This is a genomic window from Microbulbifer sp. NBRC 101763 (genome assembly GCF_040371615.1).
GTDB lineage: Bacteria > Pseudomonadota > Gammaproteobacteria > Pseudomonadales > Cellvibrionaceae > Microbulbifer > Microbulbifer variabilis.
In genome coordinates, this window is the sequence record NZ_BAABQV010000008.1 from 57672 (window position 1) to 173014 (window position 115343).

Consider the following 115343-nt stretch of genomic DNA (forward strand, 5'->3'; position numbering starts at 1 on the left):
GGGGTTCAATTACCGCTATACCAGGGCTTTCTAGAACTTCCGTAGTTCCAATAAAAACCCTTAGACCATAATCATTGATTTCAAGGACACCTTGTCCCATGGGGGCTTCCTCGCGGCCAATAACCGATATGTTGACAACCTGTGTCGGTTAACTAATTTTCAGGAATCGCAAAAGACGGTTGTCACAGTAGTTCTGCGTATCGAGTACCAGCCTCTCTTGCATCAATTGCAACTGGTGCGTAAAAAACATAATGACAATACTGATTACCAGAGCGATAAAAGTTGAATTGAAGGCGACACCGAGGCTCACGGTCACCCCGGCAATATCACCCTCCACAGCTTTGTGCGCTTGTGCTAGAGCTTCACCGATGCCACGCACCGTACCAATAAAACCAATAGAGGGGATTGCCCAGGTGATATAGCGAACCATTGCCAGCTCTGAGTCAAGGCGGTCTCCCTCGGTTTCACAAACCTCTTTTATAGAGTTGGAAACTGCAGCCACATTACGGGTTGAACCAAATCGCTGCAGGGCGGTGAGAATAGCTCTGGGTACCAGATAACTACGCTCCTCCTCAGGGAGTGCCTGAATCGGTCGAGACAGGTCGCGAGTATCTTCTGGTAAAATAGGCGTGCCTTCACTGACATTGAGAAGTGCTCTGTTGAGCAGCTTCCGTTCTCGCATACTTCGCTGGGCTTTCAAACCCATTATTGCCATGGCCCAGAGCATTAGTACAAAACAGGCCTCCTGCTCATAGTCTCGCATCACAATATAGATGGAGCGCTGTTGCACGTAGGTTTCTCCCGCCGCCTCACGAGCCAGCTGCTCCTCAATTAATGCATCAGCGTTTGGACGGATAATGGCTACATAAATGGCATGTACCAGGATAACTGAGCCCAACAGCGCAAATATCTGGAAAATAAAATCTGATGATTTGAATTTCATGATGGTGCTCTTGGCAACTTTTCTCTATATATCTACTGGATAGGAAACGGATAGATCCTCAGAAATTTCTTCGGAAGCTTTGTAATCATCGGAACTGCTTTTACTACTTTTTGACTTCTTTTCATCCGATTTTTTTTGCGCGACCTGAGTGAGGGTCTCCCCTTCTTTTTCCTGCTTTTCCTGTGCAAATAAAAAGGAAGGTAACAGGAGGATGAAAATAAAAATAAATTTAGGCATAGCTCTCTCCTAATTGACCCAGCGCGCCACTCTGAAGCCGATATCGTTTCTTGGGGCCTCTCCATAGTCGCGATAAGACAAACGCAACTCCGTCAGCCCTGAGTGACGCCAGCTGGAGCCACGAATAACATGGTAGTCACCATCCTGTGGGCCCACTGGATTTTCCTCCTGGCGGGATGAAAGACCTGTGCCAATGGTATAGAGATCGTGTATCCATTCAGATACATTGCCTCCAAGGTCATAAATTCCCAACGGGTTTGGGTTATAGCTGGCTACAGGTGCAGTCGCTGCATAGCGATCACTATAGGTGCGCAGTACAGTGGGAATTAGCTTGGCAGCATGACTGTCGGCATAATTACCTGAGTTATTACCAATGGGCAGGTCATTCCCCCAAGGATATTTGCGCATAACACCGCGGTCGTAACGGGCTAGCCATGCCCATTCAGCTTCAGTTGGTAAACGATATCCATTTGCGGCGGAATCAAAGCCGACAACCCGACCGCGTTCTGTCAGGTATACAGGAGTCAGCCCATCCCGTTGGCTGAGCCAATTGCAAAAGAGAACAGCATCGGCCCAACTGACATTGACTACGGGAAGGTTGTCGTTATCTAAGCTCACACCGTTTACATGGCTTGAGGTATGTGAGGGTTTAAATCTTCGGTATTCCCGGTTGGTGACCTCTGTGGTGCCTATATAAAAGGGGCGGTTTAGAGCGACCTGCCGCATAACTTCATTTGCGCGACGCCCTTGCTCGCGTCGGGATGAGCCCATAGTGAATACAGCGTTGGGGCGCATTAATTTCATGGTGCCGCCTGCGCCATGGCGAAGCTCTGGTGGAACTTGTTGCCAGCGAGCCTGCTCCTTGGTTAATAAAACTGCACGCACAGTTTGCTCCAGTCTGGCACTGGGAATCACGCGGGTATCAAATGTTTCATAGCCTCGCTTGCGCACTTCAATACGGTGAGTTCTTGCGGGTAGGTTGAAAGTCTGTCCGGAATTCCCCGCAAATTGCCCATCAATATAGACTTCTGCATCTGGTGGCACACTGGAGACACGAACCCTGCCATACACTGCATTCAGGTTAATATTCAAGTCGCGCTGCATACCTGCAGCGAGGTCGATGGTGTGTTCTACGGAGGCATAACCGTCCTTAAAAAAACGCAGGCGATGGATTTCCCCTGATGTGAGCTCGAGCTCCAGTGGGGTATGACCTCGAAACTCCCCATCCACGGTTACACTCGCGCCCTCAGGAGTGGTAACGACACGCAATAGCCCGTCAGCTGGCCCGAGGGTTACTGTGGCTAGTGCCTGGTCTACTCCAGCGGTAACAGCGACAGGGATATCAACCGTCTTATGCTCGGCAAGGGAGATAGAGATAACTCTATCTCCCTGGATTAACTCTGCGTTAAGTGGCGTAGTTCCAAGTACCTTGCCGCCCACGGTTACTGTAGCGCCTTGCGGATTGCTGTTGATTCGGATACTGGCCCAGGCTGGACGTAGTTTGGCTTCAAGGCGGTAGGTTTTATCGAGCCCCTCGATATTAACCTCGCGGGTAAAAGGCAGATAGCGGTCAGATAAAACTGTTATCCGCATGGACCCCGTAGAGACATTTTTCACCAGACCATTTTCATTTGGAACTTCACGACCATTCATCAGAACTTTTACAGGTACTGGGGGATCCGTTTCGATTTGTAGATGGCCCGGAAGTTTTTCAAGGGTAACCGAGTGGCGACTATGGCCTTCCCGGCTGACTTCTACTTCGCCACTTTTGGCTAGATAGCCCTCAGCTTTAATTGTGTAGCTGTAGTTTCCAGGTAATACGAGGTGGCCATTGCCGAGGGGAATTGCAAAGCCACTGATACTGATTTTTGCATGGACGGGCTGTGTATCGAAAATTAGGGAGCGGGCGATAACTAAATAATATAGCGCCAACGCGCTTAAGAGTAAGCAGGCCGCAACAATCAAGGCGCGCTTGGAGAAAAATAACCGAGCACGAGTGGATTTTGGCTGTACTGGAGTGAAACCAATTGGTTCGATGAGGGGGGATTCATCGATTGCGGGTTTCTCATCCTGGACAGGTACTGCCTCTTTCACTGTCATTTATGCTTCCCTATTGCCACATCGTTATGGAGTTATCGCAATGACTTCGGTGTCGCTGGATAGGCCTTGTTAGGGCCAGGTTGGCAAAACCGAAGCAGGGGTGCTGTGTGCAACAAAGCTTAGCTCGCCGATACCATGGCTATGTGGCATGGTGAGAGGTTTGTCGCGGAACTCTTCATATCCTGAATTTAAATCAGGCGCTCTAAATCAGGCACGGCCCCACTGCGAAAAGACCTGTTTTTTTGATTTTTCGAGGCAATAGAGGTTCTTGTAATTAGCTGTTATTAGCGCCGTTAATTTTTTCCGCACATTGTATGACAACTTCTGTGACAGGTTTCCCTGGCTTGACGATAAACTCCCGACGCACATCCCGATAGCCGTCTCGGGTACCGATGGCTGTATAACGGCCGGGCTTTAAGGCAATTTCTCGCTGATCAAAATAGCCCAGCCTTCCCACATGATAAATCGTGACACTGGTACTACGGTCGGACTTAAAACGTACGGGCATGGGGATTAGTGCTTTAGTGAGTGCATCTTCAAGATCTTCGATCTGTTGTGCCAAACGTGGTGTTTGGCTATTGAGTTTCCGCGCATCACTGAGTACTTTTCTGGCAAAATGATTACGCTTTCCTTCGCCTAAAGTCAGAGGATCTTTAAGGAGATCCTGCATTTGATCATCCAGTTGAGCCCTGGCCGTGGCGCGGGCTTTCCCTGTCACAGCAGCCACTAAACTAGCGTCTTTTTTTACTAAGGTAGTGTAACTCTGCAGGGCTTTGTGCCAGTTTTCCTGCTTTTCCTGGTCGCGCGCGTGAGTGAGAAGTTCTTCGATCTTGGCCTGCTCGGCCCCATTTTTTGCCTGCTTAAGGCCTATACCTGGGGCCTTGGCTTCAGGCTTCAACTTACTGGCTTGGTTGAAGTGTTTCTTTGCTGAGTCAAATTTTTTATCAGCAATAGCGGCATACCCTGCGGACATGGCATTTTTGTAGTCGCGTTCGGTGATTTCCTGTTCTACTTTTGCCAATAATTTTTTTGCAGGCTTTGTTTGTGGATCAGAAGAAAGAGATTCCCTTAAAGATTTCTTGGCAAGATCTAAGTCTGAATCCAGATAGGCACTTTTCCCTTCTGTGAATTTCCACCAAGCCAGCGGAAGCTTATCGGTGCGCTCTAACCCTCTTAATCCCCTGGGGTGCTTCTCGGAAATTATAAGGGTAAGTTTGAAAGCTTCTGTTGCAGAATCCAGGTCCCCACTTTCTAGCGCTCTTTCGCCTTCAGCAAGATGTATTTCAATACGCTCGGGTATACCGTCACGTAATACTTCTAGTGCCTGCAATGATTCCTGATATTTCTCCAAAGCGGGCATAAATTGTCGTTTGCGGTAGAGGCTGTCGGCCTTGAGGGCCAGATCTTCTGCCGCATAGAATTCTTCATATGCCCATAGCTCTACTTTTCGCTCCTTTAATTCTTCCTTGAGGGCGAGAATATCCTGCAGAATTTTCTGGACCTCCCGGCGTTGCTGCATAATTTCGGCATCTGTATAAGGAGATGCTTGGGCAACATTTTCCGAGATGTTATTAGTTGGGGGGGAGCTTATTTGCAGGCTACGTAACGGAGGTTTTTCCACCACCTGGGGAAGCCCCCAAAAGACGCCAATGAGACCGCTGAGCATGGCTGCACCAATTACTATGGGTCCATAAAACCTTTCTTTTTTAGGTTTTCCCTTATTGGTGTTGGTTGCCTTGGGAGAATGAGCCTCCTCACCGCCAAAGGTAAAATTGGCTGGCTCGATTGGTGCTATATCTTCCTTGGCATTATCGCGGTGCTGCATAGTATTTCCGCCTAGTTATTCGTGGTCCCAGTGAAGATGTTGGGTGAAAAGAGTGGAAAAGCGCTTTGATTTACCTCAGTTAGTAACACTTGTGATGCTAGATACTGTTACTGGATGAGCCCGTCTCAGCATCGTATATTTCCTTCAGAATTTCGCGCCATTGCCGATATTGGTTTTCTACTGAACCGGTAAGAGTCACAGTACGATCCTCAAGCTCTACGATTTGTGGCTCAACTTCGGCCTCCATTGAGTCACCCAGCTCCTGCAGTGCCTCTAAGTGCATCTTGGCATCAGCACGGCGATCAAAGGCGCTCTTTATCAGGTAACCACCTGCGCCGATACCGACCTGGCCCGCAGCTTGGGCGCTGCCACCTCCAGCTCCTGCGGCAGCAATTCCGCCGATAATGGCTGCGGCACCCATAATGGTGTGATTACGGGCCTTACGCTTTAATTCGCGCATCTCCCGAACCTCCTCGTAACTGCGCGCACGCCATTCCTGATAGGGCACCTCCATGGTTTTTGCGAATGTGCCGTAATACTCCTGTAGGGTATCGACAAACAGGTAGTCCCGCTCACGAATTTTGCGCACCCTTGCTAGCATCGGATCATTTTCTGCGGGTAGGGCACTTAGATAGTAGATACCACTTTCGCTTTGGTGCAGGTAGCGGTCGAAGGCTTCAGGGGAGAAGCTGCGGGCAAAGCGCATTTCGGAAATAGTGCGAAGCTCGACAATTTGCTGATTTGATAGTTTTTGCCGGTACTGCAGCATGTCGTTGGCAATACGGTTGTAGATGCCTTGGAAAGCATCCCCCTCCGTAGGGTGCTTGCGATCGTAGGCATAATGCGAGGCGTTTTCACTGTACTCTTTTGTAAACCAGAGCTGGCCTCGGGAGTCAGCGACAGTAATTTCAACTGTCAGGGATTCGCCGTCGGATTTGAGAATACGGCCAGAGACGGTTACATCTATATTGGTGCGTGCAGATGGGATAACTCGAACTGCTCCCCAGCCAAGGCTTGATTGCAATGAGTCGGCCAAGGTGACGGCCATAAAGCGAGACTCCGCCTGGCGCAATTCAGGAAATACCAGGGTATCTTCGTCTGCCTCAGTAGTTTCTAGGCCTGGGTCAAACTGAATTACGCCTACGTCGAGTAATCGCTCTTCAGCAATATTTTTGTCCTCAATAGTAAGGGGCGTAAATGCGGTAGTTCGTACTTCCGTTGTGGTACAGCCTGTGAAAATTAATGCGACTACCGACCACAATAATATGGTAAATAAGCATGTCGGGGAGTGGCCGCTTTTGTAAGTGGACTTGTAAAATGACATACAGGCATCCTTAGTAACTACTTCGTCGCTTTTTTATACTTTCGGTATTCTTCCCATAACTTTTCCCGCAATTCGGGGTCGGTTTCCCGGGTGGCTGCTTCACGAATTTGCCTTGCTACAACATCGTCATCTGTACCACTGGGTATATCTGCGGGTACTACGGCCTGTGAGCTGCTGTGGTTGTAGTCCCCCTGTCGCCCTTTTGTCGGCAGCCCGGGTCCGGTAACCTGGCCACTGGAGTTATTTTGCTGCGGTCCTCCTCCAGCTGGTGCTCCACTGCCTGGTGGTGCGGGGATTTCAGCTTCGGCTGATTCAATGAGGTCTTCCAGGGATTCCCCTGGCGGCGCTTCATCCATGGCGTCCTCGTCACTTTCAGCGGAGGCCGAGCCAGGCCTATTACGCACGTAATCACGTTCGCGCAGGATCATGCCGTCGTAACTCACCATGGTGGATTCAAAGCGGCCCTCCAGTTCCGCAACCTGCTCCGCAGCCGATGTCGGGGCTTCGTTGGGTGCGCTTCCCGCCCTTGATGCACTATCGCCTGGTTGCCCGGCATTAGCGCTATTGGCACTACTACTGCTGGAAGATGCACTGCTGGAAGAACTGCTACTGGAGGCGCTGGAAGATGAAGCGGTTTGATCCTCCTCGGAAAAATCGATTTCGTCTGGAGGAGTGCCTTCCTCTCCAGAGGAGGGGTCTGGCGGATTACTTTGATCCCTTTGTGATTGCTTTGAATCACTATAAACCGGTGTGGAGCGATTGCGGGAATCAGATTCCGGCATAGAATCTCCAGCTGAACTCTGGCGGGAAGCCTGTTCCTCTCCCGGTGCCGTACTGCTGTTACTCTGGGAGTTTCTTTCCGCACCGGGCATGCTCATACTGGGCTGGCTAGAAGAGTTGCTACGTGGCTGGCCGCTGCTACTGCTGGCGGTCTGCGACTGGCTGGAGCTCTGTGAACTGCTGCTGGACGAAGAACTGCTCTGAGACTGCGATTGCGACTGTGGCTGCGATTGAGACTGAGAACTGGCAGAGGGCATTGATGGCATTGCTGGCGGTTGCGATTGTGTCTGTTGGCTCTTACAGCCGACCATCGCTGAGGTCAATAAGGCAACGGAGAGCAGAGTATGCCAGCCAATACACTGGCAATGACCTTTTCGAAGCGCTTTCCGAATTGTCATCTGCTTTCTCCTAAAATATTTGATATGTGCCCGGGCAGGCGGGTCGGTGAACAGTCTACGTAATCTGCCAGTCCGATAAGTAAACGGTGTGGAATCTTAAAAATAGTTGTTATTTGATTATTTGCGCGTTTACCACACCGCTTTAAAAGTGCTTTGCAGCAAAAATCCTCAATCAAAGACGAATCGTTGCACTATGCCGCGGGTTTCTACTGCTTCGCCGTCCTCAAAGCGAGGGCGAAACTTGGCGCGCTTTAATATGTTGCGGACTTTGGAACGAATGCGCACCTTGTCCGATGGGTAGGCTCTCAACACCTTAATATTGCGTGCTTTTCCGAAAGCGGTAACGTCGTATGAAACAGTGATGTGGGAGTTGGCTAGGGCCTTACTGTCGGAGTCCAGTATTGGAAGTGCTGGCAGGGCGACAGGACGCCCAAAAATATCCTCTATTTCGTCATTGGAGGCGCCATTGTCCCATAGTGCCTGATAGGCTTCGCCATATGTCTGGCGAGCCGAATGCCACTTGTTAAACATCATGTACCAGTCACCTAGCTCTACTTTTGCTTTGGCTGAAGCTGCCGGTGGGGATAGGGGATTTCTTTGGTAAACGTCGACGATACGGGTTATGGCTTTTTTACCGGTGTTAAAACTCTTCGTCCGGTAGTGATCTACTTTGTGAAGTTGACTGGCATTGGATCCACCAGCGCCAAAGCTGGTATTGACGATAACTGGTGCCTGTGGTTCGCCCTTATAGGTTGCCAAGTAATAATTGGTTGCTTTGAGTCCGCGTAGAGCGTCTACCAAGCGCAAATCACTGGCACCAAAATTCTTTGTGATAATATCAACCGCTAAGGTATAAAGTTTTGTAGCATTGATCAGGTGCTCAACAAGAGTCTCACCTTTTTCTTCTATGTAAGACTGTAGATGCCAGCGGCTCAGGTTATTGATAACGGGTAACATCCGTGGATCTTTTTCACCGTAATTTTTTTCGTAAAGCCAGTAGAGGTACTGTTGATTGTCGTTAGCTTCCTCCCACTGATTGAGGGCAATCTGACTTTCGATCAGTCGCTCAATCATAGGGATCTGGTTGAGGGAGTAGAGTCCTTCATTGACCCTATTTACCAGCATGGCACGACGGAACTCACTGGCGGCTTCTTTATGTGCACCAGTTTTTTGCAAAGCTGTGGCTAACCCAAGTAATTGTTCATCAATTCCCGCGCCATAAGCACCGTGTTGTGCCTCAAGTTCTTCAATTCGTTCGCGGTAGCTTTCTACCGCCTCAGAAGGACGAAGTTTTCGTCGATTTTTTTGTAGGGGTTTGGAGGCGGCCTCAATAAATGCCTTGGGAGGGGCATTAGTATCCTGGCTCACAGTTACGCCATCTGCAGCGAAGGCGCTTTTACACAGCAGTGCTGTGGCTGTAAACATCAAGCCGATAGCAAGTGATTTGCTGGTATCTATCTGTGTCACGATTGAACCACTTCCATTCCGGTTTTCATTACCCACAACTGCGAAAAAAGCCATGGCCTCACGCAGGGTATGTGGGTCTCGTTTCCACCTGTGGACCCCAAAGGTCGTTGAGTGGAAGCTCTCTCCTGAAATGTGGTTCTGCTTCAACACGAGGGCCGGCGGTGAGTTCGCTCTTGGGGCCTCGGGGAAGACGCAGCCGGATGCTTATCTTTGCGCTCCTGGCTGCGTATTAAACAGTATAGCCAGCACAATCTGTCATCAGAGGGATTGTGACGGAGACTTCAACCAACCGGCTATCGATTTGCCGGCATGCCTGCGACCACCCTTTTGGTTTAGCAGGCCGGGAGAAATAGCAGAACTCAAGGTCGGTAAGCAGGTGCCAAAAGTTTATTGTGCTTGTTTGGGCGACAGTTGATATTGCCGGGGGGATGCCGTATCTGACACTGTGGGGCAAGTAATACGAACTGCTTAGTGGATTTTTATCCTAAATTTTTGCGTTTTTTTAGGGGCTATTAGCTGTATCTGATCAACCCTCGGGTGACATATTTGGATTGCAGCGCAACAGGCGCCATAATCAGCCAATTGGAATGAGAGGAGAGAGCTGGTGAGCATCTATATCGACCCTGACGTAGCCCCGAGCCTGCGTGGATATGAAATGCCTGAGAGGCTGGGTTTTGGGGCAGTAATGGCGCCAGTAATGTTTCGTGCTGTCTGTCAGGATGGTTGCTGGAGCAGTGGTGAGTTGGTCCCCTACGCACCACTATCTGTTGACCCGGCAGCTAAGGTATTGCATTACGCTCAGTCGTGCTTTGAGGGGATGAAAGCTTACCGTACGTCGCAGGGTATTGCCCTTTTCCGCCCTGAAAAAAATGCAGAGCGCATGTCTTATTCAGCCAAGCGCCTATGTATGCCTCCAGTGCCTGAGTCTCTGTTCATGGATGGTGTGCGCACTGTCGCTGCTTACTGCGCAAATTTAGTACCTGGTAACAGTGGAGAATCCCTCTACTTGCGTCCCTTTCTGATGGGTACCCAGGCAGACCTAACGGTATCTGCGAGCACCTCCTATGAGTTTTATGTGATCGCTAGCCCTTCAGAGGCTTACCACTCCGGTAATATGCGACTTTGGGTAGAGCGAGAAGACGCCAGAGCTGCAGTAGGGGGCACTGGGGATGCAAAGGTCGGTGGTAACTACGCAGGCTCCTTGCTTAGTATTGGTCGCTTAAAAGAGCGTGGCTTTGACCAGTCACTATGGCTTAACCCAGACGACCGCAGTAGTGTGGATGAGTTGTCTGGTATGAATTTCTTCGCGGTAATCGACGGCGAGCTTCACACTCCGGCGCTTAATGGCTCCATTCTAGAGGGGATTACCCGTTTTAGTCTGATTGAATTGGCTAGGGACCTCGGATACAAAGTAATTGAGGGTGCAATTCATATTGATGAATTACTAGGGCAGGTCGCCTCGGGCGTCTGCTCTGAAACATTTGCCTGTGGCACCGCTGCGATTATCAGCCCTATAAGCGTGATAGGTGATGAAAGTGGTACCTACAAACTTCCTCAGGCACCTGGTCCTGTGGCCCAGCACCTGCGTCAGGCGCTCCTTGATATTCAGGAAGGGCGAGAGGAGGATCGTTTTGGTTGGATGTGCGCTATTCAGGCGGTCAGTTTCTGAGGCTGGAATGTCCCTCCAGGTAGCTGGCTGAGTTAATTCGCCAGCTACCTCTGATATGGCTATATCCACTTATTTGTCTCTCTTTTATTTATACAGATAATTATCCTCCCGGGTTGTTTTGTATCATTTTCGGTGGGTTAAATGTTTCTCCTAGAAACGCTCATGTAAGCATTTCCGCCAATTCCTTCCTTATTGTTGACTTGAACGACTTAAGCTCCTAAAAGTAAGTCGATAGAAGAAGAAATGAACTGGAGCTTCGAGGATGGCCTTTTAGTGGTACACCTCATTTTGACCAGCAGTTTCAAGATCAAATTGAGCAAATAGGTCGCACTTAGAGTTCCTTACAGAGCGTGAGGAAAACGGAATGTTGATCCATATGTTCGGCCTTATGATACAGCCCCGCAGGCAGTGGGAACTGATCAGTAGCCTCCCTGAAAAGAAATTACGCAGTCAGTTGCCCTACGTGATTATTTTGGCGTTGCTTCCAGCAGCGGCGTGGTATTTTGGCACCACTCAGGTGGGTTGGAGTATTGGTGGCGGTGAACCGGTCAGAATTACAGGTCAGAGTGCACTGGAGTTGGTTGCGGTTTTTTACTGCACTATGGTATTGACTGTTGTTGCGATTGGCTACTTCATTCATTGGATGGCCAAGACCTATGGAGCTGAAACACACCCATTGAAGGGCGTTGTTATCGCAGGATTTACTGCAACACCAATCTTTTTAGTCGGTGTCGCCGGTATATACCCTTTGCTATGGTTAGATATTCTTTTGGCTACCGTTGCAGTTGCCTATGCCGTTTATTTGTTATATTTGGGAATTCCCATTGTTATGGGTGTCTCGGAAGAGCGCGGGTTTCTTTTTGCCAGTGCCATTATTACTGTCTCTCTGGTAATGGCTGTGTTGATTATGGTGGGAACTGTACTTTTCTGGAGCTATGTCTCCGAGCCAGTTTTCCACTGATATCACAATTATTCTTCAAATAGCCAGTTTACTTGTTAATTCTAAGCTGGCTGCTTTTAGTAGACAAAATAATTATATTTATAGATTCTTAATTATTTTCTATCAGTTAATCAGGTAGCCTTTATGTATGGAGACTACTTATAATGTTGATGATTGCTTTGTGATTTACCTGAGAGGACAGCCTGTTGCGAAAGGTAAATGCGAAACTGATCCCTTTTCTGGATCAACTCAACGAGAGTATGGCTGCGCAAGCAGCTCAGGGGTTCAAGTTTAGTGTAATTAATTCTCGTGAGATGTCTGGAAATATGATCAGGAGTTACATTTCTGATATTCCAGAAGTGGACTACATATTTGATGAAGTAGTCTATTCCACTGGCTATAACGTGCCTGTCAGGGTATATAATCCTGCACCAGAGAAGAAGTTGCCTGTACTTTTATATTTCCATGGTGGTGGTCATGTTGTGGGAAGTGTAGAAAACTATGATCCGATATGCCGGAAATTTTCCCTCGCGACGCAGCATATTTTGGTGGCACCAGAGTATCGGCTGGCTCCCGAAAATCCATATCCCGCTGCAATGGTCGATTCGTGTGCTGTCGCTCGTGGGATATGGACGGTTTTGGATAAAAGAAAAGTCAATTATCAAAAAAGTTTATCTGTTGCTGGAGACTCTGCAGGTGGAGCCCTGTCTGCATCAGTTTCGCATCTCGCCCAATATGATCTAGGTATTACTATTTCCAAACAAGTTCTGGTCTATCCCTGTGTTGATTATACAGCTAGGTGTGCGTCATATAAGGAAAATGGTGTGGGCTATTATGTCGAACGCGATAAATGCATCTGGTTTTCTGAGCAATACTTTAAGGATGGCCAATGTAGAAAGTCAGCATCTCCATTACATATGGATTTCTCCGGAGGGTTGCCGGATACCCTAGTTATAACGGCAGGGTTTTGCCCCTTGCGAGATGAGGGGGTGCTTTATTATAAGTCTATAAAAAATACTGGGGTTCGTTCAGAAAATTTCCACTTTCCAGATATGATACATGGCTTCTTAAACATGGAGGACTTAGTAAGAGATGAATGTCAAGAAACTTATTTTCAGACTGGTAAGTTTCTAAATGGTTAATTACTTGTATTGTTTTATTTTGGAGTGTAATGATATTTTAAAATGTAGCCGTTGCTTAGCTCCAGTTCCTCTTGCTTTTCTATGTTCCTCATAAGATCAATTTCTCCAATAGTGTTAAATATCTGTTTTGGCTCGGTATCAATACAGTGAATGCCCATACTTGCTACTGTCAAATCTTTATTGATTACTGAATACTCGATAAACTGTAGGGATACTCGATCATTCTTCTTGAAAATCTCTATGCCTGGACCGCTTGATAGCATCACCTTGTACTTAATTGCACCCCATGGGCCGTTGCACCGTATCGCTTGATACTCTTTCATTATTGCCCTTATAGATATTACGGGAGTGCTTTCTGTGAGTCGATTTTCCAATATTTGTTTTGTTTGAAATGTTTCTCCATCAGGTGTCATGATCACTACTTTAAGTGACTGCTCGGCGAGAGTGCTCTCCGCCAATAAGCTGATGGAAATCAAGGCTGGCTTTAAGATTTTCATCGCTTTAGCTTTCCTGGGCCAATTTTAAAGTGTAAGTGACGGATAATTTGCTAATGCCGAGTCGGTATTGTTTTCCGGTTCATTAATAATAGTGTCTTGATGCAGAGGCACTGGTTGGATAGTATCGGTAAAGCTATGTAAGAGGGTTTTTTGCGCAACCTAATTGGTACATTCGTGCCTATTTTTATAGATTGCCACTAATTGCTACCGATAATAATTCAAATAAAGGACGTATCATGAAAACATCAATCTGTGTGGGAGTGGTTTTGGCACTAATGGCTTCCACAGCTTGCTCGCCTGGTGACAAAGACAAGCGGGTACAAAATGACGCTCCCGACGTAAAAGCTAGCCATGATTTTCAGAAGCAACTACTCAGGCAGCTGATATCCGCAAAACCGGGGGATGTGGTGTTAATTCCCGAAGGAGAGTTTCAAATTAACCGCAGCTTATCCTTGAATGTGGATGGCGTCACGATACGCGGTGCGGGTATGGATAAATCTATTCTCTCGTTTAAAGGGCAGATTCAGGGGGCTGAAGGATTACTGGTGAATGCAAGTAATTTCACTATCGAAAATCTTGCCATTGAAGACACAATCGGTGATGCCTTAAAAGTAAATGAAGGCGAGAACATAGTGATTCGCAATATACGTGTTGAGTGGACAAATGGGCCAGCCACTGAGAATGGAGCTTACGGCATATATCCTGTTCAAACTAAAAATACCCTGGTGGAGAGTTCAGTTGCTATAGGGGCATCCGATGCGGGTATTTACGTAGGGCAGTCGAGAAATGTCATAGTGCGTAATAATCGTGCCGAATTCAATGTGGCTGGGATTGAAATTGAAAACACGATCGGCGCTGATGTATACGGAAATGTGGCAACTAACAATACGGGTGGAGTCTTGGTTTTTAATATGCCAAACCTTCCTCAGCCTGGGCATAGCACCCGTATTTTCAATAATAAAATTTTTAAAAACAATACATCAAATTTTGGTCATGAAGGTACGCCAGTAGCTGCAGTTCCTGCAGGGTCAGGTATTGTAATTAACTCCAATGATAATGTTGAGATATTTGAGAATGAGATAGCAGATAACGATACCGCTAATATAGTAGTGAGTAGCTACTTTACGGCGGGTTATTATAGCGACAAATCCACACAGGAAGATTTCGACCCATATCCTGAAGGAATTTATATCTATGATAACCAGTTTTCTGGTGGGGGCACTTCACCGGACCACCTGGAATTGAAAGCCTTGAAATTGGCTCGATTTGGACTGAGTGGAAGCATTCCCGATGTACTTTGGGACGGGGTTGTCAATCAAGAGAAAACAGTTGATGGAGCCCTGCCGGATCACTTGAAATTATGCATTGATAATGCAGAAGCTGGTATTCTCAATGTGGATTTCCTCAATGGCTATCAAAATATCTCTACCGATATTTCCGCACATAAATGCCAGCTTGAGAAATTACCCCAAATTGTCCTGGAGTTTGAGCAGCCCGTAGAGGATCAGAAGACAGATAATCATCTGGCAGTATTAGAGGGTAGAAATGAATAGTTGGATATCCTGGGCAAGTGCCTTTATCCTGCTTCCAGGAATGATGCTGTCCACTATAGCAGGCTGTGATAAATCTCGCCCTCAAGTGGTCGTGTTTGCTGAAAATGCGATTCCGGAACGACTGAGTGATTGGAACCTGGTAAATATTCTCGATGGTGTATTAACGCCAAATATCGGAGTGGTGCCCTATGATCTCAACACAGGACTATTTACTGATTATGCCCATAAGTTGCGTACAGTGTGGATGCCTGATGGTGTTTCGGCCCGATATGGCGATGAGCAGTTTGACTACCCTGTTGGCACAGTTTTAACCAAAACATTTTACTATCCAAGGGGCGAAAACGAGACAGTACTGCGCACTGATAATTTCGAGCATGACTATGCTGAAGGCCGTATGGGTGAGGCCCTGGATATGCAGCGGGTGCGTCTGATGGAAACCCGGTTGCTAGTGAGGCGTGAGAGTGGCTGGCAGGCGATTCCCTATATTTGGAATGAATCACAGACAGAAGCGGTATTTGAAATTGCTGGTGATGCCAGTCGACTTAAGCTAAAAACGGCAACGGGAGATATTACAGAATTTACCTATGTGGTGCCTGATGCTAATCAGTGTGCTGGATGCCATGCAGATAATTTCACCGGCAAGAAAATTTCACCTCTCGGCCCAAGGGCCAGACACCTCAATCGAGATTACCCCTACCTCAGTGGTACAGAAAATCAGCTGAAGCACTGGCAAAAGATTGGTTATCTTCGTGATGTTCCCAAGACTATTGAACTGCCCAGCTTAGCCAAATTTATGGATAACAGTGTAACGCTGAATGAGCGAGCCAGGGCCTATCTTGATATCAATTGTGGTCATTGCCATAACCCTGCTGGCGCGGCCGATACTTCTGGTTTAATGCTAAATCATAGTGAGACAGACTTGCGTAAGTTGGGCTTGTGCAAGCCACCAGTGGCGGCGGGAACTGGCAGTGGCGAGCGCTTATTTGCCATAGTGCCGGGTGAACCGGATCACTCCATTTTGAATTTCAGAATTGAGTCTGTTGATCCCGGTGCGATGATGCCGGAACTGGGTCGCAGTTTGGTGCATGAGGAGGGGGTGGAGCTGCTGCGCCAGTGGGTTGCGGCTATGCCGGGTACTTGCACATAAACCCTTCTAAAAGACGGGGCTAGTTCAGAATAATGGGTACAGTGCCTGAGGGCACCGTACCTTTTCCGAACCCCATTTTAACCGTATGCTGCGGCTTCAGTAACCGGAGTGGCGGCGGGAATCAGCCCGTGGACCATCATGGTTACCGTACGCTCGAGTAGTGGTGAGTCGAGGGCAATAGTGCCACTCAGTATTTCATACTCTAGCTTTAGAATTGTGCCATGGGCGATCTGAGCTGCAGCTTCGGGGTCTGTGAGGCCAAGCAGGTGGAAGAATTCCTGCATCAGGGATTCCCGTGCATGGTTTGACATGCGTACTGCTCGTGTCAGCTGCTCATTCCGCAGTGCTTCATTGCGAAATGCTAGCTCTATAAGGCGCCGGTCCTTGTCCTCAGCTTGGCTTCGGACATGGGTCAGCACAAAACGGGTTAGCTGTTGGACTAATAATTTGCGGCTACTGTTCGAGGCGCGTTCTTGTGCTGAAAGGTTACGGGCAGCGCTGAAGCTTTCTTCCTGAAGTTGGCGCGTACTCTCTAGTCCCTGTTCGACGAAATATGTAAATGAGTCGCTGATAAGGTCATTGAGGTCTTTAAAGTAGTAGGTAGTGGCAGCCAGGGGTACACTTGCTTCCCGGGCTACAGCGCGGTGACGAATACCGCGAATACCTTCCTTTACGATCAGTCGCAGGGTGGCCTCAAGGATTGCCTTGCGGCGCAGGCGGCTGTCGGCGCGCTGAGCGCGGCGGCCGTGGTAGACCAAATCAGACTTTCCATTGTCTACAGTCATAGCAGTATCCCTGTTCTTATTGCGTTGGCACCGATAGCACTCTCAAGCTGGTCGGTCGTGCCATTCTAGCCAAACGAATTCAAAAAGAGACAATAATGCTATTACATTCGATTACACCGGTATTGCACTGAAAAAGGGCTTTATTTCCAGTGTTTTAGCAAAGGTGTATATTTTTGGGCTTTTGGTGACAGATAGCTGTCTATTAATCTATCAAAGGAAAATAAATACGCCAAATATGAATATTTTATTTAGAAGAATAAATGAAATATGCCCTTTAAATAATCACTGGCAATCAAATGGTTTTCGCTAAACTAAGAGATTGCCGTCGATATTTTTTCTCCAAGTTTATTTCTAAGAAATTTTTCCGGTAACGCGAACACGTTTAGAGCCGGGAACAATTTTTACTTGTTGGCTGCGACGACGTTCAATACCTGAATCTATTGCATTTTTTGCTGCGATTAGTAGACCTGCAACCAGGAATGCTCCTGGGGGGAGTACCGCCACAAGTACTCCAGGATAGTTACTACCCAGAACCGAGATGCCCCAGTCTTTTGCCATGGGGCCGAGTAATAAATCCATATCTGAAAAGAGAGTGCCCTGGCCCAATATTTCCCGTACGGCGCCAATTACGATTAATACTGCGGTAAAGCCAACTCCCATCATAAATCCATCTACCAGCGAGGGAAGGACCGGGTTTTTACTCGCGAAGGCATCTGCACGCCCGAGAATGGCGCAATTGGTAACAATCAAGGGAATAAAAATACCGAGCACCAAGTACAACTCATAAGTGAAGGCCTTCATGAGCAGCTCGACACAGGTAACGAAGGTGGCGATGATCATGACCGAAGCGGGCAGTCGAACAGTATCTGGCATTTGCTGACGCACGAGGGATACCGCCAGGTTTGAGCAGGTAAGAACTCCGGTTGTGGCTAGGCCCAATCCAATAGCGTTGACCACTGTGCCTGTCACTGCCAACAGGGGGCAAAGCCCCAGTAGCTGCACCAGTGCAGGGTTATTCTTCCAAAGCCCATTGTGGGTGATTTCTGCGTAACCGGGGGTTGCCATCAGTTTTGCTCCATCTCTGGTTGGGCCCCATCTGTTTTTTCTGCTTCGGGGTTCTCAACTTCCACCGCACGCTTTGATATTGGTGCACTAAAAATCTTTTGGTGATTCTGTGCGACAAACTCCAATACTTGACGCACCTCATTCACGACCGCGCGCGGGGTAATTGTGGCCCCGGTAAACTGATCGAACACTCCGCCATCTTTCTGTACTTTCCATTCATTGGCGGGTGGATTTTTTAATGACAAACCATCGAATTGCAGTATCCAGTCACTTTTCTTCAGCTCAACTTTGTCGCCGAGGCCGGGGGTTTCGCTATGACCTGTAACCCGCACCCCGGCAATAGTACCGTCGCGGTTTACTCCCACCAGCAATTGGATCGGGCCTGAATAACCGTCGGGTGCCACCGCTGGCACAATCACAGCGGAGATTTTTCCATCCTCCCCCCGCGCGAGGTTGATATCACCACCCTGGGGGAGGCCGAGCTGGTTCCAGAAGACCTTGGGAATTGGATAGGTATCAACCAGTAGGTCGTTACTGTGGCGATCCAGGGGAATGATTTCCAACAGTGCTTTTGCCGATGCTGCCCGTATGGCGCGCTCAATGGGTTCACGTGTAGTGACCTGGGTCACTGCCAGCGTTCCGGCAGTGACCAGGGCAAATAGGGTTAAGACAGCGGCGTTTGTCGCCATGGACTGTTTGAGCATCAGTGCTCCTCCAGATCGGTGGCGCGTCGTGGCCGCTTATGGCCATAAGTGCGGGGCAGGGAATAATTGTCGATAGTGGGCGCGGCAAAGTTCATCAAGAGCACTGCGAAAGCCACTGCATCCGGGTAGCTGCCCCATGCGCGGATAATATAGGTAAAGAGCCCCACCCCCGCCCCAAAAATCAGGCGCCCCTTATTACTCGTACAGCCGCTAACCGGATCGGTAATAATAAAGAAGGCTCCAAACATGGTGGCACCAGAAAATAGGTGCAATAGCGGTGAACCTTCAGAGAGTGAACTGCCACTGTCATAAAAAAACAGGGATAAAAGAGTCAGGGTGGCGAGCATCGCGACCGGCGCATGCCAGGTGATAATGCCGCGGAAGAGCAGAAATAGTCCTCCGAACAGGAAACCAAAACTAATGGTTTCCCAGCCAGCCCCAGCAAAGGTGCCCTTGTTGAAAATGGGCTCCAATTCATACAGCTGTGACAAAAGAACTGATTCATTGAGGCGGACAATCTCCAAGGGTGTAGCGCGGGTGAAACCATCCACGTTGTAATTGCCGAAGACGAGGGCGAAGGCTTCCCCAACACTGGGGGCACCGCCGATTACATCTGCAGCGCCCACCCAGCGAGTCATGTCCACAGGGAAGCTGATGAGTAGCACCACATAGCCCACCATTGCAGGGTTGAACGGGTTGTAGCCCATACCGCCATAGAGGTGTTTAGCCAGTACTACAGCCACGGCACTGCCTACTACCGGCAGCCACCAAGCACAATAGGGAGGAAGGGCGATGCCAAGGAGCAATGCGGTGACAAAGGCACTATAGTCACGCAAGTAAAAGGCCACGGGGCGATTGCGTAATTTCATCACCGCCGCTTCGCACAGCATGGCGGTGATAATCGACAAGGCAATATTGATCAGAACGCCTATGCCAAAGTAGATCACCATCGCCAGTACACCCGGGGCGGTGGCGGCGGCCACCTGCAGCATCACTTTGGCTGTTTGATCTCCGGAGCGGGCATGGGGAGAGGTGGCACGGATCAGTGACATTATTGATCTCCACCCTGTGCCGATTGCTGTTCATGCATCTTGTTTTCCAATTTTTTCTGCAGCTTCTCCAAGGCGGTCTCAAAAGCCTCTAGATTAGCGTCATCTTCTTCCCGGGCCTTTTGCAGTCGTGCTTCGGCTTTGGATACCCTCTTGCGTAGAGCATCAATATCCGCAGTGAGCTTTTCCGCATCACTTAACTGGGCCCGCGCCTCTGCGGCGGAACGGGCTTTGTTGATAGCGCGTACAGCGGCATTGGTTTCTTCTTTACTGGGTTCTCGCGCGGGGTCGCGGTCGGCGCGTCGCTTGGCCAGGGTGAGCTTGTGTTCAGCTTCCTGTAGTTTCAATTCAGCAGCTTTGAGTTGAGCGGCAAGCTGGTCGCGCTGGCTGTCATTGGCGGTTTCCAGTTTGCCGCGTAGGCGCTCCACGCGGCTCTCTGCACTGGAGAACGTGCGCTGAGCACGGGCGAATAATTGCTGGGGGTCCTCTTGGCGGGACTGGACCCTAGCTAGCGCTGCGGCGACAACATCGGCCTCCTGTTTACTGGCTTTGGCTTGCTCAGACTCTGGGTTTTGCTCGCGCTGCTGGCGGGCCAGTTCGGCTGCCTTGCGTCGGGCTTCACGTTTTGCCTCTTTTTCCTTTTCCGCCTTTTCCAGGCGCAGTTTACGGAATTCGAAGCGGTCGCGAGCACGGTCGGATTTCTCCTTCTCCGCCTCGGTCTGGCGTATAGCCCCCTTTGCCGCGCGGTAATACTGGACCAGAGGAATCGTGCTGGGACAAACATAGGAGCAGGCCCCGCATTCAATGCAGTCAAACAAATTGTAAGCCTGTAGTTTTTCCCGTTCATCAGCGCGTGCATACCAGTAGAGTTGTTGTGGTAGCAGCGATGCAGGGCAGGCTTCTGCGCAGAAACCACAGCGGATACAAGCTTTGGCTATTGGAGCGGGTGGCAGCTCATCAATGGTAGGTACCAGCAGACAATTGGTGGTTTTTACAACTGGTGAGCTTTCATCATCAATGGTGTACCCCATCATGGGGCCACCGATAATCACCTTTTGCATCAATCCGCGGTGAATTCCGTGATGCTTAAGGATATGACGAATGGGGGTACCGATGGGTACTTCAATATTGCGTTGTCGCTCCAGGGCTTTGCCCACTACAGTGGTAACCCGGCTGATCAAAGGCTCTCCGAAGTGTACTGCGCGGAATATGGCTCTGGCAGTACCCACGTTCTGGCATACGATACCGACATTGGCCGGCAGTCCCTGGTTGGGGACCTCACGCCCTGTGAGAATCTGGATCAGTTGCTTTTCACCGCCGGAGGGGTATTTAGTAGGAAATACGACAATATCGAAACGAGTGCCTTTGGCGGCCTCGCGCATCGCTGCAATCGCTTGAGGTTTGTTATCCTCAATCCCGATGAGAACCCGTTCCGGTTCATCAAGGATGTAGGAAAGGATACCGACTCCGGCAATAATTTCTCCAGCGCGCTCCCGCATCAGCATATCGTCAGCGGTGATATAGGGTTCGCACTCGGTGCCATTGATAATCAAAGTATCAATCTCTGCACCGCCATGAGGGTCCAGTTTTACTGCAGTGGGGAAACCGGCACCTCCCATTCCCGCGATGCCGCAGTCACGAATTTTCTCCAGCAACTCCACTCGGCTGAGCTGGGTAAAGTCCTCACAGGTCTCAAGCTTGCACCAGCGCTCCTCACCATCGGTGCGAATAACAACGCAGTCTTCCACCTGCCCCGATGGGTGGGGGACGGCGCAGGGCTCTATAGCAACGACCTTGCCAGAGCTGGGAGCGTGCACTGGACAGCTGATCAAGCCATCCGCTTCAGCAATTTTTTGCCCCTTTAATACATCGTCACCAAGATTAACCAGTGGCAGGGCTGTAGCACCTGTGTGCTGTAGAAGGGGCACTATCAGATCTTCGGCTAAGGGAATACTGCCAATGGGCTCGCCGGTACTTTGATACTTATTCTCCGGGGGGTGTACGCCACCGTGAAAATCATTGGGGCGCAGCTCCCGCGCTTTTTCGCTGGCAATTAACTGGGCCTCACGGGCAGCGCGACGCTCGGTAACCGCTTTCCGCTGTTGGGCTCTCTCTTGCTGTGCTTGGGTCTCGTTCTCGGGGCTCAAACTGCACCTCCCCCAGTTTCTGTCTGATTACCGCGACGGTCAGAGGCTATTAACTGGATGCCGTCCTCAGGTTTCCGGGGGTGCCAGTCTTGTAAAGGCATATCCACAGGCACCATATCAATACAATCCACTGGGCAGGGTTCCACACACAGGTCGCAGCCAGTGCATTCATCGGTGATGACGGTATGCATGTATTTAGCAGCCCCGGCGATAGCGTCCACCGGGCATGCCTGGATACATTTGGTACAGCCGATACATTCTGCCTCGCGAATAAAAGCGACTTTCTTTACTTCCTCTACCCCGTGCTCGGCGTCCAGTGGCATGGGTTCCATGTCCAGTAAGTTGGCCAGCTCATTGATGGTGGCCTGGCCTCCGGGTGGGCACTTGTTGATGGCATCGCCGTGCACGATGGCTTCCGCATAGGGTCTACAGCCGGGGTAACCGCACTGTCCACACTGGGTCTGTGGTAGTAGCGCATCAACCTGTTCCACCAGGGGGTCGCCTTCAACTTTAAAGCGTACAGCGGCAAATCCCAGCAGGGCACCAAACGTCAGCGCCATGCCGCCAAGTACCAGTAGGGGAGAGGAAATTTCTGAGATCCAGTCCAGCATCGTAAAACCCTATACCAGACCGCTAAAGCCCATAAATGCCAGGGACATCAGCCCGGCAGTTACCATACCGATAGCTGCACCGCGAAATGGCAGGGGTACATCTGCGGCAAAGAGACGCTCACGCATGGAGGAGAAAAGAATCAAAACCAGGGAGAAGCCTACAGCAGCTCCGAAGCCGTACAAGGTGGACTGCATAAATGTATGGGCCTTCATGGTGTTTTGCAGGGCCACTCCTAATACTGCGCAATTAGTGGTGATTAGAGGTAGGAAAACCCCTAGTACCTTGTACATTAATGGGCTGGTTTTCTCGATAAACATTCGCGCAAACTGCACTACTACTGCAATTACCAGAATAAAGGAGATAGTGCGCAAATACTCGATACCAAAAGGCTCAAGCAAGTAGGTATTTACCAAGTAGGAGCAAATTGACGCCAGGGTTAGTACAAAGGTTGTGGCACCGGCCATGCCCACGGCGGTCTCCAACTTGTTGGAGACACCCATAAAGGGGCACAGGCCCAGAAACTGTACCAACACATAGTTGTTGACCAGGATGGTACTGAGCAGGATAACTGCGAATTCGGTCATAACAGGTCCGGTTGAAGCCCTGGGGCGAAATGGCACGAGCGCTATGGCGGTGTATATGCCCCTGCCCCTGATAGTGGTGCGTTCTGTGAGCAAGGTGTCCGTCGAATGTCGCGCAGGGCCGGTATTATGGGTGAGTCGCAGAGGGCCTTCAACTCGGAAAAGGCATCTTCTGGCAGGTGAGGGGCCCCAGCTTCGGGGTCAGTAATATGACCAAATAGCCGCTGCATGACTATAAGCTGTGCGAGGTTATTGAGATATGGGGTTGTCGTTAGTGTCCATATAAAAAATAGGGCTTATTTCAGCTGGTTTGCCGGTTGTGAGTGTAGTTTCGGGTGAATTAAGTGAACTCCTTTGAACTTTCTCGATAAATGTTGGCGCGCCCCTTTACAGTAAATTGACGTGGCCATATCTATGGCTGGACAAATCCTAATATCAGTTGGAGCCGTGAAATGTCGGATCAACCTTATACCCCACCAAAAGTCTGGACCTGGGATTCGGAGAGCGGTGGGCAGTTCGCCAAGATCAATCGCCCGGTGGCGGGTGCCACACATGAGAAGGCGTTGTCCCGGGGTAAGCACCCGATGCAGCTGTATTCACTGGGGACGCCGAATGGGGTCAAAGTGACGATCATGCTGGAGGAGTTGTTGGAGCTGGGTTTTGATGGAGCTGAATACGATGCCCATCTGGTTCGTATTACTGAGGGAGATCAGTTTGGCAGTGGTTTTGTGGAGGTGAACCCCAACTCGAAAATTCCTGCTCTTTTGGACCAGAGCACAAATCCGCCTATCAGGGTATTTGAAAGTGGCTCGATACTCCTTTACCTGGGAGAGAAGTTTGGCGCCTACCTACCGCATACCCCGGAGCAGCGCACGGAAACTCTCAACTGGCTTTTCTGGCAAATGGGCGCTGCCCCCTATCTCGGTGGTGGTTTTGGCCACTTCTATGCCTACGCCCCTGAGAAGTATGAATATCCGATCAATCGTTTTGCTATGGAAGTAAAGCGGCAAATGGATGTCTTGGATCAGCAGCTGGCAAAACACCAATATATAGCCGGGCGTGAATACACTATTGCAGATATCGCGATCTGGCCCTGGTATGGAGCATTGGTACGCAATGAGGCTTATGATGCTGCCGAATTTCTCGATACCCAAAGTTACAAACATCTGAATCGCTGGGTTGAGGAAATTGCCGCACGGCCTGCAGTGCAACGTGGACGCATGGTAAATCGAACCTGGGGAGATCCCAAAAAACAGCTTCACGAGCGCCATGATGCCAGTGATTTTGAGACAAAGACCCAGGACAAATTAACAGATGAAGAGAGCTAACAGGGAGTTGTTTATGAGAAAAAAGCTCGCCTTCCTCTTTAGAAAGTACGCAGTGAAAGCATCAGCTGAACTATTTGCGAGGTGCGTGGCAGCCGCCACAATTTCTCGGTAATAAAACCAGCAGCGAATGCCAGACCGAGCATTAGTGGTACAGGAATTGAACTCAGGAGTTGGCGGGCCTGCTGCTGCTGTTGATTGATTAAGTGCAATGCGCTACGACGCTGTTTTTCTGTATCGTGGCGGCATTGTTCAATCTGTTTATTTAAAGTTCTCAGCGACATCGCTTAAGGCCTCTTTCACCTGCCGCTTGGTTTCTTCAAACCCAAGCAGCGGGCGCAGTTTCTGTTGGTATATCAGCACGCCGATAAAAATAGCAATTTGTAATAAGAGAAAGACGAGAAAGCCAATATAGATAGACTGGGAAAAATAGTAGGCAAAAAGGCCTACGCCGCCGCAAATAGTGACAAGCAGGGCTGTTCCCAGGGGCACCAACATCAGTTGCAAAAATATAAGGCGTTTGCCAGCAGTCAGAGTCCGATCCAATTCCAATTGGAATAATCGCTGAATATTGCTGATCCAGGCAGTAAGCAACGTGAGAGTGGCTTCGGCACGGGCCAAAGTTGTTTCTAAACTGTCATCGTCGCTATTTCCAACGCCGTTGGCTGATCCATCTGTTTCGTCCCGGCCGCGATCGTGCGCAGCCGGGCCGGAATTAGAGTCGGGCTTTTTTCCATTTCCCATCTAGGGTATCCCTACTGGTAAAAAAATGATCAGAGCTATTTAAAAAGCTTAGCGATTGCCCAACCGACTACAAAGGCACAACCCACCGCAAGAATTGGGCGTTCCCGCAATGAAGATTCCGCTTTTTCCATAACTTCCGCAGCACGCTGTCTCTGGGTTTCCACTGAAGATTTAGCTCGCTGTCTCAAGCTTTCCGCAGCATCAGTTGCCGCCTCGCCTGCGAGATTATAGGCCTGTTGCAGCTTTTCCCTACTGGAGTTTGTGTGGGGAGATCTTGCAGTTGCCATCGGGTTGCTCCTTTTCAGGGGTTGATTGGCAAGGAATGATATAGTCGTCCCCTGTATTCCCCAGTCAAATTAGCGCTTTTATTAGGGGAATTGAAAATAAGCACAATTAATTATTTTATAAAAAGCTATATACACTCTCTTTTCTTGTCTCCTAACCAAAATCACTGAAATTCCTTCCTGGGTATAAGTACTTTTTAGGGTGAGAATCGTGCCCAATGGGTAGGATAGTGACCCCGAGCCTTAATTGTGATCATTTTTCTAAGGCTCTGTTGGGTGCGGGGAGAGCATATAGATAGAAGAGGGAAGTCACGGCTTAAGGGGTGCGTTGTCGAATTCCCGTCTCCAGGATTCAATATTATTAACCACGCCATTTAATAGGCGCTGGCGGCTTTCTCGGCTGATCCAGGCATTGTGAGGGGTAAGGATTAGGTTGGGAATGTCGTTATCCAGCAGAGGGTGGCTTGCGGGTGGGGGTTCTTCGCTGAGTACATCCAAGGCTGCCCCACCCAGCTTGCCGCTGCGCAATGCGTCGGCGAGAGCTTCCTCATCTACCAGGCCGCCGCGGGCTGTATTGATCAATAGAGCGCCGGGTTTCATTGCAGCGATAAATGTGCGATCGATAAGTTTCTCAGTTTGCTCTGTGAGTGGACAGTGCAGACTGAGCACATCTGACTCCGACTGCAACTGCGCCAGGGGCACCCGGTTTTTCTGTTCAGTTTGTCCGGAGGATTCAGCGATCAAAATCCGCATATCCAGAGCCTCGCCGAGGCGAGCAACCCTCTGACCTAACTCCCCATAGCCAATAATGCCGAGAGTTTTTCCCGATAGTTCAACTACTGGATGATCCAGCAGGCAAAAAATCTCTGACTGACTCCATTGTCCCGCCATTACGTCCTGGTGATAGAGGTGCCAACGTGAGGCGAGGGCCAGCATTAAGGCCAGAGTATGTTGTGGCACTGAGGCTCCAGCGTAGCCTTGGACGTTGCGCACTGGGATGTCGAATTCTTTTGCGGCCTCAAGGTCAACATTGTTGGTGCCGGTAGCGCATACACAGATCAGTTTGAGGTTTTTTGCTTGCGCTAAAACGGCGCGATTTAATACCACCTTGTTGGTGATTACCACCTCCGCATCGGCAATGTGTTCAGCAGTTTGCGTGTCGGAAGTGGTATCGTGGAAATCCCAGTGGTCTAGACTGTTTTGCAGGGCTGATATGTCCAACTCCTCCAGCTTCATTGTCAGTGCGTCAAGAAATACGCCGCGCATGGGGTCTCCTTAGTTTCTGTGTTGTTTTAGGCATGCTACGGCAGTTGATGCCGATTGCAATGGCTTCGCTGGAGGGGCGCGTGATCTGTCCTGTGTGGGTGGCTACGGTTTGTTTGTCGGGCCTTTCTGTTTCAGTTGAAGAGGGCTCTTAATGGGAATATCGGTAACCGCAGCAACACTGGTTTTAGTATCGGCATTTCTCCATGCGGGATGGAATTTACTGGGAAAATCCCGCACACCTTCCCCGGCTTTTTTTTGCATCGCCACACTGAGCGTGGGCTTATTACTTCTTCCCCTTGGTGTTTGGGTCTTGTCTCAAGCACAGGGATTGCCGCGTGCGTTCTGGCTGCTTCTGATAGGCAGTGGCTTTTTTCAGATGATTTATATGGGAGGTCTGGCGTTAGCATACCAGCGCGCCAATATGGGGCTTGTTTATCCCATAGCACGAGCACTGCCTGTATTACTGGTGGCGCTGGCAACGGTGCTGCTCGGACAGACTCTGCCGTGGCTTGCCTGGCTGGGCATGTTACTGGTCACCATTGGCTGTCTGTTAGTGCCACTGGTGTATTTTCGTCAATGGCACTGGCGCGCTTACTGGCGAGCTGATTGTGCCTGGGCCCTGGTCGCCGCACTGGGGACTGTAGGGTATTCACTGGCAGATAAGGGAGCTTTACTCCACCTGGAGACAGCTCTCGACGGTGCCGTTCGGCCTATGGCGATGGCATACAGTTACCTGGGTATGCAGTTCTTTGCCAGCGGCTTGTGGTTGCTTTTCGGTTGTCTTGGTAGCAATGGGCGTGCCCAATTGGTGCGAAGCCTGGGTGATTTGAAGCTCGGGTTAGTAACGGGACTCATGATGGGAGCTACCTATGGCCTTGTTTTGCTGGCCATGGCGATGACGGAGAATGTGAGCTATGTAGTGGCCTTGCGCCAGCTCAGTATTCCGCTGGGAGTTGGTTTTGGTATCTGGCTATTAAAAGAGCCGGCATACAGGCCCCAACTGCTTGGTGTGGGGCTAGTATGCGCCGGCCTGATTGCGGTGTCACTGCGCTAGGCTAGGGACATCGCCAGATTCAATTACATGACTCGCATGCCGGGCTTGGCGCCCTCGTGAGGCTCTAGAATCCAAAGGTCTTTACCACCAGGCCCGGCGGCCAACACCATACCTTCGCTCACCCCGAAGCGCATTTTGCGCGGCGCCAGATTAGCTACCATGACAGTATGCTTGCCCTCCAGTTCTTCTGGCGAATAGGCGCTCTTGATGCCGGCAAACACCTGTCGTGTTTCGCCGCCCAAGTCTAGGGTCAGCCGCAGTAACTTACCGGCGCCCTCTACGTGTTCTGCTTTGGCAATCAGGGCGATACGCAGGTCTACCTTGGCGAAATCATCGAACTGGATTTGCTCGGCAATGGGCTCATCGGCCAGGGGACCTGTGGCGGCCTTGGCCTCGGCCTGCAGTTGGGCCAGAGACTCCTTTGCCGCATCCATCACTGCATCCACTTGGGTTTTTTCTACACGCTGCAGCAGCGGCTTGAACTTGTTGATCTCATGGTCGACCAGAGGTGTAATCGCACTGTTCCATTCCAGCCCGCTGTTGAGGAATTCAGCCGCCTTTTGCGCGGTGTTGGGCAGTACTGGGGCGAGCCATGTGATCAGCGCGCGGAACATATTCACGCCTTGAGAACAAATTGCCAGTACTTCGGACTCAGCTCCTTCCTGCTTAGCCAGGGACCAGGGGGCTTTGTCGGCGATCCAGGCATTGGCAGCATCGGCCAGTGCCATAATGTCACGCATGGCGCGGGCATATTCGCGCTGCTCATAGTAATTGGCAACGCGTGGTGCGGCTTCTATAAACTGGTCCCACAATTTTTCATCGGCCAGTTCAGTGGCGAGCTTGCCACCGGCCTTGCTGACAAACTTGGCGGTGCGTGAGGCGATATTGACTACCTTGCCTACCAAGTCGGAATTCACCTTGGCGATAAAATCATCCAGGTTGAGGTCCAGGTCATCCACTCCGGCGGTGAGTTTGGCGGCGAAGTAGTAGCGCAGGTATTCGGGATTCAGGTGATCCAGGTAGTTGCGGGCGTTGATAAAAGTGCCGCGGGACTTGGACATTTTCTTGCCGTTGACGGTTAGGAAGCCATGCACACATACCTTGTTGGGGGTGCGGAAATCTGCGGAGTCCAGCATGGCCGGCCAGAATAGGGCGTGGAAGTTGACGATATCCTTGCCGATAAAGTGATATACCTCAGCATTGCTGTCTTTCTTCCAGTAATCCAGCCAGTCGCTACCATTCTTGTCGCAGTAATTTTTCAGGCTAGCCATATAGCCGATAGGAGCATCCAGCCATACATAGAAATATTTGCCCGGCGCGTCTGGGATCTCAAAACCGAAGTAAGGTGCGTCGCGGGAGATGTCCCATTCCTGCAACCCCTCTTCGAGCCACTCGGCCAGCTTATTGGCGACTTCATCCTGCAGGGTACCGGAGCGAGTCCAGTCACGCAGAAATTCGGTGAAGGCGGGCAGTGTAAAAAAGAAGTGCTCGGACTCTTTTTCCTCCGGTGTAGCGCCAGAGATGGCGGAAACCGGATCGATTAGCTCTGTGGGGCTGTAAGTAGCGCCACAAGCCTCACAGTTATCACCGTATTGATCGGGTGTGCTACAGCGTGGGCAGGTACCCTTGATATAGCGGTCTGCCAGGAATAGCTGTTTCTCTGGATCGAATGCCTGGGTGATGGTGCGAGAGGCGATATGGCCATTGTCGCTCAAACGCTGATAAATCATAGAGGACAACTCGCGGTTTTCCTCTGAATGGGTGGAGTGGTAATTATCCACGCCGATCAGGAAGCCGGCAAAATCCCGCTCATGTTCCGCCTGCATGTTGGCGATGTGCTGCTCCGGAGTCAGGCCCAATTGTTCGGCCTTGAGCATGATTGCGGTGCCGTGCGCATCATCTGCGCAAATGTATAGGCAATCGTTGCCGCGCGCACGCTGGAAGCGCGACCAGATGTCGGTCTGGATGTACTCGAGAACGTGGCCCAGGTGCAGGGAGCCATTGGCATAAGGGAGTGCGCTGGTGACTAGGATTTTGCGCGTATCGGGCATCGGTTTTTCCATCGCTTTGGGGTTGCGGCCGGGGGCTCCGCTGGAGCGGCCGGAGAACGTCAAAAGACCGCGGAATATAGCAGATTTGTGCTATGCCGGGGAGGTATGTGGGATGTCGTTGAAATGATCCATTCACTGGCGTTGGGCTGTTTCATCCTACACAATGCATCCCAGACAAGAAGCACCAAGAGGGAGATACCGTGAGCGATCATCACGACCATGAAGAGCTATCAATGGAAGTTCAGGCCGAACTCGAGCGCCTGGCTGAATGCCTTGGTCAGTTGCACGACTCGGCCAGTGGGTTGTTACTGGACGAGTTGGATGCGGACATTGAGGTAGGTTACGAGGGCGATACAGTGCTTGTAGGTATAACCCTTGGCTACCCTTGCGCGAGCCAGGTGGAATCCTGGCACAAAAGGGTCAAAGAGGCCTGTGAGCCCTTGTTGAAAAGTGGCCCCCTGGGTGGTAGCAGCCTGCAGTTTGAGCTCTTCAGTGATATCCCCGCGACTTCATCGCCAAGTGCCCCTGAGCCACTGCAAGGGGTAAAAAATATCGTTGCGGTAGCCTCTGGCAAGGGGGGGGTGGGGAAGTCCACCACAGCAGTAAACCTGGCGCTGGCGCTGGCGGCAGAGGGAGCCCGGGTAGGGTTACTCGACGCAGATATCTATGGCCCCAGCCTACCTACGATGCTCGGTACTGAGGGGCAACGTCCTCACGTAAAGGAGCAGAAATTCTTTGTGCCGGTGGATGCTCTGGGAATTGAGACCATGTCTCTGGGCTACCTGATGACTGAGGATACCCCAGCTGTATGGCGTGGCCCGATGGCCAGTGGTGCTCTTAATCAAATCCTTACACAGACTCTATGGTGCGATGCAAAGGAAGAGCTAGATTACCTGATTGTGGATATGCCGCCCGGCACAGGTGATATTCAGCTGACTTTGGCACAAAAAACGACTCTAGCTGGGGCGATTATAGTGACTACCCCCCAAGACTTGGCGCTGAAAGATGCCATCAAGGGAGTAGAGATGTTCCGTAAGGTCTCTGTGCCTGTACTTGGTATCGTCGAAAATATGGCACTGCACACCTGCTCCAAATGTGGTCACAGCGAACCGATTTTTGGCGTTGGTGGCGGTGAACGCATTGCTGAGGAATACGATACACATTTACTTGGTGAGTTGCCGTTGGCACAAAAAATCCGTGCAGATGTCGATAGTGGCTGTCCGAGCGTTACCGCAGATCCAGATGGGGAGATTGCTGGGTTTTATCGGGAAATTGCTCGTAAAGCTGCTGCTCAAGTCTGGCTCAATGCTAGTAGCGAGGAGGACCTTCCAGAAATCGAAATTAGTTGAACCCATTCGCGATATTGATCACAAAGAATTAATTTTTTTATTATTGTGGTTTTTCGCGGTGGTAAAAATCCCTATATTGAGCCTCTCCGGTGTGCCTTCCATGGAATTTTCTGTTGTGTGAAAGGTGCCTAAATCAATGGCCGGGTATTATACCCGGCCATTACGTATCAACTGTCGGTTTGTGAGTTCTGGCCGAACAGTGCCTCAACCTTTTAATTAAAATATTTTTCGTAATTTACGGGTATCACTGTAGGTTGCCTTATTTAGAAGCTTAAAGGGAGGTTGTCCGTATTTGCAGTATTTTAGGGGGCATTTGCTCTGCACTGAGATTGATGATTGTGTTAATGAGCATTTATACCTATTTAAGAAAAATTAAGTATTTATGCTGTATTTATGCTGGTGGTCGTCATAGCTATTAGTCAGTGATTCTGCCAAGGCTTCACAATTCAGGGAGGGCAAAAGGCCGATATAGATTGCGTGATAAGAAATTTCGACGATCCGGCAGAACAGCACAAATTTGTCGGGTTAAAGTGATAATTTCAGGAGTGTGCGAAAAGTCCCCAGCAGCTGCGTTAGCCATAGTTGCAGGTGAGGCTCATAAAAGGCATTGCAAAAGCTGTAGTCGATAAAAATAACAAAGACAAAAGCGCGGGTGCTTATATCAATGAATTTTCAAATCAGCTATCGACCGATAGGGGGTATTGCGCGGGTATTATTTTATGGGCCGGTTGGTTTTGCGGAGAAAATGGAAGCTGCAGCCCGGCTTGTGGAAAAATACCGCCACAGGGTGCCATTACGTGTACTTTTGGACCTGCGCTATGCGCGTTCGAAAGTCACTTTAGAGGAGCAGCGGAAATTTACTACTTACATCGCGGAGCATCCGGTATTGCGACGTGCTTATATAGCTGTGTTGCATCCACGCAGTCGTTGTACATCTCCGCTGGCGACACAGGGGACCTGCCTATGCAGACATAGCTCGCGGGAATTTGTCGCCGAAGCCGAGGCTGAGGCCTGGCTTACCCAAAATAAGGGAACTGTCAGGCCTGTCGCGTTCTAGTTATTTTAAGCCTGCTGCTGGATCTGTGTGCGCTGGGCTTCAGCCTGTCGTCGGCGCTCTTCTTTTTTCTGCAGACGTTTATTTGAGGTCAGGTCACGGGCATCCTGTCCCATATGTTTTTCGCCCCGTTGTTTGGCCAGTTGAATCTGCCTTTCACGCTCGCGGAAGCGGGCGCGATCGGCATCGCTGACCTTGTCGTGGCAGTGTGGGCAACTGACCCCCTGTTCAAACAGTGGGGACTTCTGGTCTTCCTGAGTGATTGGCATTCGGCAGGCGTTGCACTGGTCGTACTGCCCGCGTTCCAGGTCGTGGTTGACAGTAACACGCTCGTCGAAAACAAAGCACTCACCTTCCCATAGGGACTCCTCTTTGGGTACCTCTTCGAGGTACTTCAAGATCCCGCCGTGCAGGTGATACACCTCTTCAAAGCCCTGCTCTTTCATATAGGCTGTGGACTTCTCGCAGCGAATGCCCCCAGTGCAGAACATGGCGACCTTCTTGTGTTTGGTCGGGTCCAGGTTTTCTTTTACGTACCGGGGAAATTCGCGGAAAGTATCGGTTTTTGGGTTGATTGAATCCTTAAAAGTACCGACTTGGAATTCATAGTCATTGCGAGTGTCGACTAAAACGACTTCTGGGTCGCTGATCAGGGCATTCCAGTCCTTGGGTTTGACGTAGGTCCCCACCACGCGGAGAGGATCAATACCCTCCACACCCATAGTGACAATTTCCCTCTTCAGTTTGACCTTGCTGCGAAGGAAAGGCATCTCGCCGGTAAGGGATTCCTTGTATTCCAGTTCGGCTAGACGCTTGTCAGATCTTAGGTGGGCAAGGACAGTGTCTATGCCCGCGCGGGAACCGGCAATAGTGCCGTTAATGCCCTCGCTGGCCAGAAGTAGGGTGCCGCGTACACTGTGTTCCAGCATGACATCCAGTAGAGGGGCGCGCAGAGACTCGAAGTCCTCCAGGGTGACGAACTTATAGAGTGCACATACAACAAACTGATCCATGGTACTTCCTCATTTGCGGGCCGGAGCGTAAATCCGGAGCATAAAAAATCGCCGCGCATTTTATCGCAAAAAAAACAGCTTGTCGTACATTTAGCAAGCAGTTCATAGCTTGCCCCAACACAGATTTGTGGTTGACCGGGAGGCTGCAAATTGTCAAAGTTCTGGCCGAAATATAAGGGTCACAGCGAGGCGAACCCCATGGGCGAAGAATTTGCACCGAAAGAGTCGGAGTTAAGCCAGGTCTACCGCGAGGGCGAGGTTTCTGTCCAAATTGATATTTATGAGGATGGAGAGGGCGGCTGGCTACTTGAAATCGTCGATGAGAATAATAACTCCACGGTTTGGGAAGACTCATTCGAGACTGAGAAAGAGGCCCTGGATGAGGCGATGGATGCTCTGCGTGAGGAGGGCATTACGGCCTTTATAGGCCCGGTACAGGAGGTAGATGGTCATTGGTGAGTAGTTCTTTTCATACATCACGCGGGAGGCTGCGCCCCGTCTAAAGCCGGCAAACCCACCGGCTTTTGAGGTGCCACCGACTTTTACTGCTATGGTTAAGGTGAGAAGGGAATCGCGACTGTGTGACAGCACACCCAATCACCGCGCCGTCGCGAGGCAACTGTGTAGTCTTTGTCTCCGGCGGTGCTACCTAGCCAGCGGTTACCCTGCCGATGAAACTGCGCTGCGTATTGCCTCTTCTATCTTTGTGCATTCTGCCAGCCTCTGCTGAAACCTTAATTCTTTCCGATAAACAGCTGCTTAATACAGGCCTCAAGGAAGCTCGTCTGATTTCAGAACTACATGGTTACGCCATTGTAGCTGGGCGCTATTGCGTGGACTGTGATGAGAATTTGGCAATTTATATTCATCAGATCCCCCGACAGGAGGAGGGTGGTGGTGAATTGCTGGGCTCGATAGGTTCTGACCGCTATACCTACCCAGGTCGCTATATCGATTACATGACCAAAAAACTGGTAGAGAAAACCCGGATGTTTTATGGCTACTGTTATGAAGGGCAAGCTTCTTTACTGTGGCTTACGGAATACTTCACTGGTGACAAGTGGGTCAAAGCGGAGTATCTGATAGTGCTGGGTGATAATGGACTAGAACATCGCTATAACGAGAACCAGCAGCCGGGTATTTTTAATCTTGAAAATGAAGACTGTCGGGAGTTGAAGGGTATCTTTGCAGAAATGGAGCCTTAGGGATTTTTAAAAAGAATATAAGCCCTTAGGCTCATCTGTGCTTTTAATAGCAAGGTATCGCACAATAAAAAAACCCCGCTGGAGGGCGGGGCCAAAAGGGTCGTTGAAATCAGTTCTGCTTACTTAACAGGTTCGAAAACAATCTTCAGTTTTTTCTTGCCCCAAGCTCGGGCTTTGCGAATATCTTTTTCCATCCACACGTCAATACGGTTGGTAAATCGCTTGTTCATACGGTCACGCACAGTGTAAGTACCGGGCAGACCTTCAATTTGTACTTTGGCACCGTTCGTCAGGCCGTGCTTTTCCAAGTCACGGGATACGGCGATTATTTTGTCGCCTGGGCGCAGGCGGTTGTTCCAGGCGGCAACCCAAGGGTCGCTGTCAGTTTGTCCTGGTACAGAGTTATAGGCGGTTGCATCAACGATCATGGTTTTCTTGATTGCCGCGGACGCGTTGACACTTACACCAATTGCAAGAAGAGCGGCGATGAAAAAAGCTGTATTGCGCAGAGTCTGTTTCATGATGTCCCATTACCTCCAGGAATCAAATGGTCACAAGCCAAGAGGCGCTTGTGAAATTTCCAAGTGTTTTTGGAAATCGTTGATCAATATTTAATCAACGCTGGTTATATTACCGGCGATTTAGGAGGTATCAACTTTTTATTATTTGATGACAGGATCACCAGCAGAACGGAGGCGGGCATAAAAACTTTGGAATTATTTGTTAAATAAATAGATAAAATAGAAACTTTAAAAGCATAGTATGGAAATTTATTACTCTAAAAAAGAATTAAAAAGGTCTTTCAGAGGGAAATAATTTCAATATCAAAAATATACCTGACAGCGATGTCATTCTAAATATTGCTGGGCGGTACGAGGATCGGCTTTCTAATTAGCAGCAAAAAAGTAAAAAATTTCTCTGTAACTATTTGTGACTAGACCTTCAAAACCTTCATATTGGAGAGATATAGGGTTATGAAATGGTGTGACTAATTATTCATATGGCCGGTTCGGGCTTAAAGAGCATTTTTGTCGAAGGCTAAAGAGTAGTTTCGGGGTTCTGACCAATAGGTTCCACCTGCTGACGCAATGTGGCGAGATAGTCAGCATCCTCTTTCAGGTCAGGGAGTTTGTATTGAAGATCTAGTTGTACCGCTTTTTCCAGCCATGCGATAGCTTCTTCCAGATTTCCTTGCCACTCACATACCTGTCCGATATTGAAGTAAGTAATGGCCAGGTTATGCCACTCTTCCTGAGCCGATAGCCCGTTAATAGCACTCTTATAAAGAAGGTAAGCGGTGTTTAGTAGGTGGGCACGTTGGGTTATGGTTTCCTCGCTGGCTGCTTGGCGATGGTAGGTGTGTGCCATAGCTGAGCGCACCCTGGCAGCAGAGTGTGGCAATTCAGCACCGGAGTCCAGGTAATTCAATACAGATTTAAACTGGGCGCGAGCCAGAGGGTAGAGATCAGGGCGGGATTTTGCTCCCAGGGCATTTAACACAATGCCATAGCGATAACGCAGGGCCTGCTGCTGTGCTGGGTAAGGGGATAGTGCGGAGATAGCTTTTTCATAAAGGGGCAGAGCGGCACCGTATTCCCCTTTACGAGCCAGAGTTTCAGCTTCATTCACCCAGGTAACAGCGCCATGGGTGCTGCTGTGCGAGTCGAGCTTCTCGATTTGGGCATGTTGTGTGATCGATATAGCGGGCACTAGTATCGCAAGGGTGAGAAGGGCGCAAAATAGGATCTGAAAACTGAAAAAATTTCTGTGCATAAGGATTTCCGCAATCTGGCCCGGTCGACGGTAACAAGGCCCACTTTCGTAGGCCCCTTACGTCAGTAAATCCCTAGTTCTTGAGTTGTGCCAGGAGTCCTTGCAGAGGGTGGCGCAGGCTGACACCTGCGAAGCGATTGGCTTGGCAGCGACAGGAATAACCGGTGGCTAGTTGGTTGCCCTTGCCGCCACTAAGTTTGGGTGCCCATGACTGCTGGAATATTACTTGCGAGGTATCCTTGTGTGTGGCCTCGTGGCCATAAGTGCCCGCCATTCCGCAGCAGCCGAGACTTTCGGTTTGCAGTTCCAGGCCGAGGGTGGCAAAAACCTCCTGCCAATCCTTCAAAGAAGCGGTGGCGTTGGTTTGTTCACTGCAGTGGGGCAAGAGCTGAAAACTGGCTGGGCGCACCCGCTCGCGTTGTTTGTATAGGTGTTCTTCTTGCTGTGCCAGCCACTCCTGTAAAAGATGGACTTTCGGTGCCTGTTCGCCCAGGAGTTTTTTGTACTCGGAGCGGTAGGTGAGAGTCATGGAGGGGTCTATCCCCACAAGAGGTATGCCACTGTCCGCCAGATTGTTGAGCATCTCGCTATTACCCTCGGCAACCCGTTGAAACTGGCGCAGGAATCCATGCACATGCAAGGGTTTGCCGTTGGCGCGGTAGGGAGCAAGTATCGGTACAAAGTCCAACTGTTTGAGCAGGCGCAAGATATCGGCCACCACTTCAGCATCAAAATAACTGGTGAAAGCATCTTGCACGATGATTACCGCCCGGCTGCGCTGGGACGGTCCCAGGGTTTCCAGGCAGGCTTTACTGGCAGTAGGCACGCCGAGTTCACGCACACTGGCTTGCAGAGTTTTCTGCGATAACTGAGGACTATCTACCATGCCGAAAATACGTTCCATTAAGAGGGAAACCGGCTTCAGTTTTAAGGGCCAATTGTAGAGCTGTGGCAGTTTTGCCATATGCGGCATCAGAAATTCCAGTCCGCCGACGGCGTAATCTTTTAACGGACGCAGGTATCGGCTGTAATAGAGTTCGAGAAACTTGCTGCGGAATTCCGGTACATCTACTTTGATTGGGCATTGGCCGACACAGGACTTACATGCGAGGCAGCCTTGCATGGCTTCATTCACTTCGTGGTTGAAGTCGTATTCGCCGCGGGTTTTAGCCAGGGTATTGATGAAGCGTTTGGGCAGGCCGACAAAAAAGGAGCGCTCGCGGTACTTGCGCGCGCTGGCTACAGCATCTACATCGTGCTTGCTTAACAGCCGCAGCCATTCGCGCATTAGAGAGGCGCGCCCCTTGGGAGAGTGGATTCGATTGCGGGTGGCCTTATAGGACGGGCACATCGCTTCATCGGGGTTCCAGTTAAAGCAGGCGCCGTTGCCATTACAGTGCACGCCTTCATCATAGCCCTCCCATACCTGGGCTGGGATCTGTCGGTCGAGTTCTCCGCGGGTGTTTACCGCATCAATTTTCAGCAGGCTGGAGTTGTCATCAGGCGTGGCAATTTTGCCGGGATTAAACTGGTTACGTGGATCGAAAGCGGATTTAATTTTTTGCAGCTCGGGATACAGTTCCCCAAAAAATTCTGGTGCATACTCGGAGCGAATGCCTTTGCCGTGTTCCCCCCAAAGTAGCCCCTTATATTTTTGCGTAAGTGCCACGACCTGGTCGGTGATTGGGCGAATTTGTGCGGCCTGCTGAGGATCTTTCATATCGATAGCTGGACGCACATGTAATACACCGGCATCCACATGACCGAACATGCCATAGTCGAGGTTGGCTTTATCCAATACCGCGCGAAACTCAGCAATAAAATCTGCCAGGTTTTCGGGCGGTACGGCGGTGTCTTCCACGAATGGAATCGGGCGTTTTTCCCCTTGGGCATTACCCAATAGGCCTACCGCTCGTTTGCGCATGGCCCATATCCGGTTGACCTCCGTGTGACCGCGGGCGATGGAATAGCCGAAGCTTTTACCCGGTCGGCCTATGGTCTCATCAATGTGCCCAGTGAATGTTCTTAGTGCATGCTCCAGCTCTTCTTCTGTGTCTGCAGCGTATTCCACCAAGTTGACACCTTTGACTGGGCGATCCTCCGAGGGAAAAAATTCGCTCACGCTGTGCCATACGATATCTTCCATGGCCAGCTGCAGGACCTTACTGTCTACCGTTTCGATAGACATGGGCCCCGCGCGCATCAAATCATTAGCATCGCGCAGTGCTTCCTGGAAGTGATCATACTTCAAGTTGACTAGCGCTACGCACTTGGGGATGGGTAAAAGGTTTAGCTTCGCTTCAGCGATAAAACCGAGGGTCCCCTCGGACCCGCAGAGTACATTATTGAGGTTAAAGCGCTCGCCTTCGCGGATATGGGCCAAGTCATAACCAGTAAGGCAGCGATTGAGCTTGGGGAACCTCTGTTCAATTAATTCGGCTTTTTCCCTGGCGATGTCATCACAGGTTTTGTGTACCTTTGCGGAGCGGCTGTCCTCTTGACATATTTTTTGTAGCTCTGTTTCCTCTATGGAAGAGGAGTGCCACAGCTCCCCCCCCATGAGTACTGTATGCAGCTCGAGCACGTGATCGCGGGTTTTACCGTAAACACAGGAGCCCTGGCCTGAGGCATCGGTATTGATCATGCCGCCGATGGTGGCGCGGTTACTGGTTGATAGCTCAGGTGCAAAAAACAGACCATGGGGTTTCAAGGCGGCATTTAACTGGTCTTTAACTACGCCAGCCTGCACTCGCACCCAGCATTCTTTTGCATTGATTTCCAGGATTTGATTCATATGACGGGAGATATCCACTACCAGTCCGTCAGTGAGTGACTGGCCATTAGTGCCAGTGCCGCCACCTCTAGGAGAGAGCACAATAGAGTGAAACTCTTTCTGATCCGCCAGCGAGGCCAGCAGCTGCAAATCGCGGCTATCACGGGGGTACACCACTGCCTGTGGCAGCACTTGATAGATGGAATTATCGGTGGCTAGGACCGTGCGGCTGGCGTAACTGGGGGTGGTATCGCCGCGGAAACCCGCATCTGTCAGTTCTTGCAAAAACTGCAAATAGAGCGCTTGAACCTCGTCGACTTCGCGCAATGCTGGAATCATGAGCTAATCCGTAATTTCGGGGGAGGTGAAGGCCGCATACAAGACCGGAGTGGAAGGCAGGAAATAACTTAAAGCCTGGCCGCTCGGTAGGAATGCGGCTCTGCATTGTAGCTGCGGTGTGGGTGGGCGCAAGCGGCATAGCGCTAAATCCAGGGTGCCGAAAAAGTTATACAAAGTGGAAGCTTGTATAACTAATTGCCGCAGGCTATAAAAAAGATACATGAAATTTTTCTGCGCACCATAACTATGCATATCCATCTACTGCCTAAGAAAATCCCTGTGGGAATTAGTCGCTGCGCGGTGGGGGACCCGGTGCGTTACAACGGCAGTCACAAGCACAGTAAAGTCTGCACTCAGCTGCTGAGCAATTGCTTCGAGCTCCATTCCTATTGTCCGGAAGTGGCAATTGGCATGGGAGTGCCTCGACCACCTATTCATCTCATTGTGAGTGACCGCCTGCGAGCGGTGGGAAGAGAGGATGCCACCCTGGATGTGACGGAGTCACTGGAGCACTATGCGGATCAGGTAGTACCAGAAGTGGAAAATCTTCGCGGTTTTATTCTGATGCAGAAGTCTCCCAGTTGTGGCATTCGCACCACGCCCCATTACAAGGTGGATGGAACCGGAGTACTTGCCCATGACTCTGGATTGTTTGCCGCGCGTTTACGCCATCATTTTCCGCATTTGCCGATGGAAGAGGTGGGGCGTTTGAATGCCAGTGATATACGTGAAAATTTCCTCACCCGCGTTTTTGCCTACGATGCCTGGCATCGCTACGTGGCTTCCGACCCCCGCCCGGCTCGCGTGATCGAGTTTTATACCGCTTATAAGTACTTGCTGCTGGCCCATAGCCAGCCACAGACACGTGCACTTGGCCAGTTTGTTTCAAATTCCCGAGCGTTGGAAGCTGAGCGGTTTGCCTATGAAGTGCGGGGAAAAATTATGGAAATTCTTACCAACCAAGCCAGCCGCAAGGATCGAACTAATGCCCTGATGCATAGCCAGGGCCACCTGAAAGGTTATTTGACCAAAGAAGAGCGGGCCGAGTTGGCACATCTTATTGATGAGTACCGCCAGGGGCGCAAACCTTTATCGGCAGTGCTTACTATGCTGCGCCATTATTTACCGCGCAGTCCCCATCATTTTATCCATAGCCAGGTCTTGCTTGCTGCAGAGCCAGCTGAACTTGGTTTGTGTGAGTTTCGTTGATGGTTAGCATGAATGATACAGGTCTCACAGAAGTTGCCTATCTGCCTATTCGAGAAGTGGCACGTCGCACTGGTGTTCAGCCGGTAACATTGAGGGCCTGGGAGCGCCGTTACGGCCTCTTGACTCCGGTCCGTACCAGTAAAGGCCATCGTCTCTACAGTGACGAGGAGGTCGGGCGTATCGAAACTATTTTGACGTTCCTAGCGCGTGGCGTGTCTATAGGACAGGTTCGTGCACTATTGGAGCGTGGTGATGGAATAGTATTGCGCGCAGAGGAAAGTATAGAAACCGGGAGCAGTTGGCGTGAGTTACTTGATGAAACTTGTGAGCTGCTTCGAGAGGTTGCTGAGCCTCAGTTACGCCGGCGATTAGATCAGTGGATAACCGGTTTTTCTCCGCAGTTATTATTGGAGTGCTGGTTAAAGCCCTTGAGAGAAAGACTGGATCGGTCGCCTTTACCTGACAGGACGTTGGTTCTTTCCCTTTTTTGGCAGTTGCTACATGAGCAGCTGATAGTGGCCAACGATATTGCCCGAAAAAACCTGTGCAAAGATAACAAACCAGATAAGTGTCGTATTTTTCTCCTGGGGCCTCCGGGTGAGGAGCAAAAGGTTTTTACCCTGATGTTTGGCAACGTGCTGCTTGCCAATGGTATCGATGCTTTTGTCTTTAATGGTCAGGTAGGCATGGGCAACTTGGCAGCAATTATGCAAAAGCTGCAGGTGGATGGTGTACTTTGTTATAGCTACCGTGCGTTGCCCAAGCATTTTGTTACTAGGGATTTATCGACTCTGGCCTCAGGGCTTCGGGTGCCTCTATGGCTGGCGGGGGACTATGTTGAGATCCAAATTACTGAGTTGGATGGCATTATGAGACTGCCTTTTTGCTCAATTCTGCCAGGAGCTACCGCTAGTATTATTGCTCAATTACGGGAGCAGCTGAAGTAATGAGCCAACAATTTACCCTGGGGCGCGGTTTGGTTTGGTTGCGCAGTGATCTGCGGTTACATGATAATTCTGCGCTCTACCATGCCAGCAAATGTTGTGAACAGTTGGCAGCGATTTTCATTGCATGCCCCGATAGTTGGAAAAGCCATAATGAAGGTGATGCATTAGTGGCTTTTCGTATGGGCTGCCTTTACGAACTACAGCTCCAGTTGCAAACCAAAAATATCCCCCTGTATTTTCTTGAGGTGCCCACATTTTCTGGAGTTCCCCAGGCACTGCAGAAAATTATCCGACGCCTTAAAATAGACGCGCTATTTGCCAATGCTGAATATCCGCTAAATGAACAGCGCCGGGATAATGCTGTGCGGGAAAAGCTACAGAGAAGTGGTATTCAGGTAAATTATTATAGTGATCGTACGCTCTTTTCTCCGGGGTCAGTGAGGACAGGTAGTGGAGATCCTTACAGGGTTTTTACTCCTTTTAAGCGCGCACTGATAGAACGATGTACAGATAGTGATGTTAAGCCTTTGCCCGCCCCTCGAAAAATACCCCTGACTGATGAGAGAGCACAATGGCCGAGGTCGGTGACCCTGGAGGGGGGCGAAAAACTGAATCAAAAAGTACCTGGTAAGTTATTACATTTTTCAATTGAGGCCTTTAATTCGGGGGTTGTCAATGGCTGGAAGACTGGGGAAAAAGCTGCGCAAAAACGCCTGAAGGCATTTAGTGAAATAGTTAATAAATATCAGGCAGAACGGGATTTTCCTGCCTTGGATAGTACCTCGCGGCTATCGCCCTACTTAAATAGTGGGGCTATCTCAATCCGTCAGTGTGTAGGAATGGCCCTAAAACTCAATGACGGACACTGGTTAGGTGGACAAGATGGTATCGCCTGCTGGATTAGTGAGCTGATCTGGCGGGAGTTTTATACCCATTTATTGGTGGAGTTCCCTCGGCTGAGTAAAGGAAAACCATTCAGAGAGGAAACTGATCAAATTCCCTGGTCATATGATAAAGATAGATTTGAGCGTTGGAGCCGAGGTGAAACTGGAGTGCCTATTGTCGACGCGGCTATACGACAGCTGAACGAAACGGCATGGATGCACAACCGGTTACGTATGATAGTAGCTTCATTTTTAAGCAAAAATATGCTTATCGATTGGCGCTGGGGTGAACGGTATTTTATGCAACGCTTGATTGATGCTGACTTTGCATCTAATAATGGCGGTTGGCAGTGGACGGCATCCACCGGTACTGATGCTGCACCCTATTTCCGTGTATTCAACCCTTATAGTCAATCTCGGAAATTTGATCCCAAAGGTGAGTTTATCCGAAAATTTGTGCCGGAGTTAGCTTCTCTTGATGACAAGGGTATCCATGATCCACCACCTGTTGCAGGTTATCCGCAGGTTATTTGTGATGTGGGAGCTGGACGAAAACGGGCGATTGAGCTTTTTTCGAAATTGAAGTAAAGGCCGCTAACGTGTTTTAGTAAGTATCATGTGCTCCAGTTAATAAGATACGTTCAAAATATTTCATCTTCATCATATGTAGAGATTGATAAGTCTCCATTCATATCAATATTTATGCGAAAAACTATTGGATTGCAACATACTTGGCAGTCTTCGGTGTATTGCTGTGGGGTTACAGAGGTGTCGATCAATACCGTAATTGATTCACCACAATATGGGCAATATATTCTCTCTTCAATTAAGGCATTAGGCATGGTCTGCTACCTCGCTAAGTTGGGGTAAAACTTTCATTTATCTTGCCATAAGAAAAGCTTTTTGAACTCGTTGTTCGAATCTATGATTAGAATATTCGACAATTTGTGTCATGATTACTTATGTGAATATAGCAGAAATTATTGCTTTGCTATAAGGCGGGCTCCCTATTGTAACTACCCTTCCCCCTTTTTGGAGAATTTTTTAATTTATGAAGTTGTCGATGTGAAAGGGGATGGATTAATTAAAACAGGGGAGAGTCTGGTTTTAAACCTGAAAGCAGATTTTGCCATCTTTTAACAGGGCTTTTTCATATCTAGCCAGCTTTATTGGCTTTAAAAAGAAAGAGAGCTACTTTTTAGATCGTCATTTTCTTCCGATGAATAATAAATTGATACTACAATATCTTGTTGCCCTCTAAGGCAGTAGCATATATGGTGTGGATTATTGCTTTAGGACTTCTGTATTACTTGACAGATATAAAGGTAGCTTTGAAATTTATGGGCAGCTTGGTTGATTTTGGGTTTGTAGGTCTTTTTATTTCCGCATTCTTGGCTGCAACTATCTTACCTTTAAGTTCAGAGGTTATTTTAAGTGCATTATTATTAAGTGGCCTATCACCAATTTCTTTAATTGCTGTAGCAACTGTTGGGAATGTGGCAGGCTCTCTGACTAATTATGCCTTGGGGTACTGGGCTGGCTTGGGGCTTGCGAAGAAATGGCTTAAGATGACCGAGAATGAATTTGATCAGGCAGAGCAAAGATTTAAGAAGTACGGGGTACTTTCACTTTGCTTTTCCTGGGTTCCAATTATTGGCGATCCATTGACAGTTGTAGCTGGTATTTTACGGGTGCGCTTGTTGTGGTTTTTGATATTAGTAGGCCTGGGTAAGCTGCTTCGATATATAGTTCTTAGCTATATGGTGTTAAAAGTTGTATAGCTATAAGGCCTTGTTATGTTTTCCTCCTGTAATGTCCATTTTATGGTGCTTTAAAGGGTAGCCGTGTTGCCTAATTGGAGTGGCGAGTACCGTAATGCCACTTCTCAAAGAGGTGAAATAGAGGCGAAAAGTAAGATATGTTTTTTGGACTAATTTATTAGAAGTCAAAATTTGTATATGCTCAGTCATTTTTACTTTATAAAACGAAATGCTCAATTGTCTTGCTGTTAAGCCAGTTTTTCAATTTTATTTCCAGTTTTTAATACCTCCGATATAGACCTCGTCGACATGGTAGTATAAGAATGTGCGGTCTCCGCGTTCAAACTTGTGCATTAACCTATCGATAAAGCTTCTATCAGGTTGTGTGGAGAAGAGAGAGTAAACAAATTGACCTGTTGGGGAATGTAAGCGTGCCTGCCCATTTCTCAACTTATGTCTCCAGTTTTGGCTTGGTAGCTTCAAGAATGTATTGATATCCATTAGCTTTAATCTGTGTTCGGGCGGATTAACCCAATTATAATTTTTCTTGTGGCGAGTGATTTTAAACTGTCTATTTACTTTTGATATAGTTTCCATCTGTTCAGCTAATCCCTCATTTAGCCTGGAGGGAGAGTAGGGTGTTATAGTATCTTTGATAGCGTGGCTAACATCATGTTTGGTTGTACGAAACGTCCTAGCTCTTGTTTGCTTATCTAGGTATTTAACGTTTCACCGGTGATTTTGAATGGAGATCAGTCTGATATGTACTTTTTAGAATTGATTATTTCTTGTTTTACATTTTCATTTTTCTTATCACTAAAATGTACTTGACCGATTTTCATCGGCCCACTTATAAATATTGGCATTGGCTGTAAACGAAATTAGGATAAAAAAGAGAAAGGTAATGGAAGATAAAGGGGAGATCACTGCGGATATTCTCTAGATAACAGATACTTGGTGCTTTTGTATATATTAATGATTGCTATTTTGACCGCATCAATATCGCTTCTGCCATAGCTGCCTCTGCCAATAATCGATTGGAGTTTAACGTCGGAATGGGTGAATTACTATCGTTAATTATCAATGGTATTTCCGTGCAGCCAAGGACTACAGCATCGCATCCCGCTTCCCCGAATTGCCTTATGATATCCTGAAAATACTGAATGGTGTCTGGTTTAAAAATCCCGTTGACCAGTTCATACATAATTAAGTGGCCGACTTTTTCAATTGTTCTTTGTGGTGGGCGCTGCCAGCTTATATTTGCCGCCTCAATTTTTTCCGGATATATATCACTCTCCACAAGCCACTGGGTCCCAAGTATGCCTAGATTTGTGTAGCCCTTTGACAGTGCTGAATCAACTACACAGTCAACAATATGGAGCCAAGGCAGTGGAGACTTTGAGCTTATATAATTGAATGCTTGATGGATGGTATTGTCAGGGCAAATTAGTAGATCAGCCCCTTGAGCTTTGAGTTTTTTTGCGGAAGAGAGCATCAGGTCGCCGATACCCTCGAAATTATTTGACTCCAGGTACTGTACATAACTTGCCAGGGAGTGGGTGTGCATGGAAACCTCAGGATGGGCGTGTTTCCCAAGATACTTGGCGCTCTCATTGCAAATTGTCTTGTAGCAAAGCGCTGCTCCCTCAGCGGAGCATCCCACAATACCAATGTGCTTTATTTCGTTATTTAGCTTCACTGACTACTTCCTTTGATGTTTGAATAGTCCCCAAACACGCTCTCAATTGCTTATAGGGACAGGGTTTACTGACTCGGCAATAGGAATAGTTATCTTAAGCGATTCATCCAGTGGAAAGAATTGTCAGGGATTAGCTTTTCCTTTGGTAATCTCACCAAGTAGAGTGGCTCTCTTTAAGTGTTTTTGGTAGTAAGCAAATGCTTTTGTACTAGAGAATGTGTTTTTGCTGGCCCTAAAAAAATAGGAGTATCAGATCTTCTTTCGCCGTTAATATTATCGGAAGTTCAGAGTTCTGATGTTTTATTGGAAGCTTTCCAATAAATGCTGTTCAAGTGTGTAGGCATATCAATAAGCAGCTGCCAATCGGCTGGCCCATATTTCCATCACCGCCACAATTATTCCTGAGAGCAAAGATGATGAAATCGGTATCTTCTGCTTGTGTCTCTTTAGATTGGGAAGCCCTCTGTAGACTTTTGTGAATTGCAGGAATGTTTCCTGTAGGATGTAACAGCTGGACATTTCCAAGTTAAGCGCACTAATTAAAGTGTCTTTTTGCTCTTTTGGTAAAGACGCGGAGAAGGCTAAACTTGCGATATGTAATAGCGATTTAGCCAGACATCTGTTCATTTGGTCCAAGCTCTTTTTTATTTGTCCCTGAATGTCCAGTTCAGAATGGCAACTGAAAATTATCGGCGATTGTAAACCTAAAAAGGTTATGACAGATCTTCCTAGTCTCGGTTGCAGAAATAGGCGCCAATAGAAAACAGGTTTGTGCACCTTGGTACCAGGTTGACTCTTACCGGGCCTAAAATGAATTTTGCCTATCTGATCAGGTTGCTGCTGAATTATCCAGACCAATTGGTCATATTCAGGTGCTTGATAGCATTATCTGATTACCCGCTTTAACTCCTCCCCTTTAACTCTCTCTCTGGTATCTCTTTGCCGACCAGAACCCACTCCCCGGTCGCAAATCGAGAGAGACGGATACTCACAGAATTTTCTGCGGTAATGCCCCTGCAAAATTCTGCCTAATGCGAAATCAGCCCTGATTTATAGCCATCAATTACCCTGACGGTTGTTACCGTATCGGGCATAAATGGCAGATAAATAGTGAAGAACGTGACAGATTTTACTCCCCGATTCAGCCTGCAAAGTCAGGCTCTGAACAGCGAGGATTCTAATGTATGGGCCGTCAGTGACCGGGCCCATGGCCTGGCTGACAAGGGGGAGGACGTCATATTTCTGTGTGTGGGTGATCCAAACTTCGACACCCCGGAGCCCATACTGGATTTTGCCCGTGCCAGGCTTGGCGTGGGACGTACCCATTACTCTCCCGCCGCGGGGGAGCCTATGTTGCGCCGCGCTATTGCCGATATCGAGAGTAAGGTATCTCAACACCCCTGCAACCCCGATGATGTCGTAGTGTTTCCAGGTGGAACCAACGCTATCTACGCAGTGCTTTCCTGCCTTCTGAATCCTGGTGAGGAGATAGTGATTCCCGAGCCGATGTATATTGGTTATGTGCCAATTTGCGACGGTCTCAGGCTCTCTGTTAAGCGGGTGGCTTGCCCTGCAGAGAAAGATTTTGCTTTCGATGTGGAAGCAATCAAGGCAGCTATTGGTGAAGAGACCCGGGTGGTAATGATCAATACCCCGGTAAACCCCACTGGCGCCATGGCAACCCCAGAGCAGTTACATGAACTGGCGGCATACTGTCGCCAGCGCAATGTCTGGTTGGTGTGCGATGAGATGTATTCCATGATTACGTTCGCTCGCCGTCATACTTCCCTACGCACGGCCGCTGAAGAGCTGGATAACATTGTGGTCATTGACGGCCTATCTAAATCCCATGCCATGAGTGGATGGCGCCTTGGCTGGGCAGTAGCTCGTGGTCCGTTGGTTGATCGGCTGGCGGAGTTTGCAGGTGCTACTATTTTCGGTTGCCCACAGTTTATCCAGGAAGCAGCGGCTTTCGCCCTGGAGTTCGATTCCTATTTCGTCAAACAGATGCGGGATGCTTACGAGCGCCGCCGCGACTTAATTGTCGAACGCATTGGCAAAATACCTGGCCTTAGCTGCTACAGCCCAGAGGCGGGAATGTTTGTTATGGTGAACGTGTCTGAAGTCGCTACCTCTGGGCAGGAGTTTGCCGAGGCCCTGCTGGATGCTGAGCGGGTATCCGTGCTACCTGGCGCACCTTTTGGTGAGAGTGCAGTGAACCATGTTCGCCTTACCCTTGCCGCGGATGAAGCTGAACTGTCCCGAGCGTTGGATCGTATCGAGCAGTTTATCACCAGTGGAAATCGCCAGGCCGGCTGAGCCGAAGAGCGAAAGTGGTCGCCTCAGACTAAAGTGTTGAGGCGGTGGCTTTTGCCGCTGTGGAGGCAGTAATGTTTCAGCCTTCAGCGAATACCGCTATCCTTGCCCCCTTTCAGATTCAAAAGAAATCAGTTCTGTGAAAATTGACCGGCATAATTTGCGTATTTTGCAGGCGCTGCAAACCAACGCCCGTATTAGCAACCTGAATTTGAGTGAACAGATTGGTCTGTCGGAGAGTGCCTGCCTGGCTCGGGTTAAGCGCCTGACCAGTGAGCGCTACATCCGCGAATTTCTTGCCGAGATTAACTTGGATAAGGTGCGCCATGCAGAGTTTTATGTAAACGTGGCCCTTAAGCGCCAGGATGCGCGTACCAGTGAAAATTTCCGGCGGATTATCAATGACATCCCTCAGATAGTATCCTGTGTGAAGATGTCTGGTGAGTTTGACTATATGTTGCGTTTCGTTTGCCCTGATGCGGCGGACTTCAATCGGGTCTCTGAGCAGCTGCTGGCCAACGAGGAAGCTGCGATCTCACGTATGACCTCGCATTTAGTCATTGAAAAAACCAAACCTTTCACTGGCTATCCCCTGGAGCTGCTGTTTCAGGACTGAGCCAAAACCGCAGGTGGTGGGGCTGAATAGCCCTACCACTGGAGCCAAGGGCTAGATTAGTAGCGATAGAGTTCTATCCAGACACCACCAGCAGGCGACTGCGCCGATCAAGTAGGCAATTGGTGTTGCTATCCAGACTGTTATATTGCCCCTTTCCCACTTCTTTTCAGGCACCTGCTGCCCTGGGATGTATCGTTGATGAAGCAGCCTGAGTATGTGACAAAACCCTATGAATAGAGTGGCAGTGATGGCGACAAACAGTATTTGTCCAGCTTCCACACCCAGGTTAAAACTGAGAAGTGCCAGGGGGATAGAGCTTTGCGGTAGCCCAATATCCGCCAGAGCACCGGCAAAGCCGAGGCCATGCAGCAAACCGAAGGCGAAGGCCACAAGCCATGGCAGGCGCGTTGTCAGGCTGCTGTAACCATGACCCTTGGCCAATATTTCTCGGGCTATAAAGACAATGCTGAGAGCGATGATTACTTCGACAGGGGCTTGTGGCAGGGATAAATGCCCCAGGGTGGTGGCGCCCAGGGTTATGCTGTGAGCTAGGGTGAAACCGGTGAGGGCAAGCAGTAGCTGCTGCCAGCCACTGCAGAGCAACATTAGGGCCAGGACAAACAAGAGGTGATCTATGCCGAGTAGAATGTGTTCCAGGCCGAGCTTGAAATAGGTGCTGGTAACTTGATCATGGGATTCCTTTTTGCCGACAGTAAAGCCAGTGCGCTCGGTCATCAGTCGTTGGAATATTTCATTCCCATCTAGCCAGGCAATCCGTACAAGTACGTCGGTGAGGGTGTGTTCCAGCCCATCAATGGAGATGGGCAGTTGTGAAAGCGCATTGGGGTGATATATCTGCCAGCGCTCTGTATAAAATCCGTTTTGGAAGCCACCACTGGCTGGGCCAAGTACAGTAGAACCCAGGCCCAGATGTACATCCAGAGACAGCCGTAATTCTCCGCGCGCGGGCACTCGCCACATAACATCAAATCGCCGTGAGTCTATCTGTTCAATTTGGAGATAGGCGGATCGTAACTCATGGGCGGTGGTAGGGAGTGAGAGAGCAGCTATACACAGCACTAATAAGTATATTTTTGCCCAGCTTTTATAGTGCATCTTTTTCGTCCTGCTATAGTGTGGCAATTTCAGAGGGATGGGGCGTCAATACGTACTGTGTAATTTTCTCGGTACTGCTGATATTGCTGTTCCAGTTGTGCTTTTCGCCTGTTTAATTGCCAATCACGCAGCACCTGAGTCCGCACTTCTGAAAACTTGGCTGCGCTGCTGGGTTCATAATCATCTACGAAAACCAGGTGCCAGCCATAAGCGGACTTCAGTGGTCCAAACCAGTTTCCCTGCGATGATTTAGTAAGTTGGCTGGAAAAGCCGGGGCCAAATAGCTGATCAATACGCGTGCTGCTCTTATTGTTTATCTGATTGGGCAATAGGCTACTGTCTCCGGCAGAGGCGTCTTCCAGGCCCTGGTTAAGCCGGATGAGGACTTTTTTAATATCCTCCTGGCTATTACTGGTTTGAAAATAGAGTTGTCGGAAGCTGAAGTGGGCTTGGCGCTGGTAGTCTTTCCCATTTTGCTCCATGTATTGCTGCAGCGTGCTTTCCGCCGGCTCAAAGTTGTCGGCAATATCCCTGGCGGCAAGTTCTATCTTCATACGTAAACGTCGCCGGATCACGGTGTCATTGTGATCCAGACCGAGGTTCAGCGCCTCACGGTACAATATTTCTTCTCGCACATAAGTTTCCACAAGCTGCTGTACCTCAACAGGAGAGGGTGCCCGTTGCCAGCGACGGGAAAATACTGCGGAAAGGTGCTCAATACGGTCCTCAGTTATGACAATTTTGTTGCGGTCCACCGATTGTTCTTGTACAAGCGTATCAAGGATAAACAGTGCACCGCCGATGATTAACATATGAGTGAGCGGCTCTTTGATTAGTGCTCTCATACTCGGGACCTGTTTGAAGTAACTGGTGGGAATGAAGTGGCGACCGGTAAGTATGGAAGGCGGTAAGTGTTTTGCCAGAAAGAAAAAGCTTTCCCTGCCGGCCAATTTACCAAGGAATGGTGACCTATTAGAAAGAGTGGCGGCTTGGGCCTCATATATACTTGAGGAAGGCTTTCGGGAAGGCTTGCGGTTTTGCGAGCCTTCCTAGACGTTAGATCACCGCTGGTGGAGGGGAGTTGCAGTTGAAATATTTGGGTAGAGTCTATTTAACTCTCAACTTGTTGATTTTTGCGTCTATCGGTCTGGGAGCTCTGTTTAATCCAGAGGCTTTCGCTGCAGCAGTTGGCCTGTCATTCATTTCCCCTGCAGCTGTGCCAGAGTTTCTTGCTACTTATGGTGGCTTTATGCTGGCAATTGCCGTAATTCTCTTAATTGCTCTGGCAATGCGGCCACACCGCCGGGCAGCCTATGCGGCTTTGTCGATTTCTTATATTGGGTTCGCCATGGGTAGACTTTTTGGCATGCTGGCAACCGGCAGCTTTGACGAGCGCAACTTGTTGTTTTTGGCCCTGGAAATATTGATGGTGGTCTGGGGACTTTTCTGTTATCGAGAATCTCGCTGGTTGCCGTTGCAACATGGACACTAAATGAGAGTTTTCCAATTCAAGTTGTACCTCTAAAGCTTTCGCTTATTGATAAATGACTTATTCTTTTCCCATCCAATAATTTTCCTTGTATTAATTATTGCCAAAAAGCCTGGCGAGGGCTTTCAGCCCTGGCCTGCTGTGTCTTTTTTATCAATTGAAAAATTGTTGCGCAGTGGCCCTGTGTGGCCTCTGATTGGTGGGTGAAATGTCACAGTTCCAAAGCTTGGTTGAAGCCTTGGTTATCCTGGTTGCTCTCTGTGCCTCGGCAATCTGGTTGCGTAAGCACCGGGTGATTCTCGAAGAGGAGCAGGGCGTTTTTGGGCGCCTAACGACGGATTTTGCACTGCCCGCAGTCATCCTACTCAGTTTGAGTAAGGTTCCTTTTTCCTCTCAGGCGTTAATACCGGCTGCAATTTTGTTCGTGGTTAGCATCGGTATTATGGTGCCCGCGTGGCTCATCGGAAAAATGATGGGATTAGGTCGCAAGACACTTGGCTCTATTGTATTGGTGGCTGGGTTTGGCGGCTCATCCACCTTGGGACTATCGTTGATCCGGCGGGTTTTTAACAATAATCCACTGGTAATGAGAGATAGTGTACTGATAGGGGAATATGGCGCCTTATTATCCGTGTTTACTTTTGGTGTTGCCGTAGCTATTTACTTCGGCAGGGATGAGGGAAAAAGGGAAAGTCTGTGGGAAGCCTGCAGGCCTTTTTTTACATCGCCAATTTTCATTGCCATGATCCTAGGAACTGTTATTTCTCTTATTAGCTTGCCTCAGGGAAATGTCTTTGTTCAACTATTTGAAGATATTTTGCGAGTTTCGGGTCGGTCCCTGATTGTACTGGTGGCATTCAGTATCGGTTTGGCATTGCGTCCAATTGCGGTGCGTGAACTGGCGGGTCTGATTACTGTTGCTGTGCTTTTGAAGTTAGTGGCAGAGCCTCTTCTTGCCTGGGTTCTGGCGCTGTCTTTTGAGCTGCCACACCTGGAGCGGGAGTTACTGGTTTTACAGTCTGCTATGCCCTCTGGTGCGATTGCTGCTGTCCTGGCTAAACGTTATGGATGTGATGGTGCGGTTGCCTCAGCTATGGTGGTGGCGACAGCCTTTATCAGCTTGGTATCACTGCCACTCACGCTGTATTTGGGAGGATGAGCATTCGGGATCCGGACCTGTGAATATCAGTTGAATGCCACAGGTCCGACCGAACGCCCTATGCGATAATTTTTTCTCCGTCCTCCCTATCTGGAGTTGGTGCCGTCCCATGGGCTTGAGGCAGCTTTTCACCATGGAGCTCCCCGTCTACCGCTTGGCGGAAAACTTTCTTGTAGTCTTTGAATTCAGTACCCATCAACCGGTCCCACCAAGTGAAGTAGAAGCCATAATTACCCTGGAATCGCTGGTGGTGAAGGTCGTGGTGGGTGGTTGTAGTCATATTGTCCAGCGGACCATCCACCCAGCTGCGTGGGTGAAATTCGCGGCCGGTATGTAGCATGGAGTTACGGAAAATCATTACAAACAGGAAACTGAGCCAGATAGTTGGGTGTAGGGGTATTGTTAGTGCAATCAGGGGGGAGAAGAGCCCATTAACAAAAATTTCCCCGATTGAAAAACTGTAAGCCGTCCAGGGTGTGGGAGTCCGCGACATATGGTGCAGACGGTGGAAGTGTTTAAACACCCTTGGGTGGTGCATGGCCCTGTGGGTCCAGTAAAAGTAGGCGTCATGTAAAAGGATAACTACAGGCAGGCTGATCAGGTTCCACCACATAGGGTAATCACTCCACTGCCAGTAAAGCTTGGCAATGCCCATATCCTGCAGCAGATTAATAGTGATACCGAAAAGAGTGAAAATACAAACGGTCAGCATTGAGTAGCTGACTTCTCGTCGAATGTCCCCCCAGTTGGCTCGGCGTTCTTGAATTCGGCGCCGGTTCATCCAAGCGCGAAATAGCCAGCCTGCACAGATACTCATTACCGAAGCCGCCAGCACATAGCGAAATAGGGTTAATTTAAAGTGAGTGGCTCCGTAGTGACTCACGTCCATTAGAAAATCCATACTCTCACCATCAATATTGTATTGGAAATGGAGTCGCTGTTTTCCCGGTAGGATTGGGGCAGCGCGTGCGGTGGAGTTTCCAGTCTGGGGACGTTTTTTAATAGAGGCTTGCGGAAAATGAAAAAATGCTGACGGATTCCGAACGGCTGCCCAATCAGGCGGGCAGCTTCTCGCGACGGTACTCGGTGGGAGTCAAATTATGGCGGCGCTTGAAGGCAGCATTAAAGGGGCTGAGTGAGCGGTAGCCGATATCCAGGGCGATAGTCAGTACCGGAAGGTGCGCCTGTTCAGGGTCTGCAAGGCGGGCGCTGGCTTCATCAATACGGAACTGATTTAGATACTCATTAAAATTCCGATAACCGAGATGGCGATTAATCAGAGTGCGCAGCAGGTGTTCGCGAGTATCCAGTTGCTCTGCCAGCTCCCGAATAGTAAGACCCGTGTGACGGTAGCCGCCGTTTTCCATATGCTCCTGCAGTTTTACCAGCTGTGCCTGCTGCTGTTCATCCAGACTTGGCACTGGTTCTGGTGGTGGTGCCTCTTCCTCTGGGGATTCTACTGGTGCTTGTGAAAGGGACTCCCCCAAGGCGCTGGGTGCTAGTGCCAGCAGCCATAAACAAGCTGCCAGCGATAAAAGGCTGGCTAACAGTGCGTGTAGGGTCGGTACACCATTCGGCACAGGTCGGTAAGCAAACAAAGACTCGGCACTGATCACAATAAACATATAAGCGCCAACTACAATTAACAGGATTGCGCGCAGGCGGCGGCGTTCTTCCACAAGGTCGGATTGGAATTGCCCTAACAGTGTCAACACTCCCAAGCCAATCAGGGCGAGGCGCAGGAATTGGGATAGATTAAAGAAAATTTCCTGTGCGTTGGCGCTCACTGAAATTGGTGCGTGATTTGCCATGACGCTGAAGATGATGGAGAGGGAAATCGGGAGCCAGCCCCAATGTGGGAAGGATTCCTCCTCTCGGCATAGCAAATGTGTAAAAAGCCAAAAGGCGGCAGGCACCAGAATCACAGGCATATGAACAAGCATGGCAACGGTGCCACTAAGCGCGGGCAGTGTCGGTAGTAGCAGGTAGCAAATTACGCCTAGCAGGACCAGAATCAGCCACCGACCTGCAGCGAGCTGGTAGTGGTTAATGGATACTTTGGCAGCCGCCAGCAACAGTAAAGCGCAGGCCCCGCCAGAGAAAAATAAATAACCGGCGGTCATGGCTTACCTCCAGCGGTTAGCCCAGGCATCCAGGACTTTGCTGCTATAGCTGTGGCGGCCATAGCTGCCATTGTAATAAGCGAGGGCATTGGCCAAGTTACCCTTGGCTTTCTTAATATAGTGCTTGAGGATTGTGCAGCCATAGCGCAGATTGGTATCCATATCGATCAGGTTGTCATCCGGACGCCCGATTTCCTTTTTCCAGAATGGCATCACCTGCATCATACCCTGGGCACCTACTCGAGATACCGCATAGGGATTGAAGGCGCTCTCGATCTGGATTACGGCGAGGACAATCTCCGGTCGTAGTCCCGCACGCGTCGCTTCGCGGTGCACCGCTTTCAGCACATGCATCCGTCTTTTAGGGTCTTTGATATAGCGGGATAGAGGCTGGGATTTTGACATCAGCCACACTTCTGCATCGAAGCGATCGACAAAACTGTTTGCCTGGCTGATGGCTTCTCTCAGGGCGAGGCGCAACTCGGGATCGACTTCATTGGAGATGCTCTGGGATTGGGCGCCACACCAAGCCAAGCATAACCATATTGTGGTGATAGCTTTTTTTATCATGGCTTGGATTTTACGAAATCCTGGCAAAATGGGCAGTGCCTTTTTGCGGACCTGTAACGCAAATCTACTTTATTGCGTAGTATTGGCAGGATACCCGGCCCGCTAAGGAGCCGGGATGGCGGGTTGTGGATTAGTGGCTGATTTTATCCAGTAAGACTTCTTCCAGCTGGGAGACAGCAAACTCCTGGCTTTCAGCATCGCCGCGCCCTTTGTACTCCACCACACCTTTTTCCAGACCGCGGTCGCCGATTACGATACGGTGTGGGATACCGATCAACTCGACATCTGCAAGCATGGCGCCAAGTCGTGCCTTTGGCTCATCCATCAGCAATACATCGATGCCTTTGTTGCGCAGGGATTCGTACAGGTGGTCGCACTTCTCCCGCACCACTTCGCTTTTGTGCATATTGATAGGCACGATCGCCAGCTGGAACGGAGCGATTGCATCTGGCCACAGAATGCCGGAATCGTCGTGATTCTGTTCGATCGCTGCCGCTACGATACGGGAAACACCGATGCCGTAACAGCCCATCGGCATTACCTGTTCCTTACCGTTTTCGTCGAGTACAGTGGCATTCATTGCGCGGCTGTATTTGTCACCCAGCTGGAAGATATGGCCTACTTCAATGCCGCGTTTGATTTCCAGGGTTCCCTGTCCATCAGGGCTGATATCGCCGGGAACCACATTGCGCAGATCGGCAATACGGCCGAGCTCTACATCGCGACCCCAGTTCACGCCGGTATAGTGGTAATCGTCGCGGTTAGCACCACAGATGAAATCTGCCAAGTGCGCTGCTGATCTATCCACAACCATCTCGATCTTCATGCCCACTGGGCCCAGAGAACCGATATTGCAGCCCAGCTCGTCAGCGATACGTTGCTCTGGTGCGAACTCAAGCGGGCTTGCGATACCGGCCAGCTTTTCCGCTTTTAGTTCATTTAACTCGTGGTCGCCGCGGAGGACCAGCGCGACCAGTGGTGCGGTTTCCCCTTCTTCGCATTCGCCCATCACAATGAGAGTTTTCACCGAGTGGGCAGGGTCGCTCTTCAGGAATTCGCTGACATCGGCGATGGTTTTCTGCCCTGGGGTGTGCACTTCCTGCATATCCCCACTGGGTGCGGCACGCTCACCGGCAGGGGCTACAGCTTCAGCCAGCTCTACGTTGGCTGCGTAACGGGACTCTGTGGAGAAGGCGATATCATCTTCACCACTTTGTGCCAGAACGTGGAACTCGTGGGAACTGGAGCCTCCGATAGAGCCGGTATCCGCCAGTACTGGACGGTAGTCCAGGCCAATGCGGTCAAAAATACGACAATAGGCATTGTGCATTATGTCGTAGGTTTCCTGCAGGGAGTCCGCATCGATATGGAAGGAGTAGGCGTCTTTCATGGTGAACTCGCGTGCGCGCATTACACCAAAACGGGGGCGAATTTCGTCGCGGAATTTGGTTTGTACCTGGTAGAAACTCGCCGGTAGTTGTTTATAGCTGTTGATCTCGTTGCGGATCAAATCGGTGATCACTTCTTCGTGGGTTGGGCCCAGGCAGAAGTGATTATTGTGGCGGTCCTGGATTCGCAGCAGCTCAGGGCCATACTGCTGCCAGCGGCCGGATTCTTCCCAAAGCTCTGCCGGTTGTACCACGGGCATTAGTACTTCCAATGCTCCGGCTCGGTCCATTTCCTCGCGTACAATACGCTCCACCTTACGCAGCACGCGCAATCCTGTGGGTAACCAGGTGTACAGGCCGGATGACAGGCGACGGATCATACCCGCGCGCAACATTAGTTGATGGCTAATTACCACCGCGTCGTTTGGGGTTTCTTTTTGGGTTGCAATGAGATAACGGGATGCGCGCATAGGAATCTGTTGGGCTCAATTATCAGTAAGCTGGCTATTTTACGCTATTCATCGCGCAATAAATATTGCCGCTTGGTTCTGGTCTGGTTATTAAGATTGGGGGGCAGTGAGCTCTATCTGGCTCATATCCTATGTAAGCCAAATTAAGTAGGAAAGGGCGTTTTCCGAGTACATTAGTAAAAAACCCCGCATGAGCGGGGTTTTTTACTGAGGAAGAGGGATGTCTTAGGACTCCGCCATTTCTTTCAGCTTCTTCAGCGGACGAACTTTCACCTGAATGCTGGCCGGCTTGGCCTTAAAGGTGGTCTCTTCACCAGTGAACGGGTTGATGCCCTTGCGAGCCTTCTTGGCCGGCTTCTTCACGGTGGTGATTTTCATCAGGCCAGGCAGAGCGAACTCGCCAATAGCGCGCTTCTTGATGTGACCTTCGATGATATCGCTCAGCTCATCCAGAACAGACTGAACCTGTTTGCGGGACAGCTCAGTGTTTTCCGCAATTTGGTTCAGGACCTGGGTTTTAGTGTACTTTTCCTTGATTGCCTTTACTTTTTTGGCCGGTGCGGCTTTCTTAGCTGGAGCCTTTTTGGCAGCAGCTGTTTTAGTAGCAGCTTTCCTGGTAACAGCCATGGCTTACTTCCTTCTTTTGTTGTTTGGTATGTATCCGGTAAAAGTGTGTTTGGTCTCCCGCTGCGCTGCATCCAAAAAACGGCGGTCTCAGCGGGTGATGGAGGGAAGTATATATAGTTTTTGTTCGGCCGCACGGGGAAATACTGGAAAAATAGTGCTTTTTCTATAGTTTTTAGCCTTTTTGTGACTCTGAAACCCCTCTCGACAGGCCAAAAGGTGGGGGCAGCTTCTTCCCTTTGGGGGGCTCATGTATACTCTGTCCCCCTTTTTACAGCACCAGGTACTGAGTAATGCCGATCTATGAATACCAGTGCAATGCCTGCGGCCATGAAATGGAGGCCCTGCAGCGCATGAGCGATGACCCGCTCAAAGACTGTCCAGCCTGTGAACAGGCAGAGCTGCGTAAGAAAGTTTCCGCGGCTGGATTCCGCCTGAAGGGCGGCGGTTGGTATGAGACTGACTTTAAAACCGGTAATAAGAAAAACCTTGCCGGTGGCGCAGCCAATAATGGTAATGCCAAGGGCGACAAGCCCGCTAAGCCGGCGGCAAAGACGGCCTAGATCCGCTGTGCGGGTTTGCCCGCGCGGTGTACTCTCTACTTAAACTTTTCACCTATCGATAACGGGAATTTTCATCCATGCGCAGCGACTACTGTGGCGTCCTTCGTTCCGCGGACATAGACCGTGTAGTAACCCTCTGTGGCTGGGTCGATCGCCGTCGAGATCACGGCGGTGTGATCTTCATCGACCTGCGCGATCGCGAGGGTATTGTTCAAGTAGTATTTGATCCGGATGCTGCCGAGCATTTCGAAATGGCCGACCGCGTGCGCAGTGAATATGTGCTTAAGGTCACTGGGCGTGTGCGTGCCCGCGCTCCAGAGGCATTGAATCCAAATATGGATACAGGTGAAGTCGAGGTATATGGCACCGAGCTGGAAATTCTCAATGCAGCGGAAACCGTACCTTTCCAGTTGGATGAGCATACCGAAGTAGGTGAGGACGTACGTCTTAAGTACCGTTACCTGGATCTGCGCCGCAATGAGATGCAGAGCAATCTGTATTTCCGCTCCAAGTTGACCACTGCTATCCGCAATTACCTGGATGAACACGGCTTCCTCGATATTGAAACTCCAATCCTGACCCGTGCCACCCCGGAAGGCGCGAGGGATTATCTGGTCCCAAGCCGGACCCACGAAGGTAAATTCTTCGCCCTGCCGCAGTCTCCACAGCTGTTTAAGCAGTTGTTGATGGTTTCCGGCTTTGACCGCTACTACCAGATAGCCAAGTGTTTCCGAGACGAGGACCTGCGTGCGGACCGCCAGCCCGAATTTACCCAGATCGATATCGAGACTTCCTTCCTCGACGAGGAAGAGATCATGGCGATCACCGAAGGTATGGTCCGCAAGCTGTTTAAGGAATTGAAGGGCATTGAATTGGGCGAGTTCCCCCGCATGACCCACTATCAGGCCATGTTGCGCTACGGTTCCGACAAGCCGGATCTGCGTATTCCGCTGGAAATGGTAGAAATTAAAGACCTGATGACCGAAGTGGATTTCAAGGTATTTTCCGGACCGGCTAATGATCCTAAGGGCCGTGTGGCCGCGATCAAAGTACCTGGTGGCTGCGATAAGCTGACCCGCAAGCAGATCGATGACTACGGTAAGTTTGTCGGAATCTATGGCGCTAAGGGGTTGGCCTATGTGAAAGTCAACGATCGCGCTGACCTTGAAAACGGTCTGCAGTCTCCAATTGTTAAATTCCTGCCCCTGGAAACACGCGCGGCAATCCTCGACCGTTTGCAGGCGCAAGATGGAGATATTATTTTCTTCGGAGCGGATACGGCTAAGGTGGTTTCTGAAGCCCTGGGTGCATTGCGCTGCAAGCTGGGTGAAGACCTGGATCTCTATACCAGCGAGTGGGCTCCCTTATGGGTGGTGGCCTTCCCGATGTTTGAGGAAAATGATGACGGTAGCCTCACCGCATTGCACCACCCGTTTACTGCGCCCTCTTGCAGCCCGGAAGAGTTGGAGAAAAATCCGCTCGAAGCTTTGTCGCGCGCTTACGATATGGTGCTAAATGGCACTGAGCTGGGTGGTGGCTCTGTACGTATCCATGATCAAGAGATGCAGCAGGCGGTATTCCGCATTCTCGGCATTGATGAGGAAGAGCAGCGCGAGAAATTTGGCTTCCTGTTAGATGCGCTTAAATACGGTGCGCCCCCCCACGGTGGCCTTGCCTTTGGTTTGGATCGTCTGGTTATGCTAATGACCGGCAGCGACTCTATCCGCGATGTGATCGCTTTCCCAAAAACCCAGAGTGCGGCCTGTGTGATGACAGATGCACCGGGAACGGTGGACGCCAAGCAGCTGCGTGAATTAAGCATCCGCCTGCGCCAGAAAGAAGAACAAATCAGCTGATTTTCCCCGGTGGGCTATGCGAAGCGAGCCCGCGAAATCGTGTAGATGGACAGCTCGCTTCGCTTACTGGTCCATCCCACGCACAGACTGAAGAGAGACGACAATGGCCGGACATAGTAAATGGGCCAATATCAAGCACCGCAAAGCGGCCCAAGATGCCAAGCGGGGCAAGGTTTTTACCAAGATTATTCGCGAATTGACGGTTGCAGCGAAAGCGGGGCCGAACCCAGATGATAACCCGACGTTAAGGGCTACCATTGATAAAGCTCTGGGCGCCAATATGAAGCGCGATACCATCGATAAGGCGATCGCCCGCGGGGCCGGAAATGCTGAGGGTGAAAACTACGAAGCGGTTGTATACGAAGGGTACGGTGTTGGTGGTGTAGCGGTGTTGGTAGAGTGCCTGACCGACAACCGCAACCGTACGGTGGCCGAAGTGCGCCACGCTTTTTCCAAGCGCGGTGGAAACCTGGGTACAGATGGCTCGGTAAGTTACCTGTTCACGCGTAAAGGTCAGATGTTCTACGAGACTGGGGTCGATGAGGATTCGCTGATGGAAGCGGCCCTGGAAGCGGGTGCTGAAGATATCGAGACCAATGACGATGGCAGCGTTGAAGTTACCACTGAATTCCAGGACTACCTGACAGTAAAAGACGCGCTGGTAGAAGCTGGTTTTACTCCGGATAGTGCCGAGATTGCGATGATCCCCTCCACCACAGTTCCCCTGGATAAAGAAGGTGCGGAGAAGGTGCTGGCGCTGGTCGAGATGCTGGAGGATCTCGATGATGTGCAAAACGTTTACACCAATGCGGATATTCCTGCAGAGGTCATGGAAGAGTTGGGCTAACTCCCGCTCACTGCAGGGCAGGGAGCGTCCTGCCTTGCCCCATGAGATTTTCGATACGCTCCTCACAAGCTCTCCCTTGACGCTTTCATCTCACCTTGGGACACTCCCACCACTATATAAACATACAGATACCTGGGGAGCTGCCTCTTGACCCGAATTATGGGTATTGACCCCGGCTCGCGTAAAACGGGCTATGGAATTATCGATGTGGAGCGGGGTAAGGCTCGCTATGTGGCTAGTGGGGTTATTCGTATTCCCGAGGGACCTCTGCCGGAACGCCTCAAGCTGATTTTCGATGCGGTGTGCCAGATTGCACAGCAATACCAGCCTGCACAGATGGCAATTGAAAACGTATTTATGTCCAAGAGTGCAGGCTCCGCCCTAAAACTGGGGCAAGCCCGTGGTGCCGCTATTGTGGCTGGGACCAATAGCGGCCTCGAGGTTGCCGAGTATGAAGCGCGCAAAGTCAAACAGGCGGTGGTGGGCAATGGCGGTGCAGATAAATTGCAAGTTCAGCATATGGTAAAAACCCTGCTGTCGCTGCCAGCGGCGCCCCAGGAGGATGCCGCTGATGCGCTCGCGGTGGCGCTGTGTCATATGCATACAAAGCAGACATTGGCATTTACCGCTGGAGATGGGGGGGCGCGCAGTCGCTTCCGTCGCGGGCGTCTCAGTATGTGAATGGCTCCTGCCGCTCTCCCTCTTTCGTTGGGGCAGGTATAACAAATTTGGAATAACACATGATTGGACGATTGAGCGGCTCTCTGGCCGCAGTGCAGCCGCCGCTGCTATTGGTGGATGTGCAGGGAGTTGGCTACGAAGTGCTCGCTCCCATGACCACTATCTTTGAGCTCCCGGCCCTGGGTCAGCAGGTGCAGTTACACACCCATTTGGCCGTTTCAGAGACTGCCCAGCAGTTGTATGGCTTTATCCGTGATGCCGATCGTAAGCTTTTTCGGATCCTGATAAAGGTAAGTGGTGTTGGACCCAAAATGGCACTGGCAATTCTGTCTGGACTCGACGGTGCGGCGTTGGCGCGCTGTGTTGCAGAAGACAATGTTGCAGCTCTGGTAAAAGTGCCTGGTGTGGGTAAGAAGACTGCTGAGCGTTTGATAGTGGAGCTGCGGGATAAGTTGACCCCGGACTTTGGTGATGCCAACGATATCCCCTTGATAGCCGCGACTGCCAGCCCCAGGGCAGATCATGCCGGAGAGGCTGAAAGTGCCCTGGCGGCATTGGGCTACAGGCCAACTGAAGCCAGTAAAATGGTTGCCCGCGCCAGCAAGGAGCAGCCTGATGCAGATAGTGCTACCTTGATTCGCTTGGCCCTGAAGGGCATGGCGCCCGCGTAAATTGAGTGCCCTGGAGTTGTTGCGATGATAGAAGCTGATCGCCTGGTAGCACCTGATCCGGTAGGCCCTGCGGGCCACGAAGAGCAGTATGACCGCGCTGTGCGCCCCAAGACTCTGTCGGACTATGTGGGTCAGCCGGTGGTGCGTGAGCAGATGGAGATCTTTATCCAGGCCGCCAAACTGCGCAAAGAGGCCCTGGATCACACCCTGGTGTTTGGCCCGCCCGGCCTGGGTAAAACCACCCTTGCGAATATTATTGCTGCGGAGATGGGAGTGGCTATCAAGACCACTTCCGGGCCCGTGCTGGAAAAGGCGGGCGACCTGGCCGCCTTGATGACCAATTTAGAGCCGGGTGATGTGTTGTTTATCGATGAGATTCACCGCCTGAGCCCACATGTGGAGGAAGTCCTGTATCCGGCGATGGAGGACTACCAGCTGGATATCATGATTGGTGAAGGGCCTGCGGCACGCTCAATCAAACTGGATTTGCCACCTTTCACCCTGGTGGGCGCCACAACCAGGGCAGGCTTGCTCACCTCCCCCCTGCGCGATCGCTTCGGCATAGTTCAACGCCTTGAATTCTATAACGTGAAAGACCTCACCAGCATCGTGCGCCGCTCCGCGGGCCTTATGGGGGTGGATATGGATGAGGGGGGAGCCCTGGAGGTGGCGCGGCGCGCCCGCGGCACCCCGCGGATTGCAAACCGCCTGCTCCGCCGCGTCCGCGATTATGCCGATGTTAAGGGCAATGGCTCTGTGGATTCGGCCACCGCGGATGCCGCGCTCAATATGCTCAATGTGGATGCCCGCGGCTTCGACCAGCTCGACCGACGCATGTTGCTAGCCATGATTGAGAAGTTTGATGGCGGCCCGGTTGGGGTAGACAGCCTAGCAGCAGCGGTGAGTGAGGAGCGCGATACCCTGGAGGACGTAATTGAGCCCTACCTGATTCAACAGGGCTATATCGCTCGCACACCTCGCGGACGGGTGGTTACAGGGCTCGCCTATGAACATTTCGGCATACCAGCGCCGGATAAAAAGCAGTGAGAGGAAATGGGGTGAAGGGAGACTTCAGTATTCCCATGCGTGTGTATATCGAAGATACAGACGCGGGCGGCATTGTGTATTACGTGAATTATTTGAAATATATGGAGCGCGCGCGCACAGAACTGTTGCGCTCCCTCGGTTATGATAAGCCGGCGATGCCGGCGCAGGGGCTTTTACTGGTGGTGCACTCCGCCGAGATCCAGTACCGCCGCTCCGCTCTACTCGATGATGCATTGCGCGCTACTGCGGCGATTGGCAAACTGGGGCGAGCCGCGGTGACTTTCGAGCAAAAAATCTGGCGCGGCGATGAGCTAATTTGCGAAGGTGTGGTCAAAGTTGCCTGTGTCGCTGACGACAGCCGCAGGCCCTGTGCCCTGCCGGAACCTATTTATTCAGCATTAAAGGCAGTTATTTAAGAAGATGAACGCCGGTGAACAACTTTCTCTTTGGGGGCTAATCCAGAACGCCAGCCTGTTGGTACAGCTCGTGATGCTGTTGCTTTTATTGGCCTCTGTGGTGTCTTGGGTCATGATTATCCAGCGCGGGCTTTACCTGTCCCAGGCCAAGCGCGGCCTCAGTAGCTTTGAACGTCGCTTCTGGTCCGGTGCGGACCTCAACAAGCTGTTTCGCGAGGGGAGTGAGCGCGCCGAAAAAGGCAAAACCGATGGGGTCGAATCCCTGTTCCGCGCCGGCTTTACCGAGTTTACCCGCCTGCGACAGCAGGGCAGCAGTGGCCCTGAAGCGGTTATGGAGGGTACTGAGCGGGCGATGCGCGTGGCCATGTCACGTGAGCAGGAAAAGGTGGAAATGAATCTGCCGTTTCTGGCTACTGTTGGCTCTGTCAGTCCCTATATCGGCCTGTTTGGCACCGTTTGGGGGATTATGAATTCTTTCCGCGGTCTCGCCACGATGCACCAAGCCACCATCGCCACGGTTGCCCCAGGTATCAGTGAGGCACTGGTGGCCACGGCTATGGGCCTATTTGCGGCAATACCTGCAGTGATGGCATACAACCGCTACTCGGCCAAAGCGGAGTGGCTGTTATCCAGCTACGAAACTTTTGCCGAGGAGTTTTCCTCGATCCTGCACCGCAAAGTGCACTCTGGCTGAGTAGTGAGTAGGCGAACCCTATGAGTGTGTTTCGCAAAGGAACCAAGAAGAAGCTGGTATCCGAAATCAATGTGGTGCCCTACATCGATGTGATGCTGGTGCTTCTAATTGTCTTTATGGTCACGGCACCATTATTGATGCAAGGGGTCAAAGTCGACCTGCCCAACGCGCCCTCGGCGCCGATGGAGGATACCGACGAGGAGCCGTTGATCGTGTCTGTACGTGCCGACGGTACCTATTACCTGAACCTGGGATCAGAGGAAAAAGAAGCTAAGCCACTGTCTGAAATCAAGGAGACAGTTGGCAAGGTTTTGCGCCAAAAGCCAAAAACCCCGGTGTTGGTATGGGGCGATACCGATGCCAGGTACGGCCTGATCGTGAATGCCATGACTGAGCTGCAACAGGCGGGAGCGCCCAGTGTCGGTCTGGTGACAGAGCCACCGCAGGGGTAGTGTGTCGGTGAATAAAGGCTTTTATGCACTGGCGATTATAATCAGCCTCCTGTTGCACGGAGCGCTGATTGCTGCCATCACTTATGGCTGGGATGCCAGCAGTATGCCCGAGCGCAAACCGATGCCAAAGTTTGTGCAGGCCAAGCTGGTGACGATTGAAGCGGCAACACCGAAGAAGAAACTGCCGAAAAAGGTCGATAAAATAAAACAGCGTGCTGAGCGCGAGGCGGAGCAAAAACGCAAGGCTGAGGTCGAACGTAAGCGCCGCGCAGCCCTGGAGCAGAAGAAAAAGCTCGAGGCGGAAAAGAAGCGCAAGGCGAAAGTCGAAGCTGATCGCAAGGCGCAGGCAGAAAAAGCCCGTCGCGAAAAAGAACAGCAAGAGAAGGCGCGCAAAGAGAAAGAGCTTCAGGAGAAGCTGGCCAAAGAGCGCCAGAGTTCCTTTGATGAGGCACTTCAGGATGAAGAGGACCTGCTGGATGCCCCCGAGGCGGAACAGGCTTTAGCTTCGGTTAGTGATGCGATCAATCGACATATTGCAGGTGTATGGAGTCGTCCACCTAGCGCCCGTAACGGTATGCTAACCACGGTAAAAATAAACTTTGTCCCCACCGGTCGGGTGGTGGCAGCTAATATCATCGAGAGTAGCGGAAATGCGGCTTACGATCGCTCCGTACTCACCGCCATTAAAAAGGTGGAAGTTTTTCCTGAGGTTGCCGAGTTGGCCAGGGAGGAACCGGTGATATTTGAGCGGGAAGTCCGTACAACTATAGTTAACTTTAGACCCGAAGATCTGCGCCAATGATCAAGAGCTTATTGAAAACAATTGTTATTTTTGCAATCGCCTCGGTGAGCCTAGGGGTTCGAGCCCAGCTGGTGGTAGATATCACAAGCGGTATCGATGATCCTACTCCTATTGCGATATCTCCTTTCAGCTGGTCCGGCAGCGGTGTGCTGAAAGAGGATGTCTCCGGGATTATTTCCGCAGACCTGCGCCGGAGCGGCCTATTCTCTCCGGTGCCCAAAGAGGACATGCTGTCTTTTCCTAAAACCCCGGAGGATGTGGTGTTTCGGGACTGGCGTATTCTCGGCACCGAGTACATAGTGACTGGCCGCATTGAGCCCCAGGCCACCGGTTACCTGCTCACTTTTGATCTGGTCAATGTGTTTGGGCAGCATAAGGTGTTTACCAAGCAAGTGCGCGGTGGCCAGACCCAGTTGCGGGATATCGCCCATCGCGCCGCCGATGAAATTTTTGAAGCCGTTACCGGTATTCGTGGTGCCTTCTCTACCGAAATGGTATACGTGCAGGAAGAAACCCGCGGCGGTAAACCCAGCTATGTGCTGATGCGCTCAGATATCGATGGCGCCCGCGCCAAGCAGATTCGCCGCTTTAATGCGCCGGTGATGTCTCCCATGTGGTCGCCAAATGGACAGGAGCTGGCTTATGTTTCGTTCGAGACCGGCCGCCCGGCGATATTCCGCGAGAACCTGCGCACCGGTGCGCGCAAGCAACTGACTAACTTCAAGGGCATCAATAGCTCGCCGACGTGGTCCCCCGATGGAACCAAGTTGGCCATGGTGCTCTCCAAGGACGGCAACCCGGAGATCTACGTACTGGATCTGGTGAGCAACAAGTTCACCCGTATGACCAGACACTTCTCCATTGATACCGAGCCAAACTGGATGCCTGATGGTAAATCGTTGGTTTTCACATCCGATAGGGGAGGAAAACCACAAATTTACCAATTGACTCTTGCCACTGGTCAAGTCGACCGCTTAACCTTCGATGGCGACTACAATGCGCGGCCGCGTGTTTCTCCTGATGGGAAGACGTTGGTCATGGTACATCGCAACCGGGGAACCTTTACCATCGCCACGATGGATATTAATTCGGGCAGAATGCGTGTCCTCACGGAGACCACACTGGACGAATCCCCTAGCATTGCACCGAATGGGGCAATGTTGATGTACGCAACCAAGCGCGGAGACAAAGGTATTCTGGCTGCGGTATCGCTGGATGCTGGGGTGAAGTACAACCTGCCCTCACAAAGAGGTGATGTCCGGGAACCGGCATGGTCGCCATACTTTGATTGAGGCGGGGGCCCGACGCGTTGATGCGTAGGGTGTTTAAAAGACCAATTTTAAAAATCTTTCAGGATTTTCGATAACACAAAAAAGCGGAGTAGCTTATGTTGAAATCAGTTAAAACAGGTTTTGGACTGGCCTGTGTATTTGCAGTAATGGCCGGTTGTAGCAGCACTGACAGTGACCAGAGCGGTCAGGAAGTTGTAAACCAAACCGACATTGAAGCTCCGGTTGAGACCAATGTTGTAGACGATGGCGAGGCTCTGGCTCCTCTGGAAAACGTAGTTTACTTCGACTTCGACCAATCCCTTCTGAAGCCGGAAACCCGTGAGTTACTGATCCGTCATGCTGACCGTATGCGCAGCGCTTCTGGCTCTGTGCGTCTGGAAGGCCACGCTGATGAGCTGGGTACCCGTGAGTACAACCTGGCTCTGGGTGAGCGCCGTGCTAATGCTGTACGCGACTTTTTGGTACTGCAAGGCGTAGATGCAGCTACTCTGGAAGTGATCAGCTACGGTGAAGAGCGCCCGGCTCAAATGGGCTCTAACGAAGCTGCCCGTGCGATGAACCGTCGCGTTGTTATTAACTAATCGTCAAAATGGATGCCAATGGCTTTTACGATTAGAAAACTGGCGATTACCGCAGCATTAATGGCTGCGGCATCGCCCGTATTCTCCCAGGCTCCGATTGTGGATCTGTCTGCCAGCAGTCAGGAGCAGTCGATTTCCCCGAGCGATAGTGACGCTGCGGAAATGCAGCTCGCCCGTGCCGGAAGTCCGGCCCCGAAAGCCAAGACTAACCCCCAGGCCGAAGCCTACTACCAGATGCAAGTGCTGCAGCAGGAAGTACGTGAACTGAGGGGGACGGTCGAGGAGCTGCGCCACGAGATCAAACGTCTCAAGCAGCAGCGCACCGAGGACTATATGGACCTGGATCGGCGTATTGCCCGCCTCAGCGGTACAGAGCCCTCGTCTCAGCCGCCAGCCAATGCCGACGATGGCGGAGCAACTTCCGCTCAGGGCGGTAGCGCAATGCCTGTCAAGCCTCAGGGCCCAAAAGACGGCAAGAGTGAGCGCGATCGCTATCAGGCCAGTTTTGGCCTCGCTCGCAATGGCGACTACGGTGGTGCCAGCGCTGAGTTCAAGAGTCTGCTGCAAGACTTTCCCAATGGGCAGTACGCTCCCAATGCCAACTACTGGCTGGGTGAGATAGCACTAGTGCAGGGAAACCTGGAAGAGGCTCGAGAATGGTTTGTGGCACTGCTTGATGGCTACCCCAACTCCAATAAAGTCTGGGACGGTCGTTACAAGCTGGGTACTGTTTACCACCAGCTTGGTGACCAGCAGAAAGCCCGCAACCTGCTTGAGCAGGTTGCTGCCAGCGACGCCAGGGCATCAAACCTGGCGAAGAAGTATCTCCAGGAGAACTTTTAGTAGCGGATAATTCGTTACTCTCAAAGTACCATCGCTGGTTTTTTGAGCAGAAAAAGCCTATGATCCCGCGCCCGGATGGCATGTGCCCTCTGGGCGTTTTTGTGTCGGGTGTATATGTCCAGTCTGTCTAAAGAATCACTGAGAATTAGTGAAATTTTCTACTCCCTTCAGGGGGAAGCACGAGAAAGTGGCCTGCCAACAGTGTTTGTTCGCTTAACTGGCTGCCCGCTGCGCTGTACCTATTGCGACTCCGAATACGCTTTTTATGGTGGAGAGCGTATGACCCTGGAGCAGATATTACAGCAGGTAAAGAGCCATCCTGCGCGACATGTCTGTGTGACTGGCGGTGAGCCCCTGGCGCAACCCAATTGCCTGCCCTTGCTGGAGTCCTTGTGTGATGAGGGTTACTCAGTAAGCCTGGAGACCAGCGGGGCCATGCCTGTGGACCAGGTAGACCCGCGTGTCTCCCGGGTTGTGGATCTGAAGACACCAGCTTCTGGGGAGCAGCACCGCAACCGCATGGAAAATATGCAAGTGCTCACCCGCGATGACCAGATTAAATTTGTGATCTGCGATCGCGGCGATTACGAGTGGGCCAGATTTACGCTGGATCAGTACAGCTTGCCAGAGCGAGTAGGAGAAGTGCTCTTCTCGCCCAGTTATGAGCAGCTGCAGGCGCGGCAGCTAGCTGAGTGGATACTGGCGGATGGCCTGCCGGTGCGTATGCAGATGCAGCTACATAAGTTGCTCTGGGGAGATATTCCTGGGGTTTAATTCCATGCCCGGGTTTGCCGTCTGCTGCGTATAAATAAATGAGGAACTGATGACTGCAAAGAAAGCGGTAATTTTGCTATCTGGAGGCCTGGATTCAGCCACCGTACTCGCTATGGCGAATGCTGAGGGCTATGAATGCTACGCATTAGGGTTCGATTATGGTCAGCGCCATGAGGCCGAACTGTTAGCCGCGGAAAGGGTTGCCAAGGCCCAGGGTGCCCGTGAGCACAAGGTAGTCAAGCTGGACCTGCGCGCTATTGGCGGCTCTGCTCTGACCGATGACTCTATTGAGGTACCGGAAGAGGAAACTGCTGGCATCCCTGTCACCTATGTACCTGCACGAAATACGGTTTTCCTTTCTATTGCCCTCGGTTGGGCTGAGGTTCTGGGGGCGCAGGATATTTTCGTTGGTGTTAATGCGGTGGACTATTCTGGGTATCCCGACTGCCGCCCAGAATACATTGATGCCTATGAAAAAATGGCAAACCTTGCCACCCGTGCTGGCGTTGAGGGGCACAAGCTCTCAATTCGCGCGCCTCTGATGCAGATGAGTAAAGCGGATATTGTGCGTGAAGGGACGCGTCTTGGGGTGGACTACAGTTTGACGGTATCCTGTTACCAGGCGCGCCCGGATGGAGCCGCCTGTGGGCGTTGCGATAGTTGCCGTCTGCGCGCAGCGGGTTTTGCAGATGCAGGCCTTGAAGACCCTACAGTCTATGCACAGTGACCGGTACCTGGTGCCAAATTTCAAAGAAAATACCTAACTCCTTAAATTTGTTGGATTTTTTTTCGAATTAGGTATTGTCTTTTCGGAATAGATCCGTAAGATACGCAGCTCCTCACATTGAGGCACGGAAAAGGGTCGTTAGCTCAGTTGGTAGAGCAGTTGGCTTTTAACCAATTGGTCGCTGGTTCGAATCCAGCACGACCCACCATTTTCCACCGGGTAAACACACAATTACCCAGTATGCTTTTTATATCTCCGCGCGAGAATAAAAGCTTCCTGAGTTGGGACATACCAAGATAGCCCAACGTTAAAGGGTCGTTAGCTCAGTTGGTAGAGCAGTTGGCTTTTAACCAATTGGTCGCTGGTTCGAATCCAGCACGACCCACCATCTCCAAAACCTCTCAGAATTCAGCGATTATGAGAGCATCTGAATTGCTCTACAGTCTCCTTCTGTCATCCGATTCCCGAGAGATTATTGCATAACTACATTTCGTCAACATGATTCCCCTCTTTGGCATAGTTTCCAATATTCTTATGGTGAAACTTAAATTCAGTTATGCCAGTGCGAATGTTGAAGTTGAATAGGGAAGTGGGCACAAATTTTTTTCCTATACTTTCAGTGCTTCTTTCTCATGGCGATATCCCTCTCGTTCAATAAAAATTAGCTCAGTGGTTGATCGGCCCAGGATCAGCCGATTTGAGAATAGTTTCTAAGTATTTAGCTTTTCTGTATCTCAATTGATTCAGTGCTATGGGGCGTAAGTCTCTCGTAGTCAGTTATCCACATTCCGATCTGTAATTCTTATCGCGCATTGACCTTAGTGAAAATCAGCGCTGTTTTATAGCTGTATTCTGCAAAGAGCGATTGCTTTGGCTTTTTGGGTGGTTAATAGTACCTGTTTAGGCCATGCAGAATTTAGTGATAAAACTTTAGTGGAATTTTATTGCCAGGAATTGTTTCCGGGTTCATGAGACTTACTGAAAAAATAAAAAATTCTATAGTCTGAGAATTATCATTGGGCCGGTTAAAGTTGTTGCGAACTGATTTGGAATTACCGGTAAAGTGCCGCTGGTAGACTGGAGCAAAGCCTAATGGCGACTGACATTCTGACTGAAAATCCAATGTAGAGTTGTGGTACGAATATTGGATCTATTATCCGGTCATTTCAGCCATATCTTTAGGGTAGGGGGTGAAATGAATGTTGCTGAGACCGAGCAGAATGCTATTAGCGGAGGTGCTGTAATGGTTAATCAACTAGGGGGTGACAATTTACAGTTTGCTTCCCAGACAAATGGCAGTCAAACCGCCCAGGTAACACAAAATGGCAGTGGAAATATGGGGAGCGTTTTCCAATAGATAAGCCAAAGAAGGCGCAGGATATTAAGTGGATATGATCTTGTGGAAGGGGTTGCTGTTCCATTTTACAGTGTGCAAAAAGAATTTCTGAGTGGGAACTTTCGTCAAGAAATTAAAAGATAATTGAGCAGTTATTCCCGGCTAAGATATTTTCCCATGGCTAGGGCAGCGAGTTCGCCGAGGTAAAGTGCAGAGGTTAAGCCGGGGGATTCAATACCAAAAAAGGCTAGCAACTGCAGGTTAGATGCCTGGCCTTTTTGATAGATGTAAAAATCGCCTGCAGGGGCACCTTTGGGGACCAGTTTTGGGCGTATTCCTGCGTAGTCAGCGTGTAAAGAGCCACTTGGTAGGCCGGGCCAATACCGGCGGATGTTTCGATAGAATTTTTCACCGCGCTTTGCGTCTATGCTGTAGTCAATCGCATTGACCCATTCTACATCAGGCCCAAATCGAGCATGGCCGGCTAAATCGAGAGTGAGATGTATACCCAGCCCACCTCGTTCAGGCAGGGGGTAAATCAAGTGTGAGAAAGGAGCCTTGCCGGATAGGGTAAAGTAGCTCCCCTTGGCCATATACAGTGGTGGGATTGCTCTGAGAGTGGCTTCATCTATGCCGGAAAGCAACTTATTGGTGTGGAGTCCTGCGGCTACTACCAGCCGGGGTGTCTTGAGCTGGTAGCCATCCTCCATTGTCAGCAGATAGTCGTGCCCAGTGAACGACAGGTTTGTGACTCTGGTTGATAGGGCTAGTTGGCCACCTTGATCTTCCAGGGCTCCCTGAAGAGCGAGTAGCAGGGCGTGGCTATCAAAAATGCCTGTCGTTGGGGAATAAATTGCAGCGCAGCACTCCAAATCGGGTTCCAGCTTTCGGACATCCTTTGCAGTAAGAATTTGCAGCCCCCCTGCGTTGTTTGCATCGCCTTGTACTTTCAACGCATGTAGTTGAGGCAATTGGTCCTCGCTGGTGGCCACGATTAACTTACCGATGCGCTTGTGCGCTACGGCATATTGCTCGCAGAACCTGTAGAGCCTGGACTTGCCTTCGACGCACGCGCGGGCTTTTAGGCTATTAGTCGGGTAGTAGATCCCTGCATGAATGACTTCGCTGCTGCGAGCGCTGATCTCCGTACCTATAGCATTGTGTTGCTCGAGTACTATAACCCGGCGACCAGAGCGGGCGAGTGCATTAGCACTGGCAAGACCCAGGGCTCCGGCCCCGATCACTATGCAATCAGCTGTATCCATAAATTCCTTTGGGGACGGTCAAAACCAGGAGGAATGCGCAGATACAAACTCCAGGCAGTCGGCGCTGTCCAATGGCGTAGTAACTATAGATGAGGTTGTGAAAGCACTGTGTTGGCGCTGCAATGCGCTATAATGCGCCCTTTTCGCGAGTAGTGGTAGTTAGCCATGACCCAAAAGTCCGTTGCCGCAGAAACGGTAGAATCCCGCTCACTGGTGCAGGCACACCTGGCGGAGCCGGTTGTGACTCAATACAGTGATGAGGAATTGCAAGGCTGGCGTGAACGTATCAAGCGCCTGTTAGAAGAGCAGAATGCCGTACTGGTGGCTCACTATTATACGGATCCACTGATCCAGGCTCTGGCTGAAGAGACGGGCGGCTGTGTATCTGACTCCTTGGAAATGGCCCGCTTTGGCGCTAGGCATAGCGCTGATACTCTCGTGGTGGCGGGGGTGAAATTTATGGGGGAGACGGCCAAGATCCTGACCCCGAACAAGCGTGTCCTGATGCCTACTCTGGAGGCCACCTGTTCCCTGGACCTGGGCTGTCCACCCGATGAATTTTCAGAATTCTGTGACCAGCATCCCGACCGTACGGTAGTGGTATATGCCAACACGTCCGCTGCGGTAAAGGCACGCGCGGATTGGGTGGTAACCTCCAGCATCGCCCTGGATGTGGTAGATCACCTAGATGCCAACGGTGAGAAAATCCTCTGGGCACCGGATAAGCATCTTGGTGGCTACGTTCAGCGCGAGACCGGCGCAGACGTCTTACTGTGGGATGGCTCCTGTATTGTGCATGAGGAGTTCAAGGCCAAGGGAGTGGAAGACCTGAAAGCCCTGTATCCAGATGCGGTGGTATTGGTACACCCGGAATCTCCCGCGTCGGTGGTTGCTTTGGCGGATGTCGTAGGCTCCACTTCGCAGATTATCAACGCGGCCAAAACCCGCCCGGAAAAGCGCTTTATCGTAGCCACCGATCAGGGCATCTTTTACAAAATGCAGCAGGAGTGTCCAGATAAGGAACTGATGGTTGCGCCTACTGCCGGTGCCGGTGCCACTTGTCGCAGCTGTGCCAACTGCCCTTGGATGGCGATGAACTCCCTGGAAAATCTCTGTGGGGTTTTGGAGCGCGGCGATAATGAAATTTTTGTAGATGCAGAGCTGGGCCGCAAGGCAATGATTCCCCTGCAGCGAATGTTGGATTTTCGCAGGGCCTGACGGGTTAACTAAGGCGTATAGCGATAAAAAGCGGCCGTTGGCCGCTTTTTATTTTGGGTTAAAGCTCTTTGGCTTTTTCCTGCATTTTGATCACATCCTTGAGGCGCTGCTCGAGAATGGCATTGGTCTGGTATTCGTTTTTAGTCATGCGAATACCGTGACGCAGGTGCTGAAGGGCTTTATCGAAGACGCCATTGAGAATGTAGTACTCGGCGCGGGCCTCATGCACTCCGACGATGTCCCCAGCGAGTCCATGAGTCTCCGCCAGCAGATACCATACGGAGGGGTCTTTCTTGCGTATGCGGCTATATTTGGCCAACAGGCGCTCCGCAGCCAGGTAATTGCCGGCTTTAAAGTGGGCATTGGCGAGGCCCATGATTAGGGCGTGATCACCAGGGTTGCGGTCAAGTGCATGCTGCAGACGCTGGGTGGCACTGGAATAATCTTCCCGCACCAGGTCGATGTCGGCTCGCGCCAGTACAAAGGCGGCCTTTGAAGGTTCTTTATCAAGCAGCGGCTGAAGGGTATCCAGGGCTGTATCTGGTTTACCCGCGGCAAGCTGCGCCAAGGCCAGGCCATAGCGTGCGGCGTCTTCATTGTCATTGATGCCGTTTAGCTCGGCATTGAAGCGTTTTACAGCTTGTTGGGGGGTTGGCTCCCCGGCCAGGCGAATACGGGCGCGCATCAGATGATAGTCCCGGCTATCACTCGGAGGTACTTTTGTCATGCGCTGGGAGCGGAGCTTGGCATCAGCGATACGTTTTTCTGTCACTGGGTGGGTGAGCAGGAATTCTGGTGGGCGGCGGTAGTAGCGGGTTGCCTTGAGCATTTGTTCGAACATTTCACCGGCGGCTTCCGGATCGCGCCCGGATTTGGCCAGGGTTTCGATGCCCACCCGGTCTGCTTCCTGCTCATTCTTGCGGCTGAAGCGTAGCTGGTTATCCAAAGCTGCAGCTTGGGTGGCAGTCATGGCAGCGAGGCCGGCTTCGCCACCGGCAGTGGCGGCGAGTACCAGGGCGCCGAGCATGCCAGCCAGTGTGGGGATGGTACTGTTGCGCTGGGCTTCCAGTGATCGCGCGTAGTGCCGCTGACTGAGGTGCCCGAGTTCGTGGGCGATCACCGAGGCGAACTGGTCTTCATTTTCGGCAAATAGAAAGAGACCGGTATGGATACCCATAATCCCACCGGGAACCGCAAATGCGTTCATGGTTTCATTGCTCACCACGACCACATCGATATTCTTGTCTTCCAGTGGGCTGTATTCCGCCAGCCCCTTTACGGTTTGCTCTACATATTGTTGGAGCAGGGCATCAGAGGAGGTTTTCACTTGGCTGCGGAACATACGCAGCCACATTTGTCCCAGCTCTTTTTCCCGTTGGCGCGAAACTACCCCGCTAGTGCTGTCGCCCAGCTCCGGTAGACGTATTTCCTCGCTGTCTGCGGTGGTGGCGATCGGGGTGGCGCCGAGTAGCAGGCCTATACCCAGCGCCCTAAGGCCGGTGCGGAATCGCTGCGTTAGAGGCGCTTTGTTACAACGGCGAGGCAGGGTCTTGTGGGAATCAGTCATCTCAATTACTGCTCGGTCTGTCCGTGAAGGATCTATAGTCCAACTCTATACGCAACCCTATTGAACTGTCGAGGTTTGGACTCAGTGGAGCACAAATGGTTCAGCTTTGCGCCACGTAGAGGGTTAAAAAGGGTAAAGCTTTGTGGGTGTGTGGCGCAGATTACGCGCTATAATCCGCGGCAATTCAAAGCGTGTGACTGAATAGCCAATGGCAAAAATCCCCACTGAGACAGTGCGAGAACAACCACTTCCAGATTGGGACGCGGCGGAGAGGGTGGATGCGCGGAATTTGCCGTGCCCCCAGCCCCTGTTGGCCATGCGTCGCGCCCTGCGCGAGTATGAGGTGGGAACTCTTTTGTGTGTGATAGCAACAGATGAAGCTTCCTGGCGCGATTTTCACAGCTTTGCCGCCTTGAGCGGTAGGTCGCTACTGCGCGCAGAGCGGCGTGATAATACCTTTCTATATTGGCTGTACGCTGGCAAATGATGAACCAATCCCGAGAATCCATGTTATCGATTGTTAAAGGCTGGGTGAATCGCTACTTCAGCCAGGAAGAAGTGGTGCTGCTGGTGCTGCTTCTTACTGTAGCTCTGGTGGTGCTGGCCACACTCGGGGTGGTATTAGCGCCTGTACTTACGGCTTTGGTAATAGCCTTTTTAATGCAGGGCATGGTGCAAAAGCTTAAATCCTGGCGGGTGCCCCACTGGATGGCAGTAACACTGGCTTGCCTGGTGCTGGTGGGCGCCATCGTTGCCTTACTGTTTGTAGTGCTACCAATTATCTGGCGCCAGCTAGTGCGGCTGGGTGCGGAGTTGCCGAATATGGTTCAGCGCGGGCAGGAACTTTTACTGCTGTTGCCTGAGCGATACCCACGCCTGATTTCAGCGGCGCAGATCGATGAGATTTTTAACTTACTGGGCAGTGAGTTGGGTGGCATAGGTCAGACCCTGCTAGCCTTCTCCCTGACCAACCTGCCAATTTTTGCCGGATTGTTGATTTATGTGGTGGTGGTGCCGATCCTGGTGTTTTTCTTCCTCAAGGATTCCGATCAATTGATCCGCTGGTGCACCTCCTTCTTGCCAAAGGAGCGTCCGATGATGCATCAGATCTGGCATGAGATGAACGACCAGGTGGCAAACTATGTGCGCGGTAAGGTGGTAGAGATTGGCATAGTGGCAGCGGTCAGCTATGCCGCTTTTCTACTGTTAGGGGTGAATTACGCCTTACTGCTCGCGGTAGCAGTAGGGTTCAGCGTGTTGATTCCCTATATCGGCGCTGCGGTAGTGACGATTCCAGTGGCGGCCATAGGCTTGTTTCAGTGGGGGTGGAGCAATGAGTTTTTCTACTTGATGATCACCTACGGCATTATCCAGCTGCTCGATGGTAATGTGTTGGTACCGTTGCTTTTTTCTGAAGCGGTCAACCTTCACCCAGTGGCAATTATTCTGGCAGTTTTGTTTTTTGGTGGCATCTGGGGGTTCTGGGGTGTCTTCTTTGCTATCCCTCTGGCGACTTTGCTTAAGGCCATTATGAGTGCCTGGCCTACCAGTGAGCACCAGGCTGAGTGGGAGGCGAGGCGAATATCGGATTAATTATCTGATTTGGGTATTTAATCGATATCTTTTCTTTGTCTGTAGGTCGCGGCATTTGCTAGAATGCCGCGCTTTCTTTTATTTGGTCCCTTCAAATAGGTGAGAGCCCATGAGCCTGGCTGACAAAGTCCTAGCGGTCAATAATGACCTGCCTATCCGCACTGACAAGTCCATCCACAGTGGCAAAGTTCGCTCCGTTTACTGGCTGACCGAGGCCGACAGCCGTCGCCTGATCGAGGAGAAAGGTTATCCGGTAGCGCCGGACGCGCCTCTCGCAGTGATGGTAATTTCTGATCGCATCTCTGCATTCGACTGCATCTGGACCGGTGAAGGCGGTATGCGTGGCGTGCCTGGTAAGGGCGCGGCATTGAACGCTATTTCCAACCACTGGTTCAAGTTGTTTAAAGAACAAGGCCTGGCCGATAGCCACATTCTGGATATTCCGCACCCGCTGGTGTGGATCGTACAGAAGGCACGCCCGGTTATGATCGAAGCGATCGCCCGCCAGTACATCACTGGCTCCATGTGGCGTTCCTATCAGAAGGGTGAGCGCGAGTTCTGCGGGATTGAAATCCCCGATGGTCTGCAAAAAGACCAGAAGCTGCCAGAGCTGCTAATTACTCCCTCCACGAAAGGTATTCTCAAGGGCATCCCCGGTGTGCCGGAAGCCGATGATGTAAATATCACCCGCAAGAATATTGAGGACAATGTCGAGGCATTTAACTTCCGCGATTCGGGAGACATTGACCTGTATGAAAAGCTGTTGAAAGAGGGCTTCGATGTAATTTCTACGGAGCTTGAAAAGCTTGACCAAATCTTCGTCGACACCAAGTTTGAGTTCGGTTACGTGACCGATGCCAACGGTGAAGAAAAACTGATCTACATGGATGAGGTGGGCACCCCGGATTCCTCTCGTATCTGGGACGGTGAACAATACCGCGCTGGCAAGGTTGTGGAAAACTCCAAAGAGGGTTTCCGTCAGGCCCTGCTAAACCACTTCCCGGATTCCGATATCCTTCTGAACAAAGACCGTATGGGTGAGCGTCTGGCTCTGGCCCGTGATAACGAGTTGCCCGAGTCTATGCTGATGGATCTCTCCGCCACCTACGTGGGTATTGCCGAGAAAATTACCGGCAAGAAACTGGAGATTTCAGATAACCCCAAAGAAGAGCTGCTTGAAGTTCTGCGCAAGGATTACGGCCTGGTCGATTAATCCAGTTCTAGTTGAAAAACCGGCGCTGGCGCCGGTTTTTTTTGTTCCTGCAGTTCCGGCTTGGCTCTTAGGGCTTTGCAATTTTCTACCCGCCATAATTCGTCATTTTTGCTCCTTACTTTCGCCCGATTCGTTGCCGTGTTTCGCCTGCTTCCCTGTTTTTAATAACCCCAGTTAATTAAAAAGTGGAGGGAATTTTGTGAACAGGGTGATGTTGTTCGGGCAACGCTTTCACAAAGATGATCTGATGCTGCCGACAGAGGAATACTATCGCCGCCGTCAGCGCAGCGGTGGTCTGGGCCGCTGGATATTGTTTATTGTGGTGGTATTGGCGGTAGTAATCGCGGCTATTGGTGCAGAGGTGAACGCGCAAGAACTGCCCGGTGAGGTGGACACTGATGCTGCCTTCTTGGAAACGGTTACCCTGGATGAGGTAAAGGCTGGTGACTTGTTATTTACCGGTGCTGAGATGGGCCGCTATATTCCCGCAGTACACCTAGCGAGCCAAGTCAAAATAGTTATTCGAGGACTGGTTGCAGATGTACAGCTACAGCAAAAATTTCAAAATACCAGCGATAATTGGCAGGAAGCCATTTATGCATTACCACTGCCAGAACAGGCGGCCGTTGCCAGGTTACAAATCCAGTTAGGCGAGCGCTTGATTGTCGGAAAAGTGCGTGAACGCAAGCAGGCGGCGAAGATTTATAAGGCTGCCCGTGCGGCGGGCAAGCGCGCAGCCTTACTGGAGCAACAACGGCCTAATTTGTTCACCAATAAGGTTGCCAATATTGCACCGGGAGAGGTAGTGCAGGTAAATATCCGCTACATCCAACCGGTGACTTACGATGGGGGTACGTTTTCCCTACGTATGCCTACTACGCTAACACCCCGTTATATCCCAGGTGAGTCTGTCCCTGTGCATGCGCTTGGTGGAGATGAGTTGAATCTGGTAACACAACATAATGGCTGGGCCCTACCGACAAATCAGGTACCGGATGCCCCGGCCATTACCCCACTAATGCAGCCGGCTGAGGAGCTTCACGCTATTGGCAGCCATAAGATGGCTATTGAAGTGGAGTTGCATAGCGGTCTGCCACTGGCACAAGTCAGCAGCCCCTATCACAAAATTGATGTTGAGGATCAAGAGGGCGGGCGCTACGACGTCCATCTGCGAGAAGGAGCGGTGAGTATGGATCGGGATTTTGTCCTGCGCTGGCAGCCGCATGCCTCGGCCCTGCCTCGCGCCGCCCTGTTCAGTGAGAGGATCGATGCTACTAGTGAGAAAGCTGGAACCTACTTACAGGTGATGTTACTGCCGCCCGATGACGGTATTCGCAGCCAGCGCCTGCAGCGGGAAGTGGTTTTTGTAATTGATACCTCTGGCTCCATGTCCGGCAATTCCATTCGTCAGGCTAAGGAAAGCCTGACACTGGCACTTGCTCGCCTGAGTGCGAATGATCGTTTTAATGTGATCGCATTTAACAGCGCTAGCCGTGCCCTTTTTCCACGCCCTGTAGTGGCAAGTGCGGAAAATATCCGTCGCGCACGGCAGGAAATAGAAATCTTGAATGCAGAAGGTGGCACAGAGATGGCACCGGCTCTGCGCCTGGCTTTGGAGCAGCAGTTACCGGGCGATATCAACCTGGTGCACCAGGTGGTTTTCATTACTGACGGGGCGGTAGGGAATGAACAAGCGCTGTTTGAGGTAATTCACCAGCACTTAAATAACACCCGTCTTTTCACTGTGGGGATTGGCTCGGCACCCAACAATCATTTTATGCGCAAGGCTGCGCAGTTTGGGCGAGGTGCCTTCGTCACCATCGGAGATATTACTGAAGTGCGTGAGCGTATGCACGCCCTGTTCACCAAGCTTGAAAACCCCGTGGCCACTGACCTGCAGCTCAGCTGGCCCGAGGGGTTAGTAGCGGATGCTTACCCCAAGAGAATTCCGGATCTTTATCGTGGTGAACCCTTACAACTGGTGGCCAGGGTAGAGGGCGGTAATTTTCAGGGGGAAATCAAGCTACGTGGGCGTATGGCAGACAAACAGTTTGTGCGTAAGCTGGATTTAAAAGTCGATGAATCTGGACATGGTGGCAGTCTTGGAAGCCTGTGGGCGCGCAGCAAAATTGAATCCTTGCGTGACCAGCAGATGCAGATCGGTGAGAGCAGTGATACTGGCCAAGTATTGCGTGAACAAATTTTGCAGCTAGCCCTGGCGCACCAGCTGGCTAGCCCTTATACCAGTTTTGTTGCTGTAGAGGAGAAAGTGGTTCGCAATGAAAAGGATAAACTCGCCCGCGGCCCGGTTACCAATGTGGTGCCTCGAGGGCAGGTGCTGCAGCGCCAGGCTTACCCCAGTACAGCGACTGGAGTCTATACCCAACTGCTTGCTGCCCTGGGATTATTCAGCTTTGCAGCATTGTTAAGTCGCGGGCGTAAGCTTTGCAGCAACATGGTGCATCAATTGCGCCACCTGTTGCGCAAGGTAATGCCGGATGTGCGCTGTACCCAAAATAGCTTTGAAGCCCGGCCTGGGGGAGTTCATCCGTGATCCGCCCCCTGCTTTTCCTGGTGTGCTTCGTGGCGGGGTTATGGCAGCTGGGTTCCGCTGCCTGGTTGCTGGCAAAGGCACAGTTGGCTCAGCTACTGATTGTCAGTGCCTGGGAGGAGCAGTTGCAGGGTGGGGCTCCGCAAAAGCCCTGGCCCTGGGCGGATACTTGGCCTGTGGCCAAATTGAAGCTGGAAGGACAGTCGCCATTAATTGTTCTCGCCGGAGGTAGTGGGCAGGCGCTGGCTTTTGGCCCCGGCTTGTTGTCGGGTTCAGGGAGCCCAGGGGAAAACCGCACTACAGTGATTGCGGCTCATCGGGATACTCACTTTGCAGGATTGGACCGTGTCAGGCGAGGTACCTCCATTTATCTGCAAGATAAATACGGACGCTGGCATACTTACCGGGTTTCGGAGATGCGGATTGTGGATAGCGAGAGCGAACGCCTGCCGGTCTTTGCCGAGCGCGGGTTAATGCTGGTGACCTGTTACCCCTTCAATGCCCTGGCGGCGGGTGGTCCCCTGCGCTACTTGGTCTACGCTGAATATCAATCCGGCGGGGAGCTGGTTCGGCTGTGACCGAGACTATTATTTGGGACTCGATTTTGTAGTTCATTTTCTGAATCTTTCCATAAAATATTCCGGTAAAAGGACAAATTGGCAAATAATTGTTTTGCCCTTTTGTTTTATTTGTTACTAACCGTCCTATCTGGAAAATTTTTTGTAGTAATACTACAATCCTCTCCGCTAACAACCGGGAATGGGGTTTTGTCCGCCACTTTGCGCGGATCCCGGAGTAGATAATCACAGTCAAACTAGGCATTTGCGGTAGCAGATGGCGTCGCTTTTCCTCTCCGCCATATTCAAGTGAAGAAACACGCACTTTGCATTTGCGCCAACAAAGTTGGTGAATTGGCGGAACCAAGAAAAAAAGGAAGCTTTTTTTTGCCCGCGCTGTAGTTTGCCCGCGTACCGATTTTTGAGAAATAGACCGACTCGACGTCGCCTAATTCGCCGAGGAGCACTTGATGCACGAAGATACCGATAACCTCGAAACGCAGGAATGGCTGGATGCGCTGCAGGCGGTTATCCGCTACAGCGGCAAAGAACGCGCAGCCTTCCTTCTGAAGCAGTTGTCCGATCGCGCTACTGATGTAGGCGTACAGCTGCCCGCGGCTATCACCACACCCTACCGCAATACCATTCCGCCCAATGCGGAAAAACGCATGCCCGGCGATCTGTTTATGGAGCGCCGCATACGCTCTCTGATCCGCTGGAATGCCCTGGCGATGGTAGTGCGCGCTAACCAGAACAACGACCATCTCGGCGGCCATATCTCCAGCTTCTCTTCTGCGGCTACTCTCTACGATGTGGGCTTTAACTATTTCTTTCGCGGTAATGAGGGCGAAGAGCGCGGTGACCTGATTTTCTTCCAGGGCCACAGTGCGCCGGGCATTTATGCACGTTCCTACCTCGAGGGGCGCTTCGATGAAGAGCAGCTGGACAACTTCCGTCGCGAAGTAAATGGCAATGGCCTCTCCTCTTACCCGCACCCTTGGCTGATGCCGGAGTACTGGCAGTTCCCCACGGTTTCCATGGGATTGGGGCCGATCCAGGCGATTTACCAAGCACACATTATGCGCTACCTGTCTGCCCGCGGCCTGTCCCCGCGCGGCGATCGCAAGGTGTGGGCTTTCCTCGGTGACGGCGAGTGTGACGAGCCGGAAACCCTGGGCGCAATTTCCCTGGCGGGTCGAGAGCAACTGGAAAACCTGGTGTTTGTGGTCAACTGTAACCTGCAGCGCCTGGACGGCCCGGTTCGCGGCAACGGCAAGATCGTACAGGAGCTGGAAGGCGTATTCCGCGGTGCCGGCTGGAACGTTGTCAAAGTACTCTGGGGCCGCCTGTGGGATCCGCTGCTGGAGAAAGATGATAAAGGCCTGTTGCAGAAAGTCATGGACGAAGTGGTCGATGGCGAGATGCAGAACTTCAAGGCCAACGGTGGTGCCTATACCCGTGAACACTTCTTCGGCAAATACCCGGAGCTGTTGGAGCTGGTTAAGGATATGTCCGATGATGAGATTATGAAGCTCAATCGCGGCGGCCACGATCCTTACAAAGTTTACGCAGCCTACGCGGCGGCTATGGCCCACAAAGGGCAGCCCACTGTAATCCTGGCGCAAACGGTTAAAGGCTACGGCCTGGGCTCCGCCGGTGAAGCGGCGATGGATACTCACTCCGTGAAGAAGCTGGACCTGGATTCCCTCAAGCGTTTCCGCGACCGTTTTGCCATTCCGCTCACCGACAAAGAGTTGGAAGAAGTGCCTTACTACCGTCCATCTCCGGACAGCCCGGAAATGAAATATATGGCGGAGCGTCGCAAGGCCCTGGGTGGTCCGGTTCCCCGTCGCCCGGTTGAGTGCCCAAAATTGGAAATTCCCGGTCTCGACGCATTTAGCGCACTGACTAAAGGCTCCGGTGAGCGTGAAATCTCCACCACCATGGCATTCGTTCGCGCCATTGCCGCACTAGTAAAAGACAAGAATATCGGCAAGAACATCGCGCCGATCGTTCCCGATGAAGCCCGTACCTTTGGTATGGAAGGCCTGTTCCGCCAGCTGGGTATCTATTCCTCCCAGGGGCAGCGCTACACCCCGGTGGATCACGGCCAGATCATGTATTACAAGGAAGACAAGAAAGGCCAGGTGCTGGAAGAGGGCATCAACGAAGCTGGCGCTATGTCCGCCTGGATGGCGTTGGCCACTGCCTACAGCAACCACGGCGTGCCGATGGTGCCTTTCTATATTTACTATTCAATGTTTGGCTTCCAGCGCGTGGGCGACCTGGCCTGGGCCGCTGGAGATATGCAGGCACGCGGTTTTCTGATCGGCGCCACTGCCGGCCGCACCACCCTGAACGGTGAGGGTCTGCAGCACCAGGACGGTCACAGCCACGTGCTGTCCTCCACTATCCCCAACTGCCGCAGCTATGACCCAGCCTACGGTTACGAGCTGGCAGTGGTTATGCAGCGCGGCTTGAAAGAGATGTACGAGGAGCAGAAGAACCTCTTCTACTACATCACCATCGAGAACGAAAACTACCTGCAGCCGGAAATGCCCCAGGGTGTGGAAGAAGGCATTATTCGCGGTATCTACAAGCTGCAGTCCAACGTCAAGAAAGGCGCCAAGGGCAAAGCGGCGAAAAAGCATGTGCAGCTGATTGGTGGCGGTACTATTTTGCGCGAAGTACTGGCAGCGGCGGATATCCTCGCCGACCAGTTCGGTGTGACTTCTGACGTGTGGAGCCTCACCTCCGCCGTTGAAGCTGCCCGTGAAGGTCAGGATGCGGCGCGCTGGAATATGCTGCACCCGGAAGCTGAGCCGCGCAAAGCCTGGATCACTGAGCAGTTCGAAGGCAACACGTCTCCCGTTATCGCCTCTACCGACTACATCCGTTCCTACGTGGAGCCACTGCGCGAATTTATCGACGGTGAACTGACCACCCTGGGTACCGATGGTTTCGGCCGCAGTGACAGCCGCGAGCAGCTGCGCCGCTTCTTCGAAGTGGATCGCAACTACGTGGTAATCGCCGCACTGAACGGCTTGGCCAAGCAGGGCGTTATTGATGCGAAAGAGGTTGCGGAAGCGATCGTGAAGCTCAATATCGACGCCGAAAAAGTTAACCCGCGCATCAGCTAAGAGAAGGCAGAACTCCTATGGCAAAACAAGTCATTAAAGTGCCTGACCTCGGTGGTGCCGATCAGGTGGATGTGATTGAAATTACTGTTGCTGTCGGCGATACCGTCGCGCAAGAGGATTCACTGATTGTGGTGGAGGGCGATAAAGCCTCCATGGATGTCCCAGCCCCAGTGGCTGGCAAAATCCTCAGCATCAGCGTGAAAGAGGGCGATAAGGTCTCTGAAGGCGATGTGATTGGGGAGATCGAAACCGATGTAGCGGAAGCGCCGGCAGAGGAGCCCGCTGCGGCACCTGCCAAGGAAGAAACTGCACCGGCGGCCGAGCCCGCAGCTGAAGCCCCTGCGGCAGCAGTGAGCGGTGAGCCGAAAGAGGAAACGATCCAGGTCCCGGACCTGGGTGGTGCCGATGCAGTTGATGTGATCGAGATCAGTGTACAGCCCGGCGACACGGTCGAAGAGGGCGACTCCCTGATTGTGGTGGAAGGCGATAAAGCCTCTATGGATGTGCCTTCCCCCAGCGCCGGTACTGTGGTCTCTATCGCCGTTAAGGAAGGTGATAAGGTTTCCACTGGCGATACCCTTGGTGTGTTGAAAGTAGTTGCCGCAGGCGCCGCCGAGCCCGCGGCTACAGCTGCAGCCCCTGCAGCGACAGCGCCTGCCGAGAGCGCGCCACAGCAGGTATCTGCGTCTGTTGAGCCCCCGGCAGTGCCGCAAAAAGATCATCAGCTGGAACGAGATTTTACCGCCGCAGCCCAGGTTTACGCCGGTCCTGCCGTGCGCAAACTGGCGCGGGAGTTGGGCGTTACCTTGAACAAGGTGAAGCCCACGGGTCCCCGCAACCGGGTCTCCAAGGATGATCTGCACAACTATATCCGCGAACAGGTGAAGAAGGCTGAGAGCGGTGCCGTTGGCGTAGGCGGTGGAATCGGTATTGCCAAGATGCCGGATATCGACTTCAGCCAGTTTGGCCCGGTGAACGTGGAGCCGATGAGCAAGATCCACAAGATCACCGCTGCCAACATGTCGCGTAACTGGCTTAATGTGCCCCACGTCACCCAGTTTGATGATGCGGATATCACTGAGCTGGAAACCTTCCGCAAGTCCATGAAGGCCGAGGCGGAGAAGCGCGGAGTGAAGCTCACCCCAGTGCCTTTCCTGCTGAAAGCGGTAGCCGCAGCCCTGCGCGCAGAGCCCAGCTTTAATGTATCCCTGCACAATGATGGCGAGCACATTGTGCGCAAGGACTATGTACATGTGGGGATGGCAGTGGATACGCCAAAAGGCTTAATGGTGCCGGTTATCCGCGATGTGGATAAAAAAGGCTTGTACGAGCTGGCGGCCGAGGCCACTGAGATGGCCCTGAAAGCCCGTGATGGCAAGCTGAAACCCAACGAGATGCAGGGTGCTTGCTTCACTATCTCCAGCCTGGGGGCTATCGGCGGCACCGGATTTACCCCGATCGTCAATTCTCCGGAAGTAGGTATCCTCGGAGTATCCAAGCTGGCGATGAAGCCGGTGTGGAACGGTAAGGACTTTGAGCCCCGGCAGATGTTGCCCTTGGCGCTCTCCTACGATCACCGCGCGGTAAATGGCGGAGATGCCGGACGCTTTATGACTTATTTGGTCAGCGTGCTGGCAGACGTGCGTCGATTGTTGCTGTAAAGGTTCCAGAGTCATTACCCTAAAAAAGCGGCCTTTGGCCGCTTTTTTATTTTTCGAGCTGCCTTATGTAGCTATTGCTTTTAGGTATGCTCGCCTACGCAGTGGGGTGGAAGGAAAATGACGTTTAAATTCACTTAAAGATGAATTATGCGAATAAATGACTTGGCGCCAACTGGCTGGAAATTCCCTGGCAACTAGACTCAGAGAAAGACAACTATCAACGCAACACTGAAAATGTGGAGTGTCGGATCATGAGACCTTCAGGGAAATTCGCCTTTCCTGTCGTATCGGCACTGGTGATGCAGGGTTGCTTGTTTTTGCCGGCTGAGGAAGTGGAGGGTGAAGATCCATTCTTCTTTGAGACTGGCACAGCCAGGCAAGGCGAGAGTTTTGTTGATGCCGGCGCCCATCACTCCCGACTTCGGCCACCTATAACGGTCGGTTTTCAGTGTGAGGAGAGTTGCGAGGATAGAGTGTACGATTCCTCTAGTTGGTTTTTCCCGATACTGAGGGTGTATTAGCCTCTGTGGGAATCCGCATGGAGATCGCTACAGCATAACCCGGTCTTTTACCGAAGTACGCGAAGTCAATTTCGCGTGGTACCGATACGGAGAAGTGCCCATGCAAAAATCCCCGATAGTAATTTCATTGTTTACAACGAGCTTGTTATTGGCAGCTTGTGGAACACCAGATACACGCAATCAAGTGGTTTACCCTTACAGTCCACCTACACCGCGCCATCTGGATTACCGTGCTTATCCTGCCCCTTCGTCACACGTGCCCGCAGTGCCCCCATCACGTAAATCCAGTTATTCCAGTTGTCCCGGAGATTCTGAAGAGCTAGCGCCCGGTTCTATTTGTCCACCCAGTGCTCGTTGTATAGATATTTCTGGTGGAAGGCGATGTATCTCTTATGAAGAGTAAAATTATACTGCCTTTGATATTTGCGCAGTTGCTCGGCGGCTGCGCCGATGGCTTTTGGCAGGATTTGTGTGGCGACCCGGTTTATTACACTTATAAGCGCAGCCCAGTACCACCCGATGAAATTACGGCTTTCCCGCGTTTTTGTCTTGTGGGCGACCCCTACATGGGGGAACTTGAAAACTGCATTGCCGCCGGTGTGCACTGTTACCAACTAGATACTGGCGAGTGGTGTGCGGGACCTTATTCGCCCTTTGTATTGAGCTACAGTTTTTACTAGCACCGGATGCGTGCAGCTTTATTTGATTCAGGTTTGGGTGGTTTAAGAATACTTAAATATTAAGTTTACTCAGGCTATAGTAATTAGATTTTAAGCAAGGACTTTAAACTGTCTTTGATGGTCGTGCCGATATAGTGCTTTAATCCATTGAATGTATTCTTGATGTTAACCTCATGGTAATAATCATATCCTAGTTCTTTTAATAGTACGTGAATATTCTTTGTAACACCTATGGCGAACCAGCTGCAGGGAAAGGAAATAATGCAGGGCATCTCTTTATTTTTAAGCTGGATTTGCCCCTGGTCAATGCAATTTACCTGATTGAGAAGGTTAAAGCTTCCGTCTGAGAGGTCAAAGTTATAAAAGAGCCTGGATTTGCCGTCTATTCCAATGTGTTCAGGCGAATGGTGTGTGTAGTATTCCCTTATCATTTTTTGGTCATCGCTATAGTCGGGATACATCTCCTTAATGACTGAAAATAGATGACTTAATGTTTTTACTTTTCCTATAAATATACCCGTTGAAAATATGGTGTTTCCTGCAAAGTACTTTCGCTCGAAGAAACCCTGTGTTCCACTATGTTGGTGGTCATTTGAGAATACTATATCTCGGTCAAAAGAATAAAATTTACTCTCGAGTTGATGAATGGCCGGTAAGATTATTGAATCGAAACCATCAAAATAACAGAGGATATCTTCTTCCGGTAGAGTCTTGCAGAAAGGGAGAAGCAGATCGATTTTTGTGGAAAAATTTTCCCATGGTTGTTCTTGCCCGAGTATGGTGAGTGAAACCCCATTGCGTTTGGCGGATTCCTGTAGAACAGGGAACATTCTTTCAGAGTGAGTGGCAATAGTGACGAGGTGTAACATTTCAGGAACGAGACTATCTGGGTTCCATGGCCTTAATCGTTGACTGGTGAATTCCAGCTGCTGAAGCAAGTCTAGTCCAAGGTTTGTGAACCGTTTGGAGGGGCTGGTTTCCTCGCGTAGTGTGACTCCATGCCTTGCCTATGAGGGCAAGAATTACTTTTGAGCAAATGGGGAAAGGGTTCCAGGCCGGTGCCCGCTATTGAAAAGACGAGCGTAAAAAGAAAAAGCCCCAGGCACAAATATGTGCCTGGGGGTAAGGGGCTTTAGCCGTTAGCAGGTTCTTCTAACGGCAAGGGGGTATCCTGGACTTGATGTGCGCTTACATTCTTTGACGTGGATATTTTACCGCCGGCAATTTTGCGTAGGGCAACATAAAACACGGGTGTCAGGAACAGGCCAAACAGTGTGACACCGATCATGCCGGTAAATACGGTAATGCCCATGGCATTGCGCACCTCAGCGCCAGCGCCGCCGGCCAATACCAGTGGAACAACACCGGCAATAAAGGCGACGGAAGTCATAATGATCGGACGAAGACGTAGGCGGCAGGCTTCCAAGGCAGCTTCTACCGGGCCCTTACCGTCCATTTCCAGTTCGCGGGCAAACTCCACAATCAGAATGGCGTTTTTACAGGCAAGTCCCATTAAAACAACCAGCCCGACTTGAACGAAAACATTGTTGTCGCCGCCAGTAGCCCAGACACCAAATAGTGCAGCCAGCAGGCACATGGGCACGATCAGGATCACCGCCAGCGGCATAACCCAGCTCTCATAGAGTGCGGCCAGTACCAGGAATACCAGCAGTACTGCGAGTGGGAAAACCACCATAGCGGCATTGCCCTGGTTGACCTGCTGGAAGCTGAGGTCGGTCCACTGGATTTGCATGCCCGGTGGCAGGGCTTGGCTGGCAACCTGCTCAACCGCTGCCAGTGCCTCGGAAGAGGACAACATGCTGGGATCGGACTGCCCCATCAGGTCGGCTGCCGGATAGCCGTTGTAGCGGATCACCGGGTCTGGTCCGTAACTCTGGCGCAGGGTCACCATGGTGCTGATGGGCACCATCTCCCCATTCATATTGCGAGTGTAGAGATTATCGAGATCCTGCACTTCATCGCGGAAAGGCGCATCTGCCTGGGCAACCACCTGGTAGGTGCGACCGAACAAGTTGAAGTCGTTGATATACATGGAGCCGAAATACAGCTGTAGGGTGCCGAATAGATCGTCCATACGCACGCCCTGGGCTTTGGCCTGTAGGCGGTCTACCTCGGCGTCCATCTGCGGCACATTGGCCTGGTAGGAGCTGAAGGGGTAGCTGAGGCCGCTGGCTTGGCTCAGGGCCCCAGCCAGCATATTGGTAGCATTTTGCAGCTCACCGTAGCCGGCACCGCGACGGTCCTGGACATAGAGGGAGTAGCCGGACCCAGCACCCAGCCCGAAGATGGGCGGCGGCATAAAGGTCATGGCAAAGCCTTCTTTGATCTGTGAGATTTTGCCATTTAGCTCCGCAGCGATTTCCTGGGCACTGCGCTCACGTTCATCGAAATCGTCGAATAGGATAAATACCGTGCCCACGTTGGGGGTGTTGGTACTTTGCAGGGCATTGAAGCCGACAAAGGCCGCGGCGTTGGCAACCCCCTCAGTTTCCAAAGCCAATTCACTCACGCGGCGCGCAACTTCCTCGGTGCGGTCCAGGGAGGCACCTTCCGGCAGGCGAATACTACCCACCAGGTAAGTCTTATCCTGAACCGGAATAAAGCCGCCGGGCACCTGTTGGAACAGGGCGAAGGTACCGCCGAGCAATATCAGGTAGGCCCCAAATACGATACCGCGACGCTTGAGGCTATGGCCCACCACCCGCTGATAGCGCTCGGAGTTGCGCTGGAAGAAGCGGTTGAACGGGCGGAATAACCAGCCGAACAGGCGCTCGATAATGCGCGCGGGTATATCCGGCTTGGCACCGTGGGGCTTCAGCAGGGTTGCCGCCAGAGCCGGGGACAGAGTCAGGGAGTTGATCGCGGAGATAATGGTGGCGATGGCAATGGTGGTGGCGAACTGGCGGTAGAACTGACCGGTGATGCCGTCCAGGAAGGCCATGGGCACAAATACCGCACAGAGCACCAAACTGATGGCGACAATCGGACCGCTCACCTCGCGCATGGCTTGGTGGGCAGCGGCTAAAGGTGTCAGTCCCTCCTCGATATTGCGCTCGACGTTTTCCACCACCACGATGGCGTCATCCACCACAATACCGATGGCCAGTACCATGGCGAACAGGGTCAGGGTGTTGATCGAGAAGCCCAGCATCAACAGCACCGCAAAGGTGCCGACAATAGATACCGGCACGGCCAAGAGTGGAATCAGGGAGGCGCGCCAGGTCTGCAGGAACAGGATAACCACCAGCACTACCAGCAGCACCGCCTCCAGAAGGGTCTTGATCACAGAGCTGATGGAAGTGCTGACGAATACGGTTGGGTCGTAGGCAACTTTCCACTCCAGGCCTTCGGGGAACTGTTCTCCCAGTTCTGCCATCTTCTCGCGCACTGCAGCGGAGACTTCCAGGGAATTGGAGCCTGGAGACTGGAAAATCGGAATGGCAACCGCCTGGCGGCCGTTTAATAAGGCGCGTAGAGAGTCTTGAGATGAAGCCAGTTCAACCCGCGCCACGTCACGCAATCGGGTAATTTCACCATCGCTGCCGGTCTTCAGTACCACATTGCCAAACTCTTCCTCGCTTTGCAGGCGGCCCTTGGCGTTGATAGAGATCAGGAAATCAGAACCATTGGGCATCGGCGAGGCGCCGATCTGTCCGGCGGACACCTGTACATTTTGTTCACGCACTGAGCTGACGATATCCGCTGCAGTCACGCCCAGGGCCGCCGCTTTCTGCGGGTCCACCCACAGGCGCATGGCATAGTCTCCGGAGCCAAATACGGCGGCCAGGCCCACACCGGGAATGCGCGACAGCTCATCACGGATATGCAGTACGGCGTAGTTGCGAATATAGGTCGCATCGAGGCTGTCGTCTGGAGAGATCAGATGCACCGCCATCATCAGGTTGGGCGACTGCTTCTGCGTGGTTACCCCCTGGCGGCGTACATCTTCCGGTAGACGGGGTAGTGCCTGGGATACCCGGTTTTGTACCTGAACCTGGGCCTGGTCTGGATCGGTGCCCAGTTTAAAAGTGACATTTAAAGTGAGGGTGCCGTCACTGCCTGCTACCGACTTCATGTAGATCATGTTTTCTACACCATTGATGGCTTCCTCCAATGGTGTGGCAACAGTTTCGGAAATCGTTTTGGGGTTGGCTCCAGGGTAGCGAGCGCTAACTTGCACGCTGGGTGGTACAACTTCCGGATATTCACTAACCGGTAGCGATGGGATACTGATCAGACCCACCACAAAAATAATGATCGACAGCACCGATGCAAAAATAGGTCGGTCGACAAAGAAACGGGAAAAATTCATACACTGCTACCCCGTGAGCGGCAATATAAACGCTCGAATTCCATTGATATAACTCTTCCAGAGTGGATGCTGGCCATAGTAGGGCTGCCTTCTACCCGTTGTCTCAGTGGCCCGCTGCCTGGGCGCCACCACCCCGCACTTGCTGGGCAACCATTTCAGGCACCACGGGCATACCGGGGAAGAAAATTTTCTGCAGGCCGTTGACCACAATTCGTTCGCCAACTTGCAGGCCACTGCGAATTACCGTGCGCTCACCCTGGCGTGGCCCTACTTGAATTGGGCGACGTTCTGTCAGGTTCTCTTGAGTGACCACATAGACGTAGCGGCGGTCCTGATCGGTAAGTACGGCCTTGCTATCGATTAGTACTGCTTGATCCATTTCTTCAATGGGCATCTCCACACGGGCGAACTGTCCGGGCTTAAAAGTACCTTCGGTATTGGAAACCACTGCCCGGAACTGGATGGTGCCTGTGTGGCTATTGAGGCGATTATCGATAAAGTCCAGCTTGCCCTTATGGGGGTAGCCGTTTTCACCGGAGAGGCCGATATGTACTGGAGGCGCAGAATCGGCCTTGAGCAGGCGGCGGCTCTCGGCGAAAGTCTGTTCATCGCTTTCGAAGTAGACGTACATGGGGTCTACAGAGACCAGAGTGGTCAGCAAGGTGGCATCGGCATTAGCGAGATTACCTTTAGTGACTAGGGCGCGACTTACCTGACCACTAATTGGAGCCTTGACCTGAGTGTACTGGAGGTCGAGTCGGGCGTTTTCCACTGCTGCTTCTGCGGCGCTTAGGGCTGCGCGTTCCGCGTCCCTTGAGGCGATGCGACGGTCGTATTCCTCGCGGGAGATCGCTTTACTGTCCAGTAGCTGCTGAGCGCGGCCGGCCTGTTTTTCACTGAAGGACAGCTGGCTGCGCACTCGCTGTAAATCGGCCTCAGCAGCACGAAGACGGGCTTTATAGGGGCGTTGGTCGATGGTGAACAGGACATCGCCACGTTTTACTAGGGCACCTTCGGCAAAGGAAACCTGGTCGATATAGCCACTCACGCGGGGACGTAATTCCACGGTTTCGGGCGCTACAACTCGCCCGGTAAAACTGCGCCACAGGGTGGTAGGCTCAGAGCCGACTTTTGCAACTTCAACCGCAGGTGGCGGCGGCTGTTGTCCCGCAGGCTCGCCGGTGCCACAACCGGACAGAACCAGTGCGGACAGACCGAGTAAAGTGACTGTTAATTTCTTGACCATAACGCGTGTACTCCCTTTGCTACGGAAGAGGGAGGTGCTGAATGGCTCCTCTCCTACTAGGACTGCAACTTTAATGATGAGCAAGATGATGAGGGTATCCGGTAACTATGGATTGATTGCCTATTCCTGCTTAAGGGGGAAAGTGATGTAGAAATGAGTGCCGCATGGGGGGAGTAATTGGAACTGGATATATAACTAGTTGTTTGTCAAATTGAATGAGATTTTACCGTGATTTGAGAGGTATGATTCGTCTGCGGTTATCTATTACTGCACGGTAATTGCCCATTCCTGCAAAAGAGTCGGGAGATTGCCTAAAACTCCGTATACTGTGAGCCACCTAGATTGATGTAGCCCGCTGGGATGCGGTCGAAAGGGGAACGTATGAGAACCGATGGCAGTGTGAATCAACAGTCTCCAACTTCTTTGCTGGAACCTACTCGCAAGAAGTTGGCCGGGACACTCCAGCGACTGGCACCCGAGCAGGGGCTAATAGAAACCTACTTGGATGGTTTGGCCCTAATCCGTTGTAACGAGCCGGTAGCTTGTGCCTCCTCTGTATATGCGCCATCTCTCAATTTTATTATTCAGGGAAGTAAAACTCTGGAGTTGGGAGACAGGGAAATTTCCTATATGCCTCTCAGCTATGTGGCGACTTCAGTACATCTTCCCATTCTTGGGCGAGTAGAGCGTGCTTCGGAGGACACCCCTTTCCTCGGTGTGAAGTTAACGATAGATCCCAAAGAAGTAGCTGACCTGGTATTGGAGCTGGGAGATAAGGCCCCGGGAGTGGAGGCGGGGTATGACTGCCCTGAAGTGAGTTGTGGCCTTTGTGTGACGCAGATGGATCAGGGAATGCTGGATGCATTGAGCCGGCTGGTACACCTGTTGGAAACTCCTGTGGATGCTCAGATATTGGCCCCCCTGGCGCGACGGGAGATTATCTATCGCGCCTTAATGGGTGAAATCGGTGCCCGTATGCGCAAGTTTGCTATGGCAGACAGTCAGGCAAATCGGGTATCCAGAGTCATTGAAGTATTGAAGGACCGCTACTCGGAGCCGCTACGCATTAGTGACTTGGCAGAGCAGGCGAATATGAGCGAGTCATCGCTGTATCACAGCTTCAAGCAAATCACCCGCATGTCGCCCCTGCAGTTTCAAAAGAAATTGCGCTTACATGAAGCCCGCCGCTTGATGCTCACTGAGGGCCTGGAGGCAGCTTCCGCCAGCTATAGGGTGGGCTATGAAAGTCCTTCACATTTTAGCCGTGAGTACAGCCGCATGTTTGGCCTCCCCCCACGTGCGGATGTGAGTAAGCTGCGTGGTGAGCAAAGGGTGCCAGCCTAGTCCGAGGTGGCATCACCCTGTTTGAGGACAAACAGGCTGCACCACCCCTCAGGACTGATTTCTCCTTCGACCACGATGCAGGCATTAGGCGGCTGGAAAAGCTGGCAGTCAACGCACTTCTTGCCATTATTTGGTGTGTCCTGATAATTCACGGCTTCTTTTTTTGCCTTGATCTGTGCGTTAGTGCGATCTGTGACAATAACTGCCGCCGGTAATATCGCTAGTGAGCAGCTGGAGATTTTGAGGAATTTTCTACGGGAGATAGTCTGTTTCCGGTCCATGCTAGAAAAGTGTCCAAATTAATTGGTTAGGGCTTCAAAAATTCAGAGTAGCTGGACGAGAGGTTTTTGCTGGGATTAACACTTTTTACAGAAAAAAAAGAGAAGTAAGAATCAATCTTATTGTCATTTAAGGGTTCAATACACCTGTCTGTTCCCTGGTCAGCTGAAATCAGGCTTCGCACTAAATTAGCCGCTGGAGGAGCACTATTTAATCTGCCGTGATTTTTTTGGATAGGGTTGCTTTAGGTAGTTGTATAAAAGAAATTTTTGTTAAAGTTTTTTGCTCCCATAAATAGGGGGCCGCCTTGTTTAGCCAAAGCTGCTATAGGTCTGAATGACACTTAATTTATTGTATAACTTGCTATTTGAGCAGATAACCATTTGATGGTTTGCTTTTTGGGCAAGTTCCTCGCTAGTGAGATTCTTTAGCCCAGGGCAGCCATAAGGTAATTTGTAATCCTCCCTCAGGACGGTTTAGCAGTTGAATGTGTCCTCCGTGGGCATCGACAATTTCTCTGCACAGCGCTAAGCCAAGGCCCACACCCTGTTCTTTGGTAGAAAAAAATGGAAGTAGTGCCTGTTGTAGAACTTTTTCACTCATGCCGCAGCCGCGATCCGCAATTACGAGTTTTTGTCCTAGGCCATCAGTGCTGATGGTAATTTTAATATCTTCATTACTGGAACCGGCCTCGTGGGAGTTTTTGATCAGGTTCAGTAGGGCTTGCTCGATTTGTACTGGGTCAAAATACCCCTGGCGCTCTGGTAAATCCCCCGACAAGGTGAATTCCTGCAAGGGGGCAATACGTTCGATAAGTGTCTGCCAATCCACAGTTTCGCAACTGGGGGCAGGCAGCTTCGCGAAACTGGCATAGCCCTGGGTAAATTCCGTCAGGTGTTTGCAGCGGTCGGCGATGATATCAAAAACTTTTTCCAGCGCCGCAGCTTTATCTGGCTTGGCGATAAGCATTTTGCCTGAGTGCGCCAGTGAGGATATGGGGGCCAAAGAATTATTGAGCTCATGGCTGATTAGGCGAATGACTTTTTTCCAAACTTCTACTTCAGCGCGGGTTAACTCTCTTGTCATCTCACGCAAAACAATCAAGCGGTGCTTTTGCGCATTGAGTACAAATGTACTATTACCGATGTGCATGGAGTGAGTTCCATTTGTATCGGTGTAGTTAAAAAGCCCGTTTTCCCAATTATTAATAGCATTTGCGATCTCCCCTGGGCTATTGGGGAGTAGTTTCTGTAAAAGCAGGCCTTGGATGGGCCTGCCGGCATTAAGTAGTTTTTTGGCACTGCTGTTGGAATAAATGATGTGATCGCTTTGATCGAGAAGTAACAGCGCTTGCGGTGAGCTTTGGATCACAGTATCGAGGAGCAATTCGCGCTGATAAATATGAGCGCGCTCACGTCGCAGGTGCTCACCGATTTCGTTGTATAAATTTGTAATCTGGCGGAGCTCTATATCCCTGGGAGGGACCAGAGAGATCGAAAAATCACCATCGCGAAAATTAAGTAGCCCCCCCTGTAAGGATTTAAGGGTGGTCGTCAGGGGAGTGAGAACCTGACGCATCAGCCCCAGGATAATAATAATCCCGAGGAACAGCCCCGTAGCCCACGATAAGCGTGGATCCAGGCCTATATAAATACAAAGCCATGGGATAGCTGTACCTATAATCAATGCCAGAGTGGCTGTGGCAACGATGCGCCCCTCCAGGGAAAAATGTTTGGACATCAATAGGAAATACCATGTTTTTCCAAGCGACGATACAGCGCTTGACGGCTCATACCCAGCTCTCTTGCAGCCTGGGCAATAATACCATTGCAGCTGGCTAGGGTTTGCTGTAGTAGCTCCCTACTAGGCTCAAAACTCACATCAACTTTTTCAGTTACAGGCTGTTCGGGCAAGGCCAGCACCGCCTCATCAATGGTGTCCTCCTGGCACAGGACTGATGCACGCTGCATCACATTCTGTAATTCGCGTACATTGCCTGGCCACTGGTAGCGGGTCATTGCGGTCAGTGCCTGTGGGGAAAGTTTTTTGGGGTTACTGTTTTCACCTAAAAAGCTTATTGCCAGAGGTGCTATATCCTCGGGGCGTTCACAAAGAGGAGGTAGACGCAGCTCGATCACATTCAGGCGGTAGTATAAGTCCTGGCGGAAGTTGCCCTCAGTGATGGACTTGGGCAGGTTACTGTTGGTAGCGCTGATTACCCGTACTTTAACCTTCCGCGTTTGACTGCTGCCAAGACGCTGGAATTCTCCGGTTTGCAGCACACGTAGCAGTTTTACTTGGCCACTGGCAGAGAGTTCGCCGATCTCGTCGAGAAACAGGGTGCCTCCATCGGCCGCCTCAAAACGACCTTCACGGGCCTTATTTCCTGCTCCGGTGTAGGCTCCGGGCTCCGCGCCAAAGAGCTCCGCTTCCATCAGCTCCTCCGGCAGTGCTCCGACATTCACTTTGATAAAGGGGCCATCACGGAGTAGTGAGTTAGCTTGAACAATATCGGCTATTTTTTCTTTACCCGCCCCGTTGGGGCCTGTGATCAGCACAGGTACATCGGACTTGGCTACCTGGGTGGCCATTTCCAAAAGCTTTTGCATATTATCGCTACGGTAAATAATATCTCGTAGGTCAAACTTTTCTCGCAGTTCGCTGCGGGCATTCATTGCCTGTTGTTGTGACGCACGCTGGCGTTTTTGTAGCTCGCCCAGCTCTAGTAAGTTGACAATCGTGGAGATCAGCTTGTTATCGTCCCAGGGTTTGCCCAGGTAATCGGCCGCTCCAGCGCGGACCAGCTCCACCGCCATTTCCAATTGCGTCCAGGCGGTCAAGAGGATAATGGGCAGATCCGGATTGATTTCGCGAATAGCAAAAAACAGTTCGCGCCCCTCTTCACCAGAGGTGGTGTCCGCAGTGAAGTTCATATCCTGGATCACCAGGCTGATATCCCGGTTCTCTCGTAATAATTGCAGACCTGCCTGGGGAGTAATGGCACAGAGGGGCTGCAAGTCATGTAATGACAACAGTATTTCCAGGGCCGAGACGATACCGCTGTTATCGTCAATAATGAGTATTTTATCCATAGGACCAAGAGCCAGCTTGTAAGCTGGCCATTATGCAATGAGTGAGTGGTTAGGGGGAACTGCTGCCGCTGGTGTTTAAATCCAGGCCGTAGGTTTGAACGTTAGTGTCAGAGGCTAATGACCATTGCTGGCAGGTTGGTGATCAAAACTCAATACTCTGGCGAGCTTCCACTGCCCATCCTCTTTTTTCCAGAGGTGGGTGAACTGTCCACTCTCGCGTAATACTTCGCTGTTATCAGCATTTATGCCATAAAATTTATGTGTACCGCTTTGAATGGCCCCGTAGTTGTTCATTGGGAAAACTCTAACACTATCGTTAATGAGTTCGCGGCGCGCTTTAATGTCACTGCCGGATTTTTGACGTTCACACATACTGCTAATACCATTGAGAAACTCTTGTGCTGAGCTTGCAGTTTTCCCCCACTTATCATGGTACATTTCAAAATCATCGGTGACGAGTTGACCCAGTTTTTTAATGTCGCAGCTGTTGAAAACAGCATCAAAAAGTTGTGAGTCCACAACGGTGATTTCCTTTTCTAATTTCTCCGTAGCTTGAGGGCCGGCAACGACGGGATGTTGCTCGGCAATTGCTGTGGGTATGAAAATTGATATGGCAGTAAAACCTAGAGCCATCAAATAATTTCGCATAATAAATTCTCCCTTTTTATTTACTATCTTACTTTTCACCAAACTGGCGGTCAGCGAAAAAAGCCCGACCACCAGTTTCAATTTGATTTTATACACTGCGCGTGGCGGTAGCCGGGGAGATATTGGCTGCACGCAGTGCTGGCGCTAGTGCAGCAGCGAGACTAACAACCAATACCAATAGAGCACAGATAAGGAGAGGTAGTAGGGTTAATACCGGCTGAGAGTAATCGCGTACCATATACTGATTAACGATTAGGGCTGCGGCACTGCCCAGGGCGATACCGGTAACGGCAATCAGACTGTTTTCAATCAGGAAATAGCGGCTGATATTGCTGCGGCTAGCCCCTAGTGCCCGTCTAACACCTATTTGTTTGGCGCGTTGGTTAATCCAGAAGATTGTCAGCCCGACGATCCCCAGCGCTACGATAAAGCTGAGTGTGGCCGCAACAATAGATAACACTTTGACCATTAAGTTATCGCCTGCATAACTGCGAGCGACATACTCTGAGAGCACTCTGGTTTTAATGACTCTTTGAGGGTCCCTTTCAGACAGTTTATCTACCAAGGTTTTTAACACATCATCGCGCTTGCCTGGTTCGGCGCGTACTAAATAATTGACGTCCTGAGTATTTCTGACAATGGGGAAAAAGGCCACATTACCTGCTTTTGACCAGTCCACCCAGGCGCCCAGATGCCGTTCGATAACACCAATAATTTCTATTGGATGGGAAGTGTTGCCATCATAGAGGGGTTTTCCAATAGGATCTTGGTCTGGGTAAATTTTATCGGCGAACTGCTGGGTAATAACTGCGACATTGATATCCCGAATTTCACTTGGATCAAAATATTGCATTTCAGCATTGGTAAAATTTCGCCCCGCCACTAATTTTAAACCTAGGGTATTGATAAAGTTTGGGTCGGTGTTGTATCTGTTAGAGACCTCTCCGCCGACCTCCTGATTAGGTTGAGTGTAAAAAGTGCCCGCGGAGCCAGACCGCGATAAGGGGACTTGGTTGGTAATGGTTGCATCTTTGACGAAAGGCAGTTTTCGCAGTAACTCCAAATCAGAAGATACGGCTCCAATCATGTCGTAGTTATTGGGAATTGCCATTACGTTGATGGCAATGATCTCCTCTACGGCAATACCGGTGGGTCTTTCTATCTTTGCAATACGATCTTTTACGATCACAACCGTGTTGCTGATGATTGCCAGTGTCAATGCAAGTTGAAGAGCGATCAGCAGGGCAGGCACTTTGTTACGCCAGAGGGCGGATAACATGGGTTTTAATTCAAGCATGACTCGTCCTTACTGGGTTTTCAGGTAAATGGAAGGGTTAGTGCGACTGATACGCCAAGCTGGGTAAAGCCCTGCCAGCAGGCTTGCGATTAGCGCGAGACCGATGGCTGCGATCACCATCACCCAATCCATCCTCGCGACCGTATCCAGTTGTCCCATAGCTAAATAACGGATTCCACTGATCCCCATAAAAGCAAGTAAAATACCGGCTATCCCACCGAGAATACCGATGGTTGAACTTTCAATGAGGTGCTGTGTGAAAATGGCATTGCGGCTGGCTCCAAGTGCCCGACGCACACCCGCTTCAGGCGCTTTGCGGAGAAACTTGGCGAGTAATAGAGCTACTGCGTTGATAACACAAACTAACAGAAAAGCCAGGGATACCCAGCCCAATACGCGATTGTCATCGCTGAGGACTTCGTTGAGAACCAGCCATTCGGAAGGTTTACTCAGGGCAAAATTCAATGGTCGCTCGAAGCGCCCTTGGTCCTTCTGCCCTTGAATATATGCGGTTAGAAAGTTTTCGTACTCGGTTTTTTGTTCTTTATTAGTGAGTTCCACCCAGTACTGAATCCAGACGCTCTCACTTTGTAGGAAACCCTCATAACCTTCGCCCTCTCCACTATCCCAGCCATTGGTATTCCCCCAGCTGTAAATTTCCAGCTTGCGGTGAAGACCAAAAGGCACGAAAAGGGATTCAACTTTCGTAAAGGAACCATTATTGACATCGTAAACTTTGGGTGAGGGTTCCCAGGCATCAATAACGCCAATGACGGTAAAAGGTTGGCTATTTAATATGACGGTTTCACCAACGCTGTCTTCTCCAGAGAATAACTTTTCATTGGTGGCCTTGGAGAGTATCACCACTTGCATGGGTGAGCTGTCGGCAGTCTTCTCCCAGGTGCCTCCATATATAAAAGGGATATCGAATAGGTTAAAGAAATCACGGGTGGTTACGCGGATGTCAGCGGTATAAGGCCGGATTGCTGACTCTTCCAGTTCCACGGTAAAACCATAGCGGTGCATGGCCACTTGATGGGTGGGGATGTCAGAGCGCAGTAGGGCTTGGGCATCTCTATAAGTCAACTGCCAGGGAATTTCATTGGTGGTATTTGCGGCTTCATTAACATCCCAGCTATCGAGTTGAACGGCAAAAAGAACATCGTCTTTATGCTCTAGCGCGTTCTGCGACATCATGTAGTTGAGGGTGAGTACTGTCATGGAGGCACCCACACCCACCGCGATAGCAGCGACCATCAACGCACTTAATGTCGGTGTACGACGCAGGCTTCGCAGTGCCAGGGAAATATAGTATCCAATCATTACTGCAGACTCCTTAAGCAGTAGCGGCTTCGGGTTGCTCTGTGACCGGGCGCAGGTCGCACACTTGCCCATCCACGATCTGGATATTGCGGTGCGCACGACGGGCCAGCTCCGGATCATGGGTAACCATTACGATGGTAGTTCCCCACTCATTGATAAATTCCAGCAGCTCCATTACTTGGCGTGCCATTAGGGAGTCGAGGTTTCCAGTGGGCTCATCTGCGAGCAGGAAACGTGGCTCCCCTGCCAGGGCCCGGGCAATAGCAATACGTTGTTGCTGTCCGCCGGAAAGCTGTGCAGGCAAGTGTTTTGCGCGGGCGGATAAGCCCACTTGCTCCAGTACTTTCTCAATACGCTTGCGGCGTTCTTTAGCGCTGAATCCACGGTAGCGAAGAGGGACATCAATATTGTCGAACAAGCTTAGATCCGGGATCAGGTTAAACCCTTGGAAAATAAACCCGATCTTTTCATTACGCAGGCGGGAGCGCTGGCGATCGTTCAGGTTACTTACATCCTCGCCATCCAGCAGGTACTGGCCGCCGGTTGGGGTTTCCAATAACCCTGCGATATTCAGAAAGGTCGTTTTTCCGGAGCCACTGGGGCCGGTGACAGAGACAAATTCCCCCTCCTTCACTTCTAGGCTGAAGTCACGCAGGGCGTGGGTTTCAATAGTGTCTGTGCGGAAACTCTTGCGGACGTTATGCATCTTAAGCATGGCGATGTTCCTTGTTTGTCACTGAATTTTTAAATCGTTGATAAATCGCGGAAACTGAGTGGGTGTAGCTTGCGCGTGTTGAATGTCTCGCTCGGTTTATTCTTTCAGGGCAACTAGCTGTGCCCTCTCCAATTCTTCGGAGGCGGAGATAATGATTTGATCTCCCTCTTGCAGGCCGGAAATGATTTCCACTTGTTTCAGTCCCAGCGCGCCAATTTGAATGGCGACGCGCTCTGCCTGTTGTTGATCGTTGAGGCGGAATGCAAAGCGGCCGCCGCTCTGATCCAGGAAACCACCACGTTTCACCAGCAGCACATCATTGCGATTCTCCAGTAGCACGCGGGCGGTGAGGCGCAGGTTTTGGCGCAAGTTTTGGGGTTGTCCCTCGCTAAAACGCACTCGGGCGATGACTTGGTTGTCGATGACTTCGGGGGATATCGCAGTGATTTCACCGGGTAGTTCACGCCCCCCTAGGTTGACGGCCACGGCCATATTCAAGCCGAGGTCGTCGGCGTAGTTCTCTGGCACTGCCGCCTCAAGCTCAAAACTGGTGAGGTCAACTACGGTGATCAAGGGGGCGTTAGCGGCAACGGCGCTGCGCTGGGATACGGCGAGACTGCCGATGGTGCCGCTGACAGGGGAGAGGATTTCTAATTCCCGCACGCGGCGCTCGAGTTCCTCTACCTGCAACTTCTGCTGGGACACTTGTAAATGAAGGGTTTGGGTATCAAAGCTCAGGGACTCTTTTTCCAGCTCGGCGTTTTGTACAGCCTGCTCATACTCCAGTTGTGCTCGGGCCATATCGTCCTTGCTCTTTTCAAAGTCGAGCAGGGAAATAATCTGCTTCTCCTTGGAAAGCTCAGCCCGTTTTAACTCCCGTTTGGCGGCGGTGAGGTTTACCCGGGCGAGATCGGCCTTTTGCTGGTTTTCCAACTGCTGGCGCTTGGCCTGTATTTTCTGCCGTTGCAATTCTACGGACAGTTTATTGAGTTGAGCTTCCTCCTGGGCGAGTTGGTTGGATAGCTCAGGGCTGTCAACCGAGGCGAGGACTTGCCCAGCTTTCACAGTATCTCCGGCTTTTACCGCAAACTTAACGATGCCCTGCGCAGGGCTATAAAGTGTGGGGCTGTTGGCTGCGACCACTTTGCCCTGAACCACCAAGTCTCGAATCAGGTCACCGCGCTCAACCTGGGCAATATTGATACGGGATAAGGACAGGGTGTTATCTACTGAGCCGGTCCTATGCCAGGCATTAACACCCCAGATCAAAAATGCGATGGTGAGGCCAAGCAAGGCGGCAGCCTTATAGGCTTTGGGGTTTTTCCAAAGCGGTAGGGCTTCGATTTGTGTATCTTGCCTGGAAGTATCTCTAATCATTGTTGCTTTCCACTTCTCTGTGCGATTGCTTCTGCTTTGTAATTTGGATGCAGTGCATTTCTGTTTCGGATGCAAATCAAAAAAATCTGCTCTGTGAGCTACTACGCAAACGCTGTGCCAACTTTTTTATGCCTGTAACTTATTGATATTTATTGATATTTTTCTTTTATGGGGATGTGCACAATCACAGGAGTGTCCGCTAAAAGTGTCCGCTGTCCGCCCTGTCCGGGAGATGGACAGGGCACTGTAAGCTGCATATTTGCGCCGGAAGAGGGGCGGATACCGAACTTTGCTTGCGGTTTCACGAGAGTGGTTGTCATGCGGGGGGACGGCGGTTTGTGGTAGAGTGCGCGGCCTTTTTTTGATCAATTCAAATTTATTTGCGTTTATGTTCCTTCCATCGCTGCTCTCTTCGACCAAAGCCGACTGGTTCGGCAATATACGTCGCGACGTACTCGCCGGCCTGGTAGTGGCCCTGGCACTGATTCCCGAAGCCATTGCTTTCTCGATTATCGCGGGAGTTGATCCCCGAGTTGGCCTCTACGCCTCTTTCTGTATTGCTGTGGTCATTGCCTTTGTGGGCGGTCGGCCGGGGATGATTTCCGCCGCTACTGGCGCAATGGCCCTTCTGATGGTGACCCTGGTGAAGGAGCACGGACTGCAATATCTGCTCGCAGCCACATTGCTCACCGGGGTGTTGCAGATCATCGCTGGCTATCTGAAGCTGGGTAGTTTGATGAGCTTTGTCTCACGGGCGGTGGTCACGGGGTTTGTGAATGCCCTGGCGATCCTTATCTTCCTGGCGCAAATGCCCGAGTTGATTGGTGGTTCCTGGGAGGTCTATGCCATGACAGCTGCGGGTCTGGGGGTCATTTACCTATTCCCCTATGTCCCGGTGATTGGTAAAGCTGTGCCTTCACCGCTGGTATGTATCCTGTTGCTGACGGCAGTGGCTGTCACCATGGGGATGGATATCCGTACCGTGGGGGATATGGGCGAGTTGCCGGATACCCTGCCTATTTTCCTCTGGCCCGAGGTTCCGCTGAATTTCGAAACCCTACAGATTATTTTCCCCTACTCCGCTGGTCTGGCAGTGGTAGGTCTGCTGGAATCCCTGATGACAGCAACGATTGTGGACGACTTGACCGATACTCCGAGTGATAAGAACCGCGAGTGTAAAGGTCAGGGGATCGCCAATATCGCGGCCGGCTCCCTGGGGGGGATGGCCGGTTGCGCCATGATTGGCCAGTCTGTCATCAATGTGAAGTCCGGTGGCCGAGGTCGGCTCTCAACTCTGGTAGCTGGCGTTGGCCTGCTGACCCTGGTGGTGTTTCTCAGTGACTGGGTTGCGGTAATTCCTATGGCAGCACTAGTTGCGGTCATGATTATGGTTTCCATAGGTACTTTTGACTGGAGTTCTATCCGCAACCTGAAACGCTACCCGCTCTCCACAAATTTGGTGATGTTGGCTACTGTGGTTGTGGTAGTGTGGACCCATAACCTGGCCTATGGTGTATTTGTTGGTGTGTTACTGGCCTCGCTGTTCTTTGCCAATAAGGTTAGCCACTTTATGTACGTGAGCAGCTCTCTCGAAGAAGCTCAGAGCCGCCGAACCTACAAGGTCATTGGACAGGTCTTCTTCAACTCCGCCGATAAGTTCATGGCCTCTTTCGATTTTAAGGAAGTGGTGGATACTGTAGTGATCGATCTCAATCGCGCGCATTTCTGGGATATTTCCGGAGTAAATGCGCTGGATAAGGTGGTGCTCAAGTTCCGTCGTGAGGGTGCAGAAGTGGAGCTGGTAGGGTTGAACGAAGCTAGTGAAACCATCGTCGACCGGTTCGGCGTACACGATAAGCCCGAGGAAATTGAGCGGGTTCTTGGAGGACATTGATGGCCGTAAGCAGCAGCGAAAATAACAATAAAGAGACACATAATGGTGGGTCTTTACCAGTGGTACTTTCCTGTATTGATGGTTCCCAATACACCGGCGCCGTCTGTGATTACTCCGCTTGGCTGGCTGCCAAGCTGGACGCACCGCTAAAGCTGTTGCATAACATTGAGCGCAGTAGTGTACCTGCGGTCACCGATTTTACCGGCAGTATCGGCTTAGGCAGCCAGGAAGAGCTGCTGGAAGAACTGACGGCGCTTGAGCAGCAGCGTGCGCAATTGCTGGTGAAGCAGGGCAAGCTCATGCTGCAGGCGGCACGAAATCGCGCTGAGGATGCCGGCGTTGGACAGGTCATTACCTGCCAGCGCCACGACACCCTGACAGAATCTGTGGTGGAGCTGGAAGACTGCATTCGTGTTCTGGTACTCGGTATTCGCGGTGAGGAGCACGGCGAGTCGGAGCAGGGGCTGGGCGCACAGTTGGAAACTGTAGTCCGCTCCCTGCACAAACCGATACTGGTGGTTAATCGGGAATTTCAGCAGCCGCAGAGGATTATGCTTGCCTATGACGGTAGTGAGGCGGCGTGCAAGGCCCTGGGCCTGATAGCTGGTAGCCCGCTGTTCCGCGACCTGTCCTGCCACCTGGTAAATGTAGGACCGGCGCAAGTGGCGGAAAAGCTGTTAGCTGAGGCCAGTGCCGAATTGGATAAGGCCGGCCTCGCAGTAACGGCCAGTAATCTGGAGGGTAATACAGTTGAGGCCTTGATCACCTATCAGGAGGAGCACCAGATTGACCTCACTGTGATGGGGGCGTTCAGTCACAATCGTCTGCGCGATTTGTTGATGGGCAGTATCACAGCGAAGATGCTACTCAAGACCCGCCAGCCTCTGCTGCTATTGCGATAACTTTCCTAGAGCGCGAGTACTGCGTCCCGGGGGCTGACAAACCAACGCAAAGCCTCCGCATCCTCGGGAAGCGGTAGATCGTAGAATTTTGCATTGCGTGGTTTGCGGCAAAGCTCCCGCTCGGCAATGGCCAGGTACTCCTCTAGAGGAAGTAATGACACCTCCTGCTCGCTTTTACTGGAAGGGCAATTGCTGAAGTTCAATTGCGCCAGGCTGGCTGCGGACTCTGGTTTTTTGCCTTGATAGCGCCAGACTCCCTGATCCTGGTCGAAATAATAATACGGCAGTAGTCTCCAGCCGTGGCGCGCTACCAGAGCCACGGCTTCAAGCAGATATTCGAATACTGTCTCACTGATGAAGTAATTGAAATTCAGGCGTACCCAGCCCGGACGCATTAATTTTTGCCCTTTGAGTATCTGTCCCTCCAGCGCCCGGCTATAGGCCATATCGATATCCAGAAGGGTATGCCCATAGGGGCCTGCGCAGGAACAGCCACCGCGGGCCTGGATTCCGAAAAGGTCATTGAGTAGTGCTACTACAAAGCCGTAGTGCAAATCCTTCCCGCGCCATTTGATGCGCAGCGAGACAATTGAAAGACGCGGTATATCAAGGCTGCCGAGAACCTCGATGTTCTCTTCCTTTGACCAGCGCTCGAGAGCATGGCCGATCAGCCGCTTCTCCCTCTGGGTTATTTCATTGATACCCACAGTTTGCTGGAGTTTAAAGACCATGCCTGCGCGAATGGACTCGACTATCGCCGGGGTGCCGCCTTCCTCGCTGCGCTCCGGGTCTTCGAGGTAACGGTGATCCTCAGGAGTGACATAGAGCACCGTGCCACCGCCGGGTGCTGCAGGGACGGCGTTTTGCAGTAGCTTCTCTTTCACCACCAGAATTCCTGGAGTGCCGGGGCCACCGACAAATTTATGCGGAGAGATAAATACAGCGTCTTTTGAACTATCGCCCCGGGGGTCTTGCTCACCGCGCACATCAATTGCCATATAGGGGGCGGCCGCGGCGTAGTCCCAGAAAGACAGGGCACCGTACTGGTGAAGTAGGCGGGTGACAGCTTCTACTTCGGTCACGATGCCGGTGACATTAGAGGCGGCGGAAAAGCTGCCGATCCGCAGGGGGCGGTCAGCGTACGCACGCAGCTGATTTTCGAGCGTATCAAGATCCAATGTGCCGGTGCTATTCAACGGAATAGACACTAGTTCGGCAATGCTTTCCCGCCAGGGCAATTCATTGGAGTGGTGTTCATAGGGCCCAATAAATACGACAGGACGCTGGCTGGCAGAAATACTGTCACTGAAGCGATGCTGCAGGTTCAAGTCCACCGGAGGACGCAACTTTAGAATATCGATCAGCTTGTTAATGGCGGCAGTGGCACCGGAGCCACAGAATATGATTTTGTGCTCCTCGCTCCCGTTGACTGCACGCCGGATCTCTTTCCTCGCCTCCTCTCTGAATCCTGTGGTTTGAGCACCGGTGTAAGACGTTTCGCTATGGGTGTTGGCATAGTAAGGCAACACCTTTTGGCGAATAGAGTCTTCGATGAAAGATAGTGAGCGGCCGGATGCAGTGTAATCAGCGTACACCAGTGGTCGCTGTCCGAAGGGGGTGGCAATGGGCTGCATATCGCCAATAACTGAGTCACGGATGTATTTGATGAGAGCTGTCACGAGTTCCATTTCCTGTATTTTTCATGGAAATTACTCTAGTGCTTTAACACCGAAACAGTGTCCCTGTTTGTCTTTTTTAATTGGTAAATTTCGAAACATTGTGCCGTTTTATTTTATTTTTCGGTACGTTAATGCTTTAAAAAGGTATGGTGGAAACACTAGTAATTATTATGAATGTTTTAAAGGAGGGGCTTTAATGGCGGCGCGGCTAAACAGGCAAGACAAACAAATTCTGGAGCTGTTACAGGGGGATGCGACGCTGTCTGTTGGGGAAATTGCTGAGCGAGTGGGTGTGTCAAAATCCGCTTGCTGGAGGCGCATTCACAAGATGGAAGAGGAAGGGATTATCGCTGATAGAGTGACCTTGCTAAACCAGCATAAGTTAAATTTGCCCCTGACTGTATATATCTCTATCCGTACCAACCAACACAATGACCAGTGGGCAGCCCAGTTTGCCGAATTGGTGCAGGGGGTTGCTGAGATTCTGGAGGTACACCGGATGAGTGGGGATCTGGATTACCTGATCAAGGCGGTGGTGACCGATATGCCTGGTTACGACCGCCTGTATAAAGAACTAATTAAGGCCGACCTATTTGATGTCAGTTCCAGCTTCGTAATGGAGACCATGAAACAGACGACCCGTTTACCTCTCACATACGCTGTTGATAAGTAAGCTTCAGTGGCTGTGGCGCTTGCGTAACCATTGGCGGAGTTTTACCTCGCCAAGAGCCTTGTCTCCATGTGGTACTTTGAGGCTATTGCGGATTTCCCGCCAGGCATTGGAGCTGAGCCAGAGATTCAAGGCCAGTACGACCAGCATCACCAGGATGGAGCCCAGCCCCGCCAGCAGCATGTCCTTTTGCGCGTCCCAGATATCGCCCTGGGAGCCGAGGAACGCGATTCCCAGCTCCGGAGAAACTGTCCGTGCTGCCAACCATTCAATAATTTCGTAAATAGAAGAGAGGGCAAACGTCACATCTACTGGGAAGAAGTAGGCCCAGAATCCACGCAGACCAGCCAGGCGTATTAATATTTCCCGCACTGGGTAGGCGAGCAGCAACCCAAAACTAAAGTGCACCAGGCGATCGTACATATTGCGCTCGGCGCCAAGCCATTCCTGCAGAGTGTAACCAAAGGGCACTTCTGCATAGGTGTAGTGGGAGCCAAACACATGCAGGCACATAAACACGGTGATCAGCGTATAAGAGACGTTGGAGAGCGGGAGCATACGTATGCTGATCAAAATTACCGGCAGCGCCGCAAAGACCAGGTAATTTTCTAATAACCAGTCATCCGGATGCAGCGGCTGCCAGGCTGACCAGCCCCATGCGACTGAGAAAATAGCCAGTAATAACAGGCGGTACCAGTGTTTTCGAATAGCGGACATGACTGTAAAAACCCACTGCAAAAAAAGTATATCTGCGCCAGGATACACCATTGTCCGCCGTTGTGGATTGGGCCAAATGACCCCTGGTATGAATAGCTAATGCAGGGCCGGCCGGTAGGGAAGGGCGGCAATAATCCTGGCTTCCTCATTCAGCAAATGGGCAAGGCGACTCTCCACCGCCTCACGGGGGAAATACTCCAAGGCCAACTCAACAAACAGTTCATGGTGGCGGGCCTCACTTTCTGTAATGACCTTATAGAAAGTTTGTAATGATCCCGCTGGAAGGGCCTCAGCGACCAAGCCAAAACGCTCACAGCCTCGCGCTTCAATAATTGCTGCGGTGAGCAGGCGGTCTATCAGGTACTCTTCCGGACCACGGCGAATCAGCTTGCGCAGGGCATGAATATAGGGATCTTTCTCATCTGGTGCCTGATAGATCCCCCGCTCATGCATAATCCTGATCACTTGGCGGAAATGGTTCATCTCCTCTAAAGCCAGATTCACCATGGCCTCGACCAGTAGAGGTTTATCGGGATAGTGAGAGAACATGGACACTGCCATACCAGAGGCTTTCTTTTCCGCTGCGGCATGATCCTGCAGGAAGCGGTTAAAGTCACTGAGAACGACTTGGGCCCAGTCTTTCGGGGTCTTGTAATACAGTTGGAACATGGTGGATGGCGGTGACGCAAAAACGCCATTATACCGCCATCGATAGGATTGACCTGCTGGCCCTGTTGAAAAAGGTTTTAGCTCGCCAGGCGGCGTTCGCGTACTTCCCGATCGCGCTGGGTAGCAATTCGCGCCTGCTCCAGGGACATGCCGGCTTTAGCATGGGGGGTTGGCCTGCCATTAGCACCCAAAGCTACGAAGACTATTTGCTCGACTTGCACAATTAACTCCTGGCTCTGCTTATTGCGAACCTCACAGTGCACGGTGAGTGAACTCTGGCCAATGCCGATCACTTCAAACCCAAACTCTACTACGTCTCCGCAGCAGGCAGGGCTGACAAAATCGATCTCTGACATTAGCTTGGTTACCAGCATTGGTGTACCCATCTGACAGCCGGCAAAAATGGCAGCCTCTTCATCAATCCAGGCGAGTAACTGGCCGCCAAACAGGCGCTGGGCGGGGTTCAGGTCGCCGGGCTTTACACAGTGACGCGAATAGTATTTCACACTGACCTTCCTAACTAACTGTGGAATGAACAATTGGTGAGCTACTGGTGGCGAATTTGCCAGAAGTAATCCTCGGCAAATTTCGCAACAGAGATTAAATCGATACTCACATAGGGAGTTACTGCATACAGCGTGCCAAGGCAAAAAAAGTGTAGCCGAGGAAAAAGGTTGTAAAGAGTGTCACGGAGTTTAAGGCAAGCACATATTTGGCGCGATTAGGCACCTGAGAGCACATAAATAGTGCGATAAGTCACAATAGATGGGTTTGGTGGCTGCTTTGGCCGCTGGGTGGGATATTCTGGACAATCTGCTCGCCAGCCTGGAAATGTCGCTATGGGACTCACCATCCACAACCAGTAGAATGGCCGGGAATATGTCCCAAGTGTCTTTATTCTTGGGGCCGTCAGTGTTTTCCCGATGCGCTGTAAGCGTATCTGTGATCACATAACCACGATTCCCCAAGTGCAAAGGGAGAGACAGTAAGGATGATCATCCAGCCGAAAGTACGCGGATTTATTTGTACCAATGCCCACCCGCAGGGCTGTGCAGCCAATGTGCGTGAACAGATTGAGTACATCAAGTCTCAGCCAGCAATTGAGAATGGCCCCAAGCGGGTTCTGGTTGTAGGTGCCTCCACCGGTTACGGCCTCGCTTCGCGTATCACTGCCGCTTTTGGTTGTGGCGCCAAGACCCTGGGGGTGTTCTTTGAGAAGCCGCCCACAGAAAAGCGCACCGCTTCTGCCGGTTATTACAACTCGGCTGCGTTCGAGGACGAAGCGCATAAGGCGGGCCTGTACGCCAAGAGTATTAATGGGGATGCCTTCTCTGATGAGGTGAAGGCCCAGGCGATTCAGATGATTCAAGAGGATCTGGGGCAGGTAGACCTGGTGGTCTACAGCTTGGCATCTCCACGTCGTACCGATCCCAAGACTGGTGAACTTTACAGTTCTGTATTGAAGCCGATCGGTGAGTCTTACACCGCCAGGAACCTCAATACCGACAAGCTGGAAATCTCGGACATCACAGTTGATCCTGCCAGTGAGGAAGAGATTTCCAATACCGTGAAGGTTATGGGCGGTGAGGATTGGGAACTGTGGATGCAGGCTTTAGGCGATGCCGGCGTATTGTCAGATACCTGCAAGACAGTTGCTTACACCTATATCGGTGAAAAGTTAACTTGGCCTATTTACGGTCATGCGACTATTGGTAAGGCGAAGGAGGACCTGGATCGGGCGGCCAGAGCCATTACTGAAAGTGGTCAGGCGGCGGCAAATGTCGCGGTACTGAAAGCACTGGTCACTCAGTCGAGCTCTGCAATTCCAGTGATGCCACTATATATCTCCCTGGTCTACAAGGTGATGAAAGAAGAGGGCACCCACGAAGGCTGTATCGAGCAGTTGTACCGCTTGTATACCGAGGGTCTGTACACCGATAGCCCGCGCCTCGATAGTGATAACCGCCTGCGTATGGATGACAAGGAGTTGCGCGAGGAGACCCAGGCTAAGATTGAAAAATTGTGGCCAGAAGTGACCAAAGAAAATCTTTTTGAGTTGACTGATTACAAAGGTTATCAGGCCGATTTTCTCAAGCTGTTTGGTTTTGGCGTAACCGGTGTTGATTACGACGCAGACACCAGCCCGCAGGTAGAAGCTGAATTCAGCTGATAACGCTGAACCAGTCCCGACTGCAATTTTGCATTCTACAAGGAGCGGCATGGCCGCTCCTTGATCCAACCCCACCCAGGTCTTCTATCTACTCTCTCAAGTCCCAAAACGGCATAATTCCTGTTTCGCCTTTTTGTGGAGAGAGGACGCCATGAATTACCGCCAGCTTGGCACCAGCAATCTCAAAGTCAGCCAGATTTGTCTGGGCACAATGACTTTTGGTGAGCAAAATACAGCTGCTGATGCGGCTAAACAGCTGGATTATGTCTTTGATCAAGGGGTAAATTTTATCGATTGTGCCGAGATGTATCCGGTGCCGCCGCGCCCTGAGACTCAGGGGCTCACCGAGGAATATATCGGTAAATGGCTGTCGGCCCGTGGCGGTCGTGACAAGGTAATTATTGCCACAAAAGTGGCGGGGCGCGGTGAGGCTAATCCGGGGGTTAGGCACCTGCGTTCTGGACCGCGCCTCAGCCGAGATCATGTACTGAAAGCTTGTGATGAGTCCCTAAAAAGGCTGGGCACCGATTACCTCGATCTCTATCAGGTCCATTGGCCGGAACGCCAAACCAACTTTTTTGGTTGTCTAGGGTACCAGCATGGAGGTGATGATGGCATTACTATTGCCGAGACACTCAATGCACTGGAGGAGTTGGTCAAGGCAGGCAAGGTGCGTTATATCGGTATTTCTAACGAGACGCCTTGGGGCATGCATGAATACCTAAGAGAGTCAGTTGTTTATGGTAAGCCGCGTATCGTTTCCATTCAGAATCCATACAATCTGCTCAACCGGAGCTTTGAAGTGGGCTGTGCGGAGATCTCCATCCGGGAGCAATGTGGCCTTCTGGCATATTCGCCACTTGCCTTTGGTGTCTTGTCCGGCAAGTACCTTGGCGGCGCAAGGCCTGCAGGGGCACGCCTGACTTTGTATGAGCGTTTTCAACGCTACACAAACGATCGCAGTGCAACAGCTACCGGTGCTTATGTGGAGTTGGCCCGCCAGTTTGGTCTAGACCCTGCACAGATGGCTCTGGCATTCGTCAACCAGCAGCCGTTTGTGACTAGCAATATCATCGGCGCAACCACCATGGAACAGTTGCGTAGCAATATTGCCAGTACTGAATTACTTTTGGATAACGAACAGCTAGCTGCGATTGAAGCTATTCATCAGTACAACCCAAATCCGGCTCCGTAACAGGTGGCTCTGCTATCTATAATGGGGAACACAAACCACTAAATCGGTACCAATACATCACGTGAGCACGAGAGAGGCAGCTCCCATGGAAACGACCGGGCATCACACGCTCAACGATCTCTTTGCCCAGCTGGGGATGTCGTCGGAAGATGCGGCGATTCATGAGTTTCTGATTACTCACTATTTGCATAGGCATGAGAAATTATCTTCCGCATCATTTTGGACTGAGGGGCAGAGGGAGTTTCTTCGGAGCGCCATAGAGGAAGATTCTGACTGGTGCGTCGCTGTTGATGAGCTGGATTCCCTCCTGCGCCATTAAGTTGTAACACTCCTGCGGCTGCTGTCCATTCCAGCCTGTATCCCATGGGTTATACTACGCCGAATTCAACCGATTAAGCTGGTGACTATTCGCCGGCAGCGTAGCGATACCCGATGGAAAAACCCCGATTTCGAGTTGCCTTACTGCACCCCCGGCACTGGCTGACCTGGTTGCTCTTTGCTTTTTGGTTCCTGCTGGCTCAGCTGCCTTTTCGTTGGCAGTTGTCTATAGGGCGTGGTGTGGGCAAGGTGATGATGAGGCTAGCCCCAAGCCGGCGCACTATTGCCGAGCGCAACCTTGCCCTGTGTTTTCCTGAGTTCAGTAAGGCTGAACGCTCACAACTTCTTCGTCGAAATTTCGAGTCCAGCGGAATTGCCCTAATGGAAACCGGCATGGCCTGGTTTCGCTCTGCGCGCTGGCTGCGTAAGCGTGTCTCTATAGAGGGGTTGGAAGCCTTGCAGGATATCCAGGCTGAGGGGCAAGGTGTGCTGCTAATGGCTATGCACTTTACCACCCTGGAATTGGGGGCGGCTCTTATGGGGATGAGCATTACCCTTGATGGTATGTACCGGCCGCACAAAAACCCTGTATATGACTATATGCAGCGTAAAGGGCGTGAGCGCCATACTGGTGATGGTAGTGTCTACCAGCGTAAGGATGTTCGTGGGGTACTGCGCGCCCTGCAGCAGGGGCGTGCCGTCTGGTATGCTCCAGACCAGGATTATGGAATTAAGCAGGGCGTCTTTGCCCCGTTTTTTTCCAATCCTGCGGCAACGGTGACAGGCACATCGCGATTTGCCCGGGTAGGACGCGCCAAGGTAGTACCCTATGTGCTGACCCGTTTGGAGGATTGCTCCGGTTACCGCCTGAAGGTGTACCCACCTATTGAGGAGATTCCCTCTGGAGACGAACTGCAGGATGCCATCCTGGTCAACCAGTTCATTGAAGCTCGTATTCGAGAGGCACCAGAACAGTATATGTGGGTGCATCGACGTTTTAAGACCCGGCCGGAAGGCGCCAATAATGTGTACGAAGGAGTCCGCAAGAAGAAAAAGAAGCGCAGGAAAGTGGCGAGCTAGTCACACTGGCATAGACACTGCGCCCTAAGTAACATACAGGTTCGATTCTGGCGGTGCTATTCCAGGCCGAGCGCGAAAATTAAGGAGAGAGAATGTTTACCGGCAGTATGGTGGCCTTGGCTACCCCAATGTACGCAGACGGAAGCCTGGATTGGGACAGTCTGCGCAATTTGGTTGAGTGGCATATAGAACAAGGCACCCGCGCATTGGTTGCAGTAGGTACTACCGGCGAATCAGCCACTCTGGATGTGAATGAACACATTGAGGTCATCCGGCGCGTGGTAGATCAGGTTGCGGGGCGCGTTCCAGTGATTGCAGGAACGGGTGCCAACTCAACTACTGAAGCGATTGAACTGACAGAAAATGCCGCTCGTTGTGGCGCCGATGCCTGTTTATTGGTGACCCCCTATTACAATAAGCCTTCCCAGGAGGGCTTGTATCAACACCATCGCGCTATCGCCAAAGCGGTGGCCATTCCGCAGATCCTGTATAACGTGCCTGGGCGCACAGCTGTGGATATGTTGCCCGAGACTGTGCAACGTTTGGCTGCCATTGGCAATATTGTTGGAATCAAGGAAGCGACTGGAGACCTGGAGCGGGCTAAAGTTCTATTAGAAACTCTTCCCCAGGGTTTCGCCGTCTACTCCGGCGATGACTGCACTGCGATGGAGTTGATCCTGATGGGGGGGCAAGGTGATATCAGCGTCACCGCCAATGTCGCCCCAGCTGCTGTTGCGCAAATGTGTGAAGCTGCTCTGGCCGGAGATGCTGCGACTGCACGGGCAATTGATCAGCGTATCCAAATATTGCACAAAGTGCTGTTTTTGGAGTCCAACCCGATACCGGTGAAATGGGCTCTGCGGGAAATGGGGCGTATAGACGGGGGGATTCGCCTGCCGCTGACCAGCCTTTCCCCTGAGCATCATGCTACAGTGCGCGAAGCTTTGCGCAGTGCCGGCGTACTGTGAGTCCGCGAACAGAGAATTAACCAGGAAAGCTTTGATGAATAAATTGACCGTTGGAGCCGCGCTCTGTATTTCCAGTCTTACCCTGGCAGGTTGTGGTGTGTTCGGCAACGATGGCTATTTCCGCGATCGCAGCAATGATTACCAACAGGCCGACAGCTTGGCACCGCTGCAGATACCGGAAGGCATCAACGCCAAGCACCAGGAGGAGCTCTATGAGATCCCCCAGATTGCAGGAAATGAACTGGAGCAGAGTGACTTCGAGGTTCCGCGGCCTCAAGCATTATCTGTCAATGCTGGAACGGAACGGGTAAAGA

At 51.3% G+C, this 115343-nt stretch carries 108 protein-coding genes and 2 tRNA genes (2 of these 110 cut by a window edge); 59 read left to right on the plus strand and 51 right to left on the minus strand.

Going from position 1 to position 115343, the window contains the following annotated elements:
* From ABWV76_RS18950 to ABWV76_RS18980, 7 genes are all read right to left on the minus strand, one after another.
* Nucleotides 1-100: the 5' portion of a hypothetical protein gene (locus tag ABWV76_RS18950; protein ID WP_353376971.1), read on the minus strand. It extends 1205 nt beyond the left edge of the window; the window shows 100 of its 1305 coding nt (coding positions 1-100); it begins with the start codon at nt 98-100; the stop codon falls past the left edge of the window.
* Nucleotides 101-148: 48 nt separating this feature from the next.
* Nucleotides 149-943 carry a MotA/TolQ/ExbB proton channel family protein gene (locus tag ABWV76_RS18955; protein ID WP_020411894.1) on the minus strand — a complete coding sequence of 265 codons (795 nt, stop codon included), beginning with the start codon at nt 941-943 and terminating at the stop codon, nt 149-151.
* Between the two features lie 24 nt (nt 944-967).
* The gene (locus tag ABWV76_RS18960; RefSeq protein ID WP_353376972.1) at nt 968-1180 is read right to left on the minus strand and encodes a hypothetical protein; all 213 of its coding nucleotides are present in this window, start codon (nt 1178-1180) and stop codon (nt 968-970) included.
* Nucleotides 1181-1189: 9 nt separating this feature from the next.
* Complete coding sequence (locus tag ABWV76_RS18965; protein WP_353376973.1) at nt 1190-3280, minus strand: PEGA domain-containing protein; 2091 nt, start codon at nt 3278-3280, stop codon at nt 1190-1192.
* Between the two features lie 274 nt (nt 3281-3554).
* Entirely contained in the window at nt 3555-5105 is a 1551-nt protein-coding gene (locus ABWV76_RS18970; protein ID WP_353376974.1) for a tetratricopeptide repeat protein, read from the minus strand.
* A 97-nt stretch (nt 5106-5202) separates the two neighbouring features.
* On the minus strand, nt 5203-6429 hold the full coding sequence (locus ABWV76_RS18975; RefSeq protein WP_282951664.1) for a hypothetical protein: 1227 nt from the start codon (nt 6427-6429) through the stop codon (nt 5203-5205).
* Between the two features lie 17 nt (nt 6430-6446).
* Complete coding sequence (locus tag ABWV76_RS18980; RefSeq protein ID WP_353376975.1) at nt 6447-7211, minus strand: hypothetical protein; 765 nt, start codon at nt 7209-7211, stop codon at nt 6447-6449.
* On the opposite strand from ABWV76_RS18980, the gene ABWV76_RS18985 reads away from it, so the two are divergent.
* Complete coding sequence (locus ABWV76_RS18985) at nt 7189-7413, plus strand: hypothetical protein (protein ID WP_157533339.1); 225 nt, start codon at nt 7189-7191, stop codon at nt 7411-7413. The genes ABWV76_RS18980 and ABWV76_RS18985 overlap by 23 nt on opposite strands.
* Before the next feature lie 362 nt (nt 7414-7775).
* On the opposite strand, the gene ABWV76_RS18990 is transcribed toward ABWV76_RS18985, so the two are convergent.
* A complete protein-coding gene (locus tag ABWV76_RS18990) occupies nt 7776-9128 on the minus strand; it encodes an energy transducer TonB (protein WP_353376976.1) in 1353 nt (450 codons plus the stop codon).
* A 550-nt stretch (nt 9129-9678) separates the two neighbouring features.
* Here ABWV76_RS18990 and ABWV76_RS18995 point away from each other — a divergent pair.
* The 3 genes from ABWV76_RS18995 (at nt 9679) to ABWV76_RS19005 (ending at nt 12825) form a co-directional block, all read left to right on the plus strand.
* Nucleotides 9679-10743, plus strand: coding sequence for a branched-chain amino acid aminotransferase (locus ABWV76_RS18995; protein ID WP_020411903.1), 1065 nt, complete (start codon nt 9679-9681; stop codon nt 10741-10743).
* A 364-nt stretch (nt 10744-11107) separates the two neighbouring features.
* On the plus strand, nt 11108-11704 hold the full coding sequence (locus ABWV76_RS19000; protein WP_020411904.1) for a Yip1 family protein: 597 nt from the start codon (nt 11108-11110) through the stop codon (nt 11702-11704).
* Nucleotides 11705-11889: 185 nt separating this feature from the next.
* A complete protein-coding gene (locus ABWV76_RS19005; RefSeq protein WP_353376977.1) occupies nt 11890-12825 on the plus strand; it encodes an alpha/beta hydrolase in 936 nt (311 codons plus the stop codon).
* Nucleotides 12826-12839: 14 nt separating this feature from the next.
* Here ABWV76_RS19005 and ABWV76_RS19010 read toward each other — a convergent pair whose 3' ends face one another.
* The gene (locus ABWV76_RS19010; RefSeq protein WP_353376978.1) at nt 12840-13322 is read right to left on the minus strand and encodes a hypothetical protein; all 483 of its coding nucleotides are present in this window, start codon (nt 13320-13322) and stop codon (nt 12840-12842) included.
* A gap of 275 nt (nt 13323-13597) precedes the next feature.
* Here ABWV76_RS19010 and ABWV76_RS19015 point away from each other — a divergent pair, with 275 nt between their 5' ends.
* Nucleotides 13598-14875, plus strand: coding sequence for a parallel beta-helix domain-containing protein (locus tag ABWV76_RS19015; protein ID WP_353377048.1), 1278 nt, complete (start codon nt 13598-13600; stop codon nt 14873-14875).
* Nucleotides 14868-16022 (plus strand): SO2930 family diheme c-type cytochrome, encoded by a 1155-nt coding sequence (locus ABWV76_RS19020; protein WP_020411908.1) that lies wholly within the window; start codon nt 14868-14870, stop codon nt 16020-16022. Before ABWV76_RS19015 ends, ABWV76_RS19020 begins: the two co-directional genes overlap by 8 nt.
* 77 nt (nt 16023-16099) lie before the next feature.
* Here ABWV76_RS19020 and ABWV76_RS19025 read toward each other — a convergent pair whose 3' ends face one another.
* The 7 genes from ABWV76_RS19025 to rsxA all read right to left on the minus strand — a co-directional run bounded on the left by ABWV76_RS19025 (nt 16100) and on the right by rsxA (nt 22968).
* Nucleotides 16100-16807 carry a TetR/AcrR family transcriptional regulator gene (locus tag ABWV76_RS19025; protein ID WP_020411909.1) on the minus strand — a complete coding sequence of 236 codons (708 nt, stop codon included), beginning with the start codon at nt 16805-16807 and terminating at the stop codon, nt 16100-16102.
* 351 nt (nt 16808-17158) lie between these two features.
* Nucleotides 17159-17872 (minus strand): electron transport complex subunit E, encoded by a 714-nt coding sequence (locus ABWV76_RS19030; RefSeq protein ID WP_353376979.1) that lies wholly within the window; start codon nt 17870-17872, stop codon nt 17159-17161.
* The gene (rsxG, locus tag ABWV76_RS19035; RefSeq protein WP_353376980.1) at nt 17872-18576 is read right to left on the minus strand and encodes an electron transport complex subunit RsxG; all 705 of its coding nucleotides are present in this window, start codon (nt 18574-18576) and stop codon (nt 17872-17874) included. The genes ABWV76_RS19030 and rsxG overlap by 1 nt, the downstream gene beginning before the upstream one ends.
* The gene (locus ABWV76_RS19040; protein ID WP_282951656.1) at nt 18576-19628 is read right to left on the minus strand and encodes an RnfABCDGE type electron transport complex subunit D; all 1053 of its coding nucleotides are present in this window, start codon (nt 19626-19628) and stop codon (nt 18576-18578) included. The genes rsxG and ABWV76_RS19040 overlap by 1 nt, the downstream gene beginning before the upstream one ends.
* Nucleotides 19628-21772, minus strand: coding sequence for an electron transport complex subunit RsxC (gene rsxC / locus ABWV76_RS19045; RefSeq protein ID WP_353376981.1), 2145 nt, complete (start codon nt 21770-21772; stop codon nt 19628-19630). Before rsxC ends, ABWV76_RS19040 begins: the two co-directional genes overlap by 1 nt.
* Entirely contained in the window at nt 21769-22383 is a 615-nt protein-coding gene (gene rsxB, locus ABWV76_RS19050) for an electron transport complex subunit RsxB (RefSeq protein ID WP_020411914.1), read from the minus strand. The genes rsxC and rsxB overlap by 4 nt, the downstream gene beginning before the upstream one ends.
* 9 nt (nt 22384-22392) lie before the next feature.
* Complete coding sequence (gene rsxA, locus ABWV76_RS19055) at nt 22393-22968, minus strand: electron transport complex subunit RsxA (protein WP_020411915.1); 576 nt, start codon at nt 22966-22968, stop codon at nt 22393-22395.
* Between the two features lie 449 nt (nt 22969-23417).
* Between rsxA and yghU the strand changes: the two genes are divergently transcribed.
* Nucleotides 23418-24293 carry a glutathione-dependent disulfide-bond oxidoreductase gene (gene yghU, locus ABWV76_RS19060; RefSeq protein WP_020411916.1) on the plus strand — a complete coding sequence of 292 codons (876 nt, stop codon included), beginning with the start codon at nt 23418-23420 and terminating at the stop codon, nt 24291-24293.
* 38 nt (nt 24294-24331) lie between these two features.
* Here yghU and ABWV76_RS19065 read toward each other — a convergent pair whose 3' ends face one another.
* The 4 genes from ABWV76_RS19065 to ABWV76_RS19080 form a co-directional block, all read right to left on the minus strand.
* Nucleotides 24332-24574: a hypothetical protein gene (locus ABWV76_RS19065; RefSeq protein ID WP_020411917.1), complete on the minus strand. Its 243-nt coding sequence runs from the start codon at nt 24572-24574 to the stop codon at nt 24332-24334.
* A complete protein-coding gene (locus ABWV76_RS19070) occupies nt 24552-25034 on the minus strand; it encodes a hypothetical protein (protein WP_020411918.1) in 483 nt (160 codons plus the stop codon). Before ABWV76_RS19070 ends, ABWV76_RS19065 begins: the two co-directional genes overlap by 23 nt.
* Nucleotides 25035-25069: 35 nt before the next feature.
* A complete protein-coding gene (locus ABWV76_RS19075; RefSeq protein WP_020411919.1) occupies nt 25070-25321 on the minus strand; it encodes a hypothetical protein in 252 nt (83 codons plus the stop codon).
* A 306-nt stretch (nt 25322-25627) separates the two neighbouring features.
* Nucleotides 25628-26584: a D-2-hydroxyacid dehydrogenase gene (locus tag ABWV76_RS19080; RefSeq protein WP_282951653.1), complete on the minus strand. Its 957-nt coding sequence runs from the start codon at nt 26582-26584 to the stop codon at nt 25628-25630.
* Between the two features lie 151 nt (nt 26585-26735).
* On the opposite strand from ABWV76_RS19080, the gene ABWV76_RS19085 reads away from it, so the two are divergent.
* The gene (locus ABWV76_RS19085; RefSeq protein ID WP_020411921.1) at nt 26736-27638 is read left to right on the plus strand and encodes an EamA family transporter; all 903 of its coding nucleotides are present in this window, start codon (nt 26736-26738) and stop codon (nt 27636-27638) included.
* A gap of 23 nt (nt 27639-27661) precedes the next feature.
* Here ABWV76_RS19085 and metG read toward each other — a convergent pair whose 3' ends face one another.
* Nucleotides 27662-29689, minus strand: coding sequence for a methionine--tRNA ligase (metG, locus tag ABWV76_RS19090; protein WP_020411922.1), 2028 nt, complete (start codon nt 29687-29689; stop codon nt 27662-27664).
* 233 nt (nt 29690-29922) lie between these two features.
* Between metG and apbC the strand changes: the two genes are divergently transcribed.
* On the plus strand, nt 29923-31038 hold the full coding sequence (apbC, locus tag ABWV76_RS19095) for an iron-sulfur cluster carrier protein ApbC (RefSeq protein WP_020411923.1): 1116 nt from the start codon (nt 29923-29925) through the stop codon (nt 31036-31038).
* A gap of 664 nt (nt 31039-31702) precedes the next feature.
* Nucleotides 31703-32095, plus strand: coding sequence for a hypothetical protein (locus tag ABWV76_RS19100; RefSeq protein WP_282951648.1), 393 nt, complete (start codon nt 31703-31705; stop codon nt 32093-32095).
* A 5-nt stretch (nt 32096-32100) separates the two neighbouring features.
* Here ABWV76_RS19100 and trhO read toward each other — a convergent pair whose 3' ends face one another.
* Nucleotides 32101-33105, minus strand: a complete 1005-nt coding sequence (trhO, locus tag ABWV76_RS19105; RefSeq protein ID WP_020411925.1) for an oxygen-dependent tRNA uridine(34) hydroxylase TrhO — start codon at nt 33103-33105, stop codon at nt 32101-32103.
* A gap of 198 nt (nt 33106-33303) precedes the next feature.
* Here trhO and ABWV76_RS19110 point away from each other — a divergent pair, with 198 nt between their 5' ends.
* Nucleotides 33304-33564 (plus strand): hypothetical protein, encoded by a 261-nt coding sequence (locus ABWV76_RS19110; RefSeq protein ID WP_020411926.1) that lies wholly within the window; start codon nt 33304-33306, stop codon nt 33562-33564.
* 212 nt (nt 33565-33776) lie between these two features.
* A complete protein-coding gene (locus ABWV76_RS19115; RefSeq protein WP_020411927.1) occupies nt 33777-34310 on the plus strand; it encodes a hypothetical protein in 534 nt (177 codons plus the stop codon).
* 119 nt (nt 34311-34429) lie between these two features.
* On the opposite strand, the gene ABWV76_RS19120 is transcribed toward ABWV76_RS19115, so the two are convergent.
* The 3 genes from ABWV76_RS19120 to ydiJ form a co-directional block, all read right to left on the minus strand.
* Nucleotides 34430-34831 (minus strand): 3D domain-containing protein, encoded by a 402-nt coding sequence (locus ABWV76_RS19120; RefSeq protein WP_020411928.1) that lies wholly within the window; start codon nt 34829-34831, stop codon nt 34430-34432.
* A gap of 517 nt (nt 34832-35348) precedes the next feature.
* Nucleotides 35349-36083 (minus strand): tetratricopeptide repeat protein, encoded by a 735-nt coding sequence (locus tag ABWV76_RS19125; RefSeq protein ID WP_353376982.1) that lies wholly within the window; start codon nt 36081-36083, stop codon nt 35349-35351.
* A 73-nt stretch (nt 36084-36156) separates the two neighbouring features.
* On the minus strand, nt 36157-39195 hold the full coding sequence (gene ydiJ, locus ABWV76_RS19130) for a D-2-hydroxyglutarate dehydrogenase YdiJ (protein ID WP_353376983.1): 3039 nt from the start codon (nt 39193-39195) through the stop codon (nt 36157-36159).
* Between the two features lie 279 nt (nt 39196-39474).
* Here ydiJ and ABWV76_RS19135 point away from each other — a divergent pair, with 279 nt between their 5' ends.
* Genes ABWV76_RS19135 through ABWV76_RS19145 form a run of 3 tightly spaced genes read left to right on the plus strand, consistent with a single transcriptional unit; the run spans nt 39475 to nt 42823 of the window.
* Nucleotides 39475-40404: a YbgA family protein gene (locus ABWV76_RS19135; RefSeq protein WP_353376984.1), complete on the plus strand. Its 930-nt coding sequence runs from the start codon at nt 39475-39477 to the stop codon at nt 40402-40404.
* A gap of 8 nt (nt 40405-40412) precedes the next feature.
* Nucleotides 40413-41351: a MerR family transcriptional regulator gene (locus tag ABWV76_RS19140; RefSeq protein WP_353376985.1), complete on the plus strand. Its 939-nt coding sequence runs from the start codon at nt 40413-40415 to the stop codon at nt 41349-41351.
* Complete coding sequence (locus tag ABWV76_RS19145) at nt 41351-42823, plus strand: cryptochrome/photolyase family protein (RefSeq protein ID WP_353376986.1); 1473 nt, start codon at nt 41351-41353, stop codon at nt 42821-42823. The genes ABWV76_RS19140 and ABWV76_RS19145 overlap by 1 nt, the downstream gene beginning before the upstream one ends.
* A gap of 53 nt (nt 42824-42876) precedes the next feature.
* On the opposite strand, the gene ABWV76_RS19150 is transcribed toward ABWV76_RS19145, so the two are convergent.
* A complete protein-coding gene (locus ABWV76_RS19150; RefSeq protein WP_083922672.1) occupies nt 42877-43077 on the minus strand; it encodes a CPXCG motif-containing cysteine-rich protein in 201 nt (66 codons plus the stop codon).
* A gap of 432 nt (nt 43078-43509) precedes the next feature.
* On the opposite strand from ABWV76_RS19150, the gene ABWV76_RS19155 reads away from it, so the two are divergent.
* The gene (locus ABWV76_RS19155; RefSeq protein WP_353376987.1) at nt 43510-44016 is read left to right on the plus strand and encodes a YqaA family protein; all 507 of its coding nucleotides are present in this window, start codon (nt 43510-43512) and stop codon (nt 44014-44016) included.
* Nucleotides 44017-44977: 961 nt separating this feature from the next.
* On the opposite strand, the gene ABWV76_RS19160 is transcribed toward ABWV76_RS19155, so the two are convergent.
* Entirely contained in the window at nt 44978-45694 is a 717-nt protein-coding gene (locus tag ABWV76_RS19160) for an aspartate/glutamate racemase family protein (protein WP_353376988.1), read from the minus strand.
* A 1110-nt stretch (nt 45695-46804) separates the two neighbouring features.
* On the opposite strand from ABWV76_RS19160, the gene ABWV76_RS19165 reads away from it, so the two are divergent.
* Nucleotides 46805-48013, plus strand: a complete 1209-nt coding sequence (locus tag ABWV76_RS19165; RefSeq protein ID WP_353376989.1) for a pyridoxal phosphate-dependent aminotransferase — start codon at nt 46805-46807, stop codon at nt 48011-48013.
* Nucleotides 48014-48149: 136 nt separating this feature from the next.
* Nucleotides 48150-48626, plus strand: coding sequence for an Lrp/AsnC family transcriptional regulator (locus ABWV76_RS19170; protein WP_020411942.1), 477 nt, complete (start codon nt 48150-48152; stop codon nt 48624-48626).
* 51 nt (nt 48627-48677) lie between these two features.
* On the opposite strand, the gene ABWV76_RS19175 is transcribed toward ABWV76_RS19170, so the two are convergent.
* Nucleotides 48678-49607, minus strand: coding sequence for a HupE/UreJ family protein (locus tag ABWV76_RS19175; protein ID WP_353376990.1), 930 nt, complete (start codon nt 49605-49607; stop codon nt 48678-48680).
* 164 nt (nt 49608-49771) lie between these two features.
* A complete protein-coding gene (locus tag ABWV76_RS19180; protein ID WP_020411944.1) occupies nt 49772-50587 on the minus strand; it encodes a peptidylprolyl isomerase in 816 nt (271 codons plus the stop codon).
* A 242-nt stretch (nt 50588-50829) separates the two neighbouring features.
* On the opposite strand from ABWV76_RS19180, the gene ABWV76_RS19185 reads away from it, so the two are divergent.
* A complete protein-coding gene (locus tag ABWV76_RS19185; RefSeq protein ID WP_169337095.1) occupies nt 50830-51234 on the plus strand; it encodes a DUF4345 family protein in 405 nt (134 codons plus the stop codon).
* A 205-nt stretch (nt 51235-51439) separates the two neighbouring features.
* Nucleotides 51440-52390 (plus strand): AEC family transporter, encoded by a 951-nt coding sequence (locus tag ABWV76_RS19190; protein WP_353376991.1) that lies wholly within the window; start codon nt 51440-51442, stop codon nt 52388-52390.
* A gap of 58 nt (nt 52391-52448) precedes the next feature.
* On the opposite strand, the gene ABWV76_RS19195 is transcribed toward ABWV76_RS19190, so the two are convergent.
* The 5 genes from ABWV76_RS19195 to ABWV76_RS19215 form a co-directional block, all read right to left on the minus strand.
* Nucleotides 52449-53291, minus strand: coding sequence for a sterol desaturase family protein (locus tag ABWV76_RS19195; protein ID WP_020411948.1), 843 nt, complete (start codon nt 53289-53291; stop codon nt 52449-52451).
* 154 nt (nt 53292-53445) lie between these two features.
* Nucleotides 53446-54513 (minus strand): helix-turn-helix transcriptional regulator, encoded by a 1068-nt coding sequence (locus ABWV76_RS19200; protein WP_353376992.1) that lies wholly within the window; start codon nt 54511-54513, stop codon nt 53446-53448.
* Between the two features lie 3 nt (nt 54514-54516).
* Nucleotides 54517-55083, minus strand: a complete 567-nt coding sequence (locus tag ABWV76_RS19205; RefSeq protein WP_353376993.1) for a lytic transglycosylase domain-containing protein — start codon at nt 55081-55083, stop codon at nt 54517-54519.
* Between the two features lie 130 nt (nt 55084-55213).
* Nucleotides 55214-56941: a proline--tRNA ligase gene (locus tag ABWV76_RS19210; protein ID WP_353376994.1), complete on the minus strand. Its 1728-nt coding sequence runs from the start codon at nt 56939-56941 to the stop codon at nt 55214-55216.
* Between the two features lie 225 nt (nt 56942-57166).
* Nucleotides 57167-57568, minus strand: coding sequence for an HU family DNA-binding protein (locus ABWV76_RS19215; RefSeq protein WP_020411952.1), 402 nt, complete (start codon nt 57566-57568; stop codon nt 57167-57169).
* A gap of 290 nt (nt 57569-57858) precedes the next feature.
* Between ABWV76_RS19215 and ABWV76_RS19220 the strand changes: the two genes are divergently transcribed.
* The 18 genes from ABWV76_RS19220 to ABWV76_RS19305 all read left to right on the plus strand — a co-directional run bounded on the left by ABWV76_RS19220 (nt 57859) and on the right by ABWV76_RS19305 (nt 71168).
* Nucleotides 57859-58128: an FmdB family zinc ribbon protein gene (locus tag ABWV76_RS19220; protein WP_020411953.1), complete on the plus strand. Its 270-nt coding sequence runs from the start codon at nt 57859-57861 to the stop codon at nt 58126-58128.
* A 77-nt stretch (nt 58129-58205) separates the two neighbouring features.
* Nucleotides 58206-59984: an aspartate--tRNA ligase gene (gene aspS / locus ABWV76_RS19225; RefSeq protein WP_020411954.1), complete on the plus strand. Its 1779-nt coding sequence runs from the start codon at nt 58206-58208 to the stop codon at nt 59982-59984.
* A 103-nt stretch (nt 59985-60087) separates the two neighbouring features.
* Nucleotides 60088-60831 (plus strand): YebC/PmpR family DNA-binding transcriptional regulator, encoded by a 744-nt coding sequence (locus ABWV76_RS19230; RefSeq protein ID WP_353376995.1) that lies wholly within the window; start codon nt 60088-60090, stop codon nt 60829-60831.
* 147 nt (nt 60832-60978) lie between these two features.
* Nucleotides 60979-61512, plus strand: a complete 534-nt coding sequence (gene ruvC / locus ABWV76_RS19235) for a crossover junction endodeoxyribonuclease RuvC (protein ID WP_353376996.1) — start codon at nt 60979-60981, stop codon at nt 61510-61512.
* Between the two features lie 59 nt (nt 61513-61571).
* Complete coding sequence (gene ruvA / locus ABWV76_RS19240; RefSeq protein WP_353376997.1) at nt 61572-62183, plus strand: Holliday junction branch migration protein RuvA; 612 nt, start codon at nt 61572-61574, stop codon at nt 62181-62183.
* A gap of 24 nt (nt 62184-62207) precedes the next feature.
* Nucleotides 62208-63230 (plus strand): Holliday junction branch migration DNA helicase RuvB, encoded by a 1023-nt coding sequence (gene ruvB, locus ABWV76_RS19245; RefSeq protein WP_353376998.1) that lies wholly within the window; start codon nt 62208-62210, stop codon nt 63228-63230.
* Nucleotides 63231-63265: 35 nt separating this feature from the next.
* Complete coding sequence (locus tag ABWV76_RS19250; protein ID WP_444946936.1) at nt 63266-63646, plus strand: YbgC/FadM family acyl-CoA thioesterase; 381 nt, start codon at nt 63266-63268, stop codon at nt 63644-63646.
* A gap of 4 nt (nt 63647-63650) precedes the next feature.
* Nucleotides 63651-64340, plus strand: coding sequence for a protein TolQ (gene tolQ / locus ABWV76_RS19255; RefSeq protein ID WP_020411960.1), 690 nt, complete (start codon nt 63651-63653; stop codon nt 64338-64340).
* 20 nt (nt 64341-64360) lie between these two features.
* Nucleotides 64361-64792, plus strand: a complete 432-nt coding sequence (gene tolR / locus ABWV76_RS19260) for a protein TolR (RefSeq protein WP_282951630.1) — start codon at nt 64361-64363, stop codon at nt 64790-64792.
* Between the two features lies 1 nt (nt 64793).
* On the plus strand, nt 64794-65594 hold the full coding sequence (gene tolA, locus ABWV76_RS19265; RefSeq protein ID WP_353376999.1) for a cell envelope integrity protein TolA: 801 nt from the start codon (nt 64794-64796) through the stop codon (nt 65592-65594).
* A complete protein-coding gene (gene tolB, locus ABWV76_RS19270) occupies nt 65591-66886 on the plus strand; it encodes a Tol-Pal system beta propeller repeat protein TolB (protein WP_353377000.1) in 1296 nt (431 codons plus the stop codon). The genes tolA and tolB overlap by 4 nt, the downstream gene beginning before the upstream one ends.
* A gap of 95 nt (nt 66887-66981) precedes the next feature.
* A complete protein-coding gene (locus ABWV76_RS19275) occupies nt 66982-67467 on the plus strand; it encodes an OmpA family protein (protein ID WP_353377001.1) in 486 nt (161 codons plus the stop codon).
* Nucleotides 67468-67485: 18 nt separating this feature from the next.
* Nucleotides 67486-68310, plus strand: a complete 825-nt coding sequence (gene ybgF, locus ABWV76_RS19280) for a tol-pal system protein YbgF (RefSeq protein WP_020411965.1) — start codon at nt 67486-67488, stop codon at nt 68308-68310.
* A 114-nt stretch (nt 68311-68424) separates the two neighbouring features.
* Nucleotides 68425-69084 carry a 7-carboxy-7-deazaguanine synthase QueE gene (queE, locus tag ABWV76_RS19285; RefSeq protein WP_020411966.1) on the plus strand — a complete coding sequence of 220 codons (660 nt, stop codon included), beginning with the start codon at nt 68425-68427 and terminating at the stop codon, nt 69082-69084.
* 49 nt (nt 69085-69133) lie between these two features.
* Complete coding sequence (gene queC / locus ABWV76_RS19290; protein WP_020411967.1) at nt 69134-69811, plus strand: 7-cyano-7-deazaguanine synthase QueC; 678 nt, start codon at nt 69134-69136, stop codon at nt 69809-69811.
* 132 nt (nt 69812-69943) lie between these two features.
* Nucleotides 69944-70019: transfer RNA gene (locus tag ABWV76_RS19295), tRNA-Lys, on the plus strand.
* 104 nt (nt 70020-70123) lie between these two features.
* Nucleotides 70124-70199 (plus strand) — tRNA-Lys (locus tag ABWV76_RS19300).
* Nucleotides 70200-71006: 807 nt separating this feature from the next.
* Nucleotides 71007-71168 carry a hypothetical protein gene (locus ABWV76_RS19305; RefSeq protein WP_020411969.1) on the plus strand — a complete coding sequence of 54 codons (162 nt, stop codon included), beginning with the start codon at nt 71007-71009 and terminating at the stop codon, nt 71166-71168.
* A 131-nt stretch (nt 71169-71299) separates the two neighbouring features.
* On the opposite strand, the gene ABWV76_RS19310 is transcribed toward ABWV76_RS19305, so the two are convergent.
* Complete coding sequence (locus tag ABWV76_RS19310; RefSeq protein WP_020411970.1) at nt 71300-72412, minus strand: NAD(P)/FAD-dependent oxidoreductase; 1113 nt, start codon at nt 72410-72412, stop codon at nt 71300-71302.
* Between the two features lie 165 nt (nt 72413-72577).
* Here ABWV76_RS19310 and nadA point away from each other — a divergent pair, with 165 nt between their 5' ends.
* A complete protein-coding gene (gene nadA / locus ABWV76_RS19315; protein WP_020411971.1) occupies nt 72578-73630 on the plus strand; it encodes a quinolinate synthase NadA in 1053 nt (350 codons plus the stop codon).
* A 58-nt stretch (nt 73631-73688) separates the two neighbouring features.
* On the opposite strand, the gene ABWV76_RS19320 is transcribed toward nadA, so the two are convergent.
* Nucleotides 73689-75197, minus strand: coding sequence for a M48 family metalloprotease (locus ABWV76_RS19320; RefSeq protein ID WP_020411972.1), 1509 nt, complete (start codon nt 75195-75197; stop codon nt 73689-73691).
* Nucleotides 75198-75405: 208 nt separating this feature from the next.
* Here ABWV76_RS19320 and ABWV76_RS19325 point away from each other — a divergent pair, with 208 nt between their 5' ends.
* The 10 genes from ABWV76_RS19325 to ABWV76_RS19370 all read left to right on the plus strand — a co-directional run bounded on the left by ABWV76_RS19325 (nt 75406) and on the right by ABWV76_RS19370 (nt 87113).
* Entirely contained in the window at nt 75406-75684 is a 279-nt protein-coding gene (locus ABWV76_RS19325; protein WP_020411973.1) for a sulfurtransferase TusA family protein, read from the plus strand.
* A gap of 20 nt (nt 75685-75704) precedes the next feature.
* Nucleotides 75705-76790, plus strand: coding sequence for an AI-2E family transporter (locus ABWV76_RS19330; protein WP_040628242.1), 1086 nt, complete (start codon nt 75705-75707; stop codon nt 76788-76790).
* A gap of 109 nt (nt 76791-76899) precedes the next feature.
* The gene (locus ABWV76_RS19335) at nt 76900-78003 is read left to right on the plus strand and encodes a phosphoribosylaminoimidazolesuccinocarboxamide synthase (RefSeq protein WP_353377002.1); all 1104 of its coding nucleotides are present in this window, start codon (nt 76900-76902) and stop codon (nt 78001-78003) included.
* Between the two features lie 199 nt (nt 78004-78202).
* Entirely contained in the window at nt 78203-80557 is a 2355-nt protein-coding gene (locus ABWV76_RS19340; protein WP_353377003.1) for a marine proteobacterial sortase target protein, read from the plus strand.
* A complete protein-coding gene (locus ABWV76_RS19345) occupies nt 80554-81132 on the plus strand; it encodes a class GN sortase (RefSeq protein WP_353377004.1) in 579 nt (192 codons plus the stop codon). Before ABWV76_RS19340 ends, ABWV76_RS19345 begins: the two co-directional genes overlap by 4 nt.
* 449 nt (nt 81133-81581) lie before the next feature.
* Entirely contained in the window at nt 81582-84251 is a 2670-nt protein-coding gene (gene aceE / locus ABWV76_RS19350; RefSeq protein ID WP_020411978.1) for a pyruvate dehydrogenase (acetyl-transferring), homodimeric type, read from the plus strand.
* A 17-nt stretch (nt 84252-84268) separates the two neighbouring features.
* Nucleotides 84269-85912, plus strand: a complete 1644-nt coding sequence (aceF, locus tag ABWV76_RS19355; protein WP_353377005.1) for a dihydrolipoyllysine-residue acetyltransferase — start codon at nt 84269-84271, stop codon at nt 85910-85912.
* A gap of 251 nt (nt 85913-86163) precedes the next feature.
* Nucleotides 86164-86433 carry a hypothetical protein gene (locus tag ABWV76_RS19360; protein ID WP_282951618.1) on the plus strand — a complete coding sequence of 90 codons (270 nt, stop codon included), beginning with the start codon at nt 86164-86166 and terminating at the stop codon, nt 86431-86433.
* A 100-nt stretch (nt 86434-86533) separates the two neighbouring features.
* Nucleotides 86534-86836, plus strand: coding sequence for a hypothetical protein (locus ABWV76_RS19365; RefSeq protein ID WP_353377006.1), 303 nt, complete (start codon nt 86534-86536; stop codon nt 86834-86836).
* Nucleotides 86826-87113 (plus strand): hypothetical protein, encoded by a 288-nt coding sequence (locus tag ABWV76_RS19370; protein WP_353377007.1) that lies wholly within the window; start codon nt 86826-86828, stop codon nt 87111-87113. Before ABWV76_RS19365 ends, ABWV76_RS19370 begins: the two co-directional genes overlap by 11 nt.
* A gap of 83 nt (nt 87114-87196) precedes the next feature.
* Here the strand turns inward: ABWV76_RS19370 and ABWV76_RS19375 are convergent, their stop codons facing one another.
* The 3 genes from ABWV76_RS19375 to ABWV76_RS19385 form a co-directional block, all read right to left on the minus strand.
* The gene (locus ABWV76_RS19375) at nt 87197-88051 is read right to left on the minus strand and encodes a glycosyltransferase domain-containing protein (RefSeq protein ID WP_353377008.1); all 855 of its coding nucleotides are present in this window, start codon (nt 88049-88051) and stop codon (nt 87197-87199) included.
* Between the two features lie 194 nt (nt 88052-88245).
* A complete protein-coding gene (locus ABWV76_RS19380) occupies nt 88246-91446 on the minus strand; it encodes an efflux RND transporter permease subunit (protein WP_353377009.1) in 3201 nt (1066 codons plus the stop codon).
* A gap of 103 nt (nt 91447-91549) precedes the next feature.
* Nucleotides 91550-92692, minus strand: coding sequence for an efflux RND transporter periplasmic adaptor subunit (locus ABWV76_RS19385; protein WP_353377010.1), 1143 nt, complete (start codon nt 92690-92692; stop codon nt 91550-91552).
* A 381-nt stretch (nt 92693-93073) separates the two neighbouring features.
* Between ABWV76_RS19385 and ABWV76_RS19390 the strand changes: the two genes are divergently transcribed.
* A complete protein-coding gene (locus tag ABWV76_RS19390; protein WP_020411985.1) occupies nt 93074-94036 on the plus strand; it encodes an AraC family transcriptional regulator in 963 nt (320 codons plus the stop codon).
* On the opposite strand, the gene ABWV76_RS19395 is transcribed toward ABWV76_RS19390, so the two are convergent.
* The 8 genes from ABWV76_RS19395 to ABWV76_RS19430 form a co-directional block, all read right to left on the minus strand.
* A complete protein-coding gene (locus tag ABWV76_RS19395; protein ID WP_020411986.1) occupies nt 94033-94317 on the minus strand; it encodes a high-potential iron-sulfur protein in 285 nt (94 codons plus the stop codon). The genes ABWV76_RS19390 and ABWV76_RS19395 overlap by 4 nt on opposite strands.
* A 412-nt stretch (nt 94318-94729) precedes the next feature.
* Complete coding sequence (locus tag ABWV76_RS19400; protein ID WP_353377011.1) at nt 94730-96055, minus strand: sensor histidine kinase; 1326 nt, start codon at nt 96053-96055, stop codon at nt 94730-94732.
* Nucleotides 96055-97407, minus strand: a complete 1353-nt coding sequence (locus ABWV76_RS19405; protein WP_020411988.1) for a sigma-54-dependent transcriptional regulator — start codon at nt 97405-97407, stop codon at nt 96055-96057. Before ABWV76_RS19405 ends, ABWV76_RS19400 begins: the two co-directional genes overlap by 1 nt.
* Before the next feature lie 114 nt (nt 97408-97521).
* On the minus strand, nt 97522-98151 hold the full coding sequence (locus ABWV76_RS19410) for a nuclear transport factor 2 family protein (RefSeq protein ID WP_353377012.1): 630 nt from the start codon (nt 98149-98151) through the stop codon (nt 97522-97524).
* Nucleotides 98144-99352 carry an FtsX-like permease family protein gene (locus ABWV76_RS19415; protein WP_020411990.1) on the minus strand — a complete coding sequence of 403 codons (1209 nt, stop codon included), beginning with the start codon at nt 99350-99352 and terminating at the stop codon, nt 98144-98146. Before ABWV76_RS19415 ends, ABWV76_RS19410 begins: the two co-directional genes overlap by 8 nt.
* A gap of 9 nt (nt 99353-99361) precedes the next feature.
* Nucleotides 99362-100675 (minus strand): ABC transporter permease, encoded by a 1314-nt coding sequence (locus ABWV76_RS19420; RefSeq protein ID WP_353377013.1) that lies wholly within the window; start codon nt 100673-100675, stop codon nt 99362-99364.
* Nucleotides 100676-100688: 13 nt separating this feature from the next.
* Nucleotides 100689-101390 carry an ABC transporter ATP-binding protein gene (locus ABWV76_RS19425; protein WP_020411992.1) on the minus strand — a complete coding sequence of 234 codons (702 nt, stop codon included), beginning with the start codon at nt 101388-101390 and terminating at the stop codon, nt 100689-100691.
* A gap of 96 nt (nt 101391-101486) precedes the next feature.
* Nucleotides 101487-102767, minus strand: coding sequence for an efflux RND transporter periplasmic adaptor subunit (locus ABWV76_RS19430; RefSeq protein WP_020411993.1), 1281 nt, complete (start codon nt 102765-102767; stop codon nt 101487-101489).
* Nucleotides 102768-103155: 388 nt separating this feature from the next.
* On the opposite strand from ABWV76_RS19430, the gene ABWV76_RS19435 reads away from it, so the two are divergent.
* Nucleotides 103156-104661 carry a SulP family inorganic anion transporter gene (locus tag ABWV76_RS19435; RefSeq protein WP_502914816.1) on the plus strand — a complete coding sequence of 502 codons (1506 nt, stop codon included), beginning with the start codon at nt 103156-103158 and terminating at the stop codon, nt 104659-104661.
* Nucleotides 104661-105563, plus strand: coding sequence for a universal stress protein (locus ABWV76_RS19440; RefSeq protein ID WP_020411995.1), 903 nt, complete (start codon nt 104661-104663; stop codon nt 105561-105563). The genes ABWV76_RS19435 and ABWV76_RS19440 overlap by 1 nt, the downstream gene beginning before the upstream one ends.
* Nucleotides 105564-105568: 5 nt before the next feature.
* Here the strand turns inward: ABWV76_RS19440 and ABWV76_RS19445 are convergent, their stop codons facing one another.
* Complete coding sequence (locus ABWV76_RS19445) at nt 105569-107251, minus strand: aminotransferase class V-fold PLP-dependent enzyme (protein ID WP_502914815.1); 1683 nt, start codon at nt 107249-107251, stop codon at nt 105569-105571.
* Between the two features lie 187 nt (nt 107252-107438).
* Between ABWV76_RS19445 and ABWV76_RS19450 the strand changes: the two genes are divergently transcribed.
* Complete coding sequence (locus ABWV76_RS19450; RefSeq protein ID WP_020411997.1) at nt 107439-107915, plus strand: Lrp/AsnC family transcriptional regulator; 477 nt, start codon at nt 107439-107441, stop codon at nt 107913-107915.
* Nucleotides 107916-107918: 3 nt separating this feature from the next.
* On the opposite strand, the gene ABWV76_RS19455 is transcribed toward ABWV76_RS19450, so the two are convergent.
* The 3 genes from ABWV76_RS19455 to ABWV76_RS19465 all read right to left on the minus strand — a co-directional run bounded on the left by ABWV76_RS19455 (nt 107919) and on the right by ABWV76_RS19465 (nt 109804).
* Nucleotides 107919-108629: a DUF2238 domain-containing protein gene (locus tag ABWV76_RS19455; RefSeq protein WP_353377015.1), complete on the minus strand. Its 711-nt coding sequence runs from the start codon at nt 108627-108629 to the stop codon at nt 107919-107921.
* Between the two features lie 96 nt (nt 108630-108725).
* A complete protein-coding gene (locus tag ABWV76_RS19460) occupies nt 108726-109298 on the minus strand; it encodes a tRNA-(ms[2]io[6]A)-hydroxylase (RefSeq protein WP_020411999.1) in 573 nt (190 codons plus the stop codon).
* 77 nt (nt 109299-109375) lie between these two features.
* Complete coding sequence (locus ABWV76_RS19465; RefSeq protein WP_020412000.1) at nt 109376-109804, minus strand: acyl-CoA thioesterase; 429 nt, start codon at nt 109802-109804, stop codon at nt 109376-109378.
* A 485-nt stretch (nt 109805-110289) separates the two neighbouring features.
* Between ABWV76_RS19465 and fabV the strand changes: the two genes are divergently transcribed.
* From fabV to ABWV76_RS19495, 6 genes are all read left to right on the plus strand, one after another.
* Nucleotides 110290-111468, plus strand: coding sequence for an enoyl-ACP reductase FabV (fabV, locus tag ABWV76_RS19470; RefSeq protein WP_353377016.1), 1179 nt, complete (start codon nt 110290-110292; stop codon nt 111466-111468).
* A 151-nt stretch (nt 111469-111619) separates the two neighbouring features.
* Entirely contained in the window at nt 111620-112663 is a 1044-nt protein-coding gene (locus ABWV76_RS19475) for an NADP(H)-dependent aldo-keto reductase (RefSeq protein ID WP_353377017.1), read from the plus strand.
* An 85-nt stretch (nt 112664-112748) separates the two neighbouring features.
* Entirely contained in the window at nt 112749-112982 is a 234-nt protein-coding gene (locus ABWV76_RS19480) for a DUF2789 family protein (protein WP_020412003.1), read from the plus strand.
* Between the two features lie 113 nt (nt 112983-113095).
* A complete protein-coding gene (lpxL, locus tag ABWV76_RS19485; protein WP_020412004.1) occupies nt 113096-114061 on the plus strand; it encodes an LpxL/LpxP family Kdo(2)-lipid IV(A) lauroyl/palmitoleoyl acyltransferase in 966 nt (321 codons plus the stop codon).
* A 92-nt stretch (nt 114062-114153) separates the two neighbouring features.
* Entirely contained in the window at nt 114154-115029 is an 876-nt protein-coding gene (gene dapA, locus ABWV76_RS19490; protein WP_020412005.1) for a 4-hydroxy-tetrahydrodipicolinate synthase, read from the plus strand.
* Nucleotides 115030-115063: 34 nt separating this feature from the next.
* On the plus strand, nt 115064-115343 hold the beginning of the coding sequence (locus tag ABWV76_RS19495) for an NlpB/DapX family lipoprotein (protein ID WP_020412006.1). The gene runs 908 nt beyond the window's last position; 280 of the gene's 1188 nt are visible here — the first part of the coding sequence; the start codon lies at nt 115064-115066; its stop codon lies beyond the right edge, outside the window.

Bases quoted from the DNA above. Each gene is read 5' to 3' on its own strand.
- ABWV76_RS18955 (WP_020411894.1), bottom strand. From the start codon at position 943: ATGAAATTCAAATCATCAGATTTTATTTTCCAGATATTTGCGCTGTTG.
- ABWV76_RS18960 (WP_353376972.1), bottom strand. From the start codon at position 1,180: ATGCCTAAATTTATTTTTATTTTCATCCTCCTGTTACCTTCCTTTTTA.
- ABWV76_RS18965 (WP_353376973.1), bottom strand. From the start codon at position 3,280: ATGACAGTGAAAGAGGCAGTACCTGTCCAGGATGAGAAACCCGCAATC.
- ABWV76_RS18970 (WP_353376974.1), bottom strand. From the start codon at position 5,105: ATGCAGCACCGCGATAATGCCAAGGAAGATATAGCACCAATCGAGCCA.
- ABWV76_RS18975 (WP_282951664.1), bottom strand. From the start codon at position 6,429: ATGTCATTTTACAAGTCCACTTACAAAAGCGGCCACTCCCCGACATGC.
- ABWV76_RS18980 (WP_353376975.1), bottom strand. From the start codon at position 7,211: ATGCCGGAATCTGATTCCCGCAATCGCTCCACACCGGTTTATAGTGAT.
- ABWV76_RS18990 (WP_353376976.1), bottom strand. From the start codon at position 9,128: ATGGCTTTTTTCGCAGTTGTGGGTAATGAAAACCGGAATGGAAGTGGT.
- ABWV76_RS19000 (WP_020411904.1), top strand. From the start codon at position 11,108: ATGTTGATCCATATGTTCGGCCTTATGATACAGCCCCGCAGGCAGTGG.
- ABWV76_RS19010 (WP_353376978.1), bottom strand. From the start codon at position 13,322: ATGAAAATCTTAAAGCCAGCCTTGATTTCCATCAGCTTATTGGCGGAG.
- ABWV76_RS19015 (WP_353377048.1), top strand. From the start codon at position 13,598: ATGGCTTCCACAGCTTGCTCGCCTGGTGACAAAGACAAGCGGGTACAA.
- ABWV76_RS19020 (WP_020411908.1), top strand. From the start codon at position 14,868: ATGAATAGTTGGATATCCTGGGCAAGTGCCTTTATCCTGCTTCCAGGA.
- ABWV76_RS19025 (WP_020411909.1), bottom strand. From the start codon at position 16,807: ATGACTGTAGACAATGGAAAGTCTGATTTGGTCTACCACGGCCGCCGC.
- ABWV76_RS19030 (WP_353376979.1), bottom strand. From the start codon at position 17,872: ATGGCAACCCCCGGTTACGCAGAAATCACCCACAATGGGCTTTGGAAG.
- rsxG (WP_353376980.1), bottom strand. From the start codon at position 18,576: ATGCTCAAACAGTCCATGGCGACAAACGCCGCTGTCTTAACCCTATTT.
- ABWV76_RS19040 (WP_282951656.1), bottom strand. From the start codon at position 19,628: ATGTCACTGATCCGTGCCACCTCTCCCCATGCCCGCTCCGGAGATCAA.
- rsxB (WP_020411914.1), bottom strand. From the start codon at position 22,383: ATGCTGGACTGGATCTCAGAAATTTCCTCTCCCCTACTGGTACTTGGC.
- rsxA (WP_020411915.1), bottom strand. From the start codon at position 22,968: ATGACCGAATTCGCAGTTATCCTGCTCAGTACCATCCTGGTCAACAAC.
- yghU (WP_020411916.1), top strand. From the start codon at position 23,418: ATGTCGGATCAACCTTATACCCCACCAAAAGTCTGGACCTGGGATTCG.
- ABWV76_RS19065 (WP_020411917.1), bottom strand. From the start codon at position 24,574: ATGTCGCTGAGAACTTTAAATAAACAGATTGAACAATGCCGCCACGAT.
- ABWV76_RS19070 (WP_020411918.1), bottom strand. From the start codon at position 25,034: ATGGGAAATGGAAAAAAGCCCGACTCTAATTCCGGCCCGGCTGCGCAC.
- ABWV76_RS19075 (WP_020411919.1), bottom strand. From the start codon at position 25,321: ATGGCAACTGCAAGATCTCCCCACACAAACTCCAGTAGGGAAAAGCTG.
- ABWV76_RS19080 (WP_282951653.1), bottom strand. From the start codon at position 26,584: ATGCGCGGCGTATTTCTTGACGCACTGACAATGAAGCTGGAGGAGTTG.
- ABWV76_RS19085 (WP_020411921.1), top strand. From the start codon at position 26,736: ATGGGAATATCGGTAACCGCAGCAACACTGGTTTTAGTATCGGCATTT.
- metG (WP_020411922.1), bottom strand. From the start codon at position 29,689: ATGCCCGATACGCGCAAAATCCTAGTCACCAGCGCACTCCCTTATGCC.
- apbC (WP_020411923.1), top strand. From the start codon at position 29,923: ATGGAAGTTCAGGCCGAACTCGAGCGCCTGGCTGAATGCCTTGGTCAG.
- ABWV76_RS19100 (WP_282951648.1), top strand. From the start codon at position 31,703: ATGAATTTTCAAATCAGCTATCGACCGATAGGGGGTATTGCGCGGGTA.
- trhO (WP_020411925.1), bottom strand. From the start codon at position 33,105: ATGGATCAGTTTGTTGTATGTGCACTCTATAAGTTCGTCACCCTGGAG.
- ABWV76_RS19110 (WP_020411926.1), top strand. From the start codon at position 33,304: ATGGGCGAAGAATTTGCACCGAAAGAGTCGGAGTTAAGCCAGGTCTAC.
- ABWV76_RS19115 (WP_020411927.1), top strand. From the start codon at position 33,777: ATGAAACTGCGCTGCGTATTGCCTCTTCTATCTTTGTGCATTCTGCCA.
- ABWV76_RS19120 (WP_020411928.1), bottom strand. From the start codon at position 34,831: ATGAAACAGACTCTGCGCAATACAGCTTTTTTCATCGCCGCTCTTCTT.
- ABWV76_RS19125 (WP_353376982.1), bottom strand. From the start codon at position 36,083: ATGCACAGAAATTTTTTCAGTTTTCAGATCCTATTTTGCGCCCTTCTC.
- ydiJ (WP_353376983.1), bottom strand. From the start codon at position 39,195: ATGATTCCAGCATTGCGCGAAGTCGACGAGGTTCAAGCGCTCTATTTG.
- ABWV76_RS19140 (WP_353376985.1), top strand. From the start codon at position 40,413: ATGAATGATACAGGTCTCACAGAAGTTGCCTATCTGCCTATTCGAGAA.
- ABWV76_RS19145 (WP_353376986.1), top strand. From the start codon at position 41,351: ATGAGCCAACAATTTACCCTGGGGCGCGGTTTGGTTTGGTTGCGCAGT.
- ABWV76_RS19150 (WP_083922672.1), bottom strand. From the start codon at position 43,077: ATGCCTAATGCCTTAATTGAAGAGAGAATATATTGCCCATATTGTGGT.
- ABWV76_RS19155 (WP_353376987.1), top strand. From the start codon at position 43,510: ATGGTGTGGATTATTGCTTTAGGACTTCTGTATTACTTGACAGATATA.
- ABWV76_RS19175 (WP_353376990.1), bottom strand. From the start codon at position 49,607: ATGTGGCGAGTGCCCGCGCGCGGAGAATTACGGCTGTCTCTGGATGTA.
- ABWV76_RS19180 (WP_020411944.1), bottom strand. From the start codon at position 50,587: ATGAGAGCACTAATCAAAGAGCCGCTCACTCATATGTTAATCATCGGC.
- ABWV76_RS19190 (WP_353376991.1), top strand. From the start codon at position 51,440: ATGTCACAGTTCCAAAGCTTGGTTGAAGCCTTGGTTATCCTGGTTGCT.
- ABWV76_RS19195 (WP_020411948.1), bottom strand. From the start codon at position 53,291: ATGGATTTTCTAATGGACGTGAGTCACTACGGAGCCACTCACTTTAAA.
- ABWV76_RS19200 (WP_353376992.1), bottom strand. From the start codon at position 54,513: ATGACCGCCGGTTATTTATTTTTCTCTGGCGGGGCCTGCGCTTTACTG.
- ABWV76_RS19205 (WP_353376993.1), bottom strand. From the start codon at position 55,083: ATGATAAAAAAAGCTATCACCACAATATGGTTATGCTTGGCTTGGTGT.
- ABWV76_RS19210 (WP_353376994.1), bottom strand. From the start codon at position 56,941: ATGCGCGCATCCCGTTATCTCATTGCAACCCAAAAAGAAACCCCAAAC.
- ABWV76_RS19215 (WP_020411952.1), bottom strand. From the start codon at position 57,568: ATGGCTGTTACCAGGAAAGCTGCTACTAAAACAGCTGCTGCCAAAAAG.
- ABWV76_RS19220 (WP_020411953.1), top strand. From the start codon at position 57,859: ATGCCGATCTATGAATACCAGTGCAATGCCTGCGGCCATGAAATGGAG.
- aspS (WP_020411954.1), top strand. From the start codon at position 58,206: ATGCGCAGCGACTACTGTGGCGTCCTTCGTTCCGCGGACATAGACCGT.
- ABWV76_RS19230 (WP_353376995.1), top strand. From the start codon at position 60,088: ATGGCCGGACATAGTAAATGGGCCAATATCAAGCACCGCAAAGCGGCC.
- ruvA (WP_353376997.1), top strand. From the start codon at position 61,572: ATGATTGGACGATTGAGCGGCTCTCTGGCCGCAGTGCAGCCGCCGCTG.
- ruvB (WP_353376998.1), top strand. From the start codon at position 62,208: ATGATAGAAGCTGATCGCCTGGTAGCACCTGATCCGGTAGGCCCTGCG.
- ABWV76_RS19250 (WP_444946936.1), top strand. From the start codon at position 63,266: ATGCGTGTGTATATCGAAGATACAGACGCGGGCGGCATTGTGTATTAC.
- tolQ (WP_020411960.1), top strand. From the start codon at position 63,651: ATGAACGCCGGTGAACAACTTTCTCTTTGGGGGCTAATCCAGAACGCC.
- tolR (WP_282951630.1), top strand. From the start codon at position 64,361: ATGAGTGTGTTTCGCAAAGGAACCAAGAAGAAGCTGGTATCCGAAATC.
- tolB (WP_353377000.1), top strand. From the start codon at position 65,591: ATGATCAAGAGCTTATTGAAAACAATTGTTATTTTTGCAATCGCCTCG.
- ABWV76_RS19275 (WP_353377001.1), top strand. From the start codon at position 66,982: ATGTTGAAATCAGTTAAAACAGGTTTTGGACTGGCCTGTGTATTTGCA.
- ybgF (WP_020411965.1), top strand. From the start codon at position 67,486: ATGGCTTTTACGATTAGAAAACTGGCGATTACCGCAGCATTAATGGCT.
- queE (WP_020411966.1), top strand. From the start codon at position 68,425: ATGTCCAGTCTGTCTAAAGAATCACTGAGAATTAGTGAAATTTTCTAC.
- queC (WP_020411967.1), top strand. From the start codon at position 69,134: ATGACTGCAAAGAAAGCGGTAATTTTGCTATCTGGAGGCCTGGATTCA.
- ABWV76_RS19305 (WP_020411969.1), top strand. From the start codon at position 71,007: ATGAATGTTGCTGAGACCGAGCAGAATGCTATTAGCGGAGGTGCTGTA.
- ABWV76_RS19310 (WP_020411970.1), bottom strand. From the start codon at position 72,412: ATGGATACAGCTGATTGCATAGTGATCGGGGCCGGAGCCCTGGGTCTT.
- nadA (WP_020411971.1), top strand. From the start codon at position 72,578: ATGACCCAAAAGTCCGTTGCCGCAGAAACGGTAGAATCCCGCTCACTG.
- ABWV76_RS19320 (WP_020411972.1), bottom strand. From the start codon at position 75,197: ATGACTGATTCCCACAAGACCCTGCCTCGCCGTTGTAACAAAGCGCCT.
- ABWV76_RS19325 (WP_020411973.1), top strand. From the start codon at position 75,406: ATGGCAAAAATCCCCACTGAGACAGTGCGAGAACAACCACTTCCAGAT.
- ABWV76_RS19330 (WP_040628242.1), top strand. From the start codon at position 75,705: ATGTTATCGATTGTTAAAGGCTGGGTGAATCGCTACTTCAGCCAGGAA.
- ABWV76_RS19335 (WP_353377002.1), top strand. From the start codon at position 76,900: ATGAGCCTGGCTGACAAAGTCCTAGCGGTCAATAATGACCTGCCTATC.
- aceE (WP_020411978.1), top strand. From the start codon at position 81,582: ATGCACGAAGATACCGATAACCTCGAAACGCAGGAATGGCTGGATGCG.
- aceF (WP_353377005.1), top strand. From the start codon at position 84,269: ATGGCAAAACAAGTCATTAAAGTGCCTGACCTCGGTGGTGCCGATCAG.
- ABWV76_RS19360 (WP_282951618.1), top strand. From the start codon at position 86,164: ATGAGACCTTCAGGGAAATTCGCCTTTCCTGTCGTATCGGCACTGGTG.
- ABWV76_RS19365 (WP_353377006.1), top strand. From the start codon at position 86,534: ATGCAAAAATCCCCGATAGTAATTTCATTGTTTACAACGAGCTTGTTA.
- ABWV76_RS19370 (WP_353377007.1), top strand. From the start codon at position 86,826: ATGAAGAGTAAAATTATACTGCCTTTGATATTTGCGCAGTTGCTCGGC.
- ABWV76_RS19380 (WP_353377009.1), bottom strand. From the start codon at position 91,446: ATGAATTTTTCCCGTTTCTTTGTCGACCGACCTATTTTTGCATCGGTG.
- ABWV76_RS19385 (WP_353377010.1), bottom strand. From the start codon at position 92,692: ATGGTCAAGAAATTAACAGTCACTTTACTCGGTCTGTCCGCACTGGTT.
- ABWV76_RS19390 (WP_020411985.1), top strand. From the start codon at position 93,074: ATGAGAACCGATGGCAGTGTGAATCAACAGTCTCCAACTTCTTTGCTG.
- ABWV76_RS19395 (WP_020411986.1), bottom strand. From the start codon at position 94,317: ATGGACCGGAAACAGACTATCTCCCGTAGAAAATTCCTCAAAATCTCC.
- ABWV76_RS19400 (WP_353377011.1), bottom strand. From the start codon at position 96,055: ATGTCCAAACATTTTTCCCTGGAGGGGCGCATCGTTGCCACAGCCACT.
- ABWV76_RS19405 (WP_020411988.1), bottom strand. From the start codon at position 97,407: ATGGATAAAATACTCATTATTGACGATAACAGCGGTATCGTCTCGGCC.
- ABWV76_RS19415 (WP_020411990.1), bottom strand. From the start codon at position 99,352: ATGCTTGAATTAAAACCCATGTTATCCGCCCTCTGGCGTAACAAAGTG.
- ABWV76_RS19420 (WP_353377013.1), bottom strand. From the start codon at position 100,675: ATGATTGGATACTATATTTCCCTGGCACTGCGAAGCCTGCGTCGTACA.
- ABWV76_RS19425 (WP_020411992.1), bottom strand. From the start codon at position 101,390: ATGCTTAAGATGCATAACGTCCGCAAGAGTTTCCGCACAGACACTATT.
- ABWV76_RS19430 (WP_020411993.1), bottom strand. From the start codon at position 102,767: ATGATTAGAGATACTTCCAGGCAAGATACACAAATCGAAGCCCTACCG.
- ABWV76_RS19435 (WP_502914816.1), top strand. From the start codon at position 103,156: ATGTTCCTTCCATCGCTGCTCTCTTCGACCAAAGCCGACTGGTTCGGC.
- ABWV76_RS19440 (WP_020411995.1), top strand. From the start codon at position 104,661: ATGGCCGTAAGCAGCAGCGAAAATAACAATAAAGAGACACATAATGGT.
- ABWV76_RS19445 (WP_502914815.1), bottom strand. From the start codon at position 107,251: ATGGAACTCGTGACAGCTCTCATCAAATACATCCGTGACTCAGTTATT.
- ABWV76_RS19450 (WP_020411997.1), top strand. From the start codon at position 107,439: ATGGCGGCGCGGCTAAACAGGCAAGACAAACAAATTCTGGAGCTGTTA.
- ABWV76_RS19455 (WP_353377015.1), bottom strand. From the start codon at position 108,629: ATGTCCGCTATTCGAAAACACTGGTACCGCCTGTTATTACTGGCTATT.
- ABWV76_RS19460 (WP_020411999.1), bottom strand. From the start codon at position 109,298: ATGTTCCAACTGTATTACAAGACCCCGAAAGACTGGGCCCAAGTCGTT.
- fabV (WP_353377016.1), top strand. From the start codon at position 110,290: ATGATCATCCAGCCGAAAGTACGCGGATTTATTTGTACCAATGCCCAC.
- ABWV76_RS19475 (WP_353377017.1), top strand. From the start codon at position 111,620: ATGAATTACCGCCAGCTTGGCACCAGCAATCTCAAAGTCAGCCAGATT.
- ABWV76_RS19480 (WP_020412003.1), top strand. From the start codon at position 112,749: ATGGAAACGACCGGGCATCACACGCTCAACGATCTCTTTGCCCAGCTG.
- lpxL (WP_020412004.1), top strand. From the start codon at position 113,096: ATGGAAAAACCCCGATTTCGAGTTGCCTTACTGCACCCCCGGCACTGG.
- dapA (WP_020412005.1), top strand. From the start codon at position 114,154: ATGTTTACCGGCAGTATGGTGGCCTTGGCTACCCCAATGTACGCAGAC.